Origin of the sequence: Ruegeria arenilitoris, assembly GCF_013031355.1 — a bacterium.
Taxonomy (GTDB): Bacteria; Pseudomonadota; Alphaproteobacteria; order Rhodobacterales; family Rhodobacteraceae; genus Ruegeria; species Ruegeria arenilitoris_C.
Window position 1 is genome coordinate 506,888 of sequence record NZ_WPZO01000001.1, and the last position, 113,224, is coordinate 620,111.

Here is a 113,224-nt window from a genome sequence, read left to right on the forward strand (position 1 = left end):
CATCTCGGGGCCCTGGGTGCCGCCAACCATCTCAAGCAACTCCAGCCCGTTGGTGATCGCGCCAATGGGGCTGATCAGATCGTGACAGATCCGGGAACCGATAAGCTCGGCCAGGTTGACTGTGGTGTCGCTCATGCGTACCTCCTGCTGCATCTGCTGCCGGACCTGGAGCCCAGACATGTCAGACCTCAATGCCATTCTTGCACCGGGCATGTATGTCCGCCACCCCGATTTCCCCGACTGGGGCGTTGGACAGGTTCAGTCCAACATCGGAGGCAAGATCACCGTCAACTTTCGCGAGCAGGGGAAAGTGGTAATTGACGGAACACGCATCGCCCTGATGCCGGTCTTTGATCCATGAAACTGGTTTAGGAAAGGTTAACAACGCCGCAAATCCACTCTTGTTGCCATCCCCCCGGAAACTGCGGTATCAGCGCGCAAACAAGATCGGAACTTAAAATGCCGGATGCGGGCCCTTCCTTTACCGTCAAACTCGCCGAAACCGAGGACGAACTGCGCGCGGCGCATCGACTGCGCTACGACGTGTTTGTCCGCGAACTTGGCGGCGGTGGTGAGATGGTCGATCACGAGGCCGGTTTGGAGCGGGACAAGTTCGATCCGTATTTCGATCACATGCTGGCAATCGACAACGTTACCGGCGAAACTATTGGCGTTTACAGACTGTTACCGGGCGAACGTGCAGTAGAACTTGGGCAGTTTTATTCCGAAGACGAATACGATCTGACCGTTCTGAAGCAAAGCGGCCGCAAGTTGTTGGAACTGGGCCGGTCCTGTCTGCATCCCGACTATCGCGGCGGTACGGCAATGTACCACCTGTGGAACGGTTTGGCAGCTTATGTCAACGAGCGCGAGATCGAGGTTCTGTTCGGTGTGGCCAGCTTCCACGGCACGAATGTTCAGGAACTGGCGCAGCCTTTGTCGATGCTGCATCACAACCATCTGGCGCCGCCCGATCTGCGGGTGCGGGCGCAGCCGGACGTGTTCCAATCCATGAATCTCGTGGCACCGGGTGATTTGGATCGCCGCGCGGCGATGGTGCAGGTTCCTGCACTGATCAAAGCCTATCTGCGTCTTGGCGGCTTTGTAGGCGAGGGAGCATTCATCGACCACGCCTTCAACACAACCGACGTGTGCCTGATCCTCGACACCGCGCGTATGAACGAGCGGCAGAAACGCATCTATGGCGGAGCGTAACCCGGTGAACGACGCGCTGTGGAACAGTGAGGACGCACCGGACCCGATTAATCTGGGTCCGATGGGTTGGGTTCTGGTCATCCTGCGCGGGGTGCCTTTGGCGCTTTTGGTGTTTGGTGGTCTGATCATTCTTCTGGCTATTCGTTTGGTCGAACTCCCATTGTTCGGCGTGCGCCGTCCGATCACGCCGTTCATCGCGCAATTTGTCAGCCGCAATGCGTTCCGGATACTCGGGATGAGGTTTCTAACCTCGGGCGAGTTGATGCGGCAACGCGGGGCTGTGGTTGCGAACCATACGTCCTGGCTGGACATCTTTGCACTGAACGCGCGGAAACGGGTTTATTTCGTGTCCAAGGCCGAAGTTGCGAAATGGCCCGGGATCGGCTGGCTGGCCCGCGCGACTGGCACTGTGTTCATCGAGCGGGACCGAAAGAAAGCCAAAGAGCAGACAAAAGTGTTCGAAACCCGCCTTAAAGCCGGCCACAAACTGCTGTTCTTCCCCGAAGGAACATCGACCGATGGCCTGCGGGTTTTGCCATTCAAAACAACGCTCTTTGCCGCGTTCTTCGCGGAAGAACTGCGGGACTTCATGTATGTTCAGCCGGTCTCGGTGATCTTTCACGCGCCCAAAGGACAACCGGATCGGTTCTATGGCTGGTGGGGTGACATGGAATTCGGGCCGCATCTGCTCAAGACACTCGGTGCACGCAAGCAGGGTTATGTCGAACTGATCTATCATGCCCCGGCCAAGGTCAGTGACTTTGAAAACCGCAAGGCGTTGGCTGCTCATTGCGAAGAGGCCGTGCGTCACGCGCACAGCTTGGCGCGGCTTGAAAAATAAGGGCGATTGGCCCTTGCACTGCATCCAAACCTGCCGTATACGCGCGCCATTCAAACCCGCAGGCGGGGTTTGGCCTTTTTGAGGGAGACATCCTCATCAAGACCGCCGGTTGGAGCATCCGCTTCTTTCACCCCCGCCAAGGCGTAAACCGGAAAAGGAAAATAGCATGGCTCTTCCCGAGTTCACCATGCGTCAGCTGCTGGAAGCTGGCGTTCACTTTGGTCACCAGACACAGCGTTGGAATCCCCGCATGGGCCCGTTCATCTACGGCTCGCGCAACGGCATCCACATCATGGACCTGACCCAGACCGTTCCGATGCTGGACCAGGCTCTGCAGGCCGTTCGTGACACCGTTGCAAAAGGTGGCCGCGTTCTGTTCGTTGGTACCAAGCGTCAGGCCGCTGGCCCGATCGCAGACGCTGCTGAAAAGTCGGCTCAGTACTACATGAACCACCGCTGGCTGGGCGGCACTCTGACCAACTGGAAAACCGTTTCCCAGTCGATCAACCGTCTGAACCAGATCGACGAAGCCATGGAATCGGGCGCCGAAGGCCTGACCAAGAAAGAGCGTCTGGGCATGGAGCGTGACCAGGCCAAGCTGCAGGCTTCGCTGGGCGGTATCCGCGAGATGGGCGGCGTTCCGGATCTGCTGTTCGTCATCGACGTCAAAAAAGAAGCACTGGCCATCGCCGAAGCCAACAAGCTGGGTATCCCGGTTGTGGCTGTTGTCGACACCAACTGCTCGCCCGACGGCGTTGACTACATCATCCCCGGCAACGACGATGCAGCTCGCGCAATCGCTCTGTACTGCGATCTGGCCGCACGTGCCGCTCTGGACGGTATGACCGCTCAGCTGGGTGCTGCAGGCGTTGACCTGGGCGAGTTCGAAGAAGCTCCGGTTGAAGAAGCCGTTGCAGAAGAAGCCGCCGAAGCAGAAGCACCTGCCGAAGCGTAAGCTGCCCGTCACGTAAATGACATATGGGGCAGGGTATGACCTGCCCCAATTCCGTTTGAATTGAGGAGAGCCAAAAGATGGCAATCACAGCAGCAATGGTGAAAGAACTGCGCGACCAGACCGGCGCAGGCATGATGGACGCGAAAAAAGCGCTGACCGAAACCGGCGGCAACATGGACGAAGCCGTTGACTGGCTGCGCACCAAAGGCCTGGCCAAAGCGGCCAAGAAATCGGGCCGTACCGCAGCAGAAGGTCTGGTTGCTGTTCACGTAAACGGTGGCAACGGTGTTGCTGTCGAAGTGAACTCGGAAACCGACTTCGTTGCAAAAAACGCCGAATTCCAGGAAATGGTCGGCAAGATCGCATATGCTGCTGAAGGCGTCGACAATGTCGAAGCGCTGCTGGCTGCTGATCTGGGCGGCAAATCGGTTGCGGACACCCTGACCGACAAGATCGCCACCATTGGTGAAAACATGTCGGTACGCCGCATGGCCAAGCTGTCGGGCGACACCGTTGTGTCCTACGTCCACAACGCAGCCACCAACGGCATGGGCAAAATCGGCGTTCTGGTTGCTCTGACCGGTGGCGACGAAGCGATCGGCAAGCAGGTTGCGATGCACATCGCAGCTGTGAACCCGGCGGCTCTGTCCGAAGCGGACATGGACCCGGCTGTTGTTGAGAAAGAAAAGCAGGTTCAGATGGACATCGCCCGCGAATCCGGCAAGCCGGAGCAGGTGATCGAAAAGATGATCGAAGGCCGCATGAAGAAATTCGTCGCCGAATCGACTCTGCTGAACCAGTCCTTCGTTGTGAACCCTGACCTGACCGTTGAAGCAGCGGCCAAAGAAGCGGGCGCAACCATCACCGGCTTCATCCGTCTGGAAGTTGGCGAAGGCATCGTGGTCGAAAAAGAAGACTTCGCAGCCGAAGTTGCCAAGGCCGCTCAGGGCTAAGGACTATCTCCGGACCTCGCAAGAGGTCCGGAGACTCATATGTCGAAACCGGTTGCGCCAAACGCGACCGGTTTTTTTGTCGTTCGGAAATAAAAAAAGACGCCGAAGCGTCTTGGTTTTCATGGATTTGATTGAGGGGCCCCGCATGATGGGGATGGTCGAGGCCCCCCAAAATTCCGGCAATTCGACGCGGACAAATAAGCGCCTTCTTGTCAGAGCGGCTGGAGAGCCCTGTTATTGCAAAGATCCAACCAAATGTTCCCTGGCTAAAGCCACCACTCACGGAACAATCTCACTTTGCAACTCCGCCTCAGGAATGGAAAGTCATGATTTCCTTACCTAGGGTAAATTGACGCAATTTGGCGTCAATTTTTTAGGGCTCTAGGCCTCCATTACGAACATCTGATTCTGCAGAGATGCCTTCAAAACAGCCTGTGCCGTGGTTTCGACGGACAGCGCTTCGCGCGCCAGACGCAGGTGTTTTTCGACTGTTGCCGAAGTCAGCCCCATCAGCAGCGCAATGTCCTGCGTGGTCTTACCATCTCCGACCCATTGCAACGCCTCGCGCTGACGTTTGGTCAGAGCTCGGTTGGGGGCGTTGTAGGGCAGGGTAAGGATTTTCAGATGCGCAACATTGTTCATCAGCAGGATGTCATCGCCGTGCTCGGCCCACATCGCGTCCACTTCGGCTTGACTGGCCGCGTCGCCGGCCGACAAGGAAATCGCCCCTTTCGACCGCATCGAGACCGAGGTGAAACTGACCGTGTACCCGAAGGACACACCCTGCGACCTGTTGAACTCAAGTACGTCCAGTTCTTTCGCCGTCAGCTTTCCATTGGCCACCATGTCCTGCGCAATATTCCAACTGGCCGCGCCTTCATTGTGCAGCGCCCATTTCAACATCGGAGCGTGGAAGTACATCCCATCGCGCAAAAACCCGTCCATATAGGGCTTTTCATGATTGGTCAGGATCACAAAATCCTCGGGGTCGCCCAGCGACGTTTCCGTGCGGTACTGGGTGTAGCCATAAATCAGGCGATCGAACCCGAACCGTGCCATCTGGCGACAATGGGCATCCCAGAGCTCTTCCAGAGTTTTGGTATAGCTGAGAAAGTGCAGGTATTCGCTCAGCGTCATGCAGACGGCCCGCTTTTCAGATGTGCGGCTAGTGCATCCAGCGCCAGAACATATCCCTGCGCGCCAAAGCCGCAAATCTGGCCGATGGCAACCTTTGAGATATAGGACACGTGCCGGAACGCCTCGCGCGCATGGATGTTGGACAGATGCACCTCGATCACTGGAAGTTCGACCGAGGCGATCGCATCCATCAGGGCGATAGAGGTGTGGGTATAGGCGCCAGCGTTAAGAATGATGCCGTCCTGATCCCCCTTTGCCTCATGAATGGCGTCAATCAGCGCCCCTTCGTGGTTGGACTGAAAGCACGACACGTCAACCCCGATGGAAGATCCATGGCTCAGGCACAGTTCCTCAACCATTTCCAATGTGGTGCTGCCATAAACCTCGGGCTGCCTAGTTCCCAGCAGGTTCAGGTTCGGGCCGTTTAGAATCAGAGCTTTGTGCATTATTTCACTGTTCCCATTACAGGTTCATAGACGCGAAACGGTGCCAATGTCCACCAGTCAGCGCGCGCATAGGGCGAGTGAGGGAAGTTACGTCACTCACCTTCGGCGTGAGCCGGCATTGTCACTACCGTCTTCCCAAGCGCGGAACGGCTTGTCATATGCGTCAACGCCTCGGAAGCGCGGTCCAACGGATACCGTGCATTGATCTTTGGTTTGATCTTAGCTTCGCTGTATAACCTAAACAAATCCCTCACATTTTCTGAATGTCCAACCGGGTCGCGCATCACGGAAGCGCCCCAGAACACGCCCATAATCTGGCACCCTTTGAGCAGCGGCAAGTTCAGCGGGATTTTGGGAATGCCTGCCGGAAAGCCCACCACCAGAAAACGCCCGTTCCAGGCCATAGCTCGCAGCGCGGGTTCGGCATAGTCTCCTCCGACCGCGTCATAGACGACATTTACTCCTAGTGGCGCGGACAAGTCCTTGATTTCAGAGGTGAAATTCTTCTGAGACTCTTTATCCATGTCATGCGCATACAGAACCGTTTCGTCCGCCCCCAGGCTCCGGCAAAAATCCGCCTTGTCCTGCGAGGATACGGCAGCAATCACCCGCGCACCCATGGCCTTGCCCAGCTCGATCGCAGCGGACCCTACGCCGCCCGCGGCGCCCAGCACGAGCAACGTCTCGTCGGGCTGCAGATCGGCGCGGTCCTTCAGGGCGTGATAGGAGGTGCCGTAGGTGAAAATGAAACAGGCCGCGTCTTCGAACGGCATCGAGTCAGGGAACTTGACGGCAGTGGCCGACGGGATCGTCAGATGCGTGGCGAACCCGCCATGCCCGGTCAGTGCCAGAACACGGTCACCGATTTCGAACCCGCTAACGCCTTCTCCGACGGCTAGCACTTCCCCTGCAATTTCACCGCCCGGTGCAAAAGGACGGGGCGGTCTGATCTGATAACGGTCCTGAATGATCAACGTGTCCGGGAAATTTACACCGGCTGCCCTGATTCCGATCAGCAACTCACCCCGTCCGGGTGATGGATCGGGGAGGGTGGTCAATTCCAATGTATCCGGCCCGCCCGGCGCGACGCTGAGTAAAGCTTGCATATCAGACCCGTTATCCTTGTTATTCAGTAGATAAGAGCTTTGGCGCAGCAACAGGTCTTGTCAAGAAACCTCCTGTTTCGCTCATCGACGTCCATCCCGGGGAAGAACCCGGCACAGAACCACAGGAGCAGACCATGACCCCTGAAACGCTTTTTTCATTGCAGGGCAAGACTGCGCTTGTCACCGGTGGAGCAACCGGGATCGGTCGCATGGCTGCTGAGGCTCTGGTGCGGGCCGGCGCGCGCGTTCTGATCGCCTCTCGCAAAGCCGACGCCTGCATTGCTGTCGCAGAGAAACTGAATGCACTGAACGCTCCCGGTCAGGCCGACGGGTTCGGCGGCGATGTCGCCACCAAAGAAGGCATTGAGGCACTGGCTTCCGAGGTCCAAAACCGCACGGACCAACTTGATATCCTTATGAATAACGCAGGCGTAAGCTGGGGAGCGCCGATGGGTCAATTTCCCCATGAAGCCTGGGAAAAGATCATGTCGGTCAATGTCGCGGGCCTGTTTGACCTCACCCAAAAGCTGCTGCCAATGCTGATGAAATCCGGCTCAGTCGACGATCCCGCGCGGGTGATCAACGTGGGGTCGGTTATGGGAGAGGTACCGATGGGCGACGGGGCCTACAGCTACTCAGCGTCAAAGGCCGCCGTTCTGCATCTGACCAAGATAATGGCCAAGGAGTTCTCGCCATACCACATCACGGTCAATGCGCTGGCACCGGGGCCTTTTGTCTCACGCATGACCGCCTTTGCCACAGGCGACGAGGAGACACGGGAAAAAGTCGGCAAATCCGTCCCCTTGGGCCGCGTGGGGCGTGAAGAGGATATCGCCGGCTGCATGTTGTTTCTGTGCGGGCGCGGCGGCAGCTATGTGACCGGCGCGGTGATCCCGGTGTCCGGCGGCATCAATGTGGTGACGGCAGGCAATATCTTTGCCGAAGCGTTGTAAGCTGAGACACGGAGGATCAGAATGAGCAGCACGCACTTGGACATCGCAGCCGTCGACGCCTATCTCAGCGCCCATCTTCCGGGGTATAAAGGTCCGCTGGAGGCTACCAAGTTTGCGGTCGGTCAGTCCAACCCGACCTTTCTGCTGCAAACCCCTGAGAAAGCGTATGTTTTGCGACGCAAACCTCCGGGGGTATTGTTGAAATCCGCCCACGCAGTGGATCGCGAATTCCGCGTGCAGGCCGCTCTGGCTGACAGTTCGGTGCCAGTCCCGCGGATGTATTTGCTATGTCAGGATGACAGCGTCATCGGGTCCGATTTTTACGTCATGGAGCATCTGGACGGACGCATCTTTCTGGACCCCACTATGAAAGGTGAAAGCAAAGAAACGCGCACCGCCGTTCTGACTGAGATGAACCGAGTTCTGGCCGCGCTGCACATGGTCGATATCGAGGCGGTCGGGCTGTCCGACTATGGTCCGCCGGGAAACTACTTCGAACGCCAGATTGCGCGCTGGATCAAGCAATACCGCGCTTCGGAAACCTCGGACATCCCTGAGATGAACGCGCTGATCGAAGCGCTTGAACATGCAGTGCCCGAGGATGACGGCCAAAGGACGCTGGTGCATGGGGACTATCGTATCGACAACCTGATGTTCGAGAAACAGGGAACCCGGTGTATCGGCGTTCTGGATTGGGAGCTGTCGACCATCGGGCACCCTTACGCGGACTTGGCGGCAGTGATCATGCAGTGGCGGATGCCGCCCGGTACCGAGGGCCGGGGTCTGGCAGGCATTGACCGCGACGATCTAGGGCTGCCCTCGGATCAGGCCTTTATCGAACAGTACTGCCAACGTCGCGGTCTGTCCGGCATCGACAATTTCGGCTTCTATCTGGCATTCAACTTCTTCCGAATGGCGGGAATTCTGCAGGGTGTCTACAAACGCGCGCAGGACGGCAACGCATCGGACCCGAAGCGGGCCTTGGTTCTTGGCTCCTATGTCCCGATGTTTGCGCAACACGGGTTGGCCGCACTAAAGGCTTAGGGTCCCTTTGAAAGCTCCAGTTCCAGATTTCCCAGACTGTTCTTGCCAAAGAACATTTCAGGACCCACGAACATGCTGGGAACACCAAACACGCCGCGCTTTACGGCAGCCTTGGTCTGTTCCTTGAGCTGCTGCTTGGCCTCGACGCTGGTCATCGCATCGCGGATTTTGCGCACCGGCAGGTCGCTTTCCTGCAGAATCTCAGTAAGAACTCCGATCTCATCGACCTTTTGACCATGCACCCAAATGGCGTCAAAAATGGCGTTAATGTATTTGTCTTCCCAGGGTTTTCCCGACGCGAACACCGCCCCGCGCATGGCAAATTTGGTGTTGACCGGAAAGTGCGGGCTCATGTGAAAACTCAAGCCCCGGGCGCGTGCGAACCGGTGCAGATCATGGGTCAGGTATGCCGTTTTCTGGCGATTTTCCGAGAAGGCCTGAAACGGGTTCTGGTTATTCGTGGCCTTGAAAACCGCGGCCAGCAAAACCGGCACATGGCCCACCTTGGCGCGGTATTTGTCGGCAAGTGCGGGCAGGGCCTTGTAGGCGAGAAAAGCATTCGGGCTACAGAAGTCGTACACAAATTCAATATGTTGCGTCATATTTCTCCTCCAAAAAGGTTGGGTGGTGAAATGTCTCCAACTCGTAACCAGCGAATCCGCTGCCTGCCCAGTGTAGCAGCCCAATGGCTCAAACGTATCATTCTGGACGAATTCCCTGTCAATTCAGCGTGTAAGACCGCAAGATCGCGGCCATGAGACAGAGGGCAAACAACAAATGACAGCGTTCGACTCCAAGCGCCTGAGCCGTATCACTGACTGGATGCAACGCTATGTCGATGAACGGAAATATGCGGGCAGTTCCTTGCTGGTGAAGCACAAAGGAACCGAGGTGTTTTTCAACGCCTGCGGGCAAAGGAGCGTGGAAAACGATCAACCATTTCAGCGCGATACGGTCGCCCGCATCTATTCGATGACCAAGCCCGTGACCACTGTCGCACTGATGATGCTTGCCGAGCGTGGGCTATTTCATCTGGACGCACAACTGTCGGATTTTCTACCAGAATTTCGCAATATGCACGCCTTGATCCCGGGTGCAGAGCGAATAGACCAGACCGAGGATACTCCGACACCGACGCTGCATCAATTGCTGACCCACACAAGCGGCTTCAGCTATCCGTTCAACCCCGGAGTGCTGCCCAAGGCGATGGATGAACAGGACCTGATGTTCAAGCCAAATCAAGGACTTCTGGCGGATCGCGTGACCGATCTGGCCGCCCTTCCACTGGCGTTTCAGCCAGGTTGCCGCTGGGAATATTCCGTCGGCATAGATGTTCTGGGCCGCGTGATCGAGGTGGTCTCGGGCCAAACGCTGGATCAGTTCTTCGCGCAGGAAATACTGGGGCCGTTGGGGATGCAGGATACCGGGTTTCGGGTATCACCTAGGGCAGGGGATCGGTTCGCCTCACTCTACACACCGCTGGTCGGGGACGCGATGGCGCTGAATTCGGCTGAAACCGGCGGTGAGACCCTGCGGCTTGTCGATCAAGCCGGAGATTCGCCGTTTGTACACACCAGCACGTTTTCAGGCGGCGGTGGCTTGGTTGGCACAATCGACGACTATTCCCGCTTTGCCGAAATGCTGCGGAACCGGGGGCAGGGCAACGGGCACCGTCTGTTGGGACCCAAAACCGTGGATTACATGCTGCGCAATCACTTACCGGGCGATATTGCCTCTATGGGACCGCAGAGTTTTGCCGAACAGCCCATGGAAGGCACCGGTTTTGGCCTTGGGGGCGCGGTGGTACTGAATCCTGGCAGAACCCGGGTTCCAAGCTCGGTTGGAGATTTCAGCTGGGGCGGCATGGCCTCGACCTTTTTCTGGATCGACCGGGTGAACGATCTGACAACCGTCTTCTTCACGCAGCTGTCGCCATCCAGTTCCTATCCATCACGGGCAGAGCTTAAAGCACTTGTCCTCGGGGCAATGATTGAATGACCTTTCCGGCGCTGATACCCATGCCCAAGATGACCAACCGGAGACCTTAGCATGACCGAGGCAGAAAGCATCCTTCTGGACCTTTTGAACATCGAAAGGCTTGAGGTCGACCTGTTTCGCGGCACCGGTTCCGGCGGTGAGACGCCGACTCGAATCTTTGGCGGACAGGTTATTGCGCAGGCACTGGCCGCCGCTTACCGCACGGTCGAAGATCGGTTGTGCCATTCTCTGCACGCTTACTTCATTCGCGCAGGCGACCCATCCATTCCTGTTATTTATCAAGTTGATAGAGCACGAGATGGAGGTTCAATGACCACACGGCGCGTGGTCGCGATCCAGAACGGTAAACAAATCCTCAACATGTCGGCCTCGTTCCACGTTCAGGACGAAGGGTGGAGCCACCAACACGCCATGCCGCAGACCGAGGCCCCGGAAAACTACCCGGAACGATCCGAGTTGCGGCAGAGATACGTTGATCAGGTACCCGAAAAACTGCGCGGAGAGCTGTTGCGCGAACGTCCAATCCAGGTGCGTGAAGTAAACCACCTGAATCCCTTTAGCCCCGAAAAGTCTGACGATCACAATCAGATCTGGTTCCGCATGGGCGCCGCCGCGGGAGCCGATCCGGTAACTCAGCATCTTCTTTTGGCTTACGCGTCAGACATGTACCTGATGACATCAGGATTGCGGCCGCATGGGCTGAGTTTGTTCAGTAGTGAGGTCAATTTTGCCAGTCTGGATCACGCGTTGTGGTTCCACGCCCCGGTTCACTTTGAAAATTGGCATATTTACGCGATGGAGTCGCCATGGAGCGGGCAGGGACGCAACTTCAACCGCGGCTCCATTTACGCACAGGACGGCACCCTGGTCGCCTCGGTCGCACAGGAAGGCCTGATGCGTAAAGCGCGCAAAAAGCCTTAGCTGTCTTCGATAAACTGCTGATTTAACTTACGCATACCGCCAAGCCAACGATCGTAATCTCCGGCTTTGTGGCGGATGTAATCCAAAACCTGAGGATGCGGTAGCACCAGAAACTGCTCGGAACGGATGGCCTCGACACAAGCCTGAGCCACGTCTTCAGGTTCCAACATGCCATCAATCGACGCGACCGAAACCTCGTGGCCACGCGTCATTTCTGACCGAACGGCTTGCGGACACAGAACCGACACACGCAGGCCTTTGTGTCCGTAGGTCAAAGACAACCACTCGGCAAAACCAACGGCCGCGTGTTTCGTCACGCCATACGGCGCGGCGCCGGGCTGGTTCAACAATCCTGCAGCCGAGGCCGTGATCATGATGTAGCCGCTGCCACGCGCCATCATCCGCGGCACCAAGTGGCGCGCGGCCCAGACATGGGACATCACATTGATCTTCCAGATCCGGTCCCAATCCTCGTCAGGAACATCTGGGCCGCCAAGGGTGAGAATACCAGCGTTCGCACAGAACAGATCAATCGGACCAATCGTATCCTCGACGGTCTCAATCAACGTTTTGATGTCAACTTCGCGCGAAACATCGCAAACCAGCGCGTGACCACCAATGTCCTTGGCCACGCTCTGAACACCGTCTTCGTCAATATCCGCGCAAATGACATTGGCACCATCACGGGCGAACCGTTCAGCCAGACCTTTGCCGATACCCTGAGCGGCTCCGGTGACAACCACAGTTTTTCCGCTCAGTTCCATGTCTCAATCCCGAATGCTGGTTCGGGTTCGTACGGTAACTTGTTTGATTTGTTGTGCAATCTGGTATTTGGCATCAATATTTTTTTACCATAATACCAATTACACGACATCCTCAATAGAACGCCTGTAGCCCAGTCTGTGCCCGCCCAAGGATCAGCGCGTGTACATCATGCGTGCCTTCATAGGTGTTCACCGTCTCGAGGTTGACCATGTGTCGAATGACCTGGAATTCCAACGAGATACCGTTGCCACCGTGCATGTCACGCGCCATCCGCGCGATATCCAGCGCCTTGCCGCAATTGTTGCGTTTGACGATCGAGATCATTTCGGGCGCGGCTTCGGCCTGATCCATCAGGCGGCCAACGCGCAGGCTCGCTTGCAGCGCCAAGGCGATCTCGGTCTGCATGTCCGCCAACTTTCGCTGATACAACTGCGTTTGCGCCAGCGGTCGATTGAACTGTTTCCGATCCAGACCGTATTGACGCGCGGCGTGCCAACAGGATTCGGCGGCCCCCATAACACCCCAGCTGATGCCATACCGCGCGCGGTTCAAGCAGCCGAACGGACCCTTGAGGCCTTGGACATTCGGCAACAGCGCGCTTTCGTCGACCTCAACACCGTCCAGAACAATCTCGCCGGTGATCGAGGCGCGCAGGCTCAGTTTGTTCTGAATTTTCGGTGCGCTCAGACCTTTGAGGCCCTTATCCAGAACAAAGCCGCGGATTTTCCCTTCATGAGCATCGGACTTGGCCCAAACCACAAACACATCCGCAATCGGCGCGTTCGAGATCCACATTTTGCTACCGGTCAGACGATAACCACCGTCAATCTTCTCGGCCTTTGTTTTCATGCCGGCCGGATCCGAGCCTGCATCCGCTTCGGTCAGACCGAAACAGCCAATCCATTCACCGCTGGCCAGTTTTGGCAGGTATTTCCGGCGCTGTTCCTCGCTGCCATAGGCATAGATCGGATACATCACCAGCGAGCTTTGCACCGACATCATCGAGCGGTAGCCTGAATCCACACGCTCGACCTCACGCGCGACCAGACCGTAGGAGACATACCCAGCCCCAAGGCCGCCGTATTCCTCGGGGATCGTGGTGCCTAACAGGCCCATGTCGCCCATCTCGCGGAAAATCTCGGGGTCGGTTTCTTCGTTCTGGAACGCCTCAGTCACGCGCGGCTGCAGCTTTTCCTGCGCGTAAGCCTGCGCGCTGGCCGCGATCATGCGTTCGTCTTCGTTCAACTGATCGGACAGACGAAACGGGTCATCCCATGCAAACTTGCCCATGTCGGGCGCGTCTTTGGCTCGCAATGCGGGCTTGGTGTTTGGGGCGTTCATGGTGCTTCTCCGCTTAGTCAGCTTCGACGCAACCTAACCCGGCCCCTGACCAAAAGACAGTAAGAGTTTTGCATCTGACCATGAGCAAAACTCATACCCCTGCCCCGGGTTTTACCCCAGCGCGTATCCGGCGCCACGGACCGTGCGCACCGGGTCTTCACCGCCATGTTGCGTCAGCGCCTTGCGCAGGCGGCCGATATGGACATCGACGGTGCGCGTATCGACATAAATATCGCGGCCCCAGACCCGGTCCAGCAGTTGCTCACGGCTCCAGACACGGCCCGGTTTTTCCATGAAAGTGCTCAGCAGGCGGAACTCGGTTGGACCCAGTTTCAAAGGCTTGCTGTCACGGCTGACCTTATGTGTCTCGGAATCCAAGACGATGTCGTCAAATTCCAGCCGCAAACCAACGGTTGCCGGACGCACGCGGCGCAGCTGGGTACGCACCCGCGCCATCAGCTCAACCACCGAATACGGCTTGACCACATAGTCATCCGCGCCGGTTTCCAGACCACGCACCTTGTCGACCTCTTCGGTGCGGGCCGACAGCATGATGATCGGGATCGACCGCGTATCCGGGCGGGATTTTAGGCGGCGGCAGACCTCGATGCCGCTGAGGTTCGGCATCATCCAGTCCAGCACGATGATGTCCGGGTGTTCCTCATCGACCAACAGCATGGCTTCGTCGCCGCTGGCGGCCTTGGACACGCGGAAACCTTCAGCTTCGAGGTTATAGGCAAGCACTTCACGCTGTGCCGGTTCATCCTCGACAACCAGTACGGTCGGTTGATCAGCGGACATTCGTCAAACTCCTAAGCGGATTGCGAGGTTATATCAGCTTTCGGGCGTGCCTCGGTCGGGCGTTCCCCGGTCACGAGATAGACAACCTGCTCAGCAATTGCGGTCACGTGATCGCCCATACGCTCGATGTTCTTGGCGATGAAATGCAGGTGCATACAGGACGAGATGTTGCGCGGATCCTCGGCCATGAAGGTCAGAAACTCGCGGAACAGGCCGTTGTACATCTGGTCCACTTCCTCGTCGCGATTGATGACATCGGTGGCCAGTTCGGCATCGCGTTGAATATAGGCGTCCAGCGCATCGCGCAGCATCCGTTCAACCTCGCGCGCCATGCGGCGCAGAGCGGCGGCGCTACCGTTGATCTCACCTGCATTGACCAGAACCGTGGTCCGCTTGGCGATGTTCTTCGAATAGTCACCAATGCGTTCGAGGTTACCGGACACTTTGAGCACCGACAAAACCAAACGCAGATCACTGGCTGTCGGCGCCCGCAACGCAATCAGGCGCGCGGTTTCTTCGTCGATCAACTCTTCCAAAGCGTCGATGGCCTTGTCACCCTGACGGACCTGCTGGGCCAGCTCTTCATCGCGGGTTTCCAAAGAACGGGCTGCGCCCATAATAGCGGCTTCGACCAGCCCGCCCATCTTCATGATATGGGCTTGAATCGCCTCGAGATCGCGGTCGAAAGCAGATGCAATATGTTGTTCGGTCATATCTGAATACCTGTGCTCAGCCGATCCGGCCGGTGATGTAGCTTTCGGTGCGGGGATCTTCGGGGTTGGTGAAGATCTGACCCGTCTCGCCGAATTCGACGAGGTTGCCGAGGTGGAAGAACGCGGTTTTCTGACTGACCCGCGCGGCCTGTTGCATCGAGTGGGTCACGATCACCACCGAATAACGCGAGCGCAGTTCGTCGATCAGTTCCTCGACCTGAGCGGTTGCAATCGGGTCCAGGGCCGAGCACGGCTCGTCCATCAACAGAACTTCGGGTTCGGTCGCAACGGCGCGCGCGATGCACAGGCGCTGCTGCTGACCACCGGACAGGCCGGTGCCGGGGGCATCCAGACGGTCCTTGACCTCATCCCAGATCGCACCGCGACGCAGGGACTTCTCAACAATTTCATCCAGTTCTGCCTTGTTCTTGGCAAGCCCGTGGATGCGCGGACCATATGCTACGTTGTCATAGATCGATTTGGGGAACGGGTTCGGTTTCTGGAACACCATGCCCACCTTGGCGCGCAGCTGCACCGGGTCGACGCGCTTGTCATATATGTCTTCGCCGTCCAGCAGGATATCGCCCTCGACCCGGCAGATGTCGATGGTGTCGTTCATCCGGTTCAGACAACGCAGGAACGTGGACTTGCCACAGCCCGACGGGCCGATGAAGGCAGTCACGGTCTTGTCTTCGATCTGAACATCCACGTCTTTGATGGCATGGGTGTCACCGTAGTAGACCTGAACCTTGTTCGCGGCGATCTTGATGTCTTTGGAGTCCACGGTTCTCTCCACTCGTGTCATGTCGTTCATCATAGGCCCCTCTTACCAGCGGCGTTCAAAGCGGCGGCGTAGGATAACCGCGATGGTGTTCATTGTCACAAGGAAGATCAACAGGATGATGATGCCCCCCCATGCGCGTTCGTAAAAGGCCGGGTCGGCGCGTTTGGACCATTCGTAGATCTGCGCCGGCATGGCCGAGTTCGGTGACAAGAAGCCAGCGACTATGCCGTCCGGCGGGTTCGAGGCGATAAAGCCCACCATCCCGATCAGCAGCAGCGGTGCGGTTTCCCCCAGCGCCTGTGCCAGACCAATGATGGTGCCGGTCAGGATGCCGGGCGCGGCCAGCGGCAGGACATGGTGGAACACCGCCTGCATTTTTGAGGCCCCTACCCCAAGCGCCGCATCACGGATCGACGGCGGTACCGCTTTCAGCGAGGCGCGGGTCGAGATGATGATCGTTGGGAGTGTCATCAGCGTCAGTACCAGACCACCCACCAGCGGCGCCGAGGTCGGCAGATGCATGTAGTTGATGAACACGGCCAGGCCCAAGATACCAAACACGATGGACGGAACTGCGGCCAGGTTCGAAATATTGACCTCGATGATATCCGTCAGTCGGTTCTGCGGCGCGAATTCCTCAAGATAGATTGAGGCCGCAACGCCAATGGGCAGCGCCAGCGCCAGCACGACAAACATCATGAACAGCGAGCCCAACATCGATACGCCGATCCCGGCAGCTTCGGGCCGCTGGTCGGACGCGTCGGAACCGAAGATGAAGTCGGGGTTGAAGGCCTTGTACAGGATACCCGCATCTCGCAGTTGATCTACGAAATCAAGCTGTTCGACCGAGATGCTCTTGTCATTGGCAATGGACTCGCGGGTCACGCGGCCTTTCATATAGCCATCGACTCGGCTGTTGACCAAAAAGCGGAAGCTGACGGTTTTGCCGATCTCATCGGGGTTCGAGATGACATAGTTCCGCAGCTCGGCCTGAGCGGCCTTGGACAGGATCTTGCCCATGTCCTTGGGCGACAGGTCCGTCTGGATGCCCAGCTTTGCAACCTCTGCCTCAAGAGCCGACGCAATCAGAGGCGCATAACCAAAGGTCGATACCTTCTTGATGTCTTCGATATTGCGGTTGCCCTTCTTGTCCAGCTTGTCTTCTTTCAGCTCGACATTCAGCTCAAGAAAGCTCTGTTGGAACGCGCCCGTACCGGCGGTGACGATGTTGGTCACCAGAACAACCAGCATCAGAAGACCGATACCGATCGCCGCGATGCCGTACAGTTTGAAGCGGCCTTCCGCAGCATTCCGGCGTTTGGTGCGCGCATCCTTTTCGAACAGCGACCCGCCTTTCGGCTTCGCAGCAGGAGCAGCGCCAGAGTTTTGGGAAATATCGGTCATTCGTACTGCTCCCGGTATTTGCGTACGATGTAGAGGGCAAAGATGTTCAGCCCCAGCGTGATGATGAACAAGGTCAGACCCAGCGCAAAGGCTACCAGCGTTTCGGGGCTGGCAAAGTCGGTGTCGCCGGTCAACTGGCTGACGATCCGGGTGGTGATAGTGGTCATCGCCTCGAATGGGTTGCCCGAGAATTTGGCGATTGCACCGGCGGCCATCACCACGATCATCGTCTCACCGATGGCACGGCTCGCGGCCAGAAGGATGGCGCCCACGATCCCCGGCAGTGCGGCGGGCAGAATCACCTGACGCACGGTCTCGGATTTAGTCGCGCCCAGCCCCAGAGAGCCATCACGCATCGACTGAGGTACGGCGTTGATGATGTCGTCCGACAGAGACGACACGAACGGGATCAGCATGATGCCCATGACCAGACCGGCCGTCAGAACCGCGTTGGAACTCGACATCCAACCCAGTCCCAAAGCTCCTCCGTCACCGAACAGAGAGACCAGCGCCGGGCCAACTGTCAGCAGGGCAAACAGACCGTAGACGATGGTCGGAATGCCCGCGAGGATCTCAAGCAGCGGCTTGGCAATCGCACGGGTCGCACCCGAGGCATATTCCGAAAGGTAAATCGCGGCGAACAGGCCGATTGGCACGGCCACCAGCAGCGCGATCAGAGAGATATAGAGCGTGCCCCACAGCAGCGGCAGGATCGATAGCTCACTGCCTCCGCGAAAGTTCGGAGCCCAGGTGCTGCCGAAGAAAAAGTCCTTCCACGAATGCAGCTGGAAGAAGTTCATGGTTTCGAACAGCATCGACAACACGATGCCAACCGTGGTCAGAATCGCAATCGACGCGGCCAGCAGCAGCAGGGCCAGAACACCCTGCTCGACCACGTTGCGCGCGCGGAATTCCTTGTGCGTCCGCACATAGGCAAATGCTGCGCCTATCAGAGCCAGCGCCAGCACGATAACTTGCATCGCCACTGACCCGGTCCCGGTCATGCTGCGGTATTTCTGCGCCGCAACCAGAATGGGCTGGGTGACGTCCTGCGTCAGAACCTGACCCGCGTCTTTCAGAGCCGACGTCAGCGCGTCAATATCCGCGTTCGCGTCCTGAGCCTGGGCCTCGGTCAATGCTCCGGTGGCCACGGCGCCGTTCAGGCCGTTAGCAACGCGGCGCACTTCACTCATGATCAGGCCGCGATCCGATCCTTCGGGAATCGCCGTATCAGGGATGAGGCCGGACACCGTGCTGTTCACGATCATCGGCTGTACCAGAAGCCAAACAATCAGTACGCCCAAAGCCGGAACAAGCGCCGACAAGGCAACATTGTAGCCATAGTAGGACGGCAGAGAGTGCAGTTCGCGTGTGTCACCACCCGCGCTTGCCAGTGCACGGGACCGACCCGTGAAATATCCGATCACTGCCAGCGCAAGCAGGATAAGCAACAGCCAGGATAACGCCATGATAACTCCGTGAGGATGGCAGAGATGGAGTCAAAAAGAACCGGGGCGCGCATAAAACGCCCCGGTTCCATTCACAAGGGTGATTAGGAACCGCCGCCCAGAACGGTTTCGTTGGCAACAGCTTCCTGAACCTTTGCCAGTTCCGGATCGGAAACCAGACCGTACTCGGCCAGCGGGCCGTCGGGGCCTGCGATCTCGTCAGCGACGAAGAACTCGGCATATTCTTTCAGGCCGGGGATCACGCCGATGTGGGCTTTCTTCACGTAGAAGAACAGCGGGCGCGAAACCGGGTACTCGCCGGATGCGATCGACTCGGTCGAAGGCACGATGCCGGACATGGTCGCAACCTGCAGCTTGTCTGTGTTGTTCTCGTAGAACGCCAGACCAAAGACGCCGATGCCGTCCTTGTTGCTGTCGATGCGCGCCAATGTCTCGGTGTAGTCGCCGTCGATGTCGACCGAAACGCCGTCGGTGCGCAGAGCGATACAGGCTTTCTCAGCCGCTTTCTTCTTGGCTTTGTCGCTGTCGCCTTCTGCGGCGGCCAGATAGACGTCAAAGTCGCCTAGGTGCTCACAGCCAGCCAGGATCACTTTGTCTTCGAACACTTCACGGGTGCCGTGCTTGGTGCCGGGGATGAAGGCTGCGATCGGCTGCGCCGGGAACTCGGGGTTCACGTCGGCCCAGGTTTTGTTCGGGTTGGCGACCAACTGGCCGTCAACAACAACCTGTGCGGACAGGGCTTTGTACCAATCTTCCGGCGTGAACTCGAACGAGTTACCGTTGATGTCGGATGCGAAAACGATGCCATCATAACCGATCTGAACTTCGATGATGTCGGTTACGCCGTTTTCAGCACAGGCTTTGATTTCTTTTTCACGGATGGCGCGCGAAGCATTGGCAACGTCGATGGTGTTTTCGCCAACACCTTCACAGAAACGCTTCAGGCCCGCCGAGGAACCACCCGATTCAACAACCGGCGTCGGGAAGTCAAAGTTTTCACCGAAGGCTTCTGCAACGATCGAAGCGTAAGGCAGGACGGTCGACGAACCGGCAACCTGTACCTGATCACGAGCGGCGGCCGCAGTGGCCGAAACAGCAGCGATAGCAAGAGCCGAAGCCGACAGTTTTACAAAGGACATCTCAGTCTCCTTGAGAATGTAGTTGGTGATCACCCCCATGATGATCTTGCTGGCACCTCTACGGTCCGCGCGTAAGCCTTTTGTGACAGGTTTGTAACAGCTTTATGACAGTCGACAGAATTTCTTACCGTCATGACGCATTGCAGACATGCAGCAGTCACATAGGTAAACGAAACTGCTCTGATCGCTGAGAAATTAACGGGTCACCGCGGCAAAATAACGGTGAACGTCGTGCCTTTGCCCAAGTCGCTTTCAACCCGCAGCCGCCCGCGATGGCGGTTGATGATGTGTTTTACGATAGCAAGGCCCAGCCCGGTCCCGCCCAATTGCCGGGACCTGTGACTGTCGGCGCGATAGAATCGTTCGGTCAGGCGCGGCAAATGCACCGCGTCGATACCTGGACCCTTGTCGATCACCTGAACCCGAACTGCCGGGCCCCGCATTGCTGAGTCTCGTTCAGACGCAAGCACCTGAATTTCGACACTGCCGCCACTGCCGCCGTATTTGATTCCGTTCTCGATCAGGTTTGTGAAGACTTGGCGCAATTGGTCGTTGTCCCCCGTCAGCGAAACCGGTCCTTCCGGCGCTGTCAGGGTCAGCTGCACCTTTGCATCCTCGGCCAAAGGGCGCAGCGAGTTCAACGTCGATTGCAACAGGCCTGTCAGTTCAATCTGCTCTTTCGGCCTTACACGCTCTTCGCTTTCGACGCGGTTCAGGGACAGCAGATCCCCCACCAGCCGGTTCATCCGGTTGGCCTCATCGTTCATGATCTGCAGAAAGCGGTCACGGGCAACCGCATCATCGCGGGCAGGTCCGCGCAGCGTTTCGATGAAACCCATCAAAGCGGTCAGTGGTGTGCGCAGTTCGTGGCTGACATTGGCGACGAAATCGCGGCGCATCTGGCTGGCCTGTTCGACATGCGTGACGTCCTGAAAGATCGCCAGCAGCGCCCCACCGGACACCGCACCGACACCGTTCAGATAGCGGCATTCAACCTCGAACGTGGTGTCCTGCGCGCCATCATTGGACAGGTGGCGCGTTTTGGTCGGGCCTTTGGTGAGTAGGGCCTGTTCAATCGCGTCAATGACCTGTGGCTGCCGCAGGATCGTCGCGAAATGCCGCCCGACGATATTCTGCGCCAGCAGGGTCTTTGCATCGGTATTGGCTGCGATGATTCGCTCTGTCTGATCGACCATCAGGGCTGGCATTGGAATGGCCGAAACGAATTCGGCGAGCAGGTCGTCTGACATTATCTCGATCTTTCCAGACTAGACCACGGGCTTCATCTCATCGCGGAACCGGCGCATGTTCTGCTGGTAGTGCAACGCGCTGAGGGTAATTTTTTGCGCCGCCGCCTCATCCAGTTGCCGCACGACCTTGCCGGGCGCGCCCATGACGAGAGAATTGTCGGGAATTTCCTTTCCCTCGGTGATCAAGGCCCCTGCCCCGATCAGGCAGTTCTTGCCGATCTTCGCACCGTTCAGCACGATGGCCCCCATCCCGATCAGCGTATTTTCCCCGATCGTGCAACCATGCAGCATAACCTTATGCCCAATGGTGCAGTTCTTGCCGATGGTCAGAGGATAACCGGCATCGATATGCATGATGCAGTCTTCCTGCACGTTGCTGCCTTCGCCCACACGAATTTCTTCGTGGTCGGCGCGGATGGTGCAACCGAACCAGACCGAGGCGCCCTGCTCCATTACTACCTTGCCGATCAGGTTGGCATCGGGTGCGACCCAAGTGTCCTCGTGGATTTGCGGAATGTGCTCCCCCAAAGCGTAGATGGTCATGACAGCCCCTCGAATTCGTTTTGCAAGGTGCGCACGTGGTTTTGCAGTTTGGGCTGCTGGATACGACGCATCCGCTCGGCACTGACGATGGTTTTCAGCTTGTCCTCGGTCGCATCCAGATCGTCATTGACCAACACATAGTCGTAGTAGCCCCAGTGGCTGATCTCATCCCAGCTTTTCAGCATCCGCTTGGCGATCACATCTTCGCTGTCCTGCCCGCGCGTTTCGAGACGACGGCGCAGTTCGGGGATCGAGGGCGGCAGGATGAAGATCGACAGCGCGTGCTTACCCAGATCCGAGTTGCGGATCTGAACCTCGCCCTGCCAATCGACGTCGAACAGCACATCCCGCCCTGAATTGATGGAATCCCGAACCGGACCTGCAGGCGAGCCATAGAAGTTTCCGAACACGTGGGCGTGTTCCAGCATCTGCCCATCCGCAACCTGCTGCTTGAACTCGTCTTCCGACAGGAAGTAATATTCGCGCCCGTGTTCTTCGCCCGGACGGGGTGCGCGGGTTGTGGCCGAGATCGAAAACTCAAGCCCCTCGTCCCACGCCATCAGCCGACGGGCCAGAGTGGATTTCCCCGCGCCCGAAGGCGAAGACAGGATAATAAGTAGGCCGCGGCGATCTGCCATGTCAGTCGTTCCCATAGTCATTCAACATTTTGCACTTGTTCGCGCATCTGGTCTATTACCGCCTTCAACTCAAGCCCCACCGAGGTCAGATCGGCGCTTTGCGCTTTCGAACACAGCGTGTTGGCCTCGCGGTTAAACTCCTGCATCAGAAAGTCCAGTTTCCGTCCGACGGCCGCGTCCTGAGACAGCAAGTCCCGCGCGGCGACAACATGGGCTTTAAGACGGTCGATTTCCTCGGTGATATCCGATTTGACGGCAATCAGCGCCAGTTCCTGCGCCACCCGGTCCGGGTCGGCGCCCTGCGCGTTGTCCAGCACCCGCGCCAGATTTTCCCGCAACGCCTCGGCGGTTTTGTCCTTGCGCTGCTCGGCAAGGTCAGCCGCCTGTTCGGTGAGTTGAGACACCTGTGTCAGTTGCCCGTCCAGTATGTCGGCCAGCGCCTTGCCTTCAGTCTGGCGCATATCGACAAAGGCCGCCAAAAGCGGAGCGAACTCCTTGGTCAGTTGCTCGACCAGCGGCGCGGGGTCATCGACTTCGCTACCAGCGTCCAACATGCCCTTGATAGCGATCAGGTCAGCCGCCGTTGATGGCGCCAGCGTGACACCGCTGGCGGCTGCCATTTCCTGCGTGCGGGCCAATGCGGTCAGCGCGGCGGCCATAGCGGTTTCGTTCAGGGCGAGATCGGGCGCAGTTTCATCCCGGCTTAGCTTCAACGACAGCGTGACATTGCCCCGGTTCAACGCTTTTGAGATTTGCGAACGCAATGCAGCTTCAAGCCCGGTCAGCCAATCGGGCACACGCAGGCGCATGTCCAGCCCCTTGCCGTTCACACTGCGCAACTCCCACGTCCAGCTATGGGGTCCGAAAGCCCCTTTGCCCGAGGCGAAACCGGTCATGGATCTGATCATTTTAGCTGCCCCTGTCTGCTCGCTTGCTGCACCTAATGCCATCGGCAGGTGCAGGGCAAGAGTTTGCTCACTTTGAGCCTAACGCCAGAAGTTAACCATTCATTAAAGAATTACTCCAAAATTGATTTAACCCGTGTCAACCTGACCAAGGCTAAAGGCTGATCGGAGCCAAATGGTCCCGGTAACTGGCATTTTAGGAAAATGACGGTCAATCGACGCTAGGGTGATGAAATGAAAACCTTTTTCGGAAACGGTTCCGGGTCAAGTTTTGGAAAGATCGTCGCTATGGATCGTTTTGCCAGCGGGCGCAGCCTCTCGCCCATCCGACAGGTCGAAGCGTATTGGACTGCGCTTCTGACTGGTGACAGCGTGCCCAAGCGATCACAGGTCGATCCGCGTGGTCTTGAGAACGTTCTTGAATACACTTTCATCCTGGAGCGCATCGCGCCGGGGCTGGCCCGGTTCCGTTTGGCTGGCAGCCATCTGAACAAACTGGCGGGCATGGAAGTGCGCGGAATGCCCCTGACCGCGTTTTTCGAACCCAGCGCCCGGAGCCAGATCTCAGACGCGTTGGAACAGGTCTTTGCCCGGCCGGCAATTGCCGAACTTAGCCTGACCTCTGCCGGTAGACTGGGACGCACTCAATTGCAGGCCCGCATGATCCTGTTGCCGCTGAAAAGCGATCTTGGCGACGTCAGCCGTGTGCTGGGTGTGATGGTCTGTGACGGCGCAATCGGCGCAACGCCGCGCCGTTTCACCATTCCGGACACCCGCATTCGGGCGGTATCCGACGTTCAGGCGCCGCAGCAACAGATGGAACGCGAATTGGCTGGTTTCGCCGAGGATCAGGAGGCGTTCAAACGCCCTGGATCACATCTGCGACTGGTTTCGTCACGCGACAACTAATCCCAACAATAAAGGCGGGCCGAATGGCCCGCCTTTCTTTTTCCTGAAAGATTTGAACCTTAGCTGGCCGCGCGTTTGCTGCCATTGCGGCGCAGATTGGTTAGTTCCTCGGCGACAAGGAAGGCCAGTTCCAACGATTGCGACGCGTTCAAACGCGGATCGCAGGCGGTATGGTAACGATCCGAGAGGTCCTCTTCGGTCACAGCCCGCACGCCGCCGGTGCACTCGGTGACATCCAAACCGGTCATCTCGAAATGCACGCCGCCGGGGATGGTGCCCTCGGCCTGGTGCACACCAAAGAAGTCGCGCACCTCGCGCAGCACGGAATCGAACGGACGGGTTTTATAACCAGTCGCCGATTTGATCGTGTTGCCGTGCATCGGGTCGCAGACCCAAGTCACCTTGGCGCCTTCTTCCTTAACAGCCTGAATCAGACGCGGCAGGTGCTCACCGGCTTTGCCCGCGCCGAAACGCGCGATCAGGGTCAGACGGCCTTCTTCGTTCTCGGGGTTCAGTTTGGACATCAGAACCTTGAGATCTTCCGCGGTGGTCGTCGGACCACATTTCAGACCAATCGGGTTAAGAACGCCGCGGCAGAACTCCACATGCGCGCCGTCAGGCTGACGCGTACGGTCACCGATCCAGATCATGTGGCCGGAACCGGCCAACCAGTTACCCGAGGTCGAATCAAGACGGGTCAGCGCCTCTTCGTATTCCAGCAGCAGGCTTTCGTGGCTGGTGTAGAACTCGACGGTCGAGAATTCATGCGTGGTGTCCGCCGTGATCCCGGCCGCGTGCATGAAGTCGATGGTGTCCTGAATACGGTCGGCGATTTCCGAGTACTTGCTGACATCCTGCTCGTCAGTGAAGCCCAACGTCCAGGAATGCACCATGCTCATGTCCGCGAAACCACCGGTCGAGAACGCGCGCAGCAGGTTCAACGTTGCGGCGGCCTGAGTGTAGGCCTGCAGCATCTTACCGGGATTCGGGATGCGTGCTTCGGGCGTGAAGGCCAGTTCGTTGATGATGTCACCGCGGTAACTGGGCAGCTCTACGCCGTCCACAACCTCGGTCGGCGCGCTGCGCGGTTTGGCGAACTGGCCCGCCATGCGGCCAACTTTCACCACCGGCACCTTGGCACCATAGGTCAGCACCATTGCCATTTGCAGCATCACCTTGAAGGTGTCACGGATCGCATCCGCGCTGAATTGTTCGAAGCTTTCAGCACAATCCCCACCCTGCAGCAGGAAGGCCTCGCCGCGACCGGCGGCACCCAGATGTTGCTTGAGACGCCGCGCCTCACCGGCAAAGACCAGCGGGGGATACTGTGAAAGCTGAGCCTCGACCTTGGCCAAAGCGGCCTCGTCGGTATAGTCTGGCATCTGAACCCGGGGCTTGTTGCGCCAGTTCGTTTTTTGCCATTCGGTCATAGCTTTGATCTCCGCTGAAGTAGTCAGGTCGTCTCTATACAAAATGCATTGAAGACTGACCATATCCGATTTGGGCCTCTTGACGCGGGAAACAAGCTTTGATCATGGTGGCTGTCAAATCTGTCGCCGGACGTATCGTCTCGAAGCGCCGAATCAAGGACACCTCGCCATGCAAGAGCAACGCCAAGTTGTCACGGTGGAAGACACTGCGGCCAACCCGCGCAACTTCGTATTTGTCCTGTTGGACAAATTCTCGCTGCTGTCGTTCGCTTCCGCGTTGGACAGTTTGCGAATTGCCAACCGTATGGCGGATAGAACACTGTATACTTGGACCCTGATGGGCGAAGGCGGCGAAACGGTCAATTGTTCGGCTGGTACCAACTTTTCACTGGACGAAGATCTGATCGAACTTCAGCGGGACGATGTTGTTCTGATCTGCGGCGGCGTGGACGTGCAGGCCGCAACCACCAAGAAAGTGCTGAACTGGGTGCGCCGCGAGGCACGCCGAGGCCTGCGTATCGGTGGTCTGTGCACTGCGGCATATACGCTGGCCAAGGCCGGGCTGCTGGACGGCAAACGCGCCACGATCCACTGGGAAAACGCAGACAGCTTTGTTGAGGAATTCGATGAGGTCGAACTGACCAAATCGGTCTTTATCGTCGACGGGAACAGGATGACGACGGCGGGGGGCACATCGTCCATCGACCTGATGCTGAAGCTCATCGCCGACGACTACGGCGAGGACCTTGCCAATGCGGTGGCGGATCAGATGATCTATTCCTCGATCCGCACCGATCAGGACACCCAACGCCTGTCGACACCGACTCGCATCGGTGTACGTCACCCCAAGCTGAGCCAGGTCATCCTGATGATGGAAAAGAACATCGAAGAGCCGATCTCGCCTTCGATTCTGGCCAAGGATGTCGGTATGTCCACGCGGCAGCTGGAACGCTTGTTCCGCCGCTACCTCAGCCGCTCACCCAAGCGCTATTACATGGAGCTGCGCCTGCACAAGGCACGCAACCTGCTGATGCAGACGGATATGAGCGTGATCAACGTGGCGCTGGCTTGCGGTTTTGCCAGCCCGTCGCATTTCTCGAAATGCTACCGGGCGCATTACAACACCACGCCCTATCGGGAACGCGGTGCACAGGGCGACCGGCTGTCGATATGACTCGCCCCTAAATGCCCGGCGTCATTCGATAGACTACCCCCTGCCCGACCGAAATGAACCAGATCGATCCGTCCGGGGCCTCGACGATATCGCGCACGCGTTCGGTCTCGAGGCCTTTGATCTGCTCGACTTCTTGCAACGGCGATCCCGCCAGCCTCGCGATATAGTCGAATTTCAGCGAGCCGACAAAGATATTGCCTTTCCACTCGGGCCACAGATTGCCGGAATAGACCATCAGCCCGGATGGAGCCATTGACGGGTCCCAATAATACTCGGGCTGCTCCAAGCCCGGTTTTGCCGTACCTTCTCCGATTTTCTTACCGGAATAGTGAACGCCATAGGAAATGACAGGCCAGCCGTAGTTCAACCCCGGCTGCACCAGATTGACCTCGTCCCCGCCCCTAGCGCCGTGTTCCGATATCCAAAGCTGCCCTTGCGCATCCAGACCCGCCCCCTGCGGGTTGCGATGGCCAAACGACCAGATCTCGGGGCGCACATCATCGTTATCGACGAAAGGATTGTCTCCGGGCACCGTTCCATTGCGGTTGATACGGATCACCGATCCCATGTGATTGGTCGTGTCCTGAGCGGCTGGCCGGTCACCGCGATCTCCGATCGTGACGAACAGAGTTCCGTCATCGGCTTCAACCACGCGTGACCCAAAATGCTTGCCCGTTCTGCCACCGGGCACCGCCTCAAAGATCACCCGCACTTTGGTCAGCCGGTCACCGCTCTCGGACAGACGGGCGACCGCCACCGCATTTCCGGCCTTGCTAGATTGCTGTTTTGAAAAGGTTAGAAAAATCTCTCGGGTTTGCGCAAAATCGCGCGCGATAGTGACATCCAACAGCCCGCCCTGCCCGTTTGCCGCCACTTTCGGCACACCTTTGACGCGTTTTGCCTTTCCGCCCTTCACATAAAGCAGTTCACCCTCGCGCTCGGTGACCAGAAACCCTTCGTCCGGCAGGATACCTATCGCCCACGGTGTATCCAGGCCCACAATCATCGGACTGACCTGTACGGGGCCCGATGATGCCTGAAGGATATCGGCACTGACCCAACCGGCCTTGAACAACAGCACCAGAATCGCAAAAACTCTTAACATCGAACTCTCCATCGGCGGAACATCTACCGCTAAGCCACGAGACACACCCAACAAAACTATAGGACGTATAGGTGGCAAGGACACATCTGCGTTAGGACTTTTCTTTTCCGGACAGCTTGCCTAGGGTCGTGCTCAGTTTGAAGACCACTTCAGGGAGTAACCTCATGAAAAAGCTGCTTACCGCAACTGCAGCAACCGCTCTGCTGGCCGGCACCGCCATGGCCGAAGACGTCAAACTGGGCATTATGTTCGGTTTCACCGGCCCGATTGAATCGCTGTCGCCTGCGATGGCCGCCGGTGCCGAGCTTGCGATGAAAGAAGTCTCAGAATCCGGCAAGCTGCTGGATGGCTCGACCGTAACCCCCGTACGTGCAGACACCGGCTGTGCCGACAACGCGTTGGCCACTGCAAACGCCGAGCGTCTGGTTGCCGAAGGTATCAACGGCCTCGTCGGCGGTGACTGTTCGGGCGTGACTGGCGCCATCCTGCAAAACGTCGCCGTGCCGAATGGCATGGTGATGATCTCGCCGTCTGCCACTTCGCCCGGCCTGTCCGTCATGGAAGACAACGGCCTGTTCTTCCGCACCTCGCCGTCGGATGCGCGCGAAGGTGAGATCATGGCCGACATCCTGAAAGAGCGTGGCGTCAACTCGATCGCTCTGACCTATACCAACAACGACTACGGCAAGGGTCTGTCCGAGGCGATCAAATCGTCGTTCGAGGCGCTGGGTGGTGTAGTTACCATCGTGGCCGCGCACGAAGACGGCAAGGCGGACTATTCTGCCGAAGTTGGTGCGCTGGCATCGGCAGGCGGCGACATTCTGGTTGTGGCCGGTTACCTGGACCAAGGTGGTCTGGGCATCATCCAATCCTCGCTGGACAGCGGCGCGTTCGACACGTTCGGCCTGCCGGGCGGCATGATCGGTGACTCGCTGCCCGAAAACGTCGGCCCGGATCTGAATGGCTCCTACGGTCAGGCGCCGGGTTCGAAAAGCGAAGCCGCGGATTCGTTCTTTGCGATGGCCGAGGGCGAAGGCTTTGACGGCTCGTCGATCTTTGTTCCCGAATCCTATGACGCCGCAGCGCTGTTCCTGCTGGCCATGCAGGCCGCAGGCTCCAGCAACCCGGCTGACTACGGTAGCAAGATCATGGACGTCGCCAACGAACCGGGTGAGAAAATCTATCCGGGTGAACTGGCCAAGGGTCTGGAACTGCTCGCCGCCGGTCAGGACATCGACTATGTCGGTGCATCGGGTGTTGAACTGATCGGCCCGGGTGAAAGCGCCGGTGCTTATCGTGAGATCGAAGTGATCGACGGTGAAATGAAGACGGTTAATTACCGTTAATTCAGCGTCAATTCAGTCCAAACACAGCAGCCCGGGCCTTGTGCCCGGGCTGTTTCAGTGACAAAAGGCTGCACCTCTGTTTTCGGGGAAAAGACAAGGGAAGACCATGATCGTCGTTGAAGACGTGCACAAGCATTTTAGCGGCTTCCACGCGGTGGATGGCGCTTCGTTAAAGATCGAAAAAGGTTCGATCACTGGCCTGATCGGACCGAACGGCGCCGGCAAGACCACCCTGTTCAACGTGATCGCGGGCGTTCTGCCTCCGACATCCGGGCGCGTCGTCATGGATGGAGAGGATATCACCGGCCTGCCCCCACATGAGCTGTTTCACAAGGGCCTGCTGCGTACTTTCCAGATCGCGCATGAGTTTTCTTCGATGAGCTGCCGCGAGAACCTGATGATGGTCCCCGGCGCGCAATCGGGTGAGACGCTGTGGAACACGTGGTTCGGCCGCAAACGCATCGCCGACGAAGAGCGCGCCCTGCGTGCCAAGGCCGACGAGGTGCTTGAGTTTCTGACCATCGAGCATCTGGCCGACCACAAGGCAGGTCAGGTCTCGGGCGGGCAGAAGAAGCTGCTTGAGCTTGGCCGCACCATGATGGTCGATGCCAAGATCGTGTTCCTGGACGAGGTCGGCGCGGGCGTAAACCGCACCCTGCTGATGACTATCGCCGACACGATCCTGCGTCTGAACAAGGAACGCGGCTATACCTTTGTGGTCATCGAGCACGACATGGATTTCATCGGCAAGATCTGCGACCCGGTCATCTGTATGGCCGAGGGCAAGGTTCTGGCCGAGGGCACTCTGGACGAAATCAAGGCCAACGAACACGTGATCGAGGCCTATCTGGGCACCGGCCTGAAGAATAAAGACAAGCTGGAGGCCGGAGCGTGAGCGACAACCCCTACCAAGACGATCACGGCAACAAGGACGCGACGATCACCAATCCCCATGGTGCGGGCACCATGACACCTGCCCATCAGACCAGCGGTGAAACGCATTATGTCGGCGGCGGTCCGTTCCTGATCGGTGACACCATGACTGGCGGCTACGGCAAAGGCCCCGATATCCTGCACGACTGCACCATTGCCGTCGACAAGGGCGAAATTGCCGTCATCGTCGGCCCCAACGGTGCCGGTAAGTCCACCGCGATGAAGGCAGTGTTCGGAATGCTAGACGTGCGCGCGGGTTCGGTTCGTCTGGATGGAGAGGACATCACCAACCTCTCGCCTCAGGACCGCGTGATCAAAGGCATGGGTTTCGTACCGCAGACCTCGAACATCTTCACGTCGATGACGGTCGAAGAAAACCTCGAAATGGGAGCCTTCATCCGTCGCGACGATATCAGCCAGACGATGGAGCAGGTCTATGACCTCTTCCCCATCCTGCGCGACAAACGCAACCAACCCGCCGGAGAGCTGTCGGGCGGTCAACGCCAGCAGGTTGCCGTGGGTCGCGCACTGATGACCCAGCCCAAGGTGCTGATGCTGGACGAACCGACCGCTGGTGTCTCACCCATCGTGATGGATGAGCTGTTCGATCGGATCATCGAGGTTTCGCGCACCGGCCTGCCGATCCTGATGGTCGAACAGAACGCCCGTCAGGCGCTGGAGATCGCAGACAAGGGATATGTGCTGGTTCAGGGACGGAATGCCTATACCGGCACGGGCAAGGAACTGTTGGCTGATCCGGAAGTACGGAAGAGTTTCTTGGGTGGGTAGCGTGGGGATACCTAAGATATTGATCTTGGCCTCAATTTGCAGTGCTGCTGAAGCCGAAACATGCTTTCTAAGTGAAGTCTGTGAAAACGAGGCGGAATGCGTGGGCTCGGCGCTGAATATCGAGTTTATCGGCAATCCACCCAACCAGATTCGAAGCAATTTCGGGGGTTTCATCATTGATGGTACCGCCGCGGCTGGTGAAGCGACTTCCGGAGTACGCCTTTCGAACGGAACAGAGTACGTGGTCACATCTGAAAACTCGTTGATGATTGCATCTCAAGAAAATGAAAATAGCCGCTCGATCATATTCTTGGCACGAACACCACCATCAAAACTGACGGCTACGCTCGCTGTCGTTCCGCAGCGATATGTCGAATATTCAGAGACCTTCGACGCACGTCGCGTATTTGAAGGCGATTGTGAGCGGGAGTTTTAAGAAACTTCCTCAACACCCTTGTGGCGCTGACCAACTTCGTCCTTGTGCCCTCAAGTCTCTAAAGCTGCTTGCTCTAAGGGAATGAGGCCAAACTGTGATCAGGGTTGATGTTGGCCGCCCTGCGGTCAAATAATATCATTCATTTACAACGCCCTATAACCTTTTCTACGACCCCCTAAAAATTCCGCACCGGCTAAATTTTCGCCACGTTCCGCACGTACTCACAGCGCGCGAACAGCGGGAATCGAGCATTTGATTCTCAACCATGTCGGGCAGACGCCCCATTCAGGAGACACATCATGAAATATCTGGCAGCGCTTGCCGCTATTGTCCTGCCCGCGACCGCTCAGGCCGTGTCGCAAAACCCAGCGGAAGGTGAAGTTGTTTTTGAGTGCCAGATTACCGAAAGCTGTAAATCCGGTGGCTGCAAACCCATTGGGTCTGTCCGCCAGGTCACGCTGAAAAAGATCGACGGCCAATCCAAAGGTCTTCTGGTAGCTGAAGGGCAAGAGCATGAAGTCCTCGTGTACCCCAGCCTTGGCGCGCAGGAATTCCTACAAATTAAAGACAACGGAAGCGTCGGTTACACTATAAAGTCCGACACCGGACACCTTGAGGTTCGGGCTTCTGGCGGACAGCAACGTAACGACCGTGGTGTCTGCAAGACTCTGAACTGAGGCAATCAGCGCAGCAGTTGCCAACCTGCTATGCGCCGGAAAAAGGTTGAACCAGTCCGGCGCGTACTTGTCTCCCTAACGTCACGTTGCGCAGATGCCGTTTTTTCTAAGGTTTTCGGCATACCCAAACACCAGAAATATTGTGTCTTTGCTCACTGCTATGCCATAAGGCCGCACCCGGCGGAATGAGAAGGTGAAATGGACATACTAAACGCGCTTGTCGCACTTGCGAATTTTGTGCTGGTGCCTGCAATTGCTTATGGCAGCCAACTGGCATTGGGGGCGCTGGGCGTCACTCTGATCTATGGCATCCTGCGGTTCTCGAACTTTGCCCATGGCGACACGATGGCCTTTGGCGCAATGATCGCCGTGCTGGTCACGTGGGGGCTACAGGCCGCGGGGGTCAGCTTCGGTCCGTTGCCGACCGCCCTATTGGCTCTGCCCTTTGCCATTCTCGGCTGTATCGTTCTGGTGCTGATCACCGACCGGTTGGTCTATCGGTTCTACCGGGAACAAAAGGCCAAACCGGTCATTCTGGTGATCGTCTCGATGGGTGTGATGTTCATCATGAACGGTCTGGTGCGGTTCATCATCGGACCGGATGACCAAAGGTTCTCGGACGGCGCGCGGTTCATCGTGTCCGCTCGGGATTTTCGTGAGATGACCGGGCTTCGTGAAGGGCTGGCGATCAAGACCTCTCAGGGCATCACTGTGATCGTAGCTGTTGTCGCCGTGGCGCTGCTGTTCTGGTTCCTCAACAAGACCCGCACCGGCAAGTCGATGCGCGCCTATTCGGATAACGAGGATCTGGCGCTGCTGTCCGGCATCAACCCCGAACGCGTCGTAATGATCACATGGATCATTGTCGCCGCATTGGCGACCACTGCTGGCGTGCTCTATGGGCTGGATAAAAGCTTCAAGCCTTTCGTCTATTTCCAGCTTCTGCTGCCGATCTTTGCCTCGGCCATTGTGGGCGGCCTCGGCAGCCCTCTGGGTGCTATTGCAGGTGGTTTCATCATCGCCTTTTCCGAGGTGACGATCACATATGCCTGGAAAAAGGTGCTTACCTATCTGGCGCCGGAAGGCCTGGAGCCGTCGGGATTGGTGCAATTCCTGTCCACCGACTACAAATTCGCGGTCAGTTTCGTGATCCTGCTGATCGTACTGCTGTTTAAACCTACGGGTCTGTTTAAAGGGAAAGCGGTATGACCGAGCCTGTCAAAAACACGCTGCTTTTCGCCGTGGTCGGCGGCCTGATCCTGCTGACCGGGTTCACGCAGAGCTGGAACGCCGCGATTCTGATCCTGAACATGGGACTGATCTCGGCCATCATGGCGTTGGGGGTGAACCTGCAATGGGGCTTTGCCGGGCTGTTCAACGTCGGCGTCATGGGCTTTGTCGCGCTGGGCGGGCTGGCGGTTGTCCTGGTCTCGACCCCGACCACGCCCGGGGCGTGGTCTGCAGGCGGGTTCGGTATCGTCCTAGCCATGTTGCTGGGGGCCGCGACCGTTGTGGCCACCGTTTTGGTCGCACAGAAGATGCCGAAAGGCCGAGTTCGAACCCTGTCGATCATCGCAATTCTGATCGTCGGGTTCTTTATCTATCGTGCCGTTCTCGATCCCAACACGGCGGCTGTCGAGGCGATTGAACCGGCCGTCGCGGGTAACCTTGGCGGTTTGAACCTGCCGGTGCTGCTGGCCTGGCCAGCCGGGGGTCTGCTGGCTGCAGGTGCGGCCTGGCTGATCGGCAAGACCGCTCTGGGTCTGCGCTCGGACTATCTGGCGATTGCAACGCTGGGGATCGCCGAGATCATCATCGCGATCCTGAAGAACGAGGATTGGCTGGCCCGGGGCGTCAAGAACGTTTACGGCATCCCGCGCCCGGCACCGGTTGTTGGCTATGAGGTCGATCTGCAGAACGATCCCGGCTTTGTAGCACGCGCAGATTGGTTGGGGCTGGACCCGGTTACGGCCTCGACCCTTTCGGTTAAGCTGGGCTATTCGCTTCTGTTCCTGATCGTGTTGCTGGTGCTGCTGTGGATGGCACAAAAAGCCCTTCACAGCCCCTGGGGCCGCATGATGCGCGCCATTCGTGACAACGAAGTCGCGGCCGAGGCGATGGGCAAGGACGTCACCCGCCGCCATCTGCAGATCTTTGTTCTGGGCTCAGCCATCTGCGGCGTTGCGGGCGCGATGATGACCACTCTGGACGGTCAGTTGACCCCCAGCGCGTATCAGCCGCTGCGGTTCACCTTCCTTGTCTGGGTGATGGTGATTGTTGGCGGCTCGGGCAACAATTTCGGCGCTGTACTGGGTGCGTTCGTGATCTGGTTCCTGTGGGTTCAGGTCGAACCCATCGGCCTGTGGCTTATGAACCTGATCACTTCGGGTTTGCCCGATGGCAGCGCGCTAAAGGCGCATCTGATCGAAAGCGCCGCGCATATGCGCCTGCTGACCATGGGCATGATCCTGCTGATTGTTCTCAGATTCAGTCCAAGGGGCCTGATCCCGGAAAAATAGATCACATTCCAAGAAAATTTTGGAACCGCGCCACATAATCGGCGCGGTTTCTTGATTCATGAACCTAACGTGAATAGACGAGGTCATCGTTAGGCACATTCCGGACCTGCGCCAGATCGCCTTCACGTTTAATTAGTCAATCGGGGCTGAAACTACAGGCCACCTCTCGAGAGTAAGAAGACGACGTATGAAAACTTCCATTTTCCCCAAGATCCTCATGCTGCCAGTCGTCGCCAGCCTGGCTGCATGTATCCCGTCCCCCGAAGATTTGGAGACCACACCAGTCAAGGTCCAGACCCCCAAGGGCGTGGTGACTTGCCAACTGTACCGACATGACCGGGTATCCTGGGACCGTGCCATCGATTTCCCGGCTACCAAGATGTCGGTGCCCGAGGCGGACGCCTACTGTAAACAGGAAGGCCAGCGTCGCCTGAAGTAACGGGATCGGCGCCGGGCGGCAGACACACCGCGCGGCGCCATGCGCTTATCGGCCCCTAAACAGCCCGCCCAGAATACCGCGGACGATACGGCGGCCGGTTGTCCCTTTGAGCTCTTTGATGACCGCCTCGCTCATGGCGGTGGCAAAGGTATCCTTCTTCCGCAAGACTCGGGAGGATGACCGCCCCAATCGGCCACCGGAATACCGGCGGGCCGTGGCGAATTCGCGTTCTGCTATTGTCTGGGTCTCTTCCTTCTCTTCCGCTTTTGCAGCAGCTTTGGCAGCCTCATCCGCACGGCCCTGAAGGATTTCGAACGCCGACCTGCGATCCTTCAGCGTGCCGTATTTGGACTGCATGGGAGATGCTGCCAGAACTGCCTGACGCTCGGCCTTGGTGATTGGCCCAAGCTGAGACCCAGGTGGGCGGATCAGGGTGCGTTCAACAATACCCGGCACCCCCTTTTTCTGCAGCATCGAGGTCACCGCCTCGCCCACGCCAACCTCGCGAATTGCAGCTTCGGTGTCGAAGGCCGGGTTCTCGCGATAGGTTTCGGCGGCCAGACGTAGGTTTTTGCGGTCCCGGGCGGTGAACGCCCGCAGGGCGTGCTGCACCCGGTTACCGAGCTGCCCCAGAATGTCCTCGGGGATGTCCGCCGGGTTTTGTGAGACAAAGTAGACCCCAACACCCTTGGACCGGATCAGCCGGGCGACCTGCTCGACCTTGTCGACCAGAACCTTTGGCGCGTCTTCGAACAGCAGATGCGCCTCATCAAAAAAGAAGACCAGCTTGGGTTTGTCCGGGTCGCCGACCTCGGGCAGTTCCTCGAATAACTCGCTCAGCAGCCACAACAGGAAAGTTGCATACAGGCGCGGAGAGCCCATCAGCTTGTCCGAGGCCAGAATGTTCACCATCCCCTGCCCGTTCTCATCCGTTCGCATCAAATCGGCAAGCTCCAGCGCCGGTTCGCCGAACAGGTTGGTGCCACCCTGATTTTCCAACACCAGCAAGCGCCGCTGGATCGCCCCGATCGAAGCAGTTGAGACATTGCCGTAGCGAAGAGACAATTGCGCCCGGTTCTCACCAATCCAGACCAGCAGGGCTTGCAGGTCTTTGAGGTCCAGCAGCGGCATTCCTTCTTCATCCGCGACCCGGAAAGCGATGTTTAGAATGCCTTCCTGTGCCTCGCTCAGGTCCATGAGGCGCGACAACAGCAATGGGCCCAATTCGGTCACCGTTGTGCGCACCGGGTGGCCTTGCTGACCAAACAGATCCCAGAACGTCACCGGGCACGCGGCATAGGCGTAATCCTGAAACCTGATGCGCGTCGCACGATCCTGAAACGCCTGATGGAGCTTGTGAGTTTCGCTGCCCGCCTTCGCCAGCCCAGACAAATCCCCTTTGACGTCGGACAGGAACACAGGAACCCCAGCTTGTGAAAACCCTTCTGCGAGGATTTGCAGGGTGACCGTCTTGCCCGTGCCCGTTGCACCGGCAATCAACCCATGCCGATTGGCATATTTCAACGTCAGGGATTGAGGCTGGCTATAGTCGTCACCCGCACCGCCCAGAAAAATGTTATTTTCCATGTATGTAAGGCCTTAATTTCCACCGATCTGCCCCCAGCATACAAAGTTAACCTTTGACTGCGATAGTCAAATCGCCGCCTTCGTCGCGAATGGTGCAAGGTGGCAAACTTCCTCCCTGTCAGACTGACCGCGCCTTCGGGCGCGGTTTTTTTAACGGAAACCTGTATCTTCCGTTAAATTTCAAGGTTTGCAGTTGACCGCTGCGCCCGCCTTTCGTAACGTCTGCCCATAACTAAGTCGGCCAGTCCGACGGGGAGAACAATTCTGGAAGGGAGCCGCTCCACCGGCTCCCTTTTTCATTGGCCGGGAACGTCGGTAAACGGCGAAAAACCGATCACATCCGGGCGTTTGTAAAGCTTAGTGCCTGACACCGTGATCGAACGGTGGTAAGACCCAAAAAAAAGCTCAATCACACTGCCGAGGCATTCATGATCAAGAAACTTCTCTCTTTCAACGTAATGGCCGCCGTACTGTGCGGCAGTGCCGTTTACGCACAAGAAGCGACGCAGGAAAGCCAACCCGCAGCCGAAGCGCCGCAGACAGAGGCGGGAAGCAATCTCGATCTGGGCGAAAGCGGTCCTCGCGTTGGCGAGCAATATGTCAAAGAAGAGGTCGGAGACTGGTCTGTTACGTGCATCAATTCCGGCACAGACAACGACCCCTGCGCCTTGCGACAGATTCTGCTGGGCCCGCAGCGTCAGCCCATTGCGGAAATCACCATTGAAAAACTGCCCGAGACTGCCCCGGCGGTAGCCGGCGCAACCGTTATCGTGCCTCTGGAAATTCTTCTGCAGGCGCAGCTGGCATTTTCGATCGATGGAGCGCCTGGCAAGCGCTATAACTATCACACCTGCACCCCGGTCGGTTGCATCGCCCAATTGGGCTTTACTCAGGGTGACGTGGACGCGATGAAAGCCGGCAGCAAGGCACAGATGTCTATGGTTTCGGTTCTTGCGCCCACACAGCTGGTGCAGCTGGAGATGTCCCTTTCAGGCTTCACCGCCGGGTTCGACGGGCTGAGCGTGAACCAGAACTAAGGCACGACAAAAAAACGTCGCCGTGTCCGAACGGCGACGTTTCTTTAACTTTATTGCTGTTTTAAACCTTCCTGAGCGCAAGCACCGCGTTGAGCCCGCCAAAGGCAAACGCGTTGCTCAAGGCAACTTCGACCTTTGCTTCGCGGGCGTCGTTGGGCACAACGTCCAGCGCGCATTCCGGGTCAGGCTCTTCATAGCCGATAGTCGGAGCGATCACGCCATCCCGCAGGGCCATGATACAGGCCAGCAGTTCCACCGCGCCGGTACCACCGATCAGGTGGCCGTGCATGGATTTCGTAGAAGAAATCATCAGATCATCTGCGTGCGGTCCGAATACATCGGCAACGGCCGCGCATTCGGTTTTGTCATTCGCGGCCGTACCAGTGCCGTGCGCATTGATATAGCAGACCTGATCCGCATTCAGACGCGCATCCGCCAAGGCACCTGCCATAGCCCGTGCCGCGCCCTGCTTGCTGGGCATCACGATATCCGATGCGTCCGAGGTCATGGCAAACCCAACCACCTCGCACAGGATATCGGCACCCCGGGCGCGGGCATGTTCATATTCCTCAAAAACGAAGATACCAGCGCCCTCACCCTGAACCATGCCGTTACGGTTCGCACTGAACGGGCGGCAGGCATCGCGAGACATGACCCGAAGCCCTTCCCAAGCCTTCACGCCGCCGAAACACAGCATCGACTCTGACCCACCAGTGATCATTGCAGGGGCCGCCCCGCTGCGTACCATCTGGAACGCCAGCGCCATGGCGTGGTTCGACGATGCGCAAGCCGTCGAGACGGTAAAGCTCGGGCCTTTGAGGTTGTGCTCCATCGACACATGGCTGGCTGCAGCGTTGTTCATCAGTTTGGGTACAACAAATGGATGAACGCGGTTTTTACCATCTTCGTAAACCGACCGGTAATTGTCGTCCCAGGTCGAAACACCACCCCCGGCAGTACCCAGTACCACGCCGGACCGCGCGGCAAGATCGCCATGAAACTCGATCCCAGATTGATCGATCGCCTCTTTCGCAGCGGTCAGGGTGAATTGTGTGAACCGGTCATAGAGGCTCATTTGCTGGCGGTTGAACCGCCCTTCGGCCTCGAACCCACGGACCTGACCGCCAATCTTGATGGAAAGCCGTTCAACGTCGCGGAACTCAAGCTCGGAGATACCGCAACGCCCTTCGCGCATGGCTTCAAGCGTCTCGGCGACCGAATGGCCCAGCGAATTGATCGTGCCGGCCCCGGTAATAACAACGCGTTTCATGAGGCTTTGTCAGACCTTTTCCGACACAAGCTTTTCGATACCGGCGATGATGGCGGCAACGTTCGAGATATCAAAATCGCTGGCCTCGGGTTCGTTGGCATTGAAAGGTACCGAGATGTCGAACTCTTCCTCGATGGCGAAGATGCTTTCGACCAGACCCAGACTGTCGATTCCCAGATCCTCAAGTGTGCTTTCGGGTGTGACGTCCGAAGGCTCCAGCACGGCCTGCTCAGCAATGATTGCGATGACGCGGTCGGTGATGCTCATGTCGGTCCTCTGATTATCCCGTTGCGGATGATTTAATCACTCGGAGGCTGTTTGAAAACAGCCTTTTTCAACGCCTCGACGTCACGAGCTATGCGCGGCAGACGACGTTGTGCTTTGTAGATGTTGGTATGGGTGTCCATCTTGATGCCCGGATAGCCCATGATCACACGGCCCGCAGGGACATTTGACAGAATCTTTGTACCGCCTCCTGCAATCACGCCGTCGCCGATAAAGATATTGTCGACCACGCCGGTCTGGCCACCAAGAACCACGTTGTTGCCGATCTCGACCGAGCCGGACACACCGGTTTGGCCGCACAGCAGACAGTCCTGCCCGACACGGGTGTTGTGGCCGACATGCACGAGGTTATCCAGTTTCGAGCCGTTGCCGATGCGGGTATTGCGGATCGTACCGTTATCGACCGTGCAATTGGCACCAACTTCGACGTCGTCACCAATCTCAACCGCGCCCAGAGAATGAATGCGCAGCCAGCTTTGCGCCCGCGCGTCGCCCTGATCACCCATCGTCTTACGCGCGTTTTCGGCACCGGAAACCTCAGGGGTGACAAAGCTGAACCCGTCGCCACCGATCCGCGCGCCGGGTTGGGCAATGAAACGGTCGCCGATTTGCGCCCGGGCACCGATGCTGACCATCTCGCGCAGTAGCGCATGATCGCCCAGAACCGCGTCCATCCCGATTACACAATGCGGGCCAATCACCGCGCCCTTGCCGATCTTCACCCGCGCGCCAACAACGGCCAGAGGACCAATTGAGGCACCCTCGCCGATTTCCGCCGTTGGGTCGATCACCGCCGAGGGGTGAATCCCCGGCTCAACCCCCTGCCCGCGATCCAGCATCGCGGTCACCCCTGCCATCGCCATACGCGGCCGGGGAACAAAAATCGCCGCTTCCAGACCCAAAGCCTGCCAGTCGGCCCCTTCCCACAAGACGGCGGCCCGTGCGGACGCACCGCTCAGCGCCTCGGCATATTTCGGAGACATCGCCATCGCCAAATCGGTCGCCCTGGCATCCGCCGGTTCGGCGGCGCGTTCGATAGTAAGGCTGGTGTCGCCCTGACTTTCCGCCCCAAGGGCATCGGCGATTTGCTGGATGGTGTAGTGCATATCGGGCTTCCCGGATTAAGGACCTGCCCCGCTGATTACCCCTGAACGTCCGGCAGGGCTACCCCTGCTTTCTGCAGAGCTTCCCAGATTTTCTGGTCCCGCTCATAGACATCCCGACGATACTGAACCTTTCCCTTCGGTCCGATAAAGGCCGTTCGGTAGATGATATGGACCGGAACGTGTTCCTCGAGACGCACCGTGGTTTCCTTGCCGGTATTCAGCACTCGGTGGAAAAACGCCTTGGGGTTCTCTTCCTGTTTGGCCAGCAGCGCATAGGCGAACTCAAAGGGTTGAGCCAGGCGGATACAGCCATGCGAGAACGCCCGCACCTCACGCGCGAACAGACTTTTCTGAGGCGTATCATGCAGATAGATGTTGTACTTATTGGGGAACATGAACTTCACAAGCCCCAACGCGTTACTGGTTCCCGGCGCCTGTCGCATCGCAAACGGAAAGTTGCGCGCATTGAACTGGGTGAAATCCACCGCACCTCGATTGACCTGACGGCCGCTGCGATCGGTGATCTGGATATGGCCGACCGCGTTCGGGTTAGACTTCAGCTTAGGCAGGTATTCCTTGGTGATGATCGAGCGCGGGACATACCAGCTTGGGTTGATGACCATATGCTCCATCTCGTCCGAGAATTCGGGGCTGCGACGGTCATGGGTATTCTTGCCGATCACGGCGCGGGTCTCAAAAGTGATCGCACCCTCATCCACGATCTTGGCCGAAAAATCGGTCTGGTTGACCAGAATATGCCGCGCGCCGCGTTCGCGCGGCAACCAACGTTCACGTTCCAGCGCGACATAAACCGCCTTGAGCCGATCCGAAGCACTGCGGTTAAGCTCGGTGATCGTGCCCTGACCAGCAACGCCGTCGGCTGCAAGCCCGTGATCGGTCTGGAATGCCTGCACCGCGGCCAACAAAGCATCGTCAAAGTCCGGGCTGGCAGTAGGACGCAGATAGCCCATGGAAACCAAACGGTTACGCATCTTTATTACATTGGGTCCCGTGTCACCGTATTCCAGCTTGGACACCGGAACCGTCGCCCCCCAGCCCCCCTGGTTGACGAGATTTTCCAGGATCAACTTCTGCTTCATCAACGCCCGGTATTGCGTCGATTGCGGGGCAAGCTGATCGAAATAGCTGCCGTTCTCTGCCGCGACCAACGCCTGAAGATGGTCCTTGGCCGAAGTCCTTTCGACCTTGCGCACCAATCCATCGTCAATTGCAGAGGGCCGCAGCGCGCCGGATTGCAGGTTGCGGGCATATTCCACAAACGCGCGGCTCAATTGGATCTCGACCGCGCCAAAATCACGCGTCGTGCGGGCGTTCTGCATCTGATCCAAAAGCGCCTGAACGCTGTACGAGCCCTGCGGAAGTCCGTGCATGTCAGTGCCCGACAAGGCCCGGATCAACCGCGCCCGTCGCGCCAGGTGCTCAGGCGATTCCCCAACCCAAACCGGCGCAAACCCGTTTTCCCGGTAAAACTCCGAAATCCCTGACCCCGAGGGGGCAAATTCCGCGACAGCCATCTGATAAGCCGTTGCCGGCCGGGTTTCTGCGCCTGAGATTGATGCTGAAGCCAGAAAACATGCCGTTAAAATAAAACTAGAACGCGTCCGAAAACCTGAGAACATGGGATGGCCTTGATTATTCATTATTTTACGCCGCTGGGGAGCGTGCCGATCAACTATGGTTGCGTCCCGTGCAGCTTGTCTATTCACAAATGTATCACCGCGGCGCATCTGTCAGAGCGTGATGCGTGTTTGCATCGCCCAGCGGAATAGCGCCGCCAAATGCCTCTGAATTATACATAATTGCGCCACCTGCGCAAAAAACTGCCGAAAATTCCCCCTTGAAAAGGTGATTTTGAAAGACTTCTTGGCTGATTTTCGCGACTGTGCCATAAATCCCGCATCTGGGATGGGAAAAAATTAAGAACGCGCGCGTAACATCGTGCGCAGGCAGGAACAGTACGGGACGAAACTGAAATGACGATGAGCAGTACCTCGGGCTTGACCCGGCGTGCCCTTCTGGGCGCATTCGCGGCTACGGCAGTTGTGGCGGCACCGACTTATTCCAATGCGGCAGGGTTTCTTCGTGGCGGTGGCGACATTCGGCGTATTCGTATGTATTCCGGCCGTACCGGCGAACGCATCGACATGATCTATTGGGTCGATGGCAAATACATCAAAGACGCCGTGAAAGAGGTCAACCATTTCATGCGCGACTGGCGGACCGATCAGGTCAAGGACATGGACCTGCGCACCATCGACATTATGGCGGCCTCGCATAATCTTTTGGATGTAAACGAACCGTATATGCTGCTTTCGGGCTATCGCTCGCCGCAGACCAACGCGATGCTGCGGTCGCGCTCGCGCCGGGTTGCCAAGAACTCGCTGCATATGAAAGGTCAGGCCGCCGACCTGCGCCTGTCGTCCCGTTCGGTCTCGCAGATGGCCAAAGCGGCCATGTCCTGCCGCGCTGGTGGCGTGGGCAAATACTCCCGTTCAAACTTCGTCCACATGGATTGCGGTCAGGTCCGCAGCTGGGGCGGCTAAACACCCTGCACAGTTTCGAAACGACGAGCGCCCTTGGGCGCTCTTTGTTTTTTGGGGCACCGGAAAAGGCGCTAAGGCTTGCGGAAAACGGCGATCACAACGAGCACTGCGCAGAGCCTAATAAAAAGGGAGTTTGGCGCACCTGAGAGGATTCGAACCTCTGGCCTCTGCCTTCGGAGGGCAGCGCTCTATCCAGCTGAGCTACAGGTGCCTTGGCCGTTAGCTAACCTTGTTCCGATCCGGGTGCAACTGCAAATCTTCCCGGATCGGTCAGGTTTCAGGCAAACAGATCATGCGCCAGTTCCAGCGCATCGATCAGCGTGTCGACCTCGTCCTTGGTGTTGTACAGGCCAAAGCTGGCGCGGCATGTAGCAGTGACTCCAAGGTGATCCATCAACGGACCTGCGCAGTGATGGCCAGCCCGAACGGCGACGCCCTTCTTGTCGAGAATCGTCGAAACGTCATGCGCGTGCCCTGCCCCGTCCAGCGTAAAGCTGAAGATGGCCGCCTTGTCCGCGCGGGTGCCCTGCACCTGCACCCAGTTCAGGCCGTTCAGGCGCTGCATGGCATAGTCGCGAATCCCAGCCTCATGCGCGGCGATGTTCTCCATCCCCAGATCCATCATGTAGTCCAGCGCCACGCCCAGACCGATGGTCTGAACGATACCGGGGGTTCCGGCCTCGAACTTCATCGGCGGGTCATTGTAGATCACCTGATCCTTGCTGACCTCTTTGATCATGTCGCCGCCACCGATAAAGGGGCGCATCTCGGCCATGCGTTCCGATTTGATATAGATCGCCCCCGAGCCGGACGGACCGTACAGCTTGTGCCCGGTGATTGCGTAGAAATCGCAGCCGATATCCTGCACGTTGACCGGCATATGCACGGCGCCCTGGCTGCCGTCGACCAACACAGGAACACCCTTTTCATGGGCGCCTTGCGTGATGGCCTTTACATCAACCACGGTGCCCAGAACATTCGAACACTGTGTCACGGCAACCAGCTTGGTCTTGGGCCCAATCGCGTCGATCACCGCCTGCGGGTCCAGGCCGCCTTCGGCGTCCACATCGACCCATTTCAGGACAACGCCCTGACGTTCGCGCAGAAAGTGCCAGGGGACGATGTTGGCGTGATGCTCCATGACGCTGAGGACGATCTCATCCCCCGCCTGCAGCCGCGGCATCGCCCAGCCGTAAGCAACCAGATTGATCCCCTCGGTCGTGCCCGAGTTTAGGACGATCTCATTCTCATCCGCCGCGCCCAGAAAACGAGCGATGGTGCCGCGGACGGCCTCATACTTCTCGGTCGCCAGATTCGACAGGAAATGCAGACCTCGGTGAACGTTCGAGTATTCCTCAGCATAGGCTCGCGTTACCGCGTCGATAACAACCTGAGGCTTTTGCGCCGAGGCCCCATTGTCCAGATAGGTCAGCGGCTTGCCATTCACCTCGCGCGACAGGATTGGAAAGTCTGCGCGGATTTTTTCTACGTCATACATGGTCTTCTTATCCCTATACCGGGGCGTTGGGCATCAATGCGAGGACAAAGGGCACAGCAACCACACCGGCCAGCAAAATGACTCCGAATGCTTTCCAGAGCGATCCGAATTTATGGGCTTCATTCAGGAAATGGAGCGTGACGTAAAGGCTCAGAACAAATGTTGCGAGCGAAAACATCAGCATCAAAAACGGAAGGACCATCGCCAGAACGAGAGTGATGAGCATCGCAACGATCTGTAGGTATTGCAGCCAGACAATCAGTGTCATGATGCCATTAAAGGTCGCGACGCCGCCAAGTAAGCGCCCCGCAAGCAAAAACGCCAGAATGCTGAGAAGTAAAAAGGCGGCCGAACGTATCAGGTAAAGAGCAACCGACTCTGATACTGGCGCCAGCTCCCCCTCTTGGACTGGTAGAAACTGAAGCATTCCGACCTGCACCAGGCAACTCAGAACAACAGCCAGGAAAAACGCCAACCAAAGAACTTCGCGTCCGAGGCGGATATCCAGCAACTGCCGGGCGACCACGGCCGGATTGATCACAGTTTGAACGGCAAGGTTCACAACATTCATTCTGCTTGCCTTTGCGCTTGTCTGAGACCGGCCAGCCAGAACCAGAAAAACACCCCGAGCCAGATCATGCCGACCAGAGTCAATGCCGGACCCGGTCCGATGAACCCGGCGACCAGACCATTCAACAGAACCAGAGGGGTTGATGACAGCAGCGCCCAGAACAACGCAAGACGGGCTCCGTAAGCTGTTCCGCGACCTCCGACCAAACGGGCAGCGCCATAAGACAAAAAAGCCAGCGCGTAGAAGAACAGCGGCAGGATGATGACAGTGCCCAGCAAGGCCCCGCCCATCAGCATGTTCAGCTCAAGTCCTTCCAAATGCGCGCGTCGGGCAAGACTGGGAAGCTGCGCGATAAACGCAACCACGCAGAACCCCATGACGAAGATCAACGCCCTGTCTTCGCGTTCACCCAAGTCCAGAAGCCGGCGCACCACACGCCCCGGCCCCCGGTACGTGGCCACGATATCCGATGTGACAGGCATCAACTGCGCCGCGCCAACCAGCCTTCCAGACGGGTAACGATCTCTTCGGCCAGTGCGCTGTCTTCGATCTCGTCCACCGCCTCTGCCAGAAAGGCCAGGGTTAGCATATTGGTGGCATCCTTGTGCGGCACGCCACGCGAGCGCAGGTAGAACAGAGCCGTCTCGTCAATCGCCCCCGAGGTCGATCCGTGCGAGCACGCGACGTCATCGGCGTAGATCTCAAGCTCGGGCTTGGCGAGGAACTGGCTGTCATCGTCCAGCAGCAGCGACTGGCTGATCTGATAGCCGTCTGTCTTCTGCGCGCCTGCCTTGACCAGGATCTTTCCCTGGAACACGCCGGTCGCGCCATTGCGCAGAACCTTTTTGAAAACCTGACGGCTTTCGCAGTTCACCGCGTCATGGGTGATGAATACCGTGTCGTCGTGGTGGAAGTCACCATCGCCAACGCAGGCACCCGCCACATGGGCAACCGCATCGTCGCCGGTCAGTTCGATGACCTGTTCATTGCGGGTCAGAACACCATTTGCGGTCAGGGTAAACGATTTGTAGGTCGATACCGCTCCCAGACGGGTGAACATATGGGTCATTGCCCGGCGCTCGTGATCGCGACCCTGCGCACGCACGTGATGCAGCGTGCCATTATCGGCAATGTCGATTTCCATGCACTTGTTGAATCGGGACGCTGCCGGACCGTTTTCCAGAATCGTAACCTCGGCCCCGCTTTCGACACGGACAATGTGATGCAGCATGGCATCCGACGTTTCTGATGCGTGGCGATAGATCAGGCTGATCGGCTTGGACGGCTTGCCGGTGACATGAATCGCTACGCCATCCCCGGCAAAAGCAGTGTTTAGCGCTGCCAGCGGCCGTTGAACCGGAGATTGCCCGCGCGCCTCAAGAACGCCGTACAATTCCTTGGCCCAATGGATATCCTTGCAGCAGATATCCTCAATCCGATCAATGTTGACGCCTTCCAGCTCCAGATCATCCGATTCTTCGGCGCTGAACACGCCGTCGATGAAGACGATTTTCAAACGGTCGATCTCGCCGAACAAGGTCTCCTCATCCGAGAGGAACAGCGCAGCATGTGGCGCTTCCGGCGAAATCAAAGTGTCGGGGCGCGTGTATTTCCAATACTCGTCGCGCCGTCCGGGCAGACCCATCTCCAACACACGCGCCAAAGCATCTTCACGCGCGGCACGCGTGCATCCGGCATCGGGCATGGTCAACGAGGCCAACCGTTCCTCGGTAGCGGTCTGTTTTGCTTGCGGCAAAGCCATCAGTTCACCTCGGCCAGAATGTCGGCGTAACCATTATGTTCAACTTCCAGCGCCAGCTCGGGGCCGCCGGATTTCACGATACGGCCGTTCGCCATGATGTGCACGACATCAGGTTTGATGTGGTCCAGCAGACGCTGATAGTGGGTGATCACCAGAAAGCCGCGGCCTTCGTCACGCAGGGCGTTAACGCCTTCGGACACCAGCTTCATCGCATCCACGTCGAGGCCCGAGTCGGTCTCGTCCAGAATGCACATCTTGGGCTCCAGCATGGCCATCTGCAGGATTTCATTGCGCTTTTTCTCACCGCCCGAGAAACCGACGTTCACCGGACGCTTCAGCATATCGGCGTCGATTTTCAGAGATTTTGCCTTGGCACGCACTTCTTTCAGGAATTCAGCGGCGGACAGCTCCTCTTGACCGCGGGCCTTGCGCTGCGCGTTAACGGCAGTACGCAGGAAGGTCATGTTGCCAACACCGGGAATTTCCACCGGGTACTGGAACGCCAGGAAGACACCCGCAGCAGCGCGCTCTTCCGGCTCCATCTCCAGCAGGTCTTGACCGTCCAGAGTGGCCGAACCTTCGGTGACCTCATAGCCGTCCCGACCCGACAGCACATAGCTGAGCGTCGACTTGCCCGAGCCGTTCGGGCCCATGATCGCGTGTACCTTGCCAGCTTCAACCGTCAGGTCCACACCTTTCAGGATCTGCTTGTCTTCTTCTTCAAGTTGTACGTGCAGGTTCTTGATTTCCAGCATGTTTTGTCCTTTTGCGTATCGCAAGGGGCGCCCCGGCCCCGATAAATTCTTATCCCAGCATTTTGCGGATCAGACGTGCGGCAACCCACCCAAGGATTGCCCCGATGCCGACCGCCCAGACCGGGTTGATGAAGTCCATGTAGAAGATGTTGACGTAGGCCACCCCAAGCAGGCCGCCCAATACCGGCAGTGCATATCCAAGCCAGGTCAGCACATCATCCCTTTGGATGCCTTTCCGGGGTGTCCGCGCCATCAACCGACAGAGCCTTCCAGCGAGATTGCCACCAGTTGCTGCGCTTCCATGGCGAACTCCATCGGCAGCGCCTGCAGCACATCCTTGCAGAACCCGTTGACGACCAGCGCCACGGCCTCTTCTTCGTCCATGCCGCGTTGACGGCAATAGAACAGCTGATCGTCATCCACCTTGGATGTCGTCGCCTCGTGTTCCACGCGCGAAGAGTTGTTCTTGACCTCGATATACGGAACCGTATGCGCACCGCATTTATCGCCGATCAGCAAGCTGTCACACTGGGTATAGTTGCGGCTGTCCTTGGCCTTGGGGTGCATAGAGACCAGACCACGATAGGTGTTCTGCGCCTTACCCGCACTGATGCCCTTGGACACAATACGCGACTTGGTGTTCTTGCCCAGATGAACCATCTTGGTGCCGGTGTCGGCCTGCTGATAGTTATTGGTAATCGCGATCGAGTAAAACTCACCCTGGCTTTCGTTGCCGCGCAGGATGCAGGACGGGTATTTCCAGGTCACGGCCGAGCCGGTTTCCACCTGGGTCCACATCACCTTGGATCGGTCGCCGCGGCAATCGGCGCGCTTGGTCACGAAGTTGTAGATGCCGCCTTTGCCGTTCTCATCCCCGGGGAACCAGTTCTGAACGGTCGAGTATTTCACCTCAGCGTCTTCCTCGACGATGATCTCAACCACGGCCGCGTGCAGCTGCGCCGTGTCGCGCTGAGGCGCGGTGCAGCCTTCCAGATAGGACACGTACGAGCCTTTGTCGGCGATGATCAGCGTGCGTTCGAACTGACCCGTGTTTTCCGCGTTGATACGGAAATAGGTGCTCAGCTCCATTGGGCAGCGGACGCCCGGCGGGATGTAGACGAAGGACCCGTCCGAGAACACGGCCGAGTTCAGCGTGGCATAGTAGTTGTCCGAAACCGGAACCACGGTGCCCAGATACTTCTTCACCAGTTCAGGGTGATCCTTGATCGCCTCGGAGATCGAGCAGAAGATCACGCCATGTTTGGCCAGTTCGTCCTTGAAGGTCGTACCGACGGATACCGAGTCGAAAACCGCGTCCACAGCGACCTTGCGGCCTTCTGCGGGCATGTCTTCGGCCCCTTCGACGCCTGCCAAAATCATCTGTTCTTTCAGCGGGATACCCAGCTTTTCGTAAGTGGCCAGCAGCTTGGGATCGACCTCATCCAGCGATTTCGGCTTTTCCTCCATCGATTTCGGACGGGCATAGTAATACTGGTCCTGAAAGTCGATCGGCGGGTAATGCACCATCGCCCATGTCGGCTCTTCCATCTTGGTCCAGCGATCGAAGGCCGACAGACGCCATTCGGTCATCCACTCGGGCTCTTCGTTTTTTTCAGAGATCAGGCGGACGATATCCGGGTTCACGCCCTTGGGCGCATATTCCATCTCGATATCGGTATCCCAGCCGTATTTGTAGGTGCCAACCTCGCGCACCGCATCCACGGTTTCCTGATCGACACCTTCTTTTACCTGGGTCTGGTCCAAAGCGGCCATATCCTTCACTCCGTCAGATCACGCGGCACGCGCGCGATGCTTTTTCTCTTTTTCAAGCCACGCTTCGGCGAAGCGCAGCACATCTTCTTGCGTGGTCAAAGGGCCAAGCGACACGCGTATCGCGCTGGCTGCTGTGACCTCGTCATAACCCATTGCCGTAAGAACCGCGCTGGCGCGGACTTTGCCGCTGGAACAGGCTGATCCCGCACTCACCGCAAAACCCGCCAGGTCCATCTGCATTACCTGCGTTTCGCCCTTCCAGCCGGGAGTAGCGAAACACAAGGTATTGGGCAGGCGATCCTGATCTTTCCCGACAAAAATAGTAGATTTAGAACCAGCCTCAAGGGCCTTTTCTAGAATATTTCTAAATTCTTGAACCTGCTCCCAAACGCCATTGGCCAGATCCCGAGCCGCTGCCTCAGCTGCAGCCCCGAAACCCGCGATACCAATGACATTTTCCGTGCCCGAGCGACGGCCCATCTCCTGGCCTCCGCCCTTAATCTGGGCAGGCAAGTCCGTGCCGCGCTTCATCACGACAGCGCCGATGCCCTTTGGGCCGCCCAACTTATGGGCCGAGATCAACGCCATCTGGGTGTCCAGCCAATTGAAAGCGACCGGCAGTTTACCAAAAGCCTGCGTTGCATCGGTCACGGCCAGTCCCTTAGGTAGCTTCTGAACGATCCCGGTTTCCGAATTGGCCAGTTGCAGGGTCGATTTTGCCGGCTCTGACACCTGCACCTGACCGGATTTCGCGGCAAGCAAATCCTCGGCAATCCAAGCCCTTACAGCATCATGCTCAATCGCAGAGCCGTGAAGGATACGGCCACCGAGCGCCAGCGCCGCCCCCTCGGTCGAGCCCGAAGTGAACACGATATCCGCTCCATCGGCCCCAAATGCGGATGCAATTTGCGCCCGCGCGCGCTCCACCACTGCTTTGGCTGCGCGCCCCTCGGCATGGACCGAAGACGGATTACCGCACAACTCCATCGCTGCGATCATCGCGTCGCGCGCCTCGGGTCGCAGAGGAGTTGTCGCGTTGTGATCCAGGTAAACACGAATCATGGATTCACCTTTTTCCAAACGCGAAAACCCTGGGTGCCGAATCCATGGTGCATTACGTCACTCATCGACAACGGCAAACAGGCTGGGGACCGCGGGGCACGGGGCCAGATCGTTTTTGATTACATCCGACAACCGCGTCTGATGCAGGAAGACATAGACATGTGCGCTGAGGCTTTCCCACAGACGGTTGGTCAGCGATTGCGCCCGGCTTCCCGATGACGCCCCGGAAGCCCCTGCGCCTTTTTGCAGCGCATCAACGGTTTCATCGACTGCGGCCAAAACCTCGACCACGCGAATTTCCGATGCAGGACGCGCCAAACGATAGCCGCCACCCGGCCCGCGAACCGACGACACCAAATCAGCACGGCGCAGTTTGACAAAAAGCTGTTCCAGATACGGAAGTGAGATATCCTGCCTTTCTGAAATTTCCCCCAATGTCACAAGGGTATCTTCAGGCTGAGTAGCAATATCGGCCAGCGCAACCATTGCGTAACGACCCTTGGTCGAAAGCTTCATTGTCTACTCCTCTAGGCTAGTACCGCGCGAAAACATTGACGCCGCCGCTGCCAGTGCGTATCTCCGACAGGCAGCAACTTGCGCAAAGCAATACAATTAGAACCGTTCTAAGGTGCCTGACGATAACAGTCAAGTATATCCCGGCACCCGGAAGAAAAAGACAGGACTAAAGCACACATGCCCGAGGTGATTTTTCCCGGACCCGAAGGCCGCCTGGAAGGCCGTTACCACCCGCAAAAGGAAAAAGACGCACCGATCGCCATCGTGCTGCACCCGCATCCGCAATTCGGCGGGACCATGAACAACAAGGTCGTCTACAACCTGCACTATGCGTTCTACAACATGGGATTCACCGTGTTGCGCTTTAACTTCCGCGGCGTTGGCCGCAGCCAGGGCGAATACGACCAGGGCGTGGGTGAGTTGAGCGACGCAGCCTCGGCGCTGGATTACCTGCAGTCGATGAACAACAATTCGAAACACTGCTGGGTCGCGGGCTTCTCGTTCGGCGCGTGGATCGGAATGCAACTGCTGATGCGCCGCCCGGAAATCACCGGGTTCATCAGCGTGTCGCCGCCCGCAAACATGTATGACTTTTCGTTCCTGGCGCCCTGCCCCTCATCCGGCCTGATCATCAATGGCTCGGCCGACCGTGTGGCGCCTCCGGCTGACACCACCTCGCTGGTGAACAAGCTGCATGAGCAAAAAGGCATCACCATCACCCATAACGAGGTGGAAGGTGCCGACCACTTCTTCCAGGATCGTCACATGGACACGCTGATCACCGATGTCAGCGACTATGTGAAACGCCGCCTGACCGAGAACACGCGCTGATGTCTGACACCATCACCACCCTCGCGTCGAAACTGGCCGAGGACACGATGAAAGTGATGGACGAAACCGGGGACGACCGCTTTTTTGTCGAAGTGGGCGATCTTCTAGGGGCGTCCTCTCAGACGTTGGAAGAGGCGTTCCTGACTGAAATCCGCGTCCGGTTGGCCGAGCGGAAAGCCCGCAAATTCGTGATTCAGAAACTGACGGATCACCGTTCCAAAACAAAAGCGATCGAGAAACAATGACCGAAAGACTGTCCGCGCAAATCGAATTCCTGAAACGCGCGGACAGCCTGAAATCGGTTGATCGCGCCAACTTTCTTCTGGATCAGTCCCGCCCGGAGAACGCCGCCGAACATAGCTGGCAACTGGCGCTTTGGGCGCTGGTGATGCAACCTTTGGCCGGTGCGGATGTCAGCATCGACCGGGTCATTCGGATGCTGCTGCTGCATGATCTGGTCGAGATCATCGTGGGCGACCACCCAATCCACCTGCAAACCGACTGGCAGGCCGTCGAGCGGCTTGAGAAAGCTGCCGCAGCTGAGCTGTTCGGACTTTTGCCCGCAGATCAGGCCGCCGACTGTCTTGCCTTGTGGCAGGAATTCGAGGCCGACCAGAGCCCGGATGCGAAATTCGCCAAGTATCTGGATCGGTGCCAGCCGATGTTCCAGGTTCTGTGCGCGCCTAATCCAATGCCTGAACACAAGGCGATTGTGCAAGACAACCTGAATGGTGGGCGCGCAGCCTATCTGAAGACCGAGTTTCCCGAAGCCTATGCCGCGGCCCAAAGCCTGCTGGACGGTGACCAGCTCGCGGAAACACCCTTCTCGACGCGCCTTGCCTTTCTGGCCGAGACGGACCAGCTGAAATCCGTCTACCGCGCCTCGCGCCTGCTGGACGGCTCGAGGTGCGAAAACTCGGCCGAGCATTCCTGGCACATCATGCTGTATGCGTGGATTCTGGCCGAACACGCGGCCCCCGGTGTCTCGATCGACCGCGCACTGAAAATGCTGTTGCTGCATGATATCGTTGAAATTGACGCGGGAGATCATCCCATCCACGGACAGGTCGACCACGCCGCGCAGGAGGCCGAGGAGCTTGCCGCCGCAGAACGCTTGTTCGGGTTGTTACCGGATGACCAGAAAACGGCCTTTATGTCACTGTGGCGCGAGTTTGAAGCAGCTGATAGCCCGGATGCGCGGTTCGCCAAGGCCATCGATCGCTTTCAAGCCCCGGTCGGCAATCTTGCCACCGACGGCGGAACATGGACGGATTACAACGTCACCTACGCCCAGATCGAACAGCGGGTCGGCACCCCGATACAGCGCGGCGCACCCGGCCTATGGACGTGGCTTCAGCCGCAGCTTGACGCGTTTTTCGCTGCCACAGCAAACACGTAGTCCAAAGAAAAAGAGGCGCTAAGGCCTCTTTTTCCCCCGTGTTTCAGCGGACGCTCAAACCTGATTACTCTCTAACCGTTCAACAAATTTGGCCGCATTTTTGTCGACGGACCCCCCGCCTGCAAGCCACCCAAGCGCCACAATCAACGCCGAAACAAAGACGATAAATCTCGCGAATTTCGTCATCAAAAACACTCACAAACAAAAACCTTTAAAAACAACGGTCTTGTATCACAATGACTGCTGACAAAACAGTCAGGTTATCCTGACCCAACGGTAGCCAAGCGGGATTGGCGTTTGTCTTCGCGCGTGTGACGCCCCCCAGATTCCACTTGCCCGCCAGACTGATTTTGTGCTCAACCTCGCAAAACTTCTGTCGAGATCCTCACCGTGCCCCACGCTTATCTGATCCTGTTTCTGGCGGTCATCGCCGAGACCATTGGTACGACCGCCCTGCAGGCCAGCCAGCAGTTCAGCCGCCTCTGGCCGTCTGTGCTGGTCGTGATCAGCTATGGAATTGCTTTCTATCTGCTGGGCTTGACGCTGAAATTCATGCCCGTCGGGATCGTCTACGCGATCTGGTCTGGCCTTGGCATCGTTTTCATCGCCATCATAGGCTTTATCGTTTTTGGTCAGAGATTGGACTGGCCCGCGGTCCTTGGCCTCACGATGATTCTGACCGGAATCCTGGTCATTCACCTGTTTTCCAAGACTGCTGGCCACTGATCACCGGTTAGGGCTGGCCTATTTAGTCAAACCGCGCTATTCGCGCGGCAACTTCCCGTTCAAAGGCTGACCTCTCATGGACCTGCGCAATATCGCAATCATCGCTCACGTGGACCACGGTAAGACGACCCTGGTGGATGAGCTGCTCAAACAATCCGGCGCGTTCCGGGAAAATCAAGCCGTGGCCGAGCGTGCCATGGACAGCAACGACCTCGAACGCGAGCGCGGGATCACCATCCTTGCCAAGGCCACTTCGGTCGAGTGGAAAGGCACGCGGATCAACATCGTCGACACCCCCGGCCACGCTGATTTCGGCGGTGAGGTCGAGCGGATCCTTAGCATGGTCGACGGCGTTGTCCTGCTGGTCGACGCGGCCGAAGGCCCGATGCCGCAGACCAAGTTCGTGACCTCCAAGGCGCTGGCTCTGGGCCTGCGCCCCATCGTGGTGCTGAACAAGGTCGACAAGCCCGACGCCGAACCCGACCGCGCGTTGGACGAATGTTTCGACCTGTTCGCGAACCTCGGTGCAGATGACGACCAGCTGGATTTCCCGGCCATGTACGCTTCGGGCCGTTCGGGCTGGGCCGACATGGAACTGGACGGTCCCCGCAAGGACCTGACCGCCCTGTTCGACCTGATCGTCGACCACGTCCCTGCCCCCAAACAAGCAGACAAGAAAGACGAGCCTTTCCGGATGCTGGCCACCACACTGGGCAGCGACCCGTTCATCGGCCGCATTCTGACCGGTCGCGTGGAAAGCGGCACTCTGAAGGCCGGTGACAGCCTCAAGGCGCTGTCGCGCGACGGCACGCTGATCGAGAATTTTCGCGCCTCGAAAATCCTGGCCTTCCGCGGCCTGGCGCAACAGCCCATCGACGTGGCCGAAGCCGGTGACATCGTCACCATCGCAGGCATGAGCAAGGCAACCGTGGCCGACTCGCTGGTGTCACCGCAGGTCGAAGAGGCGCTGCCTGCGCAGCCCATCGACCCGCCGACCATCACTGTGACCTTCGGCATCAACGATTCGCCTCTTGCCGGTCGTGACGGCAAAAAGGTCCAGTCGCGCGTGATCCGCGATCGCCTGATGAAAGAGGCCGAATCCAACGTCGCCATCCGCATCACCGACACCCCCGGCGGCGAGGCCTTTGAGGTTGCCGGTCGTGGCGAACTGCAGATGGGCGTTCTGATCGAGAACATGCGCCGTGAAGGGTTCGAACTCAGCATCTCGCGCCCACAGGTCCTGTTCCGTGACGAGGACGGCCAGCGTATGGAGCCCATCGAAGAGGTTACCATCGATGTGGACGACGAGTTCTCGGGCGCGGTGATTGAAAAGGTCACCGGTGCGCGCAAAGGCGAACTTGCCGAGATGCGTCCCGCCGGCGCCGGCAAAACTCGGATCATTGCGCATGTGCCGTCACGCGGCCTGATCGGATACCATGGCGAGTTTCTGACCGACACTCGCGGCACCGGCGTGCTGAACCGTGTGTTCCATGGCTGGGCAGCCCATAAAGGCCCGATCCCGGGCCGTCGTGCGGGTGTTCTGATCTCGATGGAAAATGGTCAGGCCGTCGCCTACGCCCTGTGGAACCTCGAAGAGCGTGGCCGTATGTTCGTTGGTCCCCAGACCGATGTGTATCAAGGTATGGTGATCGGAGAGCATTCACGCGACAACGATCTGGAAGTGAACCCTCTCAAGGGCAAAAAGCTGACCAACGTACGCGCCAGCGGCTCTGACGATGCGGTCCGGTTGACGCCCCATGTTCAGTTTTCGCTGGAAGAAGCCATTGCGTATATCGACGATGACGAACTGGTTGAAGTCACACCGAACGCCGTGCGTCTGCGCAAACGCTTCCTGGATCCGCACGAACGCAAACGCATGGCAAAATCTGCCTAGGGTTGACAGTTTCGCCGTTCACAAATGTGAAACAATACTACAATAGTGGCAGTTTTGCAACCATAGCAGACCCATTAAGTAGCAAATAGCCCGCCATTTTGGCGGGCTTACTTTTTGTTTTTTAGGTTAATTCAACTTTGGAGTGCATTACCCGATTCCGCTCCACTCACGCTCCTCTTGAAATTGTGTCCAAAAACGGGTGTAATCAAGGAATAAGTGTGGCGCGATAGTATTACATAAGCCATGTGTGTCCGCAGATAGAGCGGCAAAGTGTGTAACGAGTTTTGAAGGAGTGGCGCCATGCGCGTGAAATCTCGACTATTGTCTATTGTATTTGTTTCGGCAACATTCCCACTGATCACAGCCGGTGCGGCGCTAGCAGAAAGATGTAACATCAAAACGGCTCGGCAGTCTGTGTCGACCGAAACGTTGTGCGCCTGCTCGGTCGTCGATACCCGGATGCTGCGCTACATTCAGCGGCGTGCTGATTTCGAGGATATCCTGGCGCGAACTCTGGAAAGCTGTCCGGCATTTGCTGCGGTTCTGACTGACCTGCCAACAGCGACAGCAGCCGCATCGGCGCGCGATGGTGAGGATGCTAGCTCTGGGTTCGCAGGTACGTCCGGCGGCAGCAATGGTAGCCCATCTTCCACAAGCACTGACGGCGGCGACAACGGCAACGACGGTGGAGACGACGGTGGAGACGACGGTGGTGACGGTGGCGACAACGGCGGCGGCGGCGGAAACGGCGGCGGCGGAAACAACGGCAGCGGCGGCAACGACGGCGACGGCAACGGCGGCAACAACGGCAGCGGTGGCAACGACGGCAACGGCAACGGCGGCAACAATGGCGACGGTGGAAACTCCGGCGACGGCAACGGCGGCAACAATGGCGACGGTGGAAACTCCGGCGACGGCAACGGCGGCGACAACGGCAGCGGTGGCAACGACGGCAGCGGCAACGGTGGCAATAACGGCGACAGCGGTAACACCGGTGACGGCAACGGCGGCAACAATGACGGCGGCAGTGGCGGCAATACCGGTGGCGCCGGTACCGGTGGTGGCGACGGCGGCGGCAACTCAGGTGGCGCGGGCACCGGTGGTGGTGACGGCGGCGGAAACTCCGGCGGTGCCGGAGCTGGCGGTACATTCTAAGTGAAAAGCTGGGGATTTGCGCCGTAGTAAGTGGCGCATCCAAGCCCAACGAACAAAGCCTTGAATACGAAAAGGGCGACACGAGTGTCGCCCTTTCTCATACTTCAGTAACTCATCCGTTCTGCATGAAATGCATCAACTCCGGCTGTAAACGCCGACCCAACCACTGGGTTTCCGCGGGTTTTGCATCCGAAGGAACAAATAGTGCGTTGCCGACCATGGCTTGATCTGATTGGTCAGGTTGTCCAAAACCAGATCTCCAGCCGCCGAGCGGTACACGAGCACAGCATGTGCATTCCGCTGGGTATCCAAAACCGTCGCGATCAACAATTTGCTGGGATCGACCCCGGCGCGAATAAGGTCTCGTTTCTTCAGCAGAGCGAAATCCTCACAATCCCCACCCCGGGACGTCGGCAATGCCCATCTTTCAGCGGTCCGGTACTGTGAAAGATCAGTCACCGAACGCGTTGTTGCGTTGACCTGGCGATTGACCCGCTCGATTATCTGCATTTCCTGTCGGCTGGACATGGACGCGGCAGCCTTACCGGAACACGCCCAGCTATACTGACGGCACAATTGGCGCGCACCTGAAGGCGGCGGAGAAGCGGCCACGATCTTGATAAAGCTGCCTTCGCTTGCACCGGCAGCGGTGCCTGCGGCCAATGCACTCGACGCCAGTACGGCGACTGCGAACAGTCGACCCATAGATGAGGCCAACAGCGAAATAACGGCTCTGTATTCAGTGCTGAACGGTTTCATGCCTGTTCCTCGATCCAAATTCATTCATGCGATTGCGGGAAACGGGGCCGTAGATTGTTTTGCTAACTATCAGTGCACGGGGCCGTTTGCGCAATCTGCAGTGAGGTTGCAATGGAAAAGAGGCGGAAATTCGTTCCGCATTTTGACCATTTCAGGCAAGAATTAAGAGAATTTGGCCACAATCTATGGGTGACCTTACGTAATCTTTTCGCCCGACGCCCGCGATAAGCGCTTGAAAACCTTACCAGCAATCGGAATAGAAAAAGGAAAGGCGGCCACTCAGGCCGCCTTATTTACGCGTTGGCTGAAAACCGCTCAACTGGTCGGAATCTGGCATAAGTTTGCCAACGTGATTCTAGTCGGTGATCTCGACAACGACCAATTCACGCTCACTGGCACCACGTGCGTGGTCCAATGCCGCCTGATATTCGGGGGATTCGTAGCACTCAACCGCAGCCTCAACCGAGGGGAACCGGGCGACCACATTGCGGGGCCGCTCTTTCCCTTCAAGCTGCACATAACGAGCGGCGCGGGCGATAAATTCGCCCCCGTGCTTGGCGATGGCGGGGCCCGCCAGCTCGGCATATTTTCCATAGGCCTCAGCGTCGGTCACGGTGACATGGGCGATCCAGAGTGCAGGCATATTATCCTCCCAATACTTGCTCTGCGGCTTTGATCGCCGCGTCGGAATTCGAGGCATCACGGCCGCCGCCCTGCGCCATGTCGGGGCGTCCGCCGCCGCCTTTGCCCCCCAGTTCGACCACTGCGGCCCGAACCAGATCAACAGCCGAGATCTTGTCCGTCAGATCCGAGGTTACACCGGCCGCAACGGCAGCCTTGCCACCCGCATCAGCAATCAGCAGCACCGCACCCGAGCCCATTCGGCTTTTGTGTTCGTCGATCAACGCGGGCAGGTCTTTGCCCGAAACACCACTCAGCGCCTGCGCCAGGAAGGGTACTCCGTTAACGTCGCGGGCCTCGGCACCGCCCTGCCCCGAGCCGCCAGCCATTGCCAGATCACGGCGCAGCTGAGCAACTTCGTTTTGCAGGGCCTTGCGCTCATCCAACAGTGACTTTACCCGGCTGACCACATCATCAGGCTGCGCCTTCAATTCGGCCGAAATCTTCCCAAGCCGTTGATCTTGTGCCGAAAGATGGCGGAAAGCCTCATCCCCGGTCAGCGCTTCGATCCGGCGTACGCCCGCACTGCTGGCGCTGTCACCCAGCACGACAAAGGTGCCGATATCCCCGGTTTGACGCACATGGGTCCCACCGCACAGTTCGATCGACCAAGTGTCGCCGTCATGTCCCTTACCGGTCGGGGCCTTACCCATCGAGACAACACGAACCTCGTCGCCGTATTTCTCACCGAACAGCGCCTGAGCACCCAGTTCACGCGCATCGTCCGGCGTCATGATCCGGGTCTCAACGGACGAGTTCTGGCGGATGAAGTCATTCACTTCGCGCTCGACCTTCTGGATTTCCTCGGCGCTCAACGCCTTGGAGTGGCTGAAGTCGAACCGCAGCCGATCCGATGCGTTCAGCGACCCGCGCTGCGCAACATGATCACCCAGCGTTTCACGCAGCGCCTCATGCAGCAGGTGCGTGGCCGAGTGGTTGGCCCGGATCGCCGTGCGGCGCGCGTGATCGACCGCAAGCTCAACCGAGTCGCCAGTTGACAACGTGCCTTGGCTGACCGTCACCCGATGGGCATAGACCTTGCCTTCGGCATACTTGCGCGTGTCTTCAACCTGCGCCACATCCTGCATGTTCTCGAGACGCCGGATTTCACCGGTATCACCAACCTGACCACCGGCTTCGCCATAGAAAGGCGTCTGATTGACGACAACCCAGCCGGTGCCACCCTGTTCGATCTTGTCGACCAGTGCACCGTCAACAACCAGCGCGGCCACCTGACCTTCGGCTTTCTCGGTATCGTAGCCAAGGAAATCCGTGGCCCCAGCCTGATCCAGAACGTCAAACCAAATGGCCTGATCCGCGGCTTCGCCCGACCCCGCCCATGCGGCGCGCGCCTTGGCTTTTTGTTCGGCCATGGCGGCATCGAAACCGTCCGTATCTACAGTCAGGCCTTTTTCGCGCAGCGCATCCTGCGTCAAGTCCAGCGGGAAACCGTAAGTGTCATACAGCTTGAACGCCGCATCACCAGAAAGAGCCGCACCTTCGGACAGGCTCGCAACTTCGTCATCTAGCAACTTAAGGCCGCGATCCAAGGTTTGCTTGAAACGTGTTTCTTCCAGCAACAGCGTCTCTTCGATCAACGGCTGCGCCTGGCCCAATTCGGAATACTGCGCGCCCATCAGTTGCACCAGCGTCGGAACCAGACGATGCATGACTGGATCTTTCGCCCCCAACAGATGCGCGTGTCGCATAGCCCGCCGCATGATCCGGCGTAGCACGTATCCGCGGCCGTCATTGCTGGGCATTACCCCGTCCGCAATCAGGAACGAGGTCGAACGCAGGTGGTCTGCGATGACGCGGTGATGGACGTTCTGGTCCCCATAAGAATCAACCCCGGTCGCCTCCGCAGATGCCTCGATCAGCGTCTTGAACAGATCGGTGTCATAGTTGTCATGGCTGCCCTGCAGCAGCGCACCGATCCGCTCCAGCCCCATGCCAGTGTCGATCGACTGCATGTCGAGTTCGACCATCGAGCCATCTTCGAACTGCTCGTTCTGCATGAAAACGATGTTCCAGATTTCGATGAACCGGTCGCCATCTTCCTCGGCCGAACCCGGAGGGCCACCCCAGATGTGATCGCCGTGGTCATAGAAAATCTCGGTGCACGGCCCGCACGGGCCAGTCGGTCCCATCTGCCAGAAATTGTCATTGGTGGCGATGCGGATAATCCGGTCTTCCGGGACACCGACCTTTTTCCAGATCTCAAACGCCTCGTCATCGGTGTGATACACCGTCGTCAACAGGCGGCTCTTGTCGATGCCGAACTCTTTGGTGATCAGTTCCCACGCAAACGGGATCGCGTCTTGCTTGAAGTAGTTTCCGAACGAGAAATTCCCCAGCATCTCAAAGAACGTATGATGCCGTGCGGTGTATCCGACATTGTCCAGATCGTTGTGCTTACCTCCGGCGCGCACACATTTCTGCGCCGTGGTCGCACGCTGATAATCGCGGGTTTCCACTCCGGTAAACAAGTTTTTGAACTGCACCATGCCCGAGTTTACGAACATCAGCGTCGGGTCATTGCGCGGGACCAGAGGGCTGGACGCCACCACCTCATGCCCCTGTTTGGCAAAGTAGTTCAGAAAGGTCGATCGGATATCGTTCAGCGTGGGCATAAGCTTCTCTCAGCGCGCAATCATATTGTGTTGAAACGGGTTTATCGCCGTCCCTGCGGATAGTCCACAGCATTGGAGGCGCCGAACGAAACAAGGCGGCCCGCTGGACCGCCTTGCTGTCGTAATTCTCAGTACCCGTTAGGCTTCGAGGATATCGTCATCCTCGGCAGCACCCGGTGGCATGTCGAACTCCAGACCGTGCGCGGCACGAATCTTGTCTTCGATCTCAAGCGCAGCACGACTGTTGTCACGCAGGTACTGCTTGGCATTCTCACGCCCCTGCCCGATCCGCTCGTCACCATAGCTGAACCACGAGCCCGACTTCTCGACCACACCGGCCTTGACGCCTAGATCCAGCAACTCACCCATTTTGCTGATGCCTTCGCCATACATGATGTCGAACTCCACCTGCTTGAACGGCGGTGCCACCTTGTTCTTGACGACCTTTACGCGAGTCTGGTTACCGACCACCTCGTCCCGGTCCTTAATCGCGCCAATACGGCGAATATCCAGACGGACCGAGCTGTAGAATTTCAGCGCGTTACCACCGGTCGTGGTTTCCGGGCTGCCGAACATCACCCCGATTTTCATCCGAATCTGGTTGATGAAGATAACCATGCAGTTCGAACGGCTGATCGAGCCGGTCAGTTTGCGCATTGCCTGGCTCATCAGACGGGCTTGCACACCGACATTGCTGTCGCCCATGTCGCCTTCCAACTCGGATTTCGGCGTCAGCGCCGCCACCGAGTCGACCACGACCATGTTCACCGCACCCGACCGCACCAGCGTATCGGTGATCTCCAATGCCTGTTCGCCGGTGTCGGGCTGCGAGATCAGCAACTCATCCAGATCAACGCCCAGCTTGCGGGCATATTGCGGGTCCAGCGCATGTTCCGCGTCGACGAATGCGCAAACACCACCGCGTTTCTGCTGTTCTGCAATACAATGCAGAGTCAGTGTGGTTTTTCCCGAGCTTTCCGGGCCGTAAATCTCAACAATCCGGCCCATCGGCAGGCCGCCGATCCCCAGCGCGATATCCAGCCCCAGTGAGCCGGTCGAGCTCGCATCGATGTCCTGCTTGGCGTCCTCGCCCAGCTTCATGATCGAGCCCTTGCCGAACTGCCGTTCGATCTGCGCCAATGCGCTGTCGAGCGCCTTTTGCTTGTCTGCGTTTTTCTTGTCGCTCATCGTCAGAAGATCCGCCATTGTCCTGTCGCCTTCCCTTTTGTCACACCCTTGAACGGGCGGCAATCGCTGCTTTGTTCGCCTCTTGTTCCTTATGAGACCAAAAAGAGAACATTTCAACTAAAACTTACGAGACTTACTGTTCAGCAATTGTGTTAAAGAGTCGTTTACGCCAATCTGGGACAGCAATAAAGATTGGCAAAGGGCGACTAAATGCTTGTTTTCTATAAGGAACGCCTTGCGTTTCTGGCCGTTCCAAAAACAGGCAGCACGGCCTATCACACCGCCCTGCGCGACCGCGCCGACTTTGTCGTGACCGGTCCACCAGATTTGAAACACGCCCCCGTGCGGCGCTATGACCGCTTTTTTCAGAACATCTTTCGGAAAATGTACGATACCGAGATGGAGATCATGGCGGTCGTGCGCGAACCGATCGATTGGTTGGGCAGCTGGTACAAGTTCCGTAGCCGAGATGATCGGATTGGGCATCCGCATTCCACCCGTGATCTGAGCTTTGATGACTTCGTGCAAGCCTACATGCAAAGCCCCCGCCCTGAATTTGCTGATGTCGGCAGCCAAAGCCAGTTCTTCCGCACCCGGAGCAACGGTTTTGGCGCCAGCCACATCTTTAAGTATGAGAACCAGGATCAGATCCTGGATTTTCTACAGGATAGGCTAAACATGCAGATCGACCTGAAACAGGAAAACGTCTCACCCCATCGCGAGTTGATCCTGACGCCCGAGACGGAACGCAAGTTCCGTAAACGGCACGCCGCCGAGTTTGCCTGTCATGATTCTGCGCTTTAGTTGATCTGCTGAAACACCGCCTCGGTCAGTTGGTTCAGCGAGAACGGCTTGGGCAGGAAGGTGGAATTCGCAATCTCGGGACCGGAATCTCCGAACGCACCCTCGGTATAGCCGGACATGAAGATCACCCGTGTGTCCGGACGCGTCTCCATCGCTTTGCGAACCCAGGTCGGCCCGTCCATGCCGGGCATGACCACATCGGTGACAAAGACATCGACATTCAGCGCACCGTCTTCCAGCAGGCGCAGCGCCTCTTCCGCCGACTCGGCTTCGAGCACGGTATAGCCTTTCAACCGCAGCGCACGTGTCGCGAAGGCGCGAACCGGCGCCTCGTCTTCGACCAACAGAACAACCCCTTCGCCCTGACGCGCGGTTTGCGTATCGGCGGCGGGTATCGCGTCGGGTTGGGCTTCTGGCGTGGCGACTGAGACAGGCAAGTAGACGATGAATTCCGTCCCGTGCCCTTGAAGGCTGTCGACAAAAATGAACCCGCCCGTCTGTTTGACGATGCCATACACCGTCGACAAACCCAGACCGGTGCCTTCCCCGGTGCGTTTGGTGGTATAAAACGGTTCGAACACCTTCTGCAGCTTGTCCGCAGGAATTCCGACGCCGCTGTCGATCACCTTGACGGTGACATATTCGCCCGGCTGCACCGTCGCCCGGTCGCGCGCGAAGGGCTCGTTCAACACTACAACCTCGGTCTCGATCCGCACTTCGCCGCCATCGGGCATGGCATCACGCGCATTCACAACGAGGTTCATAAGCACCTGCTCAAGCTGCCGTTTGTCAGCCCGCACCGGTTTGAGAACCGGATCGTGGCTGAGGATCAGGCGGACTTTCTCGCCCACCAGCCGGTTTAGCAGGTGAATCAGATCCGAGATCGTATCCCGCAGATCCAGCACCTCGGGCTGCAGCGTCTGTTTCCGCGAGAACGCCAACAACTGACTGACCAGAGCAGCGGCACGGTTGGCGTTCTGGTTGATCTGTACGAGGTCCCCATAGTTCGGGTCATTCTGGTCATGCCGCAACAGCAGCAGATCGCAATGCCCCGATATGGCCGTCAGCAGGTTGTTGAAGTCATGGGCAACACCGCCGGCCAGTTGCCCGACTGCCTGCATTTTTTGCCCCTGCACGAACTGCGCTTCTAGCGTCTTAAGCTCAGTGGCGTCGTTCAGTACGGCAATCAGTTGAACCTGCCCATCATTCACCACGCGGTTCAGCGTGACCTGAACGAACACCTCTTTGTCCTGTCGGGTCAGGCGCAGGAACTCGGACCGCATTGCCGGTTCCTGGGCGGCCGTTCGTGCCAACCAGTCCAATACCGGATAGCCAAGCCCGTGCATGATTTGGTCCGCATTGGTTTCGCCGGGCGCGATTTCCCCGATCAACTTCACGGCCAGTCGGTTAGCCTCCAAAATCCGCCCATCGGGTGCAAGGCGCACGATCGGAACCGGCAAATCAGCAAAGGACGTCCCACTGTTGGCCTGCCCCGCCGCCTCTGTCGGCAGTACGAGCAAGTCGCGCCCGGTGCCGGACCGGTTAAGTTCGCACACGGCGGCAGAGACGGTTCCATTTGCCGTCTGAACCTGCACGATGTCGCCCTGCTGGCCCGGGTCGGCAGAAAGGACCTGTTGAAGCCTGTCCGGCCTGTGCCCCAGCAAATGAGCTGCCGCAACATTGACCCGCAGCAACGTGCCGTTGCGACCTTCGGTCAGAACCGGAACAGAGACCTCATCCCACTGTCCCGGAGTGTCCAGATGAAAGCGCCAGCAAAACTGGCCATTACCAACATCGAACACCGAAACCGGGACGGTCGATCCGACGGTCACGATGTCTTCGCGCGCTTTGCCGAAAATCTCGGCCTTCGACTGAAGACGCAGTAGTACCGCCGCCGGATTCGCAAACATGGACTTCAGGCAATGTTCCAATCGCACGCCCGGAAAGGCCTGAAACTTGTTTCGCGCCTCTGAATTGGCCGCCAGAATATCACCCTGAGCGTTTGCGATCATGCAGGGAAACAAATCCTGCTCGGCGAAAACCGCCATGGTCTTCACCGCCTGCTGCGCCAGATGGTCCACGATCTTACCGCGAAGCACCACCAGGAAACTCGCCGCCAGCAGCGATACACCCGCGACGACAAAACCGGTGTGCCAAAGCTGCGGCACAAGCCCCACAACGGGTGCAAGGCCCAGCAGTGCGCCGATGAAGACCAATGGGGCCAGTCGCAATCCGGACGGGGCGTTTTGAAAGGACGGATCAGAGAAAGCTTCCGTTGTATCAGTCATAAACAACTCAGATCAGTGGGCTTTCACGCAGTCAGCCCAAATAAGGTTAATGCCCGCTTAAAAGAAACCGGGAACTCTCCTTTAAGTTGCTATGTTCTGATGCGCTATCGCGTCAAGTGTGATGTGAAGAAACCGTCCGTGCCGTGGGAGACAAGCCACGTTTTCCGGAAATTCTCGGACCAGTCCGGATGTGTTCGCAAGAAGCCGTCGACAACTTCGCCGTTTTCGTCGTCCAGCATCGAGCAGGTCGCGTAGGCCAGAACACCAACCGGCGCGGTCATCGGCGCCAGCTGGTCCAGAATGGAGGTCTGAATTCCCGTCAGTTCCTGCAGGCGGCTTTCGGTCAGCGCCCATTTCCCTGCCGGAGCCCGCCGCCACGACCCGCTACCGGAACACGGTGCGTCGGCGAGGATCACGTCGAAGGGGGCGTGTTGCGCGAGATACTGGGTTGCCAGAATCTCCACCCGCACACCGGCCCGGTCCGCCCGCGCCGGAAGGTCTCGCATACGGGCAGCGTTCACGTCATGGGCAAAAACTGAAACACCTGCTTGCGCGGCCAGAGCCAGAGACTTACCGCCGCCGCCCGCACAAAAGTCCAACACCCGCATACCCGGACGCAAATCCAACGCTGCGACTACCGCCTGACTGGCCGCGTCCTGAAGCTCGACCAACCCGTCCGCATAAGCTCGGCTTTGCGCGATTTTGCGTGCCCCCTCGGAGACCTCCAACGCCGTATTACAGGCCAGATGTGCAGCGGCAATGATCCCATCGGCGGCCAGCGCCGAGATTGCCGTGGAAACGTCGGCTTTGATCAGGTTGACCCGCAAATGCACCGGCGCACGGCTTTGCAGGGCTTGCGCAACCGGCACCGCCTGATCCCCTAGCGAGGACTCGAACTTAGGCCACAGCCAATCAGGGATATCGTACTGCTCGGCCTCGGAGTTGAAATCACGTCCGACTTCGGTTTCGGCCAATACCTCGGGCGCGTGGCGGACACCCGAGAACACATCCTCCAACGGCGCGCCGGATGCACGCACGGTTCCGATCATTAAGCCACGCCCGGTCTCGGCCCCTCCGAGCGCCGCAAAGGATCGTTTACACCGCAATGCAGTGAATACATGATCGCGGATCGCAGCCCGATCCTTGGACCCGGCAAACCGGCTGCGGCGAGCCCAGTTGGTCAGAGATTTCTCGACGGGCGCGCCCGCGAGAATCTCATCAAGGATTTCGATCGAAGCCTGAATACGTGCGGCCGGCGTCATGCTGTCTTCCGATGCTGGTAAAGCGGCTTTTGCCCAAGCCACAAATGCAAAACGGCGCCCTACTGCGGGCGCCGTGAACCTTGAAAGCCGGGGTTACATCACCCGGTAGTTCGGGCTTTCGCGAGTGATCTGCACGTCATGCACATGGCTCTCTTTCAGACCCGCGCCAGTGATTTTGACGAAGTTGCAGTTCTTGCGCATGTCTTCGACCGTTGCGCAGCCGGTGTAGCCCATCGCGGCGCGAAGACCACCGACCAGTTGGTGTACCACGGCACTGGCCGAGCCCTTATAGGGCACCTGCCCCTCGATCCCTTCGGGCACCAGCTTGTCGTTCGCCGCATCCTTCTGGAAGTAACGATCCGCCGAGCCGCGCGCCATCGCGCCGAGGCTGCCCATGCCGCGATAGGATTTGAAGGAACGGCCCTGATACAGGATCACCTCGCCCGGGCTTTCATCGGTGCCCGCAATCATCGAGCCGACCATCGCGCAGGACGCGCCCGCCGCGATCGCCTTGGCGAAATCGCCCGAGAATTTGATGCCACCGTCTGCAATCACCGGAACATCTCCGGCTGCGGACGCGCAATCCATGATCGCAGTCAGCTGAGGCACACCTACACCAGCAACCATACGCGTAGTACAGATCGAGCCCGGACCGATACCAACCTTGATGGCATCCGCGCCGGCATCAATCAGCGCCTTGGTTGCATCGCCTGTGGCAACGTTACCAGCGATGATCTGAACCTCGTTCGACAGGGTTTTAACGCGCTTCACCGCGTCCAGAACGCCTTGCGAGTGACCGTGCGCGGTATCAACGACAATGATATCGGCTCCGGAGTCCACCAGTTGCTCGGACCGCTCAAACCCGGCATCACCAACCGAGGTCGCGGCCGCGACGCGCAAACGTCCCAGAGGGTCTTTGCAAGCGGTCGGGTTCAGAACGGCCTGTTCGGTGTCTTTCAGCGTCAGCAGACCTGTCAGCTTACCTGCGCCATCGACCACCAGCAGCTTTTCGATGCGGCGGGCCTTCATCAGGCTCTTGGCCTCTTCCAGATCAGCCGGTTCCTGCAACATGGCCAGATTGTCTGTGGTCATCATCGCCCTGATCGGCTGGTCATCCGAGGTCGCAAAGCGCATATCGCGGTTGGTCACGATGCCGACCACGCGACCCTCTTCGTCAACCACGGGGAAGCCGGTGAAGTTGTAGCGCTCGACCAGAGCCTTGGCATCCGCCAATGTCTGATCCGCCCGCAGCGTGACCGGGTTGTAGACGATACCCGATTCAAACCGCTTGACCCGGCGTACCTCGCGCGATTGCTCTTCCACCGAAAGGTTCTTGTGAATAACGCCAATGCCTCCGGCCTGAGCCATGGCGATGGCCATGCGCGCCTCGGTCACCGTATCCATGGCTGAGCTCAGCAGTGGGATGTTCATGCTGATCGCCCGCGTCACACGCGTGCTTGTATCCGCCGTCGCCGGCAGCACCGACGAGGACGCCGGAACCAAGAGAACATCGTCAAAGGTAAGTGCCTCACGAATCTGCATCTGCTAACCCCATGCAAAAGCCCGTTTGGCGGTGACCCTATTACATGGATTTAACCCAAGGAAAAGCCCCAGAGCTCAACTAGTTTTCGTCTGCGGGCCAATCCCAAGAGAAAAAACGACGCAACCCGTACAAAACGTGCCGCTGAATGCCCTTTCCCTTTGCGCGCAAACTCATATCTTGCCCGGCATACGCGCGAATACAAAAGGCAGGCCAGATATGACCACCGAACCCCTTGTTGTCTTTACTCCCTCGGGCAAACGCGGGCATTTCCCCGTTGGCACCCCGGTTCTGACCGCCGCCCGTCAATTGGGCGTCGATCTGGATTCGGTTTGCGGCGGGCGCGGAATCTGCTCGAAATGTCAGATCACCCCCAGCTATGGCGAGTTTCCCAAACACGGCGTGACCGTTTCCGAAGGCGCGCTGAGCGAATGGAACGCGGTAGAGCAGCGCTATGACGACAAGCGCGGGTTGAAACCCGGCCGCCGCCTGGGCTGCCAGGCCACCGTTCAAGGCGACATCGTGATCGACGTCCCACCAGAAAGCCAGGTGCACCGTCAGGTCGTCCGCAAAGCCGCCGCCGCGCGCGCTATCGTCATGGACCCGGCAACACGTCTGTATTTCGTTGTGGTCGAAGAACCCGACATGCACTCGCCCACCGGTGATCTGGAGCGTCTGGAGCGCGCCCTGCGCCAGCAGTGGAATATCGAGGCCGTGACCGCTGATCTGTCGCTGATGTCCAAGCTGCAACCCGTCCTGCGCAAGGGCAAATGGGAAGTCACCGTAGCCGTGCACAAAGGCCACAAGGATACGATTGCCCGGATTGTCGAAATCTGGCCTGGGCTGCATGAAAGCGGGCTGTATGGTCTGGCCATTGACCTCGGCTCGACCACTATCGCGGCGCACCTGACCGATCTGGAAACAGGTGAGGTCAAGGCATCCTCGGGCCTGATGAACCCCCAGATACGCTTCGGCGAAGACCTGATGAGCCGCGTGTCCTACGCCATGATGAACCCTGGCGGTGATCAGGAGATGACCAAGGCCGTGCGCGAGGCGATCAATGATCTGACCACCTCGATCGCTGAAGAAGCGGGCATCGATGCCGAACTGATCGTCGAGACGGTCTTCGTCTGTAACCCGGTCATGCACCACCTGCTACTGGGGCTGGACCCTGTCGAGCTGGGTCAGGCTCCGTTTGCGCTGGCGACCTCGGAAAGCATGTCCCTGCCCGCGCGCGAAATGGACCTGACCAAGATGAACCCGCGGGCACAGATCTATATCCTGCCCTGTATCGCGGGCCACGTGGGTGCGGATTGTGCTGCCGTTGCGCTGTCCGAAGAGCCGGGCAAATCCGAGGACCTCGTGCTGATCGTGGACGTGGGCACCAACGCGGAAATCCTGCTGGGCAACACCAGCCGCGTTCTGGCCTGTTCCTCACCCACCGGTCCAGCATTCGAAGGTGCCCAGATCAGTTCCGGCCAACGCGCCGCACCCGGTGCCATTGAACGGATCGAGATCGACCCTGTGACCAAGGAACCCCGCTTCCGCATCATCGGGTCCGAGAAATGGTCCGATGAGGAGGGCTTCGATCAGGACGTCGCCACCACCGGCATCACCGGCATCTGCGGCTCGGGCATCATCGAAGCCGTGGCCGAAATGCGCATCGCTGGCCTGTTGGACGAAAGCGGTCTGATCGGATCAGCGGCACAAACCGGTACCGAACGCTGCGTTCCCGAAGGCCGCACCAACGCCTATCTGATCCACGATGCCAGCGCCGAAGGTGGCCCGCGTATTACGGTGACACAAGGCGACATCCGCGCCATTCAACTGGCCAAATCCGCGCTGTATGCCGGTGCGCGGCTGTTGATGGACGTCATGGAAGTCGACAAGGTCGATCGCGTTGTTCTGGCCGGGGCGTTCGGAGCCCATATCTCGACCAAACACGCGATGGTTCTGGGCATGATCCCCGACGCACCGCTCGACAAAGTGTCCAGCGCCGGCAACGCCGCGGGCACCGGTGCCCGGATCGCGCTGTGTAACATCGGAGCCCGGACCGAGATCGAACGCGTTGTGCGCGAGATCACCAAGGTCGAAACCGCCATCGAGCCCAAGTTCCAGGATCACTTCGTGGCCGCAAACGCGATCCCGCACAAAACCGATCCATTCCCGGAACTGGCGCAGGTCGTCACCCTGCCCGCGCCCTCGTTCAACACCGGCGGAGATGAGGAAAAGTCTGGCCGCCGCCGCCGCAGGAGGTCATAGTCGCCCCAACCACGGGGGCACAGATGACGTCAGCAAACGAAGAACAGGCAGAATACTGGGGTCAGTCTGAGAACGGCACCAAATGGTTGACCTACGAAGATCAACTGGACCACGTGCTTGCGCCTGTTCTGGATCTGGTTCTAAGCCGGGCTGACCTGTCTGCAGGAATGCAGGTTCTGGATATCGGTTGCGGCACGGGTGTCAGCACCCTTGCCGCAGCCCGTCGCGTTGGGCCAGACGGGCGTGTTCTGGCCGCCGATATCTCACAACCTTTTCTGAAGCGAGCTGCCACGCGCGCTTCTCAAGACGGGTTGGACAACATTCGGTTCCAGTACGCTGACGCGCAGACCTTTGCCTTTGAACCCGCCCTCATGGACGCAGCGATCTCGCGGTTCGGCGTCATGTTCTTCAGTGATTCAGTGGCTGCCTTTGCCAATATTGCCAAGGCACTGAAACCCGGCGCTCAGATGACTTTTGCGGCTTGGGGTCCTTTGGACGTGAACCCGTGGTTCCGCGTTCCTCATATTGCTGCCGTGAAACGATTGGGACAGCCTCCGCGCGTGGACCGCTATGCACCTGGCCCCCTCGCGTTTCACGACGTAGACCATGTCACAGGAATGATGGTTCAGGCCGGGTTGTCTGAAGTGAAGGCCGACGCAGTCCATTTGGAACTCCAAGGCGTCAATGGCGTTGAGGATACAGCGGCACTGTGTACGCGAGTGGGACCGGCCGCTCGGGTCATTTCACATTTCGCCGGGAACGAGCAGGACGTTCAAGCCATTCAGAAAGACGTCACCGCCGAGTTCCAAAACCTGCAAACCGGTACGGAACCCCGCATCCCTGCGGTCATCAACCTGTTTCAGGCCTGTCGATCCGAGTGATTTGGAGCGGGTAGCGGGAATCGAACCCGCGCGTTCAGCTTGGGAAGCTGACAGGCTACCATTACATCATACCCGCCGCGTAGCGCTGGATAACACCGCCCGCCGAACGACTTCAAGCGCCTTTCCAAGGCACCGAGCAATTACTCGGTCCGGGCGCGAAGACTGTCGATCAGCGACTGATCCACATCCAATGCCTCGCAGGCCGCGTCCAGTGTACGCCTGTCCAGGTGTTGCGGGCTCAGGTCGATGTCCTTGGAAAACGCATCAACAATTGCGCGCATCGCGCTGATTCTGGCGTATTTCTTGTTGTTCGCCGGAATGACGTGCCAAGGCGCGACTTCGGTCGAGGTCCGCGCCAGCATTTCGTCCACGGCCACTTCGGCTTCTGCCCACCTCTCCCGATTGCGGAAATCCTCATAAGTCAGTTTCCACCGTTTCATCGGGTTGCGAAGACGCTCGGTGAAGCGTGCCATCTGCTCTTCCGGAGAGATGTGGAAGAACAGCTTCACGATCCGGGTGCCGTCATCGACCAACATCCGCTCAAAATCGTTGATTTCACGATACGCGGCCTGCCAGCGTTTTTCCGGTGTGAATTTTTCCAGTCGCTCAACCAAAACGCGGCCGTACCAGCTGCGATCAAAGGCCGAGATTGCGCCTTCGGGCGGCAATCTTTCCCAGAACCGCAGCAGGTAATGGCGGTTCAGGTAGTAGTTGCGTGGTGCACCAATAGGCCACACCTTGAAACTACGCGGGTCCAGCGCCTGACTGATCCGGCGGATCGTGCCGCCCTTGCCTGCCGCGTCCCAGCCTTCGAACACAAGCACGCCTTTCGCGCCATGAAACAGAAACGCCTGCTGGATCAGCGCCAGCTGTGCCTGAAGATCGACCAGTTCTTCAAAATAGTCTTGCTTGCTCAGGCGCTTGCTCAGATCGGCGTCCGCCAATTTCGGAGGGTAATATTTGGTCATGAAAACACCTGATTTTTGCTGCGGGCTTGTGTCATTGTCGCAATCCCGACAATTCCCGGCCTTGATCAGGGTCAAAACGAAAAAGGCCGGGCACATGGCCCGGCCTTTGATCGAATTCTTAGGAAATCAAGCGCGACGGCGACGGCCACCACCGCGACGACCACCTGCGGCACCGGCAGCACCGGCCTCTTCTGGCGATTTGTTGAACTTGATCCAAGCTCCACCATGCGGGTCGTTGTTGGTCAGCAGGTTGGCGGCGCGGATGGCCTCCATTTCCTTGCCAGCGCGCGGCAGGGTCGAGCCCAGACCGAACATCTGAACGAAGGCTTCGTCGTCCATGCCCTCGGGCAGGATGATGCCAGCTGCGGCAACGGCCTCTTTCTTTTCGGCGATCTTCTTCTGCGTCACCGGCAGAGCCACCGGGTTCATGATCGCCGAAGTCATACCAGCGCCCATTGCCATCGGCAGAAAGGCGTTGTTGATGCCGTGACGGTTCGGCAGGCCGAACGAAATGTTGGACGCACCGCAAGTGGTGTTCACGCCCAGCTCTTCGCGCAGACGACGGACCAGTGCGAACACCTGCTGGCCAGCGGTTGCCATCGCGCCGATCGGCATCACCAGCGGGTCAACAACTATGTCATGCGCGGGGATGCCAAAGTCGGCTGCGCGCTCAACGATCTTCTTGGCCACGTCGAAACGGACATCGGGGTCTTCCGAAATGCCGGTGTCGTCGTTCGAGATCGCAACAACAGGAACGTTGTATTTCTTGACCAGCGGCAGAACCATCTCCAGACGCTCTTCTTCGCCGGTAACCGAGTTCAGCAGCGGACGGCCTTCAGCTGCCGCCAGACCGGCTTCCAGAGCACCCGGAACCGACGAGTCGATGCACAGCGGCACGTCGACCAGACCCTGCACCAGCTCGACGATCTTGGTCATCAGCGGCGGCTCGGTCTCGTTCGGGTTGGGGTTCGAGTTGTAGACAACGCCCGCGTTGATATCCAGAACGGTCGCGCCTGCAGCAACCTGTGCGATGGCGTCTTTCTCGACGGTCGAGAAATCGCCTGCTTCCAGTTCAGCGGCCAGTTTCTTGCGGCCGGTCGGGTTGATCCGCTCACCGATCACACAGAACGGTTCGTCGAAGCCCAGAACGGCGGTTTTTGTTTTTGATTCTACGACTGTACGGGTCATGTCCGTTCCTTAGGAGTTTACTGGCTTTGCCGAAGCGCCGCCGTTTTCGATTGCCCAGTTGGCGTTGGTCTTGATGCCACCAAGCGGGAAGAAATGCACGTTGGTGATGTTGAAGTCCGGGTTCGCCGCCTTGTGGTTGGCCAGTTCGGTCAGAACATCGGTCGGCTCATAAGGCAGCAGCAGCTTGGACACGTCCATGGCGCGCTTCTGCAGAACCTTCAGCGACGGGCCAACGCCACAGGCGATGGCGAATTTGATCAGGGTCTGCAGCTTGGCTGGACCTGCGATACCGATGTGAATCGGAAGATCGACGCCCGCTTCTTTCAGGCTGTCCGCCCATGCGATGATCGGCTTGGCGTCAAACGCGAACTGGGTCGCCAGCGCCATTTCTGCATCGGTGGTTTCCGAGAATTTCTGTTTCCAGCGCAGCGCGTCGTCAACATTTTTGGTCGAACCGTCGGGGTCGATGTCCTTGTTGCCCTCGGGGTGGCCGGCAACGTGCAGACGCTTGAAGCCCGCCTTGTCGAACAGACCGGTTTCCAGCAGCTGCATCGAGCTGTCGAAATCGCCGTGCGGCTTGGCAACGCCACCAGCCAGCAGCAGCGCCTGATCCACGCCTGCTTCGCCCTGATACATGGAGATCCAGTTCTCGAGCGTCGCCGCGTCCTTGATGATCCGCGCCGGGAAGTGCGGCATGACCGGGTATCCTTCGGCCGCGATCCGCTTGGCGGTCTTGACCATGTCCTCGATCGGCGTGCCCTCGATATGGGCGATGTAGACGCGGGTGCCTTCGGGCAGCAGCGCACGGAAGTCTTCGACTTTCTCGGCGGTGCGGGGCATTACCTCGATCGAATAGCCCTGCAAAAAGGCTTCGACGGTCGGGTTTACCGGGGCCTTTTCGGCCGCATCACGTTTCTTGAAGTTCAGCAAAGCCATAGTGGCCTCCCATATAGATCTGGGGCTCATGCCCAACCGTCATTAGCGATCAGCGCCTTGATGCGATCCTGATCGTATTCAGTTTCCAGACGCACAGCTTCGGCCTCGGCAATCTCGGACGGGTCGCCCTCAACCGCGAAAGGCTCTGCCTTGCGCCATTCAGCCAGGTAGGCATCGCTGTCCTTGGCGTTCACCTTCATGGCAGCACGGTCGATGGCTTGTTCAAACCGCTCCTCCAACTGCCGCTTTGCGCCACGACGGCCTTTGCCGACGATAACTTGGGCGGGAATGTCGCGCCAATATACGATGGTGACGTCAGGCATTGCCTTTGATTCCTCCTAACCAGATGGGCAGTTTCTAAACTTCTATGCGAGCTCAGGTCGGTCGAATTTCGACACACGGCGTATTTCAAGCGACCTTTTTGCCTACAACGGGATACAGGGCTTGTACTGAATTCTAACGCAAACGCGCACATCAAAATACTCATCACTTTAATGAGCGTCTTGCACGAAACAATTGCCCGACCTATGGTCAGGGTAACTCGAAAATCGGAGGGCGTTTAAGATGGCGCCCAAGCGTCCCAAAGGTGCGGGCGCGTTCCCGAAGGCGGTCGAAAGCCCCGCGCCGGCAAGACCCGATCCAGATGCGTTGTATGCGGCGCTGGATCTGGGAACTAATAGCTGCCGCATGTTGATAGCCCAGCCCAAGGGTAGCGGGTTCCATGTGGTGGATAGCTTCTCCAAATCCGTGCAGTTGGGCGCGGGTCTGGAACGGACCGGACGGCTGTCTCGGTCCTCGATGGCGCGCACCATACAGGCGCTGCGAATCTGCCAGCAAAAGCTGAAACGCAACAGGGTCAAACGGATGCGGCTGGTCGCGACCGAGGCCTGTCGGCGCGCGAAGAACTCACGGGATTTCATCCGGCAGGTGAGGCGCGAAACCGGCCTGACGTTGGAGATCATCCAGCCCGAGGAAGAGGCGCGTCTGGCCGTGATCTCCTGCGCGCCACTGGTATCGACCAAGACCGAGCAGTTGCTGGTCGTCGATATCGGCGGTGGTTCGACCGAGCTGGTGTGGATCGACATCTCATCGGTTCCGCGCCGCGACCGCCCTGCTGCAATCATGCGTCTGCACCACGGGTTCCATACGGCCGACAGTCCTTTTCCGGCAGCCAAGGTGGTGGACTGGATCAGCGTGCCCCTGGGGGTCGCAACGCTGCGTGACCAGTTCCACGATGTCGAGGACGACTCGGCCCGTTTTGCACTGATGAGCTGGTTTTTCGAAGAGAACCTCGCCGATTTCGCCCCCTACAAGGATGAACAGGCCCGCGAAGGGTTCCAGATCGTCGGCACCAGTGGCACCGTGACAACCGTGGCCGCATCGCATCTGGGTCTGAAGCGTTACGATCGCACCAAAGTGGACGGTCTGCGCATGACCAGCGATCAGATTGACAAAGTCATACGAGGGTACTTAGAACTCGGCCCACTGGGGCGGCGGCGCGATCCGCGGATCGGCGATGACCGGCAGGCCCTGATTATGTCCGGCTCAGCCATTTTGCAGGCATTGCTTCGCTGTTGGCCCACCGACCGCCTCTCTGTGGCGGACCGGGGGCTGCGCGAAGGTCTGCTTTATGCACAGATGAGTGCGGACGGCGTATTGGAAGACGGACCGTTCTGATGGCGAAGACACCGAATGGCAAAAACAACTCAGGCCGTGGACAGCGCGACCTGAAAGTCAAAGTCAAGACAGCGCGCGGGCGTAAGCTCAGCTCGACCCGTTGGCTTGAGCGGCAGTTGAATGACCCCTATGTGAAACGCGCGAATGCCGAAGGTTATCGCGGACGCGCGGCCTATAAGATATTGGAACTGGATGACAAGTTCCGCTTTCTGGTCCCCGGCGCGCGGGTGGTCGATCTGGGCTGCGCGCCTGGCGGCTGGCTTCAGGTTGCAGTTAAACGGGTGAACGCGCTGGGCGAAAAAAGCGGCAAGCGGATCGGCACCGTTCTGGGCGTGGACCTGCAAGAGGTTGAACCCGTCGCGGGCGCTACGGCGCATGTGCTGGACTTCATGGAGGACGATGCCGACCAGAAGGTCAAAGACTGGCTGGGCGGTAAAGCCGACGTGGTCATGTCGGATATGGCGGCGGCCTCATCGGGGCACAAACAAACCGACCACCTGCGGATCATGTCCCTGTGTGAAACAGCGGCCTATTTCGCCTTTGACGTGCTGGAAGAAGGCGGCACCTTTGTCGCCAAGGTTCTGGCCGGTGGCGCCGAGGGCGATCTGCAGAAGCTGTTGAAACAGAAGTTCGAGAAGGTGGCCAATGTAAAACCGCCCGCATCCCGTTCCGACAGTTCCGAGAAATTTGTGGTCGCCACGGGGTTCCGGGGCTGAATCAGTCGTCGATCCAGCTTCGATCTCCGGTCAAAAATTGCTCGCGCAGCGACGCGGTGGCAGTCTGTTGCAACAACAACGCCTCGCCGTGGTTGATGTATTCCGGCTTTTTGGCCTGCAAATCAGCGACCCTCTGACCCACGGACAAGGGGTTTTGCAGCTGCGACGTGTGGATCGGTTTCTGTGACATAGGCAGCCGTACAAGCGAAACAAAACAACATTGAGGACCATGGTTAACGCCCAAATTTGCCGGGATCGTGACCGAAACCGGGCCAAGCCTTGCCGTTTTACGGGGCCAGTTGCGCCCTGAATTGCAGCAGCACGGGATCGTTCGCCAACACTTCCAGCCCCTCTTGCAATACCTCCCGCGCCGCATCCGCGCCACGGTTGATCTGCGCCAGTTGCACCAGCATGGGCCAGGCCTCAGCCCGTTGTGGGTCCAGGGTGACAACCTCTCGAAAGGCGCGTTCGGCGGCCGGGGCGTTGCGGAAGGTCAACGCCATGCCCCCCAGAACAAGGTGGGTTTCGGGGAAGTCCAGACGGTTCGCAATCGTGCCCTGCCATTCTTCCATGCCCCTAGCGACCTGCGCCTGCTGTTCCGGGGTCAGGGCTTTGCCGGGGATGTTCAAAAACTCTTTGGCGGCTGAGATGCGGACGTTGCGCAATGGGTCGGACAGCAAGGGCTCCAGCCGCTGTATCTGATCCGGCAAGGCAGCCTGACGTTGCAAAACCACCGCGTTCGCGCGCACCAGCGGGTCTGTGTCAGACAACAACGAGGCCGTTTGTTCCGCGACGTCTGCCGAGCCGAAAGGTTGCAGCAAATAAGCGGCCGTAGCGCGGATGATACCCGGTTGGGAAGGATCCGTCGCAATCCCAAGCAGAGCGTCCGGCCCGTCAGCGCGCCCGTCTATAGCCGCTTGAAACACCGTTCCATAATTCGGCCCGCGGTGGGTGGACGCCGGAAACCACTCCTCTATCCGTTTCGCGGCCCAGGCCTGATCCTCGGCTTGGTGGCAATCGGTGCAAGCGTCTTCGCCTAACCCAAGATCGGGGCGCGGGATGCGAAAACTGTGATCGCGCCGCCCGTCGACGCCCATATAGACACGCTCGATCATATGGCAGGACTTGCACTGCGCGCCCGCACTGTCTTCCGGATGGTGGTGGTGCGCAGAGGTGTCATACTCCTTGGCGGTCAATGTCGGAAAATCAGGGTTGCCCGCCGGAGAGTGGCATTGCGTGCAGACCCCATTTCCGTCCGCCTTAAGCTCGGCGCTGTGCGGGTCATGACAGTTCATGCACCCAACGCCCTGCGCGTACATCTTGGATTGCAAGAACGAGCCGTAGACATAGACCTCGTCCAAAATCTGCCCGTCCGGGTGATAAAGACCGGGGCGCAGCACCGCCAAATTATATGCCTCGTGGTACGGCGTTCCCGGTGTCGGATTGCCGTCGCCATGCGCCTCGCGCCGCGAATGACATCCGGCGCATTGTTGGATTTCGTCCTCGGTCCGGCCCCTGCCCCAGCTCATGGTGAATCCGAATTCGTTCAGGTCGGCGGTGAGTTTCTGGCCTCGCGTCCAGTCGATATGTGCCGATCCGGGGCCGTGGCAGGCCTCGCACCCGACCCCGATCTCGGACTGAGTTGAGGCATAGCTGCGGGTCTGCGCGTCATAGTTCTTTTCGAACCCGGTGGCGTGGCATTCGGCACATCGGGCGTTCCAGTTCTTGTATGGGCCCGTCCAGTGCAGCCCGTCATCCGGCGGTAGGTCCTGATCGGGATACAGGTGGAACCACTGTCGGGCCTCGGTATCCCAGACGACATCGAAGCTTTGCAGCCGGCCGGGTTCTGTCTCGAACAGGTATTGCTGCAGGGGCTCGATCCCCACAACCGAATGCACACCGTATTCAGTGGTTACGCCGTCCTTTTCGGTCACGTTGGCCTGCGGACCATCGCTGGCCACACTGAACTCGACCGACATGCCGTCATGGTCGAACCGGGTTCCGTCAAAATCCGCCACGATATGCCCGGCCTCGATTTCGGTCCAGGCCAGCGCGTGATGAGAGGTCGCCCAGGCCTCGGCCTCAGCCGTGTGGCATTCGATGCACTGATCCGAGCCGACATATTCCGGCGATTGGGCAAATGCGAACCCTGGCAGAAACAGCCAGACGAGAAGCGCCGCCCTCACGTTTCGGGCCCGTCGGAATCGTTCTGCAGGTCCATCAGGGCGCCGTTATATTCCGCGCCCAGGATCAGGATCGCCGCGCAGAGATATAGAAAGATCAGCGCGGCCATCGCCCCGGCCAGCCCTGCATAGGTGGCGCTGTACGAGGCAAATTGCGCGATATAGACCGAAAAGCCCCATCCCCCTGCCGCCCACAAGGCCAGCGTCAGCAAGACGCCGGGCAGGATCTGCCGCAGCTTGTGGCGCCCGGTTGGCAGGATCAGATGCGCCAGGATGACGGCTCCGGCCGGAACGGCCACCGTGAAGGTCCAGCGCAAGCGATCCACCGACAACCATTCTGACACCTTCACGTCCGTCTTTTCGGAAACCAGATTCGTGTATACGGGCAGGATGACCTCGACCGCGGCAATGATCATGATGGTGATGCCACCCGCGATCACCAGACCCAGACACAGCAGCCGTGTTTTCCAGAACGGCCAGCTGTCAAAATCATGGTAGGCTTGGTTCATCGCCTTGCGCACCGCCATCACGCCGTTCGAGGCAAAGAACACCGCCAGCAGACCACCCAACGTAATCACGCCCGAGCTGGACTCGGCCAGAACCGAGCGCAATTCGGCAACGATCGGACCGGCCACATCCTTGGGCCATGCACCGAAAATCAGCTCGATCAATTCGTTGGTCACGTAATCCTGCGACAGCGACCCCGCCAGCGCCACGGTGAAAAGGGCAAATGGAAACACAGCTAACATCAGTGACATGGCGACGTGGCTGCTCATGACGAAGCCGTTCTTGGCATCAAATCGAGTGATGGCCACCCAAAGCGCCTGAATCGGTCGGTTGAGAAAGGGAATCACACTGGCATTCATACCGAAAGCCTAACCCGCCAGCATTGGCCGCTAAACCGGCAAATCCGCTTTCTGCGCAAATAATCTCTGACAAACATTTGGGCGCATTGCATAATCCGGCCTTGCTGTGCAGGATCGGACACAAGCGCAATTCTCAGGATGAGCCAAGTCATGACACCGGACCAAGACCAAACCGCGAGACCGACAAAGCTCAAGCTGTCCGTTGTTCGGGATGTGTCGATTGTAACGACCCTTGTGGTGCTGGGTTTGTACGCCGGTTCTGCATTTCTGATCCCGTTGACGATGGCCCTGCTGATCAACGTCCTGATCATCGCGCTCAGCGATCGGATCATCGCCCTGACCCGCATGCCGGTCTGGCTGGCCAATGTCGCGGGTGTCACTGTGGTTTTGGCCGGTTTGTTCGTGATCATGTATATTCTGGGCAGCCAGGCGACCCAATTTGCCCGCACGATCGGCACCTATGAGAACCAGTTCGACGAAGCGGTCAACCGCGTCACTGGGCTGGTGGGCAATGACGTGACCAAGTTTATCCGCGACAACCTGATCAACATCGACATGTCCTATGTCGCGCGCGTCCTTCTGGGTAGCGCCACGTCATTGCTGAACCAGTTCTTTCTGATCAGCCTTTACGTCGCCTTCCTGATGGCCGAACGGCTGGCCTTTCGCAAAAAAATCCAACTGGCCGCCGGTGACCCGAAAACCGGGATAGAGTTCGCCTCGATCCTGGATGCTATCACGTTCAGCCTGCAACGCTATGTGGGGGTGAAAACCCTGATCAGCCTGATCACGGCGGGCATCAGCTACTCGGTGTTCAAGCTGCTGGGCCTGGAATTTGCCGAGACCTGGGCCGTGCTGACCTTTGCACTGAATTTCATCCCGTCCATCGGGTCCATCATCGCGGTGATCTTTCCGTCAATGATTGCATTGGTTCAGTTCGACAGCATCGGCCCGTTCCTGATCATCGTGCTGGGCTGCGGCACCATTCAATTCGTGATCGGCAATTTTTTGGATCCCGCCCTGCTAGGCCGTTCGCTGAACATGTCCACCTTTCTGGTTATTCTGGCGCTGATGTTCTGGACCACAATCTGGGGCCTGATCGGCGCCTTCCTCAGCGTCCCGCTGACTGTCTGCATCCTGATCGTGTTCAGCCATATTCCCGCGCTGCGCCCTGTTGCAATCCTGATGTCGCTTGATGGCAGGCTGGGCGAAGAGAACTCTCCGCGTACCGCAGGTTAGACGATGCAACGCCCGCTGTTCATCGGCTCGGAAATCTATCGCAACTCGACCTATGGCTCGAAGCATCCATTGGCCATTCCGCGCGTCTCCACCGTCATTGATCTGTGCCGGGCGCAGGTGTGGCTGTCGCCCTCGAACTATCGCGTCAGCCCCTGCGCGAAACCCTCGGCGCTGACCGCGTTTCACACGCCTGACTATATCGCTGCCCTGCAACAGGCCGAGCGGGATCAGGCCGTGTCCGACGAGGTACGGCAGAAATACGCGCTGGGCACCCTGTCAAACCCCGTCTTCCCTGAAATGTACCGGCGCCCAGCCACCGCTGCCGGAGGGTCGATGTTGGCGGCCGAACTGATTCGGGATGGCGGCATCGTCTTCAGCCCCGCAGGGGGCACGCATCACGGGCTGGCGAACCGGGCAAACGGGTTCTGTTATCTGAACGACCCGGTTCTGGCGATCCTGTCCCTGCTGAACGCGGGTCTTGATCGCATCGTCTATGTCGATATCGACGCCCACCACTGTGACGGCGTCGAAGCGGCCTTTTGCGGGTCAACGAAGGTTCGAATGATCTCGGTTCACGAAGGGGCCCGCTGGCCCTTCAGTGGCACTTTGAACGACGATGCGGGTGGGGCGGCGTTTAACCTGCCAGTTGCCCGCAACCTCAATGATGATGAGTTTCTTGCCATCCTCGATCAGCTGATACTGCCGGCGACGGCGTCTTTTGACCCTCAGGCCATCGTATTGCAATGCGGCGCGGATGCGGTGGCCGAGGACCCCTTGTCGCGGCTGACCCTGTCCAACAATGCCCATTGGCGCACGGTTGCCAGTTTGCGCGACATGGCCCCTCGTCTTCTGGTTCTGGGCGGCGGAGGCTACAATCCGTGGTCCGTCGCACGGCTTTGGAGCGGGGTTTGGGCAACCCTGAACGGGATCGCCATACCTGACCTACTGAACAACGAGGCGCGATCCATACTCAGCGATCTGACATGGAACCGTGCAGCCGGGAAACAACCGCCGCGTCACTGGCTCGAAACGCTACGCGACGCCCCAAACCACGGTGAAATTCGCCCCCAGCTACGCGCCGATCTGCAACATATCGCGGAACGGATTTCATAGTGGATCGGATGCTGTAAGGCTGCTAACGTCCGGCCATTACTGCACATTCCAGCTCAACTCGCCTCGGCGTGATCAGCCATGTCTTTCCCGACGTCCGGCCACGATTGGACCAAATTAATGAATGCACTTAATCAGATACATGATCTTAAGGCCCGCATGGGGCAGGCAATTATTGGCCAGACCGAGGTGATTGACCGGCTGCTCATCGGTCTTCTGGCAAACGGCAACCTTCTGATCGAAGGCCTGCCCGGACTGGCGAAAACCCGCGCCGTCAAAGCCATGGCGCGCAATCTGGATGCCCGTTTCAGCCGGATACAGTTCACACCCGACCTGTTGCCCTCAGACGTGACAGGTACCGAAGTATTCCAGCAAACTGATGACGGCGGCACCTTCCGGTTCGACCCCGGCCCGATCTTTGCAAACCTCGTTCTGGCGGATGAGATCAACCGCGCCCCGGCCAAAGTGCAGGCCGCGTTGTTGGAAGCGATGGAAGAGCGGCAGGTCACCGTCTCGGGCACCACGCACAAAATGGAACCGCTGTTCATTGTGATGGCGACCCAGAACCCGATCGAGCAGGAGGGCACCTACCCCTTGCCAGAGGCACAAATGGACCGGTTTCTGATGCATGTGCAGATCACCTATCCCCCGGTCGAGGACGAAGTTGAAGTGATCCGTCTGGTGCGCGGTGAAGACATCGCCGCAGGGTCCGGATCAACCGGCGAGATACCGGCACCAATCCCACAGGATGCTGTGTTTCAGGCACGGGCGGAAATCGGGCAGATCCACGTGTCCGACGCCATGGACAGGTATATGGCCGACCTCGTGCAAGCGACCAGAACACCCGAGAAGTACAGCGAAGAGCTTGCCGGTTGGATCGAAATCGGCGCTAGCCCGCGCGCATCGCTGGCATTGGACAAATGTGGGCGCGCGCACGCATGGATGAACCAGCGCGACTACGTCGACCCCGCCGATATTCGCGCCATCGCGCATGACGTCTTTCGCCACCGCATCACGCTCAGTTTCGAGGCACAGGGCAACGCTAAAACGGCGGACGATGTGATCGCGGAAATCCTGCGCCTCGTCGCGTTGCCCTGACTGAACAGAAAGAGAGCCCGTGGCCCAAACCGCCACATACCCCGACGACCCGCGCATCCATGTAGATGCGGACCATCTGTTACGACTGGGCGTCCGGTCGCGCGCAATCAGTTTGTTGCCGCGGCAACCAGCGCGCTCGATCCTCAACGGTCGCCACGCGTCGCGCCTGCGTGGGCGTGGTTTGAACTTCGAAGAACTACGCACCTATCTGCCCGGCGATGACATCCGCACAATCGACTGGAAGGTGACCGCCCGTACCGGAAAACCGCATGTTAGGGTCTATACCGAGGAACGGGACCGCCCTGCCCTCTTGCTGGTCGATCAGCGCGTTTCGATGTTTTTCGGAACCGAGGTTTACATGAAATCAGTCATCGCGGCCGAAGCTGCCGCGATCGCCGCCCATCGCGTTCTGGGCCAAGGCGACCGCGTGGGCGGGATTGTCTTTGGCGACACTGATCTGGCCGAGCATCGCCCCCAACGCCGCCCCGCTGCACTGAAACGCTTCCTGTCTTCAGTCGCGGCGCTGAATTGCAACTTGAACGCAACGCTGCGGCCCGAGCCGACCGTTTCGCTGAACGACGTTCTGAAACAGGCCGCCCGGATCGCACATACCAACGCGCTGATATGCGTGTTTTCGGACTTTGACGGCCTGGATGAGGCCTCGGAAAGCCTGCTGAGAAGATTGGCGCAATCCAACGATCTGATCTTGTTCAACATTTCCGACCCCAGTTCGCGTGACCTGAGCCCGGAGCTGCGCGCCACCGTCTCGGATGGGGACGCTCAAATCGAACTCGACAGCTCGGATCCGGAATTGCCGGAACGCATCAGGGCGGCGCTGGAGGACAGGTTGGCGCAGCTGCGAGAGTGGTCGCGCCGCTATGGCTTTCCAATTGTGCCGCTGACCACCGCAGAACCGGCCCTGGATCAATTGCTTCGGCAATTCGGCCATCGCGGAGGACAAAGATGAGCGTCGATGTCGAAGGCAAATCCCTTGTCGAGCTGCTGGACATGCTCGAACCCGCACCGACGCCCGCGCCGATACCAATGACGCCGCAGACATGGGGCTGGGCTGTGTTGGTGTTGCTTCTGGCTGCGGTGGTCGTATGCGCCGTTTACCTGTACCGGCGGCACCGAAGATCGAATGCGTACCGTCGTACCGCGTTGGCTGATTTGCAAGCTGCCGGTGGTGATGTCGCCAAGATTGCGGAAATCCTGCGACGTACCGCACTAGCCGCTTTTCCGCGTGATCAGGTGGCCAGCCTTCACGGCCCGGAATGGATTACATTTCTCAAGCAATCCGCTGATAAGACTTCGATTTCTTCATCTGATGCGCAAGCCCTTGTTGACGCCCCATACAGGTCCAGCCCTCCCAATCCGAAGGTCGCCAATTTCGCGCGAGACTGGATTAGGACCCACAAAGCTCCGAGGAGGCAGCAATGATCTCTTTTGCAGCGCCTTGGGTCTTTCTTCTTCTGCCACTGCCCTTGCTGGTCTATCGGCTTGCACCACCTCACCGGGAGAAATCCAGTTCGATCCGCATCCCCTTCTTCCGCCATGTCGCCAAGGCAGCAGGTATTGAACCCAAATCGGGATCGGTCATCGCGCACAGGCCGATGCTGCAAACCGCTGTGGTCACTCTCATCTGGCTGATGTTGGTGGCAGCTTTGGCGCGCCCGGAAAAACTGTCAGACCCGATCGTGATCGAAAAATCCGCCCGAGACGTGGTGTTGGCGCTCGATATTTCAGGATCGATGGATCAGCGTGATTTCCAATCCACCGACGGCACGCCCAAACAACGGCTGGAGGCGGTCAAAGACGTGATGCGCAGGTTCATTGCCGAACGTCAGGGCGACCGGATGGCGTTGATCATCTTTGGCACCCGGGCCTTTGTCCAAGCACCGTTCACAGAAGACCTCAATAGTTTGAATGGGTTCCTGGACCAAACTCAAGTTGGAATGGCAGGCCCCAACACTGCATTGGGTGACGCTATCGGCTTGGGTATCCGCACTTTTGACGCAAGCGAAGTGGATCAGCGCCTGATGATCGTTCTCAGCGACGGCGCAGATACGTCCAGCCGCATGACGCCCACCAACGCGTCCGCCATTGCGGCTGACAAAGGCGTCGTCATCTACACCATCGGTGTTGGCGATCCCAATGCGTCGGGCGAGGATCGTGTAGACCTAGACGCCTTGAAAGCCATCGCGGATCGGACTGGCGGGGAATACTTCTTTGCCAATGACGAGGCCGCGCTGGCCCAGACCTACCAGCGCATTGATGAGCAAAACCCTAGAATAGTTGAAACCCAAAGCTACCGACCGCAGGAAAGTCTCGCACACTATCCGTTGTTGGCCGCCCTGTTGCTTATGTTGGGCAGCGCCGCTGGGTTGCACTTCGCACAGCGTCGAAGGAGCCTCCCATGATCGACGCGTTGACAGAATTTCATTTTTTAAGAGCGGCTTATCTGCTTTTCCTGATACCGATTGCAGGTCTTTGGTGGGTGGCTCGCCCAAAACGCTCGGGACAGACTGATCTGCCATTTGGTGTTGCTCCGCACCTTGCTGCGGCCTTGCGGTTGGACAGTGAGGACAAGCGGCACATCTATCCCATTGACGTGGCCATGATCGCCGCCGTGCTGGTCACCATTGCCGCTGCGGGGCCAACGTGGTCGCGCGCGCAGAACCCGCTTGTGGCGGATACGGCCCCGCTGGTCATCGCCCTGAAGGTCACCGAGAGCATGGAGAACGCCGACCTGCCCCCGTCGCGGTTGGAGCGTGCAAAGTTCAAGATTACCGACCTGATCAACGCCCGCGCTGGCGCGCGAACGGCGCTGATCGCTTATGCCGGTTCACCGCACCGCGTGGCCCCGCTGACCGAGGACGCGAATATCCTGCGCCCGCTGCTTGAGGGGCTGACCCCGGCAGTGATGCCCAAGCAAGGGGATGCCGCCGGTGATGCCCTGACGCTCGCGCAAAGCATATTGGATGAAAGCGACACACCAGGGGCTGTCCTGTTTGTTCTGGATGATATCGACCCATCACAGCTGACCAAGTTTCAGAACGCTTCGACTCAGGTTTTCTTTCTGACCATGCTTCCCAACGGGAATGGGATTGTTCAACTGAATAATCTGAAGAACGCCGCCGTGGTTCCGTTTTCAAATGATGACCGGGATATCGCGCGACTACAGCGGCAAATTCAGACGGCATATGTGGATGCGTTGGATGACGACGATCGTCTGGACTGGAAGGATCGGGGTTGGATCCTGGCTTGGCCTGCAGCGCTGCTGTCGCTGCTCTGGTTCCGGCGGGGCTGGGTGATCCGCTGGGCCCTGCTGGGGCTGTTTCTGATACAGCCCGCAGGCCCCGCCACTGCAGAAGGTTGGCGAGATTGGTTCCTGACACCGGATCAGCAGGGCCAGATCGCAATGAACCAGAAACGCTACGCGGACGCCGCAGAGCTGTTTGAGGACCCCTATCACGAAGGCTACGCGAGGCTGAGGGCTGGCCAGTACCCGGAAGCCGCAGCCATCTTTGCCGAATTGAACACGCCAGAGGCCGCTTTTGCCGAAGGCATGGCGCGCATTCGTAATCGCGAATACCGGCCCGCCATTTCGGCCTTTGGAACGGCATTGGACCGCCGTCCGAACTGGCCGGAAGCCCAGCATAACCTTGAAGTTGCCACAGCCATTCTGAACTATGTCGAAACCACGCGGGAACAATCCGATACCGGCGAAGAATCTGGCATCGGAGCGGATGACACCGTGTTCGACAACGAAGCCGCACGCGGGGAAAACACGACCATTCAGGCCCAGACCGAAGATGCTAAACCCCTGTCAGCGGATCAATGGATCAGCGCGATTGATACGGATATGCAGGACTTTTTACGCAACCGGTTTCGCCTGGAAAATCAGGAGCAGGAACAATGAGATATTTAGCCTTCCTCATGTTCTCGCTGTTTCCGTGCGCGGTATTCGCGCAAACCTCGAACTCACCGCAACCGCAGGTCACGGTGCAGCCGCCAAGTGAGGACGTGATCGTCGGGCAACCGGCCATCCTGCGCATAAAGGTTCTGGTGCCGACCTTCATGCCGTCTCCTCCGATCTTTCCCGCACTTGAACAGGAAAACCTTCTGGTGCGCCTGCCCGAGCGCGCTTCGGGGCCTGTCAGCGAGTCCGTGAACGGCGCGACATGGTCCGGCGTTCAGCGGAGCTATCGCATCTACCCTCTGGCGCCGGGCGCGATTGAGTTTGACGCTCAGGACATGACGGTCACGTTTGCGGACCCGGAAACAAACAGCCCGACCCAGGTTTCCGTTTCGCTGCCGCCGATCAAAATCAACGCCGTGGTCCCGGATGGTGCGCGAGACCTAAGCCCTCTGATTATCGCGACGGGCTTTGAACTGGAGCAGGAGGTAGAAGGCCCAACCGAAATGCAGGCAGGCGATGCGGTCACCCGGCGGCTGACAGCACGCATTTGGGGCACGAGCCCGATCATGATCCCGCAGTTAATCCAGAATAATCAGGACCCTCTGCTACGCCCTTATCCCAAAGAGGCACGGTTCACCGAAACCGAGGATCGCGGCATTCTGTCGGGCCAACGTATTGATGAAACTGTTTACCTGGCCCAGGACGGCGGTGAAACTCAGCTGCCGCCGGTTTCTCTGCAGTGGTTCAACCTGACAACGAACGCCGTAGAAACCGTTGACGTCGAAGCCGTGGAACTGAAGCTGGCTGCGCCCAAACCCGAACTTCCGTCCGCATATACATTGATCAGGTACTTTGTGTGGGTCGCCGCAACACTGGTGGCCGTCTGGACCCTTATGCGGTGGATGACACCGCGATATCGCAGTTGGAAGGCGGCGCGTGAACAGGCATACCGCGCGTCCCCGGAATTCGCCCTCGCGCAACTGCGCCGTGCACTGCATGACCAAGACCTTTCGGCCGCATATTCTGCGCTTGAGACTTGGAAGCGGCGCTGTGACGACCCCCAAGGGTATCACGGCCTTGAAGCATGTTTGAGCAAGATTGGCTCAACGCGGTATAGCGCTGATAACACGAAAAAAACGCCTGATTGGCCTGGTGCAATTTCCGCCTTGAACGAACTTGTGGCTGCACCGAAAAACCGTGCCCGATCCCTTCCGCCGCTGAATCCCTGACCTCAGGTCTGGCAACTGGCGATCAGCGCCTGTCGGTCCTTCAGCCGAACGCGACCATACCCGAGTTCGATCAAATCCGTGTCAGCTAGCCGGTGCAAGATGCGGTGCAGCGTGGGCAGCGACACGGCGATCATCTCAGCCAAATCGTCCTGGGACACGTCAATCCAACCTTCGGATTCAGATGCGCCCTCATCCAGGTGAAGCAGCCGCAACACCAACCTTTTTTCACTGCCAGTCACGGCCAGATTGGCCATTATTCGAAGCGCTGTCTGCATGTTTTCCTGGGTCAACGCATAAAAGTCGCGAACGTAATTCGGATTGTCCCGAACCAATTTGGAAATCCGCGAGTGCGGAAAAAACAGCGTTTGCGTCTCTTGCGTGGCGACAACACTGATCAGTCGGGGGGTGTCGGCAAAAAGTGCCAAATCTCCAATCCAGAAACCGGCACCCTCGCGGTGCAGCACAAACTCCTGCCCGTCATCCGCCGGCGCTGTGATCTGAACACCACCGCTAAGGACGGCGAAAATTCCGTTTGCCGGGTCTCCGTGATGGTACAGAGTTTCCCACGGCTCAAAGGACTTTGCAGCCCCGCAGGCCAGCAAGCCGCGACGAAACGCGTCCGAGCGTTTGCTGAACCACCCGGCCTTCTGCAAGAGCTTAATATTATTCGCTTTGTCAAACATTAGAATTTTTCAATACCATCATATGATGAGTTTTCAATCCAGCAAATCGCCTAATCTGATCGCGTTCGATTCCCGGAAGGGTGATGCTTTGCCGTTCAGAATTCGACCATTTTTTACAGACCGTTTTGGCTGATTTCGCCAGCCGCCGAACACAGACACACCTCCGGGCCATAAAGACCCTTTCAGATCAGGAGCATACCATGTCACCACCACGTTCGATTGCAAACAGGTGGCGCACCGAATTGCGTCGCATTGCTGTGGCAACTGTCGCCGTTGCGTTGGCACTTCCAGCCTGGGCGCAGGACCAGAAACCCAACATCCTGGTCATCTGGGGTGACGATGTCGGTCAGTCCAATATCTCGGCCTACACGATGGGTCTTATGGGCTATCAGACGCCGAACATCGACCGCGTCGCCAAGGAAGGCATGATTTTCACCGACTACTATGGCGAACAATCCTGTACCGCTGGCCGCTCGTCCTACATCATGGGTCAATCGGTGTTTCGGACCGGCCTGTCCAAGGTTGGTCTGCCGGGCGCTGATCTGGGGATGCAGGTTGAGGACCCGACAATCGCGGGCCTTCTGAAGGACCATGGCTATGTCACCGGTCAGTTCGGCAAGAACCACCTAGGCGACAAGGATGAACATCTTCCGACAAACCACGGTTTTGACGAATTTTTCGGGAATCTATACCACCTGAACGCCGAGGAAGAGCCTGAAAACGAGGATTATCCCGGCGATGCTGTTCTGGCCGACGGGCGCACCTTCCGCGAGGCTTATGGCCCACGCGGTGTCATCAAGTCCAAGGCCGACGGCACCATCGAGGATACCGGCCCCCTGACCCGTAAGCGCATGGAGACCGTGGACGAAGAGACCGTTGCGGCTGCCATCGACTTCATCAAGCGTGCCCACGAACAAGGCCAACCTTTCTATGTTTGGTGGAATGGCACTCGGATGCACTTCCGTACCCACGTGAAGGATGAGATGCGCGCGCAGGCCAACGACATCGCAGGCCGCGTGACCGATGAATACACCGCAGGCATGATTGAACATGACCTTCATGTGGGTCAGTTGTTGGACCTGCTGGATGAGCTTGGCATCGCCGACAACACGATCGTCCACTATTCCACCGACAACGGACCGCACATGAACACATGGCCGGACGCCGCCATGACACCGTTCTGGAGTGAGAAGAACACCAACTGGGAAGGTGGTTGGCGCGTTCCGTCGATGGTACGCTGGCCCGGACAGATCGAGGCCGGTTCGGTTACCAACGAGATCGTGCACCATATGGACTGGCTGCCGACTTATCTTGCCGTCGCCGGTGATCCGGACATCAAGGAAAAGCTGAAGGCGGGCTACAGCTCGTCCGGTATGGGCCGTGACTACAAGGTGCATCTGGATGGCTACAATATCCTGCCCCTGCTGACCGGCGAAACCGCGGAAAGCCCACGCCGTGAGATTTTCTATTTCTCGGACGACGGTGACCTGACCGCGCTGCGCTTTGACGATTGGAAACTGATCTTCCTCGAGCAAAAGGCATGGGCCACCCTGCGTGCCTGGATGGAACCCTGGACCGAACTGCGCATTCCGCTGATCGTGAATCTGCGTCGCGATCCCTATGAGCGTGCCTACCGGACGTCCAACACCTACTACGACTGGTTGTTGGATCGGGCCTATTTCCTGGTGCCTGCCCAACAATATGTCGGCGGCTTCCTGGAGACCTTCCAGGAGTTCCCGCCACGACAGAAGGCCGCCAGCTTCAACCTGGATCAGGTGATGGAGAAACTGTCCACACCGGCCAACAACTAACCCCTCAGCAAATGAAGGGCCGCCCGTCAAACGGCGGCCTTTTTCCGATTCAAATAGGGAAATTTCAAATGAGGAATGCTGCTCTTTCGGTCGCTGTTTTCATGATACCGGCGGCTTTGTTTGCCGACCCACTGCCCAGTTGGGGCACGTCCGCGTCCAAAGACAGGATCATCGAGTTTGTTGAGGCTGTAACCGACCCGAACGGTGTCGATTACGTAACCCCGGCCGAGCGGGTTGCGGTGTTCGACAATGACGGCACGCTATGGGCCGAGCAGCCTGTCTATTTTCAACTGACCTTCGCATTGGATCGCCTTGCCGAACTGGCTGAGGCGGACCCCTCGATCCTGACTACGCCGACACTGGAAGCTGCGGCAAAGGGTGATTTGCAAGCCGTTGCCGAGGGCGGTCACGATGCCTTGATCGAGGTCCTGAACACCACGCATTCCGGCGCCAGTGTCGAAGAATTCCAGTCGACAGTCGCCGAGTGGCTGGACACCGCGCGCCACCCCGATACCGGTTTGACTTACGATCAGATGACATATCAGCCGATGGTGGAACTGCTGCGCTATCTCAGGGATGAAGGGTTCAGCACCTATATCGTCTCGGGCGGTGGCCTGCATTTTATGCGCGTATTTGCCGAGGATGCCTATGGCATTCCGCCCGAGCAGGTTCTGGGGACTTATGCCGATACGACCTATGAAACGGCCAATGGTTCGCCGGTTATCACCAAGGCCCCGGGCATCGCCTTTATCGATGACAAAGAGGGCAAGCCCGTCAACATCGAACGTACAATCGGCAGACGCCCCATTCTGGCCGTCGGTAACTCGGACGGTGACTTCGCCATGCTGGAATGGACCACCGCCGGCGATGGTCCGCGTCTGGGCGTCCTGATCCACCACACCGATGCCGAACGCGAATGGGCTTATGACCGCGAAAGCCCGATTGGGAAGCTGGTCGATGGGTTGGACAAAGGCCCCGGCTTGGGATGGGTCATTGTTGATATGGCGAATGATTGGAATCGCATCTACACTGGGGGTGAATAAGGCACTCAGAGACCGATAACCCCATGTGGACACTTCTAGTTTCCGCGTTCGTCTTTTTTCTATACGTGACGGCCGCGGTGTTTTCGATACGGGCGGCCCAGACCGCCCGCACGCCACAAGGGGCCGTCGGATGGGTGGTCCTTTTGATCTCAGCCCCGTTTGTCGGCGTGCCACTATATCTGTTTCTGGGGCACCACCGGTTCCGCGGTTATCGTATTGCTCGCAAGCACAGCGAGCGAGTCGTTGAAGGCATCAAGACCTTTGCGGATTTCTCGAAACCCGACCCGGACTCGATGCCCATCAACCCCCGCCCGTTCGAAGTGCTAGCGCATCTGCCTGTCTCGCGCGGGAACGGGGCCGAGTTACTGATTGATGGGCAAGCGACGTTCGACGCCATTTTTAAAGCCATCGATGCGGCGCGGAATTATGTCCTGATCCAGTTCTACATCGTCCGGGATGATGCGCTTGGCAAACAGCTCAAGGAAAAGCTGATTGCCGCCACCAAACGCGGTGTGTCGGTACGGTTTATGACGGATGCTGTGGGCAGCTATGGCTTGCCAACAGCCTATCTGGATGAATTGCGCGCCGCCGGGATTGAGATCGCCAACCCGCGGGACCGTCGCGGGCCGCAATACCGCTTTCAGTTAAATTACCGCAATCACCGCAAGACCGTGATCATCGATGGGGAAACAGGATTCATCGGCGGGCATAATGTTGGTGTCGAATACTTGGGGCAAGACGCGTATTTCGGCCACTGGCGCGACACACATATCCAGATGACCGGCCATATCGTCCGGCAATTGCAGTTGATTTTCACCGAAGACTGGCACTGGGCCCATGAAGAGGACCTGATCGAACAGCTGGACTGGGCCGGATCGGAATCCGAGCAGGACATGAACGCCCTGATCGTTGCGACCGGCCCGGGCGATGACACGGAAACCGGCGCAATGATGTTCTTTGCCGCCATCACCGAAGCGAAAGAGAGGCTGTGGATCGCCTCTCCCTATTTCGTGCCGGATATCGACATCATGACCGCCCTGCAACACGCCGCCTTGCGTGGTGTGGACGTGCGTATTCTCGTGCCGGACGTGATCGACCACCGCCTACCCTGGCTGGCTGCGTTTGCCTATTTCGATGAGGTCACGGATTGCGGCGCGCGGGTGTTCCGCTACACCGATGGCTTCATGCACCAGAAGGCCTTTGTAGTCGACGACACGCTGGCGGCCGTGGGAACCACCAATCTGGACAACCGCTCTTTCCGTCTGAACTTTGAGGCAATGGCCTTGTTCTTTGATCCAAAAGCGGCGCAAGCGGTGGACGAAATGCTGCGGGCCGATTTCGAAAAAAGTTATGAGCTGACCAAGAAACTGCCCGACCAACCGGCATTTATCAGATTTGGGTCGCCCCTTGCGCGGCTGTTCGCGCCGATCCTTTAGGACATCAGTTCTTCTTTGAAAACCTGTGTCATCAGCGCGACCATAAAGGCCGTGGATAACCCGAAGGCCAACAAGCCCGTAACCGAGGCAAAAGCCCCGAAAATGCGCAGTGGTTCCCCCAAAACGATGTCGCCGTAGCCCAAGGTCGTGAATGTCACCAGCGAGAAATACAGAGCCGAGTTCCAGTCGGGCAGCACGTCCCCAAACACCCAGACAACCGCCCAAAGCCAGACCTGAAACGTGTGGATGGCCACGATAAAGAAAAGCGCGATACAGATCGGAGCCGCAATCGAAACGAACCTTTTGCTGTTTTCCAAGCGCAGGGACGCAACCCGTACAACCTGCGTGCACCACGTCAGAAGGATAATCTCGATCAGAAAGCAGATGCCCAGATAGATACTGCCCCAAAGGATCTGCTGCGTTAACGTCATCAATTCGCTTATCTTGTTCCGGCCTGAAGAAGTTCCACCACAATGGCGACTTAACCTGCAAAGGACAAGGCTGCGGCGAATGGAAACGAATGCGGCTGGGTGCTGGACTCTGGCGAGCAGCAGCGCACATTGTTTCTGGCACAGTCCGAGGTATTTGCATGTTGCTGACGATCGACAGGGTCCAAAAATCCTATCCGGGTGGGCGCCCCGTTTTGCGGGACGTGTCACTGACCCTCGATCAGGGTCAGACACTGGCTCTGACAGGAGAAAGCGGCAGCGGCAAAAGCACGCTTCTCAATCTGGCGGCGGCATTGGACAGTTTCGACGGCGGAGAGATCACGCTGAGCGGCACCGCCCTGTCGCCGCTAGATGACGCGGGGCGCGCCACGCTGCGACGCCAATGCGTTTCGCTGGTGTTTCAGCAATTCAACCTGATCCCCTCGCTGACAGTCGCGCAGAATCTAACGTTTCACGCCCGGCTGGCAGGCCGCGAGGATGCAGACTGGACGGGACAACTGGCCGAACGGCTGGGCCTGTCCGACCTGCTGACGCGCTTCCCCGAAAGCCTTTCGGGTGGGCAGCAACAGCGCGTCGCCATCGGGCGCGCTATGGCTGCGCGGCCGAAGCTGCTGCTGGCGGATGAACCTACAGGCAATCTGGACGAAACCGCCAGCGCCACTGTGCTGGACCTGATGCTGGCGCTGGTGGCCGATACCGGGGCCGCCCTGCTGTTGGTCACTCATTCGCAGAGCATCGCCGGGCGGCTGGACCGGCACGCGCATCTGGCCGGCGGTCACATCGCATGACCGGCGCGGTCATACAGGCTCTGTTTTCGCATTGGCGGCGTCACAAGCTGCAACTGGCCACCTTGCTGATCGGAATTGCCTTGGCCACAGGGCTCTGGTCCGCCGTGCAGGCCATCAACGCCGAGGCGCGCGCCAGCTATCAGCGCGCCAGCGATCAGCTTGCGCTGGGTCTGTACGACGAATTGCGCGACCCGTCCGGCACGATCCCAATTGCACGCTACGTCACGCTGCGCCGCGCCGGGTGGCAAGTGGCGGCGGTTCTTGAAGGCCCCCTGCGCCTGAACGGGCGCACGGTGCAGGTGATGGGCGTCGATATGGTGGCCTATCCCGCCCTGCCCGCCGTAACGCAGATCGAACAATCCGAAACACCCCCTGATCCAGCCGACATGCTGACCGCGCCCGGTCATCTCCTGACATCCCCCGAACTGGCCGAGGTGCTGAAGGCACTAGACGGTCTTCCTCCGATCCTGCAATCAAACGCAGTTCCACCTGACCTGATCCTCACCGATATCGGCGTCGCCGAGACCCTGCTGGAGAAACCCGGTCGGATCTCCCGCCTATTGGTGCTGCCCGAACAACCGCGCGGCATCCCTCGGCTGTCAGACATCGCGCCCGAACTGGAGCGCGTTGAGGCCTCCTCCCGGCTGGATGCGGCGCAACTGACGGACAGTTTTCACCTGAACCTGACGGCCTTTGGCCTGCTGTCCTTTGCCGTTGGGCTCTTCATTGTTCATGGCACCGTCGGGCTGGCCTTTGCCCAGCGGCGCGCGATGATCCGCACCTTGCGAGCGCTGGGCGTGTCGATGCGGCGGTTGGTCTGGATGATCATGGCCGAACTGACCCTGCTGGCCCTGATCGGCGGCCTATTGGGATTGGTGCTCGGGTTCTTACTGGCCGGAGCCTTGCTGCCCGACGTTGCCGCCACCCTGCGAGGGCTATACGGCGCACCGGTCGACGGGCAGATGACCCTGCAACCGCAATGGGTTCTGGCCGGTCTGGCGATGGCCTTTGCAGGCACACTACTGGCCAGCGGTCAGGCCCTGTTTCGCCTTTCCCGAATGCCCTTGCTGACAGGGGCTGGCTTGCAGTCCTGGCGAGGCGCGGAAAACGGTCACCGCACCACCGGGTTGATCGGTTTGATCCTGATCGCAGGCGGTTTTGTCGTTGGGTACGCATTCGAGGGACTGATCGCTGGCTTTGCGATGGTGGGCGGCATCCTGACGGGGGCCGCTCTGATCTTGCCCTATCTGCTTTCGCTTGCCCTGTCGGCCTTCCAGCGCAGCGCAAGCAGGCCAGTCGCGCAGTGGGTTTGGGCCGATATGCAAGCGCAGCTGCCCGGCCTGTCCTTGGCATTGATGGCGCTTCTGCTGGCGCTGGCGGCGAATATCGGCGTTGGCACCATGGTATCCAGCTTTCGGCTGACCTTCACCGGCTGGCTCGATCAACGCCTGACCTCCGAACTTTATGTAACCGCCGCGGACAATCGGCAAGGCCAGCAGATCGCACAGTGGCTGGACCCGCAGGCGGACGCGGTTCTACCGATCCGCAGCATTGAACTGGCGCACAAAACGGGGCCGTTGTTTCTGTATGGGATCGTAGACCATCAAACCTACCGCGATCACTGGCCGATCATCGCATCCTCAGATGGCGTGTGGGACCGCCTTCATGCGGGCAAGGCCGTGCTGATCAACGAACAACTCGCCCGTCGTTCGGACCTGTGGCCCGGAGACGCGCTAACCCTCAAAGAGGGTCATACCTTGACCATTGCGGGCGTCTATTCGGATTACGGAAACCCGACCGGTCAGGCCATCGTGTCGATGCCACAACTGGACCGGATCGCACCGGGCGCAGACACGCGCCGGTTCGGTATCCGTCTAGACCCCGAACGGGCAACCGAGATGGCGCAAGCCCTGCGGGACCAGTTTGACTTGCCACGTCAGGCGGTCGTACAGCAAGCGGCGATGAAAGCGCAGTCTCTGGCGATCTTTGAGAAGACCTTTGTGGTGACTTCGGCGCTGAACGTTCTGACGCTCGGCGTTGCTGGCTTTGCCATCCTGACCAGTCTGCTGACATTGTGGACCCAACGCTTGCCGCAAATTGCTCCGGTCTGGGCGCTGGGGCTGACACGGGCTCAACTGGCACGGTTGGAACTGTTGCGCAGCGTGCTGTTGGCCGCGCTGACGGCAGTGCTGGCCCTGCCATTGGGGTTGGTTCTGGCCTGGGCCCTGCTGGCAGTGATCAACGTGCAAGCCTTTGGTTGGCGGCTACCGATGTATCTGTTCCCATTGGACTGGGCTTATCTTTTCGCACTGACTTTGCTGGCCGCCTTTGTCGCTGCCGCCCTACCCGCGCTGCGTTTGCTTCGACTACCACCTGCCGATTTGCTGAGGGTGTTTGCCAATGAACGTTAAGATCTGGCTATATATCCTGTTCTTGCTGCTCCCTTCTGCCTTACGCGCGCAGGGCTATGGCGGGCTGGGCGGCTCAGCCGAAGGGTTTGACATCCCGCAACCTGGTTACCAGTTCGAGTTCCCCCGCGATCACGGCCCACATCCCGGGTTTCGGATCGAATGGTGGTACCTGACCGCAAACCTGACCGGCGAAGACGGGCGCGATTACGGTATTCAATGGACCTTGTTCCGATCAGCCCTGAAACCGCTAGAGGCGGAAGGGTGGCAGAGCCCGCAACTCTGGATGGGTCACGCTGCCGTCACAACGCCTGAAACACATTACTTCGCAGAACGCCTGTCACGCGGCGGGATCGGTCAGGCCGGTGTAACAGCCGCCCCCTTCGAGGCCTGGGTCGACGAATGGCACATGCGAGGAGCGGACCCCAGTTCGGTGGCCCTGTCGGCCAGTGGCGCCGAGTTTGCCTATGACCTGACTCTCACCGCCCAAGGCCCGTTGGTGTTTCACGGAGACGCCGGATACTCGGTCAAATCCAGCGACGGTCAAGCGAGTTACTATTATTCTCAGCCCTTCTACACGGTCGAAGGCGTGCTGCACCTGCCCGATCGCGATGTTGCGGTCACCGGTCAGGGCTGGTTGGATCGCGAGTGGTCCTCGCAACCATTGGCGGCAGATCAGAGTGGTTGGGATTGGTTTTCGCTCAGCTTTGATGACGGAGACAAGTTGATGGCTTTCCGCCTGCGCGGCGGACGCGGAGATTTCACGGCGGCCACATGGATCTCGCCGGACGGAACGACGACACCCCTGCCGGATGGATCCGTATCCTTTACGCCGCTGGACACCGCGCGTGTGGCGGACCGGGACGTCCCCGTCCAATGGCACGTTACCCTGCCCGACCAGAATTTGGACGTCGAGGTTTCGGCCATCACTCCCAGCGCGTGGATGGGCACAAGATTCGAATATTGGGAAGGCCCCGTAACCGTATCCGGCAGCCACCAAGGGCGCGGATACCTTGAGATGACGGGGTACTGACCTTAGCGCACGACGTAGACCGAAACGGTCGAGTGTCGTACAACTCGCGCGGCGTTCGGCCCCAACAGATAGTCTTTGAGATCGGGTTTGTGCGCGCCGATCACGATCAGATCACTGCCGGCGCTTTCGGCAGTTTTCAGGATCTCTTGATAAGCGGTACCGGTGGCGACGACATGGCGGATCTTTTCGTTCCGCTCCGCCCCAAGGGTTGAAATGCAAAGCTCGGACAATTTGGCCTGCGCCTCTTCCAATGCTTTTTCGTGGAAATCGGGTTGGAAAAACCCGGACACCCAGCTTTCGCCGAAATCGGGCAGAACGGTCACCACATCCAGTTGCGCGCTGTCCTGATCGGCCAAGGCCGCCGCAGTTTTCAGTACATTCACGTCAAGGTCACCGTTACTGATGTCGACGGCGCATAGAACAGAGTTTGTCATGCGGGCACCTCTTGTCTGGCGGCACGGCCACGTTGCAGGAATGCGATCAGACCCAGCAGGATCAGCGCGGGGATATACATTAGTTGCTTCGGAGGCTGGCTGGACGGCAGGCTGACCGAGGTCAGGCGAACCGCCTCATCCCCGTAATAATCGAACATGTCCAGCTCATCCGCGACGGGCGTGCCGAACATCGGCTCCTCAAGCTTGATCAACCCGTCTTCTTCCATCAGCAGAAGGCCCATCGCATCGACGCGGGCTTCACCGCCCTCTTCGTTGCCGACGGTGACAACAACCGTGGTGTCCGTCATTTCGAGCGTGTCGAAATCCGGGCCGCTGACGACCAGACGCACTTCGGACCCCGGTGGTGTCTGTCCGATGGTTTCCACAAACGCCGCTGGCTCAACCGAGGCATAAGGCGGCGCGATGCGGTCCATGAAATAGTCGGGCCGGAACAAGGCGAAAGCAACAGCGATCAACGCGATGCTTTCGTAGATACGGCTATGGGTCAGGAAATACCCCATTGTTCCTGCAGTGAAGACAAGGATCGCTATTGTTGCGAATATAGCAACAGTAATACCCTCAACCCAGGTGACATCAATCAGCAGCAGGTCAGTGTTGAAGATGAACACAAACGGCAGAGCAACTGTGCGAAGGCTGTAGAAGAACGCCGTGAAGCCGGTCTTGATCGCATCGCCGCCCGATACAGCGGCAGCGGCGAAACTGGCCAGGCCCACCGGTGGCGTCACATCTGCCATGATCCCGAAGTAGAAGACGAACAGGTGCACGGCAATCAACGGCACGATAAGTCCGCTCTGCGCTCCAAGTTCGACAACCACACCAGCCATCAGCGAGCTGACGACGATATAGTTCGCCGTGGTCGGCAGCCCCATGCCGAGGATCAGGCTGAGCAAGCCAACCATCACCAGCATCAGGATCAGGTTGCCACCCGACAGGAACTCGACCAGATCGGCCATCACCTGCCCGACCCCGGTCAGGGTTACGGTGCCCACGATCACACCCGCCGTGGCCGTGGCCAGGGCGATCCCGATCATGTTGCGCGCGCCATCGATCAGGCCCTGCCACAGGTCGGCAACACCGTCGATGAAGTTGTCCTTCAGGTTGCTTTGACCGCGGAACAGCGCCTTGAGCGGCTTTTGCGTCAGCAGGATCACGAACAGCAGCGCCGTCGCCCAAAAGGCCGACAGACCCGGCGATTTCTGTTCGATCATCAGGAAGTAGACCAGAACGATGATCGGCAGCAGGTAGTGCAGACCGGCCTTGTAGATCTCTGCGATAACCGGCAGCTCGACCTCTTTGGCGTTTGGATCGTCGGGCTCCAGATCTGGCACTTGCGCAGCCAGATACAGCAGCACCACGTAGACCGCACAAACGATCAGGCTCAGGATCAGGCCAGCAGAGGACGGAGCCCAGCTGGTGACCGCCTCGACCGGGAACTGAGATCCATAGCAAAGACCAGCGAACACAAGGAAGAAGGACAGCATCCCGACCACGGTGCGCGCCAGATGAACCTCGCGATTGCCGAGCGTCGGCATGTTCCGCTTCACGGCTTCGAGGTGCACAATATAGACCAACGCGATGTAGGAAATCGCTGCTGGCAGGAAGGCGTGGGTGATCACCTCGACATAGGAGATGCCCACATATTCGACCATCAGGAAGGCCGCAGCGCCCATGACCGGCGGCATGATCTGACCGTTCACCGATGAAGCGACCTCGACCGAACCGGCCTGCTCACTGCTGAAGCCGACGCGCTTCATCAAAGGAATGGTGAAGGTCCCGGTGGTCACCACGTTGGCAATCGAAGAACCCGAGATCAGACCGGTCGCCGCCGAACCCACAACGGCCGCCTTGGCCGGACCACCGCGCAGGTGACCCAAGGCACCAAAGGCCATCTTGATGAAGTAATTCCCTGCCCCGGCCTTATCCAGCAATGCACCGAACAGAACGAACAGGAACACGAATTTCGTCGAGACCCCCAAGGCGATGCCAAACACGCCCTCGGACGTGATCCACATATGGCTCATGGCCTTTTTCAGGCTTGCGCCTTTCCAGCGGATAACCTCGGGCACCCATTCCGAGGAACCGAAGAAGACATAAGCCAGGAAGATCGTCGCGATGATCGCCATCGCCGGGCCAAGCGCGCGACGCGCGGCCTCAAACAACAACAGCAAACCACCCAGCGCGACCCATTTGTCGGTGTCGTCCGCCAGACCGCCCGCATTCACGATCTTGTCGTAGAAGAAATACCCGTAAAGCGCCACAAACGCGCCAAGCGCTCCCATGACCCAGTCCTGTACGGGGATGTAATCCCGCGGGCTGGAGCGCAGCGCCGGATAGGCTGCAAAGGCCAGGAACATCGCAAAGGCCAGATGGATCTGGCGCGAGTTGTTCACAACGCTGCCCGGCAGCACAACGTTTGAAATCGGCGAGGCCAGAAGCACCTGAAACACTGACCAGAGCGCCGCCACAACGGCCAAGAAAATCCCGACATTACCGACCGGGTTGCGCCCGCCCGCATCGGATGAGGCTACAAGCTCCTGCAGCTCTTCTTCGGATAGCGGTCGGTTGGATTGTGTGTCGGAACTCATAAAGATGTCTCCCCGTCATGCGGCCATTTTGGCCTTATCACCGCCCGTTCGAACCGGGCTTGGGTGGCAGGGTGCCCTTAGGCACCCTGCATCAGGTCTGGCTTACTGAATCCAGCCTTTTTCTTTGTAGTACTTCTCGGCACCCGGATGCAGCGGTGCCGACAGGCCGTCTGCGATCATTTCTTCCGGTTTCAGGTTGGCAAATGCCGGGTGCAGCTTTTTGAAGTCGTCGAAGTTTTCGAAGACCGAGCTGACAACCGCATAAACCGCGTCTTCCGACACGTCCGCCGAAGTCACAAAGGTCGCGCCCACACCGAAGGTGGTGGTGTCGCCGTCGGACCCACGATACATGCCGCCCGGAATGGTCGCGGTACGGTAGTACGAGTTGCCGTCGATCAGGCCGTTAATCGCGTCACCAGTCACATTCACCAGAACCGAGTCGCACGCGGTGGTGGCTTCCTGGATGGAACCCGACGGGTGACCCACAGTGTAGATCATTGCGTCGATCTGGTTGTCGCACAGCGCAGCCGACTGTTCAGCTGCTTTCAGCTCGGACGCCAGCTCAAAGTCGTCGATGGTCCAGCCCATTGCTTCCAGCACAACGTCCATGGTGCCGCGCTGACCGGAACCCGGGTTACCGATGTTCACGCGCTTGCCTTTGAGGTCCTCAAAGCTGCTGATGCCGGAATCGGCACGAGCAACCACAGTGAACGGCTCGGGGTGCACCGAGAATACGGCGCGCAGGTTTTCGAACGGGCCGGCCTCTTCGAATTTCGAGGTTCCGTTATACGCGTGGTACTGCCAGTCGGACTGCGCCACACCGAACTCCAGCTCGCCTTCGCGGATGGTGTTGATGTTATAGACCGAACCGCCGGTCGACTCGACCGAGCAGCGAACGCCGTGCTCTTTACGGCCCTTGTTGACCAGGCGGCAGATCGCGCCACCGGTCGGGTAATATACACCGGTCACACCGCCGGTGCCGATGGTGATGAATTCTTCTGCATATGCGGCAGGAGCCATAAGGGCCGCGGTAACCACCGCGCCGAGGCTGAGCTTGCTGCTGTTTTTCATTTTTGAGAACTCCCAATTCTTATGGTGGATGGGAAACCGCCCGGCGGCCCCCCTCCAGGGACTTCGCCGACTAAGGCAAGCGCAAGCCCGTTGCAACCGGTGCAAGCGCCTGAAATTCCAAAATCTCCCAACATCTTCGACGTTTCATTCAGACACGCAACTTGTCAACCCCCGCGCGCGGTCCAACCGCCCCAAGCTGCATATCTGAAGGGTTTTTCCAAAGTTTCCCCCCATTAACTGGCTTGAAGGCGTGAAAAGTCGCCCCACAGGCGTAACCAACGACGGGTATTATTCTTTTGAATGTCGCGAACCGTGCCTCTAGTCTTCGTTCAGTCTTGGTACATCTCTGTAACCGCACGGCAATAAAGGAATTTGTTCCGACACAGGAAAAAGGACCCCGGATGAAACGCCCCTCGCCCAGCCCTTTGCTTATCATCGCCCTTGTCATCAGCGCAGCGATTGCGGCCTGGGGTATCGCCGATCCGCAAGGATTAGGGCGTCTTGCTTCAGACGCGGTGGCAACACAGTTCAACAGCCGCGGCTGGTTCATCATGCTCGAGGTCAGCGGCCTGCTTTTTGTGGCGCTGTATCTGGCCCTGTCGCGGTTAGGCGACATTCGCCTTGGTCCGGACGGTGCCGAGCCCGAATTCTCGACCCCGGCCTGGATCGCCATGCTGTTCGCGGCCGGAATGGGTGTCGGGCTGCTGTTCTATGGCGCGGCGGAACCACTGACCCATTTCGAAGTTCTGCGTCAGTACAACCCCGACCCGGAGGCCGCCAGTTATGCCCTGTTCGTGACCTATCTGAACTGGGGCTTCCACGCCTGGGCGATCTACGCGATTGTCGGGCTGGTCATCGCCTATTTCGCCTATCGTCGACACCGCACGCTACTGCTGAGCGCCCCGCTGACCGAAGCGTTGGGCGAGGCGCGCTGGATCAAGGCGATGGGGTGGATGTTCGATCTGCTGTCGATTGTTGCGATTGCCGTGGGTCTGGCCGGCTCGATGGCGATGGGCGTATTTCAGATACAGACCGGATTGGCGGGTCTGATCGGCATCGAAACACCCGGAATGCTGACACTCCCTGTTTTTGCCGCGCTCTGTGTCGCGTTCATCATCCCCTTGCGGCGGGACCTTGGTGAGGGGATGTCCCTGCTTTCCAATGCCGCCATGCTGATTGCCGTAGGGATGATGGTTTACCTGCTGGTCCTCGGTCCGACTTCATTTCTGATGAACGATATCGTTGCCGGGTTCGGGCGCTACGTGTTCAAAGTCCTGCCTGCGGGGTTCTCGACAGCAGAGTTCTTTGACGACACCATCGTCGACTGGTTTCACGGCTGGACCCTGAACTACATGATCTGGTGGCTGGCATGGTCCCCATTTGTGGGCATCTTCATCGCACGCATATCCCGCGGGCGCACCATCCGAGAGTTCCTGATCGGCGTCATCGTCGCCCCGACCCTGTTCTCGATTCTGTGGTTCGGCATCTTTGGTGGTCTCGGGTTTTACGATGCACTGCGTCAGGACGGTGCCCTGTCCGCCGTCAATGCCGAGAATCTGGACGCGACAACATTCGCCCTGCTCGCCAAATTCCCTCTCGGCGGCCTGACGCAGACTGCAACAATCCTGGCTGCGTTTCTGTTCGTCGTGACCAGCGTCGTCAGCGCCGGGTTCACTCTGGCAATGATCGGAACGGGCGGAGACGACAATCCGTCCCCCGGCGTCCGGACGGTCTGGGGGTTGATTCTGGGGGCGTTGGGGCTGGCGATGATACTGGTGGGGGATATTTCTCTGGTCCGGTCAATCATCGCACTGTCGGCCATGGCCTTTGTGTTTATCGTGCCGGTCCTCGTGGTCTGCCTGTTCAAAAGCCTGGCGCGAGAGGAACGGACATGAGCAGCGCCTTGATCGACACCCTGCTGAACCTCAGCGTTTTTGCCTATATCGGGTTTCTGATCTGGCTGAGCCTGCGGCGCGATCGGTAAACATATCGCGTCTAGATGTCTTTTACGGAGGTGGTGCCCAAGGAGAGACTCGAACTCTCACGATGTTACCATCGGGGGATTTTGAATCCCCTGCGTCTACCATTCCGCCACTTGGGCCACGAACACTGGATTAGCGCCCAAGTCCGGGAAGGTCCAGAGGCAAAAACCAACCCAAATCCACTTTGTTTTCACCACAGTGGTTGACGCCTCACCGGGCGCGTGGTTTGGCTTGCGCATCGTAAGCACAGGATTTTAGCACCATATGTTGCGCTCGCTTTATGACTGGACCATTCGTCTGGCCGAACATCCGCACGCCCTGTGGGCGCTGGCCGTTGTCGCCTTTGTCGAAAGCTCGTTCTTTCCGATCCCGCCCGATGTGCTGATGATTCCGATGATCCTGGCCCGCCCCTCGCGCGCATGGCTGATTGCAACGGTCGCTCTGGTTGCCTCGGTCCTGGGGGGCTTGTTGGGCTATGCCATCGGGGCGTTCTTCTACGAAAGCATCGGCCAGCCGATTCTGGAATCCATGGGCAAGGCGCACGCCATGGAAGAGTTCAACACCCGCTTCAACGATTTCGGCTTCTGGGCCGTTCTGGGCGCCGGTGTCACGCCCTTCCCCTACAAGGTCATCACTATCATGTCGGGCTGGACCGGGATGCCGCTGGGCACCTTCATCGCCACCTCGATTCTTGCCCGCGCGCTGCGCTTTTTCGTAGTCGCCGGGCTGCTCTGGGGCTTCGGAGAACCGATCCGGGCCTTCATTGAGAAGCGCCTAGGTCTTATGTTCACCTTGTTCGTCGTGCTTCTGTTCGGCGGGTTCCTTGTGGTGAGATACCTATGACACGCAAAAACCTTCTGGTCCTGATCGCGAGCTGCGGTTCGTTGGCGCTGCTGCTTGGGGCGTGGGGCTTTCAGCATCTCGGTGGGCTCGCGCCCTGCAAGATGTGCATCTGGCAGCGGTATCCGCACGGCACGGCCATTCTGATCGGTGCCGTCGCGCTGGCCCTGCCGCGTGTAAACCTGCTGCCCCTGCTGGGCGCGCTTGCCGCACTGACGACCGCCGCCATCGGCGTATTTCACGCCGGGGTCGAGCAAAAATGGTGGGAAGGCCCAACAAGCTGTACCTCCGGCGATATCGGTGGCTTGTCGACGCAAGAGTTGATGGATCAGATCATGTCCGCCCCGCTGGTGCGCTGCGATGACATCCCTTGGCAGATGATGGGCATTTCGATGGCTGGGTGGAACGCTATCCTGTCGGGCGTCCTGGTACTGGTCTGGATCGCCGCGTGGCGGGCAGGCCGTTAGAACTCGTCCAGTTCCGCATCCCAATAGAGAAAGTCGATCCAGCTGTCATGCAGGTGGTTCGGCGGGAATTTGCGCCCGATATTCCTCAGAGCCTCGGCATCCGGCTGACGCGGCGGTTTTCGCAAGGTCATCCCCGCCTGCCTCAGCGATTTCGACCCCTTTCTCAGGTTGCAGGGGCTACACGCCGCGACCACGTTCTGCCAGCTGGTCACACCCCCAGCGGCCCGCGGTACCACGTGGTCAAAGGTCAGATCTCCCTTGCTGCCGCAGTACTGACAGCGGAATTCGTCCCTCAAGAATAAATTAAAGCGCGTGAAGGCCACGCGCTTTCTGGGTTTTACATAATCTTTAAGGACAACGACCGACGGTATTCGTATCTCGGTACTCGGGCTTCGGACGACCTCGTCGTACTCGGCCACAATGTCCACCCTGTCCAGCCAGGCTGCCTTTATCGCTTCTTGCCACGGCCACAGGGAAAGCGGGTAATAGGACAAGGGGCGATAATCGGCGTTCAAAACCAATGCCGGATGATGCTTGAGCGCACCGGGTTCCCTGACAAATTCGGTTCTGAAGTCTCCATCCATATCAGAATCGCTCCTCGCTCTGCTCTGCCCGTTTTGACATCAGAGCGGGGAACACCCGCCCCGGCCTTAACTTAACTATATATCGTGTTAAAACTCTGACAAGCCCTGAGTTTCCACAATATCTCGGGTATTGGGTAAGGCGAATCCGTAACATTTGCGTGACAGTTATCCACAGGTTGCACCAATGTGGCCTGCGGGCTATGGCGGAGGACATGAGCTGGTTCATTCGATTCAACAAACCATTCGACGTGCTGCCGCAGTTTACCGACCGCGCCAATGCGGAGTCACCGCGCAGCACTTTGTCGGACTACATCGACCTGCCCGGCGTCTATCCGGCCGGTCGGCTGGACCGCGACAGCGAGGGGCTGATGCTGCTGACCGACAACGGGCGTCTGCAGGCACAGATTTCTGATCCCAAGCATAAAATGCCCAAAACCTATTGGGTACAGGTTGAAGGCCTGCCGGATGCAGCCGCGCTGAAAACCCTGCGAGACGGGGTTGAGTTGAAAGACGGCAAGACGCGCCCGGCCAAGGCGCGATTGATGGATGAACCTGAGGGGTTGTGGCCACGCACACCTCCGATCCGGGAGCGCCAGACAGTGCCCGATTGCTGGATCGAACTGACACTGCGCGAAGGTCGCAACCGTCAGGTGCGGCGGATGACGGCAGCTGTGGGCCACCCGACACTGCGCCTGATCCGTGCCCGGATCGGCGACTGGTCGCTTGAGGGGCTGGAGCCCGGCCAATGGGACAGCCTGCCCGCACCGGCGCTGAACTCCGCCCCACAGCGAAAACGGGATCGCCGCCCACGCCGGTGACAAAAACCGCGTGTTGTGATACACTTACGGAATGAAAGTCACACCGGACATACCCGCGCCCGCCGGAGTTCTCGAGGCCGCGCTCTACGTCGATGACCTGGACGCGGCAGAGCGGTTCTATGGCGAAATCCTGGCGTTGAAGAAAATTCAACGCGTGGCGGACCGGCACGTGTTCTTCCGTGTCGGCAGCTCGGTCTTGTTGCTGTTCAACGCGGATGAAACCGAGAGACCGCCCGGAAACCCTGACCTTCCGGTCCCACCCCATGGCGCGCGCGGCCCCGGCCATGTCTGCCTGATCCTGACGCGCGACGAGATCGATGTGATGCGCAAGCATCTGCTGGACTGGAACGTTCCGGTGGATGCCGAGTTCGACTGGCCCGGTGGTGCACGCTCACTTTATGTGCGCGACCCGTCCGGCAATTCCGTCGAGTTTGCCGAGGGTCATCTGTGGGATTGACGCGTCACCGCAGAGGTTGCTTTTCCCCACCAACAACGCGGTAGATATCGCTTGAGACGACGCCGACCTCGGCCAAAACAGCCTGAAACGCCGCCATGTGCGGCGCCGAAAAATGAGCCTCTAACGAGGCCTGGTCCTGCCATTCCTCATAGACGCGAAACCGTGTGGGCTGCCCCAGAATCCGGCTGAACTCGTAAACCAGACAGCCGGGTTCCTTCACCGTTTCCGCCACCATTGCCTGCGCCGCTTTGGCTGCTTTTTCAACGCCTTCGGGCGAAACTTCAACTGTTCCCGTCACGATCAGCATAGGGCGTCCTTTCTCAGGTCTAACCGTTTGGTGATTCTGTCGACCGGTCGCCCATCCCGCAGCGGAACGCCATAGGCGACCGAGTAGTCGCGGAACCCCATCTTGTCGTAATAGCTCAGCCCCATTCCGTTATCGGCGCGAATGGTAGCGCTGATTGCGTTCAGCCCGACCCCGGCGGCGTATTTGGCGGTCTCCGCGAACAGCGCTCGCCCGGCCCCTTTCAGAACCGGAGCGCGACGGGTGAAGGTTGCGATGTCGGCGCAATCTTCGGGCAGCGCGTCATGCGCCCCCAGCCATTGGAACCCCGCCACGTCGCCCTGTTCGTCCAGGGCGACGTGGCAGCAAATTCTGTCCGCCCCGCCCAGATAACTTTGCGCAAACAGGGCCTCGGAAAACGGGATTTCAAACGCGGTCGAGCCTCCGATCTCGATGATATCATTGAGGAGGCGGCAGGCCGCGCTGACATCCTCGGGCATCATGGGGCGGACCGCAATCATGGCTACAGGCTCAGCTTGTCGCGCATGAAGGCCAGCGCGACGCTCAGGCCGTCAGGTGCAATACCGTGGCCGGTGCCCTTCATCACATGGGCGTAGATTTCTTTGAAATCCGCCGCTTGCAGGGCTTCGGCCGCCTCGGGCAGCGATTGCGGCGGCACAACATCGTCGGAATCCCCGTGCACCAGCAAGATCGGCATCCGGCTGACGGTTTCATCAGGCAGCAGATCGGGTTCCAGCAAGCGGCCCGAGAAGGCCACGATCCCGGCTACCGGATCCTCGCGCCGTGGGGCGACATGCAAGCTCATCATCGTGCCCTGCGAGAATCCGAACAGCACAACCTGCTCGGGCAGCACGTCTTCGTCCACCATCAGCGCGTCGAGGAATGCGTTGAAATCATCGGCGGCCATTTCCATGCCGCGCCGCGATTCCTCTTCGGACGAGCCGTCGATCCACGGGATCGGGAACCATTGATAGCCGTTTGGCATTCCGGGGATCTGCTCGGGCGCGTCGGGGGCCACGAACAGCGTATCCGGCAGGTGTTCACCCAGCGGATCAGCCAGACCCAGCAAATCGGCACCATTGGCCCCATAGCCGTGCACGAACACCACGACCGAGCGTGTGTCGCCCGAAACCGGCTCTTTTCGGAGCGCATTCAAAACCCGTGTCATCTGATCCCTTCTCGTTCTTTGGCCACCCGGTAATAGGCCCACAACACACGTGCCGCAACCGACCGCCAAGGTGACCAGGCCTCGGCCATCTGTCGCAGTTCCTTATCGGTGGGGCGCTTGGGCAAGTCATAGAGAATCCGAGCGGCCTCTTGCAGCGCCAGATCGCCCGGTGCGATCACGTCGGCGCGACCCAGTGAGAACATGGCGTAGATCTCAGCGGTCCAGACGCCGATACCCGGAACCTCGGTCAATGTCGCAACGACATCCGCGTTAGGAGCATCGCGCAATGCCCTGTAATCAATACGTGCTTCGGCCAGCGCGCGGGCGTATCGGATTTTCTGGCGGCTCAGCCCCACGGCGCGCAGATCGTCATCGGTAGCCCACATGATCTTGCGCGGTCCGGTAAGCTTGGCGTCCTGCAGCCGTTTCCAGATCGCATTGGCCGAGGCCACGCTGACTTGCTGGCTGACAATCGCACTTAGCAGCTGCGCAAATCCATCCGGACGGCGACGCAAGGGCAATGGCCCGGTTTGGTCCATCGCATAAGCCATGCGCGGACACGTTTCGGCCAGCCACGCGGCCCCTTCCGACACACATTTGTTGGTTTCGATGATACGTCCTACGGACATGCGCGCTCCGGGCTGATGATCACGTGCACGTTAGGCTGCTTTGCCGCATATGCAACCCGCTTGTGCGGCCGAGTTTTCGCGGATACCCATAGGCGCATGACACTGACCGCCACCACCCCGGACAACAGCCAGGCCAAACGCAACGTCGCCGTTTTGGTGGCAGCGCAGGCCATTCTGGGGTCGCAGATGCCGATGATCTTCATCGTTGGCGGGCTTGCAGGTCAGTCTCTGGCAACCAATCCCTGTCTGGCCACCCTGCCCATTTCTCTGATCGTTCTGGGCTCGATGTTAGCAGCCACGCCCGTTTCGGCGATCATGCAACGCTGCGGGCGGCGTGCCGGTTTTCTGGTTGGTGCCACCGCAGGTGCCTGCGGCGGTTTCGTAGGTGCATATGGGCTGTATCTTGGCTCGTTCCCGATCTTCCTGCTGGGCAGCCTTCTGACCGGCATTTACATGAGCGCTCACGGTTTCTATCGGTTCGCCGCCGCGGATACTGCATCGGATGCGTTCCGCCCGAAGGCGATCTCTTACGTTATGGCAGGCGGTCTGGCCGCGGCCATCATCGGGCCGCAGATCGTCAAGCTGACCTCGACCGCTTATGTAATCCCATTTCTTGGCACCTACATGGCGGTGATCGCGTTGAATGTTTTTGGTTCGGCGCTGTTCTTTTTCCTCGACATTCCCACGCCCGAGAAGCCTAAGGCTGACGCGCCTCAAGGGCGGTCCCGGCTAGAGATGCTGAAGACCCCGCGCATTGCCGTGGCCATCATCTGCGCAATGGTGTCCTACGCACTGATGAACCTTGTGATGACCTCGACCCCGCTAGCGGTTGTGGGCTGCGGGTTCAGCGCAAATGACGCGGCCGACGTGGTCACCAGCCACGTGCTGGCAATGTATGTACCCAGCTTTTTCACCGGCCAACTCATCGCGCGTTTTGGGGTCGAGAAAATCGTCGCCCTCGGCCTTGCCATTCTGGCTGGCGCGGGCGTGGTTGCCCTACAGGGCGTCGAGTTGGGCAATTTCTTCGTCGCCCTGATCCTGCTGGGGGTCGGCTGGAACTTTGGTTTCATCGGCGCGACCACAATGCTGGCCTCCTCACATGACGTAAGCGAACGCGGGCGGATGCAGGGCTTGAACGATCTGCTGGTGTTTGGTGGCGTGACGCTTGCGTCGCTGGCATCGGGCGGGCTGATGAACTGCTCGGGCGGCTCGGCGGTCGAGGGCTGGACGGCAGTGAACCTTGCCATGATCCCGCTGCTGACACTGGCGGGCGGCGCGCTGCTGTGGCTGGTGCTGAAACCGTCCGAGGCGGAAACGGTATAGGGCCTACCAGCGCCCGCTGGCCACGGTCCACATAAGCGACAGCCTGCGGCGAATTTCACCCTGTGCCAAATCCCCGGAGGCCACACGATCCGGGCGTGCCACGGCCTGCCGCAGAACCCATTCCGCCTGCCACCCGGCGTACAGCGCAGGTCGGGCTTCAGTCGAAACACCGGACGCTTTGGAACGCGCCTGCCGAAGCCGGTCCAGCGCCTTCTGCGCTAGGACCTGAACCCCATCGGGCGTGCCGTCCAGCAAAGGGATACGGCCCCGCGCTTCAAGATCGGGAATGGCCCGCAACCAGTTCGCCACGCCGACGCCATAGCCGAAGTCGCGCAGAGCGTCCTCATCCGCCGCACCTAATACCTGCGCCGACGCAACCATCAGAGAGCCAGCGGAGTGATTGATATAGGCGTCGAAATGCGCCTCATCCTCGAACGGATCTCGGTAGATATCCCAGCGCCTTATGGCCACATATTCATCCAACATGGCGGCCAGATGTGGCGACAGAACCTGCGCCAGAGGCGTCACAACCTCGTGCCTGCGCACGGGCTTACCCTCGGCAATCTCCTGCAACGCATCGCGCCACCATTGCAGCCGCATCTCGGCGATCATCGCTTCCTGAGTAACCCAAGGTGCGCGCGCGACCTCGACATTCAACGCATAAAGCGGAAACAACAGCGGCCGTGCGGCAACGGGCGCCGCCATCACCGCCATGAACCGGTCGGGATCGGCGCGATGCACCAGTTCCGCGCAGGCCTTAACGTTGTCGTCGAAGTCCACGGTCACTCGGCCACCGCCGTCTGCGACCCGCAATCGCGCACCAGTTTCCACTGGATCGCATCCAGCAGCGCCTCGAACGAGGCGTCGACTATGTTCGCACTGACGCCCACGGTAGACCACCGCCGCCCCTGCCCGTCTTCGCTGTCGATGATCACGCGGGTTACCGCCTCGGTCCCGCCCTGAGTGATACGCACCTTGAAGTCGACCAGCTTCATATCGGCCAAAATCTGTGAGTACTGCCCCAGATCCTTCGAAAGCGCCTTGGCCAGCGCGTTCACCGGCCCCCGGTCGCTGCCGTTTTCATCCATGGACTCACTGACCGAGAGCTTCTTTTCCCCGTCGACTTTCACGACAACCACGGCTTCGGACAGGCTGACCATCTTGTTGTACTTGTTCTTGCGTCGCTCAACGGTGACCTTGTAGCGCTTGACCTCGAAGAACTCGGGCAATTGCTCCAGTTCATCGCGCGCCAACAGTTCAAAGCTGGCCTGAGCGGTGTCATAGGAATACCCCTCGGCCTCACGCTGCTTGATCCGGTCCAGAATGCGCCCCAATGCCGGGTCGCCCTTTTCGACGACCAGACCAGCCTCGGTCAGGCGTTTGCGCAGGTTCGACTGCCCCGCCTGGTTCGACATCGGAATGATCCGCGCATTCCCGACCGCGCCCGGCTCGACATGTTCATACGTCGACGGGTCCTTAAGGATCGCGCTGGCGTGCAGCCCCGCCTTATGCGCAAAGGCCGAAGCACCAACATAAGCCGATTGCTTGCTGGGCACCCGGTTCAGGATATCGTCCAGCATCCGGCTGATGCGCGTCAGACCACCCAAGGCCTGCAAAGTGACACCTGTTTCAAAGCCCGACGCATAGGGTTCCTTCAACAGCAACGTCGGGATCAGCGCCGTCAGATTGGCATTGCCGCAACGCTCGCCCAACCCGTTCAACGTGCCCTGGATTTGCCGCGCCCCGGCGTCCACGGCTGCCAGAGAACAGGCCACCGCGTTCTCGGTATCGTTATGGGTGTGAATACCCAACCGATCCCCGGGCAGCCCCGCAGCAATCACCTCGGACACAATGCGCGAAACCTCAGCCGGCAGCGCGCCGCCATTGGTGTCACACAGCACAACCCAGCGTGCGCCAGCGTCCAGAGCGGCTCGACACACCTCAACCGAATAGCCCGGGTTGTCCTTGTAACCGTCAAAGAAATGCTCGGCATCAAACAACGCCTCACGCCCCTGCGCCACGATGTGCGCTACCGAGGCCCGGACATTCTCGACATTCTCTTCCAGCGTAATCCCCAGCGCATGGGTGACGTGGTAATCGTGCGATTTGCCGACCAGACACACCGCCTGCGTCCCCGCATTCATCACGGCGGCCAGAACATCGTCATTCTCGGCCGACCGACCCGACCGCTTGGTCATGCCAAACGCGGTCAGACGGGCGGACGTCTTGGGCGCAACGTCGAAAAACGCGCTGTCCGTCGGGTTCGCCCCGGGCCAGCCGCCTTCAATATAGTCCACGCCCAACTCGTCCAGAGCCTGCGCGATTTGAACTTTTTCGGCGGTCGAAAACTGGACGCCCTGCGTCTGCTGCCCGTCGCGCAGGGTCGTGTCGTAGAGGTAAAGGCGTTCCTTTGACATCACACTTCCTCCAGCTTGGCAGCATCAAACCCGGCACCGGGCACCAGTTCCACGCCGTCCTTGCTCATGCGAACCTCCAGACCGGCGGCCACATAAGCGGCTTTCAGGCGATCCACTTCCGAGAAGTCCTTGCTTTGCATCGCAACGGCCCGCGCGTCCGCCAGTCGGTCCGCATGC

At 58.8% G+C, this 113,224-nt stretch carries 112 protein-coding genes and 3 tRNA genes (2 of these 115 cut by a window edge); 52 read left to right on the forward strand and 63 right to left on the reverse strand.

The annotated features are described in order from the left end of the window. Positions 1–135 carry the beginning of a histidine phosphotransferase family protein gene (locus GOX63_RS02500; RefSeq protein WP_254435843.1) on the reverse strand. Its footprint begins 462 nt before the window's first position, so only the first 135 of its 597 coding nucleotides appear in the window; the start codon lies at positions 133–135; its stop codon lies off the left edge, out of view. A gap of 43 nt (positions 136–178) precedes the next feature. Between GOX63_RS02500 and GOX63_RS02505 the strand changes: the two genes are divergently transcribed. The 5 genes from GOX63_RS02505 to tsf all read left to right on the forward strand — a co-directional run bounded on the left by GOX63_RS02505 (position 179) and on the right by tsf (position 3,964). Continuing rightward, the gene (locus tag GOX63_RS02505; protein ID WP_170324899.1) at positions 179–361 is read left to right on the forward strand and encodes a DUF3553 domain-containing protein; all 183 of its coding nucleotides are present in this window, start codon (positions 179–181) and stop codon (positions 359–361) included. 98 nt (positions 362–459) lie between these two features. Continuing rightward, positions 460–1,215, forward strand: a complete 756-nt coding sequence (locus GOX63_RS02510) for a GNAT family N-acetyltransferase (protein ID WP_170324900.1) — start codon at positions 460–462, stop codon at positions 1,213–1,215. Next, positions 1,202–2,056, forward strand: a complete 855-nt coding sequence (locus tag GOX63_RS02515; RefSeq protein WP_170324901.1) for a lysophospholipid acyltransferase family protein — start codon at positions 1,202–1,204, stop codon at positions 2,054–2,056. The genes GOX63_RS02510 and GOX63_RS02515 overlap by 14 nt, the downstream gene beginning before the upstream one ends. Before the next feature lie 166 nt (positions 2,057–2,222). After that, positions 2,223–3,011: a 30S ribosomal protein S2 gene (gene rpsB, locus GOX63_RS02520; protein ID WP_170324902.1), complete on the forward strand. Its 789-nt coding sequence runs from the start codon at positions 2,223–2,225 to the stop codon at positions 3,009–3,011. A gap of 77 nt (positions 3,012–3,088) precedes the next feature. Continuing rightward, a complete protein-coding gene (tsf, locus tag GOX63_RS02525) occupies positions 3,089–3,964 on the forward strand; it encodes a translation elongation factor Ts (RefSeq protein ID WP_170324903.1) in 876 nt (291 codons plus the stop codon). A gap of 381 nt (positions 3,965–4,345) precedes the next feature. On the opposite strand, the gene GOX63_RS02530 is transcribed toward tsf, so the two are convergent. From GOX63_RS02530 to GOX63_RS02540, 3 genes are all read right to left on the reverse strand, one after another. Beyond that, on the reverse strand, positions 4,346–5,101 hold the full coding sequence (locus tag GOX63_RS02530) for a helix-turn-helix transcriptional regulator (RefSeq protein WP_170324904.1): 756 nt from the start codon (positions 5,099–5,101) through the stop codon (positions 4,346–4,348). Continuing rightward, positions 5,098–5,547 (reverse strand): type II 3-dehydroquinate dehydratase, encoded by a 450-nt coding sequence (aroQ, locus tag GOX63_RS02535; RefSeq protein WP_170324905.1) that lies wholly within the window; start codon positions 5,545–5,547, stop codon positions 5,098–5,100. Before aroQ ends, GOX63_RS02530 begins: the two co-directional genes overlap by 4 nt. A 92-nt stretch (positions 5,548–5,639) precedes the next feature. After that, positions 5,640–6,653, reverse strand: coding sequence for an NADPH:quinone oxidoreductase family protein (locus GOX63_RS02540; RefSeq protein ID WP_170544698.1), 1,014 nt, complete (start codon positions 6,651–6,653; stop codon positions 5,640–5,642). A 134-nt stretch (positions 6,654–6,787) separates the two neighbouring features. Between GOX63_RS02540 and GOX63_RS02545 the strand changes: the two genes are divergently transcribed. Both GOX63_RS02545 and GOX63_RS02550 read left to right on the forward strand, forming a co-directional pair. Then, positions 6,788–7,606 (forward strand): SDR family oxidoreductase, encoded by an 819-nt coding sequence (locus tag GOX63_RS02545; RefSeq protein WP_170544701.1) that lies wholly within the window; start codon positions 6,788–6,790, stop codon positions 7,604–7,606. Between the two features lie 21 nt (positions 7,607–7,627). Then, the gene (locus GOX63_RS02550; protein ID WP_170544703.1) at positions 7,628–8,650 is read left to right on the forward strand and encodes a phosphotransferase family protein; all 1,023 of its coding nucleotides are present in this window, start codon (positions 7,628–7,630) and stop codon (positions 8,648–8,650) included. On the opposite strand, the gene GOX63_RS02555 is transcribed toward GOX63_RS02550, so the two are convergent. After that, the gene (locus tag GOX63_RS02555; protein WP_170324909.1) at positions 8,647–9,252 is read right to left on the reverse strand and encodes a 2-hydroxychromene-2-carboxylate isomerase; all 606 of its coding nucleotides are present in this window, start codon (positions 9,250–9,252) and stop codon (positions 8,647–8,649) included. The two genes, GOX63_RS02550 and GOX63_RS02555, sit on opposite strands and share 4 nt — an antisense overlap. A gap of 175 nt (positions 9,253–9,427) precedes the next feature. Between GOX63_RS02555 and GOX63_RS02560 the strand changes: the two genes are divergently transcribed. Beyond that, positions 9,428–10,648 (forward strand): serine hydrolase domain-containing protein, encoded by a 1,221-nt coding sequence (locus GOX63_RS02560; RefSeq protein ID WP_170544706.1) that lies wholly within the window; start codon positions 9,428–9,430, stop codon positions 10,646–10,648. Between the two features lie 51 nt (positions 10,649–10,699). After that, entirely contained in the window at positions 10,700–11,569 is an 870-nt protein-coding gene (locus GOX63_RS02565; protein WP_170544709.1) for an acyl-CoA thioesterase, read from the forward strand. On the opposite strand, the gene GOX63_RS02570 is transcribed toward GOX63_RS02565, so the two are convergent. From GOX63_RS02570 to GOX63_RS02625, 12 genes are all read right to left on the reverse strand, one after another. Next, positions 11,566–12,333 carry an SDR family oxidoreductase gene (locus tag GOX63_RS02570; protein ID WP_170324912.1) on the reverse strand — a complete coding sequence of 256 codons (768 nt, stop codon included), beginning with the start codon at positions 12,331–12,333 and terminating at the stop codon, positions 11,566–11,568. The genes GOX63_RS02565 and GOX63_RS02570 overlap by 4 nt on opposite strands. A 112-nt stretch (positions 12,334–12,445) precedes the next feature. Then, on the reverse strand, positions 12,446–13,675 hold the full coding sequence (locus tag GOX63_RS02575) for an acyl-CoA dehydrogenase (RefSeq protein ID WP_170544711.1): 1,230 nt from the start codon (positions 13,673–13,675) through the stop codon (positions 12,446–12,448). Positions 13,676–13,786: 111 nt separating this feature from the next. Then, entirely contained in the window at positions 13,787–14,476 is a 690-nt protein-coding gene (phoB, locus tag GOX63_RS02580) for a phosphate regulon transcriptional regulator PhoB (protein WP_170324914.1), read from the reverse strand. Positions 14,477–14,487: 11 nt separating this feature from the next. After that, positions 14,488–15,189: a phosphate signaling complex protein PhoU gene (gene phoU, locus GOX63_RS02585; protein WP_170324915.1), complete on the reverse strand. Its 702-nt coding sequence runs from the start codon at positions 15,187–15,189 to the stop codon at positions 14,488–14,490. A gap of 16 nt (positions 15,190–15,205) precedes the next feature. Continuing rightward, positions 15,206–16,003 carry a phosphate ABC transporter ATP-binding protein PstB gene (pstB, locus tag GOX63_RS02590; protein WP_170324916.1) on the reverse strand — a complete coding sequence of 266 codons (798 nt, stop codon included), beginning with the start codon at positions 16,001–16,003 and terminating at the stop codon, positions 15,206–15,208. A 12-nt stretch (positions 16,004–16,015) separates the two neighbouring features. After that, entirely contained in the window at positions 16,016–17,377 is a 1,362-nt protein-coding gene (pstA, locus tag GOX63_RS02595) for a phosphate ABC transporter permease PstA (RefSeq protein ID WP_170324917.1), read from the reverse strand. Next, the gene (gene pstC, locus GOX63_RS02600) at positions 17,374–18,846 is read right to left on the reverse strand and encodes a phosphate ABC transporter permease subunit PstC (RefSeq protein ID WP_170324918.1); all 1,473 of its coding nucleotides are present in this window, start codon (positions 18,844–18,846) and stop codon (positions 17,374–17,376) included. Before pstC ends, pstA begins: the two co-directional genes overlap by 4 nt. 83 nt (positions 18,847–18,929) lie before the next feature. Further along, complete coding sequence (locus GOX63_RS02605; RefSeq protein ID WP_170324919.1) at positions 18,930–19,985, reverse strand: substrate-binding domain-containing protein; 1,056 nt, start codon at positions 19,983–19,985, stop codon at positions 18,930–18,932. Positions 19,986–20,188: 203 nt separating this feature from the next. Next, positions 20,189–21,235, reverse strand: coding sequence for a sensor histidine kinase (locus GOX63_RS02610; RefSeq protein ID WP_170324920.1), 1,047 nt, complete (start codon positions 21,233–21,235; stop codon positions 20,189–20,191). A gap of 18 nt (positions 21,236–21,253) precedes the next feature. After that, positions 21,254–21,778 carry a gamma carbonic anhydrase family protein gene (locus GOX63_RS02615; protein ID WP_170324921.1) on the reverse strand — a complete coding sequence of 175 codons (525 nt, stop codon included), beginning with the start codon at positions 21,776–21,778 and terminating at the stop codon, positions 21,254–21,256. Continuing rightward, complete coding sequence (gmk, locus tag GOX63_RS02620) at positions 21,775–22,416, reverse strand: guanylate kinase (RefSeq protein WP_170324922.1); 642 nt, start codon at positions 22,414–22,416, stop codon at positions 21,775–21,777. The genes GOX63_RS02615 and gmk overlap by 4 nt, the downstream gene beginning before the upstream one ends. 17 nt (positions 22,417–22,433) lie before the next feature. Beyond that, positions 22,434–23,324 carry a YicC/YloC family endoribonuclease gene (locus GOX63_RS02625; protein WP_170324923.1) on the reverse strand — a complete coding sequence of 297 codons (891 nt, stop codon included), beginning with the start codon at positions 23,322–23,324 and terminating at the stop codon, positions 22,434–22,436. A 231-nt stretch (positions 23,325–23,555) separates the two neighbouring features. On the opposite strand from GOX63_RS02625, the gene GOX63_RS02630 reads away from it, so the two are divergent. Further along, on the forward strand, positions 23,556–24,230 hold the full coding sequence (locus GOX63_RS02630; protein WP_170324924.1) for a PAS domain-containing protein: 675 nt from the start codon (positions 23,556–23,558) through the stop codon (positions 24,228–24,230). 59 nt (positions 24,231–24,289) lie between these two features. Here GOX63_RS02630 and GOX63_RS02635 read toward each other — a convergent pair whose 3' ends face one another. Further along, positions 24,290–25,660 carry a class II 3-deoxy-7-phosphoheptulonate synthase gene (locus tag GOX63_RS02635; protein WP_170324925.1) on the reverse strand — a complete coding sequence of 457 codons (1,371 nt, stop codon included), beginning with the start codon at positions 25,658–25,660 and terminating at the stop codon, positions 24,290–24,292. Between the two features lie 169 nt (positions 25,661–25,829). Here GOX63_RS02635 and GOX63_RS02640 point away from each other — a divergent pair, with 169 nt between their 5' ends. Continuing rightward, on the forward strand, positions 25,830–26,834 hold the full coding sequence (locus GOX63_RS02640; protein WP_170324926.1) for a GlxA family transcriptional regulator: 1,005 nt from the start codon (positions 25,830–25,832) through the stop codon (positions 26,832–26,834). Between the two features lie 7 nt (positions 26,835–26,841). Here the strand turns inward: GOX63_RS02640 and GOX63_RS02645 are convergent, their stop codons facing one another. Beyond that, a complete protein-coding gene (locus GOX63_RS02645) occupies positions 26,842–27,939 on the reverse strand; it encodes a PQQ-dependent sugar dehydrogenase (RefSeq protein ID WP_170324927.1) in 1,098 nt (365 codons plus the stop codon). A gap of 164 nt (positions 27,940–28,103) precedes the next feature. Here GOX63_RS02645 and GOX63_RS02650 point away from each other — a divergent pair, with 164 nt between their 5' ends. The 8 genes from GOX63_RS02650 (at position 28,104) to GOX63_RS02685 (ending at position 35,078) form a co-directional block, all read left to right on the forward strand. Then, positions 28,104–29,285 (forward strand): ABC transporter substrate-binding protein, encoded by a 1,182-nt coding sequence (locus GOX63_RS02650; protein WP_170324928.1) that lies wholly within the window; start codon positions 28,104–28,106, stop codon positions 29,283–29,285. Between the two features lie 106 nt (positions 29,286–29,391). Beyond that, positions 29,392–30,180: an ABC transporter ATP-binding protein gene (locus tag GOX63_RS02655; RefSeq protein WP_170324929.1), complete on the forward strand. Its 789-nt coding sequence runs from the start codon at positions 29,392–29,394 to the stop codon at positions 30,178–30,180. Beyond that, positions 30,177–31,007 (forward strand): ABC transporter ATP-binding protein, encoded by an 831-nt coding sequence (locus tag GOX63_RS02660; RefSeq protein ID WP_170324930.1) that lies wholly within the window; start codon positions 30,177–30,179, stop codon positions 31,005–31,007. Before GOX63_RS02655 ends, GOX63_RS02660 begins: the two co-directional genes overlap by 4 nt. Before the next feature lie 100 nt (positions 31,008–31,107). After that, positions 31,108–31,443: a hypothetical protein gene (locus GOX63_RS02665; RefSeq protein ID WP_170324931.1), complete on the forward strand. Its 336-nt coding sequence runs from the start codon at positions 31,108–31,110 to the stop codon at positions 31,441–31,443. Positions 31,444–31,742: 299 nt separating this feature from the next. Beyond that, complete coding sequence (locus GOX63_RS02670) at positions 31,743–32,120, forward strand: hypothetical protein (protein WP_170324932.1); 378 nt, start codon at positions 31,743–31,745, stop codon at positions 32,118–32,120. A 198-nt stretch (positions 32,121–32,318) separates the two neighbouring features. After that, on the forward strand, positions 32,319–33,329 hold the full coding sequence (locus GOX63_RS02675) for a branched-chain amino acid ABC transporter permease (protein ID WP_170324933.1): 1,011 nt from the start codon (positions 32,319–32,321) through the stop codon (positions 33,327–33,329). After that, positions 33,326–34,639: a branched-chain amino acid ABC transporter permease gene (locus GOX63_RS02680; RefSeq protein WP_170324934.1), complete on the forward strand. Its 1,314-nt coding sequence runs from the start codon at positions 33,326–33,328 to the stop codon at positions 34,637–34,639. The genes GOX63_RS02675 and GOX63_RS02680 overlap by 4 nt, the downstream gene beginning before the upstream one ends. A gap of 187 nt (positions 34,640–34,826) precedes the next feature. Continuing rightward, positions 34,827–35,078 carry a hypothetical protein gene (locus GOX63_RS02685; protein WP_170324935.1) on the forward strand — a complete coding sequence of 84 codons (252 nt, stop codon included), beginning with the start codon at positions 34,827–34,829 and terminating at the stop codon, positions 35,076–35,078. 45 nt (positions 35,079–35,123) lie between these two features. Here GOX63_RS02685 and GOX63_RS02690 read toward each other — a convergent pair whose 3' ends face one another. Then, on the reverse strand, positions 35,124–36,665 hold the full coding sequence (locus GOX63_RS02690) for a helicase HerA-like domain-containing protein (protein WP_170324936.1): 1,542 nt from the start codon (positions 36,663–36,665) through the stop codon (positions 35,124–35,126). A 428-nt stretch (positions 36,666–37,093) separates the two neighbouring features. Here GOX63_RS02690 and GOX63_RS02695 point away from each other — a divergent pair, with 428 nt between their 5' ends. Beyond that, entirely contained in the window at positions 37,094–37,702 is a 609-nt protein-coding gene (locus GOX63_RS02695; protein ID WP_170324937.1) for an invasion associated locus B family protein, read from the forward strand. A 61-nt stretch (positions 37,703–37,763) separates the two neighbouring features. On the opposite strand, the gene GOX63_RS02700 is transcribed toward GOX63_RS02695, so the two are convergent. The 4 genes from GOX63_RS02700 to GOX63_RS02715 are packed head-to-tail and all read right to left on the reverse strand — an operon-like array spanning position 37,764 to position 42,003. Then, positions 37,764–38,972, reverse strand: coding sequence for a beta-ketoacyl-[acyl-carrier-protein] synthase family protein (locus GOX63_RS02700; RefSeq protein ID WP_170324938.1), 1,209 nt, complete (start codon positions 38,970–38,972; stop codon positions 37,764–37,766). Between the two features lie 9 nt (positions 38,973–38,981). Continuing rightward, positions 38,982–39,239: an acyl carrier protein gene (locus tag GOX63_RS02705; RefSeq protein ID WP_170324939.1), complete on the reverse strand. Its 258-nt coding sequence runs from the start codon at positions 39,237–39,239 to the stop codon at positions 38,982–38,984. Between the two features lie 32 nt (positions 39,240–39,271). Then, on the reverse strand, positions 39,272–40,363 hold the full coding sequence (gene lpxD, locus GOX63_RS02710) for a UDP-3-O-(3-hydroxymyristoyl)glucosamine N-acyltransferase (RefSeq protein ID WP_170324940.1): 1,092 nt from the start codon (positions 40,361–40,363) through the stop codon (positions 39,272–39,274). Between the two features lie 35 nt (positions 40,364–40,398). Next, positions 40,399–42,003 (reverse strand): L,D-transpeptidase family protein, encoded by a 1,605-nt coding sequence (locus tag GOX63_RS02715; RefSeq protein WP_170324941.1) that lies wholly within the window; start codon positions 42,001–42,003, stop codon positions 40,399–40,401. A gap of 354 nt (positions 42,004–42,357) precedes the next feature. Here GOX63_RS02715 and GOX63_RS02720 point away from each other — a divergent pair, with 354 nt between their 5' ends. Beyond that, entirely contained in the window at positions 42,358–42,927 is a 570-nt protein-coding gene (locus tag GOX63_RS02720; RefSeq protein WP_170324942.1) for a YcbK family protein, read from the forward strand. Positions 42,928–43,061: 134 nt separating this feature from the next. On the opposite strand, the gene GOX63_RS02725 is transcribed toward GOX63_RS02720, so the two are convergent. From GOX63_RS02725 to GOX63_RS02770, 10 genes are all read right to left on the reverse strand, one after another. After that, positions 43,062–43,138, reverse strand: a tRNA-Arg gene (locus tag GOX63_RS02725). Between the two features lie 66 nt (positions 43,139–43,204). Then, positions 43,205–44,425, reverse strand: coding sequence for a cysteine desulfurase (locus tag GOX63_RS02730; RefSeq protein WP_170324943.1), 1,221 nt, complete (start codon positions 44,423–44,425; stop codon positions 43,205–43,207). A 13-nt stretch (positions 44,426–44,438) separates the two neighbouring features. Next, positions 44,439–44,996 carry a YIP1 family protein gene (locus GOX63_RS02735; RefSeq protein WP_170324944.1) on the reverse strand — a complete coding sequence of 186 codons (558 nt, stop codon included), beginning with the start codon at positions 44,994–44,996 and terminating at the stop codon, positions 44,439–44,441. Then, positions 44,993–45,478: a YIP1 family protein gene (locus GOX63_RS02740; RefSeq protein ID WP_170324945.1), complete on the reverse strand. Its 486-nt coding sequence runs from the start codon at positions 45,476–45,478 to the stop codon at positions 44,993–44,995. The genes GOX63_RS02735 and GOX63_RS02740 overlap by 4 nt, the downstream gene beginning before the upstream one ends. Further along, entirely contained in the window at positions 45,478–46,758 is a 1,281-nt protein-coding gene (sufD, locus tag GOX63_RS02745; RefSeq protein ID WP_170544714.1) for a Fe-S cluster assembly protein SufD, read from the reverse strand. The genes GOX63_RS02740 and sufD overlap by 1 nt, the downstream gene beginning before the upstream one ends. Further along, positions 46,758–47,513 (reverse strand): Fe-S cluster assembly ATPase SufC, encoded by a 756-nt coding sequence (gene sufC / locus GOX63_RS02750; protein WP_170324947.1) that lies wholly within the window; start codon positions 47,511–47,513, stop codon positions 46,758–46,760. Before sufC ends, sufD begins: the two co-directional genes overlap by 1 nt. Before the next feature lie 49 nt (positions 47,514–47,562). Beyond that, a complete protein-coding gene (locus GOX63_RS02755) occupies positions 47,563–47,766 on the reverse strand; it encodes a hypothetical protein (RefSeq protein WP_170324948.1) in 204 nt (67 codons plus the stop codon). Further along, the gene (gene sufB, locus GOX63_RS02760; RefSeq protein WP_170324949.1) at positions 47,766–49,286 is read right to left on the reverse strand and encodes a Fe-S cluster assembly protein SufB; all 1,521 of its coding nucleotides are present in this window, start codon (positions 49,284–49,286) and stop codon (positions 47,766–47,768) included. Before sufB ends, GOX63_RS02755 begins: the two co-directional genes overlap by 1 nt. 18 nt (positions 49,287–49,304) lie before the next feature. Next, positions 49,305–50,348: a cysteine desulfurase family protein gene (locus tag GOX63_RS02765; RefSeq protein ID WP_170324950.1), complete on the reverse strand. Its 1,044-nt coding sequence runs from the start codon at positions 50,346–50,348 to the stop codon at positions 49,305–49,307. A 57-nt stretch (positions 50,349–50,405) separates the two neighbouring features. Further along, the gene (locus GOX63_RS02770) at positions 50,406–50,864 is read right to left on the reverse strand and encodes an Rrf2 family transcriptional regulator (RefSeq protein ID WP_170324951.1); all 459 of its coding nucleotides are present in this window, start codon (positions 50,862–50,864) and stop codon (positions 50,406–50,408) included. A gap of 177 nt (positions 50,865–51,041) precedes the next feature. On the opposite strand from GOX63_RS02770, the gene GOX63_RS02775 reads away from it, so the two are divergent. The 6 genes from GOX63_RS02775 (at position 51,042) to GOX63_RS02800 (ending at position 56,869) form a co-directional block, all read left to right on the forward strand. Next, the gene (locus tag GOX63_RS02775; RefSeq protein WP_170324952.1) at positions 51,042–51,695 is read left to right on the forward strand and encodes an alpha/beta hydrolase; all 654 of its coding nucleotides are present in this window, start codon (positions 51,042–51,044) and stop codon (positions 51,693–51,695) included. Then, positions 51,695–51,940, forward strand: a complete 246-nt coding sequence (locus GOX63_RS02780; protein WP_170324953.1) for a hypothetical protein — start codon at positions 51,695–51,697, stop codon at positions 51,938–51,940. Before GOX63_RS02775 ends, GOX63_RS02780 begins: the two co-directional genes overlap by 1 nt. Beyond that, on the forward strand, positions 51,937–53,094 hold the full coding sequence (locus tag GOX63_RS02785) for an HD domain-containing protein (protein ID WP_170544717.1): 1,158 nt from the start codon (positions 51,937–51,939) through the stop codon (positions 53,092–53,094). The genes GOX63_RS02780 and GOX63_RS02785 overlap by 4 nt, the downstream gene beginning before the upstream one ends. A 390-nt stretch (positions 53,095–53,484) precedes the next feature. After that, positions 53,485–53,820, forward strand: coding sequence for an SMR family transporter (locus GOX63_RS02790; RefSeq protein WP_170324955.1), 336 nt, complete (start codon positions 53,485–53,487; stop codon positions 53,818–53,820). 76 nt (positions 53,821–53,896) lie between these two features. Next, complete coding sequence (typA, locus tag GOX63_RS02795) at positions 53,897–55,714, forward strand: translational GTPase TypA (RefSeq protein ID WP_170324956.1); 1,818 nt, start codon at positions 53,897–53,899, stop codon at positions 55,712–55,714. A 300-nt stretch (positions 55,715–56,014) separates the two neighbouring features. Continuing rightward, positions 56,015–56,869: a hypothetical protein gene (locus GOX63_RS02800; RefSeq protein WP_170324957.1), complete on the forward strand. Its 855-nt coding sequence runs from the start codon at positions 56,015–56,017 to the stop codon at positions 56,867–56,869. Between the two features lie 135 nt (positions 56,870–57,004). On the opposite strand, the gene GOX63_RS02805 is transcribed toward GOX63_RS02800, so the two are convergent. The 4 genes from GOX63_RS02805 to recA form a co-directional block, all read right to left on the reverse strand. Continuing rightward, complete coding sequence (locus GOX63_RS02805; protein WP_254435844.1) at positions 57,005–57,628, reverse strand: transglutaminase-like cysteine peptidase; 624 nt, start codon at positions 57,626–57,628, stop codon at positions 57,005–57,007. Between the two features lie 355 nt (positions 57,629–57,983). Further along, positions 57,984–58,271 (reverse strand): DUF1330 domain-containing protein, encoded by a 288-nt coding sequence (locus tag GOX63_RS02810; RefSeq protein ID WP_170324958.1) that lies wholly within the window; start codon positions 58,269–58,271, stop codon positions 57,984–57,986. Between the two features lies 1 nt (position 58,272). Then, positions 58,273–60,942, reverse strand: a complete 2,670-nt coding sequence (alaS, locus tag GOX63_RS02815; protein ID WP_170324959.1) for an alanine--tRNA ligase — start codon at positions 60,940–60,942, stop codon at positions 58,273–58,275. Between the two features lie 138 nt (positions 60,943–61,080). Further along, on the reverse strand, positions 61,081–62,148 hold the full coding sequence (gene recA / locus GOX63_RS02820; protein WP_170324960.1) for a recombinase RecA: 1,068 nt from the start codon (positions 62,146–62,148) through the stop codon (positions 61,081–61,083). Between the two features lie 192 nt (positions 62,149–62,340). Here recA and GOX63_RS02825 point away from each other — a divergent pair, with 192 nt between their 5' ends. Beyond that, complete coding sequence (locus GOX63_RS02825) at positions 62,341–62,934, forward strand: sulfotransferase family 2 domain-containing protein (protein ID WP_170324961.1); 594 nt, start codon at positions 62,341–62,343, stop codon at positions 62,932–62,934. Here GOX63_RS02825 and GOX63_RS02830 read toward each other — a convergent pair. The 3 genes from GOX63_RS02830 to guaB form a co-directional block, all read right to left on the reverse strand. After that, a complete protein-coding gene (locus GOX63_RS02830; protein ID WP_170324962.1) occupies positions 62,931–65,222 on the reverse strand; it encodes a hybrid sensor histidine kinase/response regulator in 2,292 nt (763 codons plus the stop codon). The genes GOX63_RS02825 and GOX63_RS02830 overlap by 4 nt on opposite strands. Before the next feature lie 104 nt (positions 65,223–65,326). After that, a complete protein-coding gene (locus tag GOX63_RS02835) occupies positions 65,327–66,484 on the reverse strand; it encodes an RsmB/NOP family class I SAM-dependent RNA methyltransferase (protein ID WP_170324963.1) in 1,158 nt (385 codons plus the stop codon). A 93-nt stretch (positions 66,485–66,577) separates the two neighbouring features. Further along, the gene (gene guaB, locus GOX63_RS02840; protein ID WP_170324964.1) at positions 66,578–68,026 is read right to left on the reverse strand and encodes an IMP dehydrogenase; all 1,449 of its coding nucleotides are present in this window, start codon (positions 68,024–68,026) and stop codon (positions 66,578–66,580) included. 217 nt (positions 68,027–68,243) lie between these two features. Between guaB and GOX63_RS02845 the strand changes: the two genes are divergently transcribed. Next, positions 68,244–70,286, forward strand: coding sequence for an ASKHA domain-containing protein (locus GOX63_RS02845; protein ID WP_170324965.1), 2,043 nt, complete (start codon positions 68,244–68,246; stop codon positions 70,284–70,286). Between the two features lie 23 nt (positions 70,287–70,309). After that, positions 70,310–71,167, forward strand: a complete 858-nt coding sequence (locus GOX63_RS02850) for a class I SAM-dependent methyltransferase (protein ID WP_170324966.1) — start codon at positions 70,310–70,312, stop codon at positions 71,165–71,167. A 2-nt stretch (positions 71,168–71,169) separates the two neighbouring features. Here GOX63_RS02850 and GOX63_RS02855 read toward each other — a convergent pair. From GOX63_RS02855 to GOX63_RS02875, 5 genes are all read right to left on the reverse strand, one after another. Next, a tRNA-Gly gene (locus tag GOX63_RS02855) sits at positions 71,170–71,243 on the reverse strand. 64 nt (positions 71,244–71,307) lie between these two features. After that, positions 71,308–72,135 carry a polyphosphate kinase 2 family protein gene (locus tag GOX63_RS02860; protein ID WP_170544719.1) on the reverse strand — a complete coding sequence of 276 codons (828 nt, stop codon included), beginning with the start codon at positions 72,133–72,135 and terminating at the stop codon, positions 71,308–71,310. A gap of 126 nt (positions 72,136–72,261) precedes the next feature. Then, positions 72,262–73,323, reverse strand: coding sequence for a methyltetrahydrofolate cobalamin methyltransferase (locus GOX63_RS02865; RefSeq protein WP_170324988.1), 1,062 nt, complete (start codon positions 73,321–73,323; stop codon positions 72,262–72,264). Between the two features lie 9 nt (positions 73,324–73,332). Continuing rightward, positions 73,333–74,259, reverse strand: a complete 927-nt coding sequence (locus tag GOX63_RS02870; RefSeq protein WP_170324989.1) for a methylenetetrahydrofolate reductase — start codon at positions 74,257–74,259, stop codon at positions 73,333–73,335. A 26-nt stretch (positions 74,260–74,285) separates the two neighbouring features. Beyond that, positions 74,286–74,582 (reverse strand): virulence factor, encoded by a 297-nt coding sequence (locus GOX63_RS02875; RefSeq protein ID WP_170324990.1) that lies wholly within the window; start codon positions 74,580–74,582, stop codon positions 74,286–74,288. A 241-nt stretch (positions 74,583–74,823) separates the two neighbouring features. Here GOX63_RS02875 and GOX63_RS02880 point away from each other — a divergent pair, with 241 nt between their 5' ends. Together GOX63_RS02880 and GOX63_RS02885 are read left to right on the forward strand one after the other, a co-directional pair. Beyond that, positions 74,824–75,936, forward strand: coding sequence for a Ppx/GppA phosphatase family protein (locus GOX63_RS02880; RefSeq protein ID WP_170324991.1), 1,113 nt, complete (start codon positions 74,824–74,826; stop codon positions 75,934–75,936). Beyond that, on the forward strand, positions 75,936–76,652 hold the full coding sequence (locus GOX63_RS02885) for an RlmE family RNA methyltransferase (RefSeq protein WP_170324992.1): 717 nt from the start codon (positions 75,936–75,938) through the stop codon (positions 76,650–76,652). Before GOX63_RS02880 ends, GOX63_RS02885 begins: the two co-directional genes overlap by 1 nt. Before the next feature lies 1 nt (position 76,653). Here GOX63_RS02885 and GOX63_RS02890 read toward each other — a convergent pair whose 3' ends face one another. The 3 genes from GOX63_RS02890 to GOX63_RS02900 all read right to left on the reverse strand — a co-directional run bounded on the left by GOX63_RS02890 (position 76,654) and on the right by GOX63_RS02900 (position 79,701). After that, the gene (locus GOX63_RS02890) at positions 76,654–76,842 is read right to left on the reverse strand and encodes a hypothetical protein (protein WP_170324994.1); all 189 of its coding nucleotides are present in this window, start codon (positions 76,840–76,842) and stop codon (positions 76,654–76,656) included. 97 nt (positions 76,843–76,939) lie between these two features. Further along, positions 76,940–78,838, reverse strand: a complete 1,899-nt coding sequence (locus GOX63_RS02895; protein WP_170324995.1) for a multiheme c-type cytochrome — start codon at positions 78,836–78,838, stop codon at positions 76,940–76,942. Continuing rightward, positions 78,835–79,701 (reverse strand): YihY/virulence factor BrkB family protein, encoded by an 867-nt coding sequence (locus tag GOX63_RS02900; protein ID WP_170324996.1) that lies wholly within the window; start codon positions 79,699–79,701, stop codon positions 78,835–78,837. Before GOX63_RS02900 ends, GOX63_RS02895 begins: the two co-directional genes overlap by 4 nt. Before the next feature lie 150 nt (positions 79,702–79,851). Here GOX63_RS02900 and GOX63_RS02905 point away from each other — a divergent pair, with 150 nt between their 5' ends. From GOX63_RS02905 to GOX63_RS02940, 8 genes are all read left to right on the forward strand, one after another. Then, positions 79,852–80,937 carry an AI-2E family transporter gene (locus GOX63_RS02905; RefSeq protein ID WP_170324997.1) on the forward strand — a complete coding sequence of 362 codons (1,086 nt, stop codon included), beginning with the start codon at positions 79,852–79,854 and terminating at the stop codon, positions 80,935–80,937. Between the two features lie 3 nt (positions 80,938–80,940). Next, positions 80,941–82,050 (forward strand): acetoin utilization protein AcuC, encoded by a 1,110-nt coding sequence (locus GOX63_RS02910; RefSeq protein WP_170324998.1) that lies wholly within the window; start codon positions 80,941–80,943, stop codon positions 82,048–82,050. A gap of 117 nt (positions 82,051–82,167) precedes the next feature. Beyond that, a complete protein-coding gene (locus tag GOX63_RS02915; protein ID WP_170324999.1) occupies positions 82,168–83,145 on the forward strand; it encodes an AAA family ATPase in 978 nt (325 codons plus the stop codon). Positions 83,146–83,164: 19 nt separating this feature from the next. After that, positions 83,165–84,112 carry a DUF58 domain-containing protein gene (locus GOX63_RS02920; protein WP_170325000.1) on the forward strand — a complete coding sequence of 316 codons (948 nt, stop codon included), beginning with the start codon at positions 83,165–83,167 and terminating at the stop codon, positions 84,110–84,112. Further along, positions 84,109–84,585, forward strand: a complete 477-nt coding sequence (locus tag GOX63_RS02925; RefSeq protein ID WP_170325001.1) for a DUF4381 domain-containing protein — start codon at positions 84,109–84,111, stop codon at positions 84,583–84,585. The genes GOX63_RS02920 and GOX63_RS02925 overlap by 4 nt, the downstream gene beginning before the upstream one ends. Continuing rightward, complete coding sequence (locus GOX63_RS02930) at positions 84,582–85,565, forward strand: VWA domain-containing protein (RefSeq protein WP_170325003.1); 984 nt, start codon at positions 84,582–84,584, stop codon at positions 85,563–85,565. The genes GOX63_RS02925 and GOX63_RS02930 overlap by 4 nt, the downstream gene beginning before the upstream one ends. Next, positions 85,562–87,067, forward strand: a complete 1,506-nt coding sequence (locus GOX63_RS02935; protein WP_170544722.1) for a VWA domain-containing protein — start codon at positions 85,562–85,564, stop codon at positions 87,065–87,067. Before GOX63_RS02930 ends, GOX63_RS02935 begins: the two co-directional genes overlap by 4 nt. Continuing rightward, positions 87,064–88,296, forward strand: a complete 1,233-nt coding sequence (locus tag GOX63_RS02940) for a BatD family protein (protein WP_170544725.1) — start codon at positions 87,064–87,066, stop codon at positions 88,294–88,296. Before GOX63_RS02935 ends, GOX63_RS02940 begins: the two co-directional genes overlap by 4 nt. A 2-nt stretch (positions 88,297–88,298) precedes the next feature. On the opposite strand, the gene GOX63_RS02945 is transcribed toward GOX63_RS02940, so the two are convergent. Beyond that, entirely contained in the window at positions 88,299–88,979 is a 681-nt protein-coding gene (locus tag GOX63_RS02945; protein ID WP_170325006.1) for a Crp/Fnr family transcriptional regulator, read from the reverse strand. A 200-nt stretch (positions 88,980–89,179) separates the two neighbouring features. On the opposite strand from GOX63_RS02945, the gene GOX63_RS02950 reads away from it, so the two are divergent. The 3 genes from GOX63_RS02950 to cls all read left to right on the forward strand — a co-directional run bounded on the left by GOX63_RS02950 (position 89,180) and on the right by cls (position 93,269). After that, the gene (locus tag GOX63_RS02950) at positions 89,180–90,790 is read left to right on the forward strand and encodes an arylsulfatase (protein WP_217356178.1); all 1,611 of its coding nucleotides are present in this window, start codon (positions 89,180–89,182) and stop codon (positions 90,788–90,790) included. A gap of 68 nt (positions 90,791–90,858) precedes the next feature. Then, entirely contained in the window at positions 90,859–91,833 is a 975-nt protein-coding gene (locus tag GOX63_RS02955) for an HAD family hydrolase (RefSeq protein ID WP_170325007.1), read from the forward strand. 23 nt (positions 91,834–91,856) lie between these two features. Continuing rightward, entirely contained in the window at positions 91,857–93,269 is a 1,413-nt protein-coding gene (cls, locus tag GOX63_RS02960) for a cardiolipin synthase (protein WP_170325008.1), read from the forward strand. Here the strand turns inward: cls and GOX63_RS02965 are convergent. Beyond that, on the reverse strand, positions 93,266–93,700 hold the full coding sequence (locus GOX63_RS02965; protein WP_170325010.1) for an ion channel: 435 nt from the start codon (positions 93,698–93,700) through the stop codon (positions 93,266–93,268). The two genes, cls and GOX63_RS02965, sit on opposite strands and share 4 nt — an antisense overlap. A gap of 158 nt (positions 93,701–93,858) precedes the next feature. Between GOX63_RS02965 and GOX63_RS02970 the strand changes: the two genes are divergently transcribed. From GOX63_RS02970 to GOX63_RS02980, 3 genes are read left to right on the forward strand one after another with little or no spacing between them, the layout of a single operon-like run. Continuing rightward, positions 93,859–94,506, forward strand: coding sequence for an ABC transporter ATP-binding protein (locus tag GOX63_RS02970; protein WP_170325012.1), 648 nt, complete (start codon positions 93,859–93,861; stop codon positions 94,504–94,506). After that, positions 94,503–96,917 carry an ABC transporter permease gene (locus GOX63_RS02975; RefSeq protein WP_170544728.1) on the forward strand — a complete coding sequence of 805 codons (2,415 nt, stop codon included), beginning with the start codon at positions 94,503–94,505 and terminating at the stop codon, positions 96,915–96,917. The genes GOX63_RS02970 and GOX63_RS02975 overlap by 4 nt, the downstream gene beginning before the upstream one ends. After that, positions 96,907–97,947 (forward strand): lipocalin-like domain-containing protein, encoded by a 1,041-nt coding sequence (locus tag GOX63_RS02980; protein WP_170544731.1) that lies wholly within the window; start codon positions 96,907–96,909, stop codon positions 97,945–97,947. Before GOX63_RS02975 ends, GOX63_RS02980 begins: the two co-directional genes overlap by 11 nt. Before the next feature lie 2 nt (positions 97,948–97,949). On the opposite strand, the gene GOX63_RS02985 is transcribed toward GOX63_RS02980, so the two are convergent. The 3 genes from GOX63_RS02985 to GOX63_RS02995 all read right to left on the reverse strand — a co-directional run bounded on the left by GOX63_RS02985 (position 97,950) and on the right by GOX63_RS02995 (position 102,058). Next, the gene (locus GOX63_RS02985; RefSeq protein WP_170325016.1) at positions 97,950–98,381 is read right to left on the reverse strand and encodes a universal stress protein; all 432 of its coding nucleotides are present in this window, start codon (positions 98,379–98,381) and stop codon (positions 97,950–97,952) included. After that, positions 98,378–100,987: a TRAP transporter permease gene (locus tag GOX63_RS02990; protein ID WP_170325017.1), complete on the reverse strand. Its 2,610-nt coding sequence runs from the start codon at positions 100,985–100,987 to the stop codon at positions 98,378–98,380. Before GOX63_RS02990 ends, GOX63_RS02985 begins: the two co-directional genes overlap by 4 nt. Before the next feature lie 102 nt (positions 100,988–101,089). After that, entirely contained in the window at positions 101,090–102,058 is a 969-nt protein-coding gene (locus GOX63_RS02995; protein WP_170325018.1) for a TAXI family TRAP transporter solute-binding subunit, read from the reverse strand. A 401-nt stretch (positions 102,059–102,459) separates the two neighbouring features. Here GOX63_RS02995 and GOX63_RS03000 point away from each other — a divergent pair, with 401 nt between their 5' ends. Continuing rightward, on the forward strand, positions 102,460–103,953 hold the full coding sequence (locus GOX63_RS03000) for a BCCT family transporter (protein WP_170544734.1): 1,494 nt from the start codon (positions 102,460–102,462) through the stop codon (positions 103,951–103,953). A gap of 120 nt (positions 103,954–104,073) precedes the next feature. On the opposite strand, the gene GOX63_RS03005 is transcribed toward GOX63_RS03000, so the two are convergent. Beyond that, positions 104,074–104,159 (reverse strand) — tRNA-Leu (locus GOX63_RS03005). A 145-nt stretch (positions 104,160–104,304) separates the two neighbouring features. Between GOX63_RS03005 and GOX63_RS03010 the strand changes: the two genes are divergently transcribed. Then, positions 104,305–104,883, forward strand: coding sequence for a YqaA family protein (locus GOX63_RS03010; protein ID WP_170325020.1), 579 nt, complete (start codon positions 104,305–104,307; stop codon positions 104,881–104,883). Further along, positions 104,880–105,347, forward strand: a complete 468-nt coding sequence (locus GOX63_RS03015; protein WP_170325021.1) for a disulfide bond formation protein B — start codon at positions 104,880–104,882, stop codon at positions 105,345–105,347. Before GOX63_RS03010 ends, GOX63_RS03015 begins: the two co-directional genes overlap by 4 nt. On the opposite strand, the gene GOX63_RS03020 is transcribed toward GOX63_RS03015, so the two are convergent. Further along, entirely contained in the window at positions 105,344–105,931 is a 588-nt protein-coding gene (locus GOX63_RS03020) for an HNH endonuclease (RefSeq protein ID WP_170325022.1), read from the reverse strand. The two genes, GOX63_RS03015 and GOX63_RS03020, sit on opposite strands and share 4 nt — an antisense overlap. A 212-nt stretch (positions 105,932–106,143) precedes the next feature. Between GOX63_RS03020 and GOX63_RS03025 the strand changes: the two genes are divergently transcribed. Next, positions 106,144–106,749 carry a pseudouridine synthase gene (locus GOX63_RS03025; RefSeq protein WP_170325023.1) on the forward strand — a complete coding sequence of 202 codons (606 nt, stop codon included), beginning with the start codon at positions 106,144–106,146 and terminating at the stop codon, positions 106,747–106,749. Between the two features lie 31 nt (positions 106,750–106,780). Continuing rightward, a complete protein-coding gene (locus tag GOX63_RS03030; RefSeq protein ID WP_170325024.1) occupies positions 106,781–107,206 on the forward strand; it encodes a VOC family protein in 426 nt (141 codons plus the stop codon). 4 nt (positions 107,207–107,210) lie between these two features. On the opposite strand, the gene GOX63_RS03035 is transcribed toward GOX63_RS03030, so the two are convergent. Genes GOX63_RS03035 through GOX63_RS03050 form a run of 4 tightly spaced genes read right to left on the reverse strand, consistent with a single transcriptional unit; the run spans position 107,211 to position 109,307 of the window. Then, positions 107,211–107,513 (reverse strand): putative quinol monooxygenase, encoded by a 303-nt coding sequence (locus tag GOX63_RS03035; protein WP_170325025.1) that lies wholly within the window; start codon positions 107,511–107,513, stop codon positions 107,211–107,213. Next, positions 107,507–108,010, reverse strand: a complete 504-nt coding sequence (locus tag GOX63_RS03040; RefSeq protein ID WP_170325026.1) for a GNAT family N-acetyltransferase — start codon at positions 108,008–108,010, stop codon at positions 107,507–107,509. Before GOX63_RS03040 ends, GOX63_RS03035 begins: the two co-directional genes overlap by 7 nt. A gap of 2 nt (positions 108,011–108,012) precedes the next feature. Continuing rightward, positions 108,013–108,678 (reverse strand): alpha/beta hydrolase, encoded by a 666-nt coding sequence (locus GOX63_RS03045; protein WP_170325027.1) that lies wholly within the window; start codon positions 108,676–108,678, stop codon positions 108,013–108,015. Next, the gene (locus tag GOX63_RS03050; RefSeq protein WP_170325028.1) at positions 108,675–109,307 is read right to left on the reverse strand and encodes a DNA-3-methyladenine glycosylase family protein; all 633 of its coding nucleotides are present in this window, start codon (positions 109,305–109,307) and stop codon (positions 108,675–108,677) included. Before GOX63_RS03050 ends, GOX63_RS03045 begins: the two co-directional genes overlap by 4 nt. 96 nt (positions 109,308–109,403) lie before the next feature. Here GOX63_RS03050 and GOX63_RS03055 point away from each other — a divergent pair, with 96 nt between their 5' ends. After that, the gene (locus GOX63_RS03055) at positions 109,404–110,630 is read left to right on the forward strand and encodes an MFS transporter (RefSeq protein WP_170325029.1); all 1,227 of its coding nucleotides are present in this window, start codon (positions 109,404–109,406) and stop codon (positions 110,628–110,630) included. Positions 110,631–110,633: 3 nt separating this feature from the next. Here the strand turns inward: GOX63_RS03055 and GOX63_RS03060 are convergent, their stop codons facing one another. The 3 genes in view from GOX63_RS03060 to cysS are tightly spaced (at most 2 nt apart) and all read right to left on the reverse strand, a layout consistent with a single transcriptional unit that may run on beyond the window. After that, positions 110,634–111,410, reverse strand: coding sequence for a squalene/phytoene synthase family protein (locus tag GOX63_RS03060; protein WP_170325527.1), 777 nt, complete (start codon positions 111,408–111,410; stop codon positions 110,634–110,636). A 2-nt stretch (positions 111,411–111,412) separates the two neighbouring features. After that, complete coding sequence (cimA, locus tag GOX63_RS03065; RefSeq protein WP_170325030.1) at positions 111,413–113,047, reverse strand: citramalate synthase; 1,635 nt, start codon at positions 113,045–113,047, stop codon at positions 111,413–111,415. After that, a protein-coding gene (gene cysS / locus GOX63_RS03070; RefSeq protein ID WP_170325031.1) for a cysteine--tRNA ligase crosses the window boundary here: on the reverse strand, positions 113,047–113,224 show its 3' end. It continues 1,268 nt past the right edge of the window; 178 of the gene's 1,446 nt are visible here — the last part of the coding sequence; the start codon falls outside the window, past its right edge; it ends in the stop codon at positions 113,047–113,049. The genes cimA and cysS overlap by 1 nt, the downstream gene beginning before the upstream one ends.

Coding starts and splice junctions, on each gene's coding strand:
- GOX63_RS02505 (WP_170324899.1), top strand. CDS start 179: ATGTCAGACCTCAATGCCATTCTTGCACCGGGCATGTATGTCCGCCAC.
- GOX63_RS02510 (WP_170324900.1), top strand. CDS start 460: ATGCCGGATGCGGGCCCTTCCTTTACCGTCAAACTCGCCGAAACCGAG.
- GOX63_RS02515 (WP_170324901.1), top strand. CDS start 1,202: ATGGCGGAGCGTAACCCGGTGAACGACGCGCTGTGGAACAGTGAGGAC.
- rpsB (WP_170324902.1), top strand. CDS start 2,223: ATGGCTCTTCCCGAGTTCACCATGCGTCAGCTGCTGGAAGCTGGCGTT.
- tsf (WP_170324903.1), top strand. CDS start 3,089: ATGGCAATCACAGCAGCAATGGTGAAAGAACTGCGCGACCAGACCGGC.
- GOX63_RS02530 (WP_170324904.1), bottom strand. CDS start 5,101: ATGACGCTGAGCGAATACCTGCACTTTCTCAGCTATACCAAAACTCTG.
- aroQ (WP_170324905.1), bottom strand. CDS start 5,547: ATGCACAAAGCTCTGATTCTAAACGGCCCGAACCTGAACCTGCTGGGA.
- GOX63_RS02540 (WP_170544698.1), bottom strand. CDS start 6,653: ATGCAAGCTTTACTCAGCGTCGCGCCGGGCGGGCCGGATACATTGGAA.
- GOX63_RS02545 (WP_170544701.1), top strand. CDS start 6,788: ATGACCCCTGAAACGCTTTTTTCATTGCAGGGCAAGACTGCGCTTGTC.
- GOX63_RS02550 (WP_170544703.1), top strand. CDS start 7,628: ATGAGCAGCACGCACTTGGACATCGCAGCCGTCGACGCCTATCTCAGC.
- GOX63_RS02555 (WP_170324909.1), bottom strand. CDS start 9,252: ATGACGCAACATATTGAATTTGTGTACGACTTCTGTAGCCCGAATGCT.
- GOX63_RS02560 (WP_170544706.1), top strand. CDS start 9,428: ATGACAGCGTTCGACTCCAAGCGCCTGAGCCGTATCACTGACTGGATG.
- GOX63_RS02565 (WP_170544709.1), top strand. CDS start 10,700: ATGACCGAGGCAGAAAGCATCCTTCTGGACCTTTTGAACATCGAAAGG.
- GOX63_RS02570 (WP_170324912.1), bottom strand. CDS start 12,333: ATGGAACTGAGCGGAAAAACTGTGGTTGTCACCGGAGCCGCTCAGGGT.
- GOX63_RS02575 (WP_170544711.1), bottom strand. CDS start 13,675: ATGAACGCCCCAAACACCAAGCCCGCATTGCGAGCCAAAGACGCGCCC.
- phoB (WP_170324914.1), bottom strand. CDS start 14,476: ATGTCCGCTGATCAACCGACCGTACTGGTTGTCGAGGATGAACCGGCA.
- phoU (WP_170324915.1), bottom strand. CDS start 15,189: ATGACCGAACAACATATTGCATCTGCTTTCGACCGCGATCTCGAGGCG.
- pstB (WP_170324916.1), bottom strand. CDS start 16,003: ATGAACGACATGACACGAGTGGAGAGAACCGTGGACTCCAAAGACATC.
- pstA (WP_170324917.1), bottom strand. CDS start 17,377: ATGACCGATATTTCCCAAAACTCTGGCGCTGCTCCTGCTGCGAAGCCG.
- pstC (WP_170324918.1), bottom strand. CDS start 18,846: ATGGCGTTATCCTGGCTGTTGCTTATCCTGCTTGCGCTGGCAGTGATC.
- GOX63_RS02605 (WP_170324919.1), bottom strand. CDS start 19,985: ATGTCCTTTGTAAAACTGTCGGCTTCGGCTCTTGCTATCGCTGCTGTT.
- GOX63_RS02610 (WP_170324920.1), bottom strand. CDS start 21,235: ATGTCAGACGACCTGCTCGCCGAATTCGTTTCGGCCATTCCAATGCCA.
- GOX63_RS02615 (WP_170324921.1), bottom strand. CDS start 21,778: ATGACCATCTACGCTTTGGGGGAGCACATTCCGCAAATCCACGAGGAC.
- gmk (WP_170324922.1), bottom strand. CDS start 22,416: ATGGCAGATCGCCGCGGCCTACTTATTATCCTGTCTTCGCCTTCGGGC.
- GOX63_RS02625 (WP_170324923.1), bottom strand. CDS start 23,324: ATGATCAGATCCATGACCGGTTTCGCCTCGGGCAAAGGGGCTTTCGGA.
- GOX63_RS02630 (WP_170324924.1), top strand. CDS start 23,556: ATGAAAACCTTTTTCGGAAACGGTTCCGGGTCAAGTTTTGGAAAGATC.
- GOX63_RS02635 (WP_170324925.1), bottom strand. CDS start 25,660: ATGACCGAATGGCAAAAAACGAACTGGCGCAACAAGCCCCGGGTTCAG.
- GOX63_RS02640 (WP_170324926.1), top strand. CDS start 25,830: ATGCAAGAGCAACGCCAAGTTGTCACGGTGGAAGACACTGCGGCCAAC.
- GOX63_RS02645 (WP_170324927.1), bottom strand. CDS start 27,939: ATGTTAAGAGTTTTTGCGATTCTGGTGCTGTTGTTCAAGGCCGGTTGG.
- GOX63_RS02650 (WP_170324928.1), top strand. CDS start 28,104: ATGAAAAAGCTGCTTACCGCAACTGCAGCAACCGCTCTGCTGGCCGGC.
- GOX63_RS02655 (WP_170324929.1), top strand. CDS start 29,392: ATGATCGTCGTTGAAGACGTGCACAAGCATTTTAGCGGCTTCCACGCG.
- GOX63_RS02670 (WP_170324932.1), top strand. CDS start 31,743: ATGAAATATCTGGCAGCGCTTGCCGCTATTGTCCTGCCCGCGACCGCT.
- GOX63_RS02675 (WP_170324933.1), top strand. CDS start 32,319: ATGGACATACTAAACGCGCTTGTCGCACTTGCGAATTTTGTGCTGGTG.
- GOX63_RS02680 (WP_170324934.1), top strand. CDS start 33,326: ATGACCGAGCCTGTCAAAAACACGCTGCTTTTCGCCGTGGTCGGCGGC.
- GOX63_RS02685 (WP_170324935.1), top strand. CDS start 34,827: ATGAAAACTTCCATTTTCCCCAAGATCCTCATGCTGCCAGTCGTCGCC.
- GOX63_RS02690 (WP_170324936.1), bottom strand. CDS start 36,665: ATGGAAAATAACATTTTTCTGGGCGGTGCGGGTGACGACTATAGCCAG.
- GOX63_RS02695 (WP_170324937.1), top strand. CDS start 37,094: ATGATCAAGAAACTTCTCTCTTTCAACGTAATGGCCGCCGTACTGTGC.
- GOX63_RS02700 (WP_170324938.1), bottom strand. CDS start 38,972: ATGAAACGCGTTGTTATTACCGGGGCCGGCACGATCAATTCGCTGGGC.
- GOX63_RS02705 (WP_170324939.1), bottom strand. CDS start 39,239: ATGAGCATCACCGACCGCGTCATCGCAATCATTGCTGAGCAGGCCGTG.
- lpxD (WP_170324940.1), bottom strand. CDS start 40,363: ATGCACTACACCATCCAGCAAATCGCCGATGCCCTTGGGGCGGAAAGT.
- GOX63_RS02715 (WP_170324941.1), bottom strand. CDS start 42,003: ATGTTCTCAGGTTTTCGGACGCGTTCTAGTTTTATTTTAACGGCATGT.
- GOX63_RS02720 (WP_170324942.1), top strand. CDS start 42,358: ATGACGATGAGCAGTACCTCGGGCTTGACCCGGCGTGCCCTTCTGGGC.
- GOX63_RS02730 (WP_170324943.1), bottom strand. CDS start 44,425: ATGTATGACGTAGAAAAAATCCGCGCAGACTTTCCAATCCTGTCGCGC.
- GOX63_RS02735 (WP_170324944.1), bottom strand. CDS start 44,996: ATGAATGTTGTGAACCTTGCCGTTCAAACTGTGATCAATCCGGCCGTG.
- GOX63_RS02740 (WP_170324945.1), bottom strand. CDS start 45,478: ATGCCTGTCACATCGGATATCGTGGCCACGTACCGGGGGCCGGGGCGT.
- sufD (WP_170544714.1), bottom strand. CDS start 46,758: ATGGCTTTGCCGCAAGCAAAACAGACCGCTACCGAGGAACGGTTGGCC.
- sufC (WP_170324947.1), bottom strand. CDS start 47,513: ATGCTGGAAATCAAGAACCTGCACGTACAACTTGAAGAAGAAGACAAG.
- GOX63_RS02755 (WP_170324948.1), bottom strand. CDS start 47,766: ATGGCGCGGACACCCCGGAAAGGCATCCAAAGGGATGATGTGCTGACC.
- sufB (WP_170324949.1), bottom strand. CDS start 49,286: ATGGCCGCTTTGGACCAGACCCAGGTAAAAGAAGGTGTCGATCAGGAA.
- GOX63_RS02765 (WP_170324950.1), bottom strand. CDS start 50,348: ATGATTCGTGTTTACCTGGATCACAACGCGACAACTCCTCTGCGACCC.
- GOX63_RS02770 (WP_170324951.1), bottom strand. CDS start 50,864: ATGAAGCTTTCGACCAAGGGTCGTTACGCAATGGTTGCGCTGGCCGAT.
- GOX63_RS02775 (WP_170324952.1), top strand. CDS start 51,042: ATGCCCGAGGTGATTTTTCCCGGACCCGAAGGCCGCCTGGAAGGCCGT.
- GOX63_RS02780 (WP_170324953.1), top strand. CDS start 51,695: ATGTCTGACACCATCACCACCCTCGCGTCGAAACTGGCCGAGGACACG.
- GOX63_RS02785 (WP_170544717.1), top strand. CDS start 51,937: ATGACCGAAAGACTGTCCGCGCAAATCGAATTCCTGAAACGCGCGGAC.
- typA (WP_170324956.1), top strand. CDS start 53,897: ATGGACCTGCGCAATATCGCAATCATCGCTCACGTGGACCACGGTAAG.
- GOX63_RS02800 (WP_170324957.1), top strand. CDS start 56,015: ATGCGCGTGAAATCTCGACTATTGTCTATTGTATTTGTTTCGGCAACA.
- GOX63_RS02805 (WP_254435844.1), bottom strand. CDS start 57,628: ATGAAACCGTTCAGCACTGAATACAGAGCCGTTATTTCGCTGTTGGCC.
- GOX63_RS02810 (WP_170324958.1), bottom strand. CDS start 58,271: ATGCCTGCACTCTGGATCGCCCATGTCACCGTGACCGACGCTGAGGCC.
- alaS (WP_170324959.1), bottom strand. CDS start 60,942: ATGCCCACGCTGAACGATATCCGATCGACCTTTCTGAACTACTTTGCC.
- recA (WP_170324960.1), bottom strand. CDS start 62,148: ATGGCGGATCTTCTGACGATGAGCGACAAGAAAAACGCAGACAAGCAA.
- GOX63_RS02825 (WP_170324961.1), top strand. CDS start 62,341: ATGCTTGTTTTCTATAAGGAACGCCTTGCGTTTCTGGCCGTTCCAAAA.
- GOX63_RS02830 (WP_170324962.1), bottom strand. CDS start 65,222: ATGACTGATACAACGGAAGCTTTCTCTGATCCGTCCTTTCAAAACGCC.
- GOX63_RS02835 (WP_170324963.1), bottom strand. CDS start 66,484: ATGACGCCGGCCGCACGTATTCAGGCTTCGATCGAAATCCTTGATGAG.
- guaB (WP_170324964.1), bottom strand. CDS start 68,026: ATGCAGATTCGTGAGGCACTTACCTTTGACGATGTTCTCTTGGTTCCG.
- GOX63_RS02845 (WP_170324965.1), top strand. CDS start 68,244: ATGACCACCGAACCCCTTGTTGTCTTTACTCCCTCGGGCAAACGCGGG.
- GOX63_RS02850 (WP_170324966.1), top strand. CDS start 70,310: ATGACGTCAGCAAACGAAGAACAGGCAGAATACTGGGGTCAGTCTGAG.
- GOX63_RS02860 (WP_170544719.1), bottom strand. CDS start 72,135: ATGACCAAATATTACCCTCCGAAATTGGCGGACGCCGATCTGAGCAAG.
- GOX63_RS02865 (WP_170324988.1), bottom strand. CDS start 73,323: ATGACCCGTACAGTCGTAGAATCAAAAACAAAAACCGCCGTTCTGGGC.
- GOX63_RS02870 (WP_170324989.1), bottom strand. CDS start 74,259: ATGGCTTTGCTGAACTTCAAGAAACGTGATGCGGCCGAAAAGGCCCCG.
- GOX63_RS02875 (WP_170324990.1), bottom strand. CDS start 74,582: ATGCCTGACGTCACCATCGTATATTGGCGCGACATTCCCGCCCAAGTT.
- GOX63_RS02880 (WP_170324991.1), top strand. CDS start 74,824: ATGGCGCCCAAGCGTCCCAAAGGTGCGGGCGCGTTCCCGAAGGCGGTC.
- GOX63_RS02885 (WP_170324992.1), top strand. CDS start 75,936: ATGGCGAAGACACCGAATGGCAAAAACAACTCAGGCCGTGGACAGCGC.
- GOX63_RS02890 (WP_170324994.1), bottom strand. CDS start 76,842: ATGTCACAGAAACCGATCCACACGTCGCAGCTGCAAAACCCCTTGTCC.
- GOX63_RS02900 (WP_170324996.1), bottom strand. CDS start 79,701: ATGAATGCCAGTGTGATTCCCTTTCTCAACCGACCGATTCAGGCGCTT.
- GOX63_RS02905 (WP_170324997.1), top strand. CDS start 79,852: ATGACACCGGACCAAGACCAAACCGCGAGACCGACAAAGCTCAAGCTG.
- GOX63_RS02910 (WP_170324998.1), top strand. CDS start 80,941: ATGCAACGCCCGCTGTTCATCGGCTCGGAAATCTATCGCAACTCGACC.
- GOX63_RS02915 (WP_170324999.1), top strand. CDS start 82,168: ATGAATGCACTTAATCAGATACATGATCTTAAGGCCCGCATGGGGCAG.
- GOX63_RS02925 (WP_170325001.1), top strand. CDS start 84,109: ATGAGCGTCGATGTCGAAGGCAAATCCCTTGTCGAGCTGCTGGACATG.
- GOX63_RS02930 (WP_170325003.1), top strand. CDS start 84,582: ATGATCTCTTTTGCAGCGCCTTGGGTCTTTCTTCTTCTGCCACTGCCC.
- GOX63_RS02935 (WP_170544722.1), top strand. CDS start 85,562: ATGATCGACGCGTTGACAGAATTTCATTTTTTAAGAGCGGCTTATCTG.
- GOX63_RS02940 (WP_170544725.1), top strand. CDS start 87,064: ATGAGATATTTAGCCTTCCTCATGTTCTCGCTGTTTCCGTGCGCGGTA.
- GOX63_RS02945 (WP_170325006.1), bottom strand. CDS start 88,979: ATGTTTGACAAAGCGAATAATATTAAGCTCTTGCAGAAGGCCGGGTGG.
- GOX63_RS02950 (WP_217356178.1), top strand. CDS start 89,180: ATGTCACCACCACGTTCGATTGCAAACAGGTGGCGCACCGAATTGCGT.
- GOX63_RS02955 (WP_170325007.1), top strand. CDS start 90,859: ATGAGGAATGCTGCTCTTTCGGTCGCTGTTTTCATGATACCGGCGGCT.
- cls (WP_170325008.1), top strand. CDS start 91,857: ATGTGGACACTTCTAGTTTCCGCGTTCGTCTTTTTTCTATACGTGACG.
- GOX63_RS02965 (WP_170325010.1), bottom strand. CDS start 93,700: ATGACGTTAACGCAGCAGATCCTTTGGGGCAGTATCTATCTGGGCATC.
- GOX63_RS02970 (WP_170325012.1), top strand. CDS start 93,859: ATGTTGCTGACGATCGACAGGGTCCAAAAATCCTATCCGGGTGGGCGC.
- GOX63_RS02975 (WP_170544728.1), top strand. CDS start 94,503: ATGACCGGCGCGGTCATACAGGCTCTGTTTTCGCATTGGCGGCGTCAC.
- GOX63_RS02980 (WP_170544731.1), top strand. CDS start 96,907: ATGAACGTTAAGATCTGGCTATATATCCTGTTCTTGCTGCTCCCTTCT.
- GOX63_RS02985 (WP_170325016.1), bottom strand. CDS start 98,381: ATGACAAACTCTGTTCTATGCGCCGTCGACATCAGTAACGGTGACCTT.
- GOX63_RS02990 (WP_170325017.1), bottom strand. CDS start 100,987: ATGAGTTCCGACACACAATCCAACCGACCGCTATCCGAAGAAGAGCTG.
- GOX63_RS02995 (WP_170325018.1), bottom strand. CDS start 102,058: ATGAAAAACAGCAGCAAGCTCAGCCTCGGCGCGGTGGTTACCGCGGCC.
- GOX63_RS03000 (WP_170544734.1), top strand. CDS start 102,460: ATGAAACGCCCCTCGCCCAGCCCTTTGCTTATCATCGCCCTTGTCATC.
- GOX63_RS03010 (WP_170325020.1), top strand. CDS start 104,305: ATGTTGCGCTCGCTTTATGACTGGACCATTCGTCTGGCCGAACATCCG.
- GOX63_RS03015 (WP_170325021.1), top strand. CDS start 104,880: ATGACACGCAAAAACCTTCTGGTCCTGATCGCGAGCTGCGGTTCGTTG.
- GOX63_RS03020 (WP_170325022.1), bottom strand. CDS start 105,931: ATGGATGGAGACTTCAGAACCGAATTTGTCAGGGAACCCGGTGCGCTC.
- GOX63_RS03025 (WP_170325023.1), top strand. CDS start 106,144: ATGAGCTGGTTCATTCGATTCAACAAACCATTCGACGTGCTGCCGCAG.
- GOX63_RS03030 (WP_170325024.1), top strand. CDS start 106,781: ATGAAAGTCACACCGGACATACCCGCGCCCGCCGGAGTTCTCGAGGCC.
- GOX63_RS03035 (WP_170325025.1), bottom strand. CDS start 107,513: ATGCTGATCGTGACGGGAACAGTTGAAGTTTCGCCCGAAGGCGTTGAA.
- GOX63_RS03040 (WP_170325026.1), bottom strand. CDS start 108,010: ATGATTGCGGTCCGCCCCATGATGCCCGAGGATGTCAGCGCGGCCTGC.
- GOX63_RS03045 (WP_170325027.1), bottom strand. CDS start 108,678: ATGACACGGGTTTTGAATGCGCTCCGAAAAGAGCCGGTTTCGGGCGAC.
- GOX63_RS03050 (WP_170325028.1), bottom strand. CDS start 109,307: ATGTCCGTAGGACGTATCATCGAAACCAACAAATGTGTGTCGGAAGGG.
- GOX63_RS03055 (WP_170325029.1), top strand. CDS start 109,404: ATGACACTGACCGCCACCACCCCGGACAACAGCCAGGCCAAACGCAAC.
- cimA (WP_170325030.1), bottom strand. CDS start 113,047: ATGTCAAAGGAACGCCTTTACCTCTACGACACGACCCTGCGCGACGGG.